Origin of the sequence: Streptomyces canus (assembly GCF_001514145.1) — a bacterium.
GTDB classification, from domain to species: Bacteria; Actinomycetota; Actinomycetes; order Streptomycetales; family Streptomycetaceae; genus Streptomyces; species Streptomyces canus.
The window spans coordinates 514,818-628,090 of record NZ_KQ948658.1 but is presented as its reverse complement, the minus strand read 5'-3'; the positions used below and the strand labels follow the sequence as shown (position 1 = coordinate 628,090).

Here is a 113,273-nt window from a genome sequence, read left to right as displayed (position 1 = left end):
GGGAAGCCTCAGGTAGAGCGTCAAGCGGCACAGCCGCCGGCTGTCGGCGTCAGCGTCGGCTGAACGCAGGCGTTGCCCGATAATCGGCCGTAACCCCATGTGAGTTCTCGTGCCCCTGAACGTGAGCTCCGCGGTGGTCGGGTTTCGCCGGCCGGGAATTGAGGTGCAAGCTGGAAAGGAGGCCACCTCGCGGTCTCTCGCCACTCCGAGTGAGCTCCCTGGAGCTCGGCAGGAGGGAAGCGAAATGACAGAGCAGGTCACCACCGGTACACATTGGCGCCTGGCCGGTGATTGGTTCGATGTGTGCAAGTGCGCCATACCGTGCCCCTGCACGTTTGCACAGCCCCCGACGTACGGCGACTGCGAGGGCGTGCTGGTCTGGCATATACGGGAAGGAAGCTTCGGCGACGTGCGGCTCGACGATCTCAACGTCCTGATGCTCGGCTCCTTCGTCGGCAACGTCTGGGCCGGCACGCACACCGACGCGTACGCCGCGGTCTTCCTCGACGAGCGCGCCGACGAGCAGCAACGCGGTGCGCTCGGGGCCATCTTCGGTGGGGAGGCGGGCGGATGGCCCGCACAGTTCGGAGAGATGCTCCACCCTGAGATGCGCGGCATGGACATCGCCCCCATCCATGTGGAGATCGACGAGGACCTCGCGACCTGGCGAGCCGAGATTCCGGGCCGGGTCACGGCCACCGCTGAGGCTCTCACCGGCCCGACGTCAGCGGATGGCGTACGAGTCCAGGTTCATAATGCCCCGGGCGCCGAGGTCGGGCCGGGCCAGGTCGCCACCTGGGGACGGGCCACCGTCGATCGCGCCGAGGCGTTCGGCTTCTCGTGGGAACGCTCGGGGAAGTCGAGCAAGCACTTCCCCTTCGACTGGAGCGGTCCTGACTGACGAACTGGGCGGCCCGGCCAGAGCCTTACCCGGCCGGAAGCAACACCGGTGCCGTGCCACGGCCGTTTCATCCCCGGCCGAATCCGTGAACACGTGACCCATTGCTTACTCGTGTTCGGGCATACGAGGCGGGTTCCCCGTTCGGAGTCATCGGAAATGGGGCGAGGCGCCCCGGCCACCGCGGCTGGTCGCGTTCATCGGCGGGCAGCCGCAGTCCACGGCGGCGTCCACATCGCCGTCACGTCCCGCTCATCGACGGCATCGCCCCCTGCAGCCCCGGCAGCAGCCAGTCCTGGAACGGCGCGAGCACGGCCAGCACGAGGAACGCGATGCCCACCACCCGGGCGAGTAGCGGGCCACGGGGCCACAACTTCTCCACGAAGATCACCACGGCCAGTCCGGCCATCGCCGCCACGTTCATCACGCCGAGCGGGATCAGGACGACCATCAGTCCCGCGCAGCAGCCGACGCAGTAGGCGCCGTGATGGCAGCCGACCCGAAGGTCGCGGGCCGGCTGCCGGAACCCGGCGTAGCGCACCAGGTGGCTCATGGGGTCGCGGCAGTGCCGCAGACATACGTGCTTGAGGGGGCCGAGCTGATACAGGCCCGCGAGCAGGAAGGCCACCGCGCCGATCCAGCGTCCGACGGTCGGGGGGTCGTCCACCAGTCCGCCGGTAAGGGCCAAGGCCGCGTAGGCGAGCAGTCCGAAGGCGGTCCACACCAGCAGGTACCCGCCCACGAACTCGACGGTGCGCACGGTCCGCGTCCAGCCGGAGGACTGCCGCCCGATCCCCCGCACCCACGTGATCGCCACCGGCGCCATGGACGGCAGCATCATGGCCGCCATCATCGTCACCCACAGCAGCAGGAACAGCGGCAGCGCCATCCCCATCGTGCCGGGCTCGACCCCCATGTCCCGGGCCTGCCCGACCGTCAGCACCCAGGCCGGCACCGCAATCAGGACGACCAGGAACCAGGCGGCCGCGAGGTCCCGCGCCGGCAACAAGCCACCGCCCGCTCCGGTCGGCGCGGGCGACCGGGCGGATGCGAAGGTGGAAATCCGGCTGTGACCCATCGGCGTGTACTCCTGCGGATAATTCCAGGACAGCACGCATCCCTCTGAGGCGCGACCTCGCACGCCCCTGGCCGATCGAGCACGGCCGCTCCCTTCGCCGGGGCCTGTACACACGGCGGTGCCGTCGGTGCCTGTCGCACCGGCCCGGACGCGGAGGACAAGGGCTGCTGCTGACGGCGTCGATGGCGGATTGCGATTGACGAGCGAGGGCTCGCCGTTCGCGGGGAAGCTCGCGGCGCTCATCGGGCACCGGGGCGGCCGCGTCGCGGCAGCCGCTCGGCGACCAGGTCGTAGGAATCCTCGACCGCGCCGGTGACCAGCCGCTCGGTCATGCCGGGTCCAGGCCCGAGCGAGATCCAGTGGCGTTTGTCGAGATAGCGGCCCGGTGTGATCGAGGCGTAGCCGCGTACGTGTGCGCGGGCGTGTTCGGGTTCGCACTTGACCGTGATGATCTGCTCGTCCGGGTCGTCGGTGACGATCAGGAACACCTTGCCCGCGACCTTGTACACGTCGAGTCCCGGGGTGAAGGGGTAGCCGTGGCTGACGTCGGGGAGGGCCAGGGCCGCCTGGCGGGCTGCGTCCTGGAGCCGGTCGCCGGCCGCGCTCATCGGGCCGCCCGTGCGCCGATGCCGTAGGTGTGTGGGTCGACGGGCCGCTCGGCCCTGGGCAGGTGGGCGACGACGAGCCGGTAGGAGTCGGTGACGAGTTCCTCGACCAGCTTCTTGTCGACGCCTTCTCCGCTCTCCAGGGTGATCCAGTGCTTCTTGTTCATGTGGTAGCCGGGGGTGATGTGGCTGTACTGCTCCCGCAGGGCGTGGGCCTCGCCGGGGTCCGCCTTGAGGATCACGACGGGACGCCCCGGGACTTCGGTCATCAGCATGAACACCTTGCCGCGCACCTTGTAGACCTCCCAGTCGGGGCCGAAGGGGTGCTCCAGCTGGGCTCCGGGGAGTTCCTCCGCGCAGTCGGCGGCGGTCTTGTGCAGGGTCGATGGGTTCATGGGTGGTGAGCCTTCTCGAGTGGTGACGGACTGTGGCATCGAAGGAGGCGGAGGGCGCGCCGCGCGGGCGCGGGAGGGGGCACGTCCCATCCTTGCGTCGAAGCCGACTGGAAGGGCGGTAGGCTGCGGACACGTGATGGTCGAAAAGCGACACTCCGGGCCGAGCGGGCAGGCCGGACCAGCTGCTGTTCCGCTGTACGGTTTCCAGCCCCCGGTCGGTACTCCCTACGGCCTTGAGGTGAGTACCGTCGAGGATTTCTTCGCCCAGCACGACGACTGGCCGTGGAACCCGCCCCGTCCGGGCCGTGCCACCTTCCACTACCTCATCGGGGTCACCGAGGGTGAGTTGCGGCACGACGTCGACTACGTCACGCGGACCGTCGCCGCCGGCCAGTGGCTGTGGGTGCGTCCCGGGCACGCGCAGTGCTGGCATCCGCCCGGCGCGGCCCGCGGCCCGTTCATCCTGTTCGAACCGGACGTGCTGCGGCCCGACCTCGCCCGTCTCCTGGCCCCGCTCACCGGGCACGAGGCCCCTGCCGTGCTCAGCCCGCACCCCGACGACACCGCCTGGCTCCAGCAGACGGCATTCCAGCTCCTGGACGAACACCGCGCACTGGGGCGCCGCCCTCTCGACATCCACCACGCCCTGCGGCGCAGCCTGCTCGAATCGCTGCTGCTGCGTCTGGCCAACTCCCCGGGCATCGCCCCCATCGGCACGGCCACGGCCGGCGCGGGCCGTGCCGACAGGTACGGGCGCTTCCTGGACGCCTTGGAGCTGCACTTTCGCGAGCTGCACCAAGCCGCGGACTACGCCGAGTTGCTCGGCTGTTCGGTCCGCACCCTGAGCCGTGCCGCCCGGGACGCCACCGGCAAGGGGGTACGTGAACTCATCGACGAGCGGCGCCTCCTGGAAGCCCGGCGCCTGCTGGGAGGTGCCCGGTGGGATGCCCGGACTGTGGCCGTCCACCTCGGCTTCACCGACCCCGCGAACTTCGGCCGCTTCTTCCGTGACCGCACCGGCCTCACCCCGGCCGCCTTCGCGGCCGGCGAGGCCACGACCGTCCCCCCTCCTCTCCCTGGTTGACGATCTCGGTGGTTTCCGGCTGGGTCTCAGTCGACGGACTCGATGGTGACGTCGACCGTGCCGTCGTACTTCTTGAAGGCATCGGCCCCCGAGTCGATTTCGCCGAGGACGATGATGCCGGGGTCGGGGATGGACTGGCCGTCGTGGTCATAGAAGACGGCGATGTCGGGACCGGGTGACCAGTAGGCGATGTTGCCGATCTCGTAGCTGGACCGCGGCTCGCCGCCTGCGGTGAGAGACCGGGGCAGATGACCGTACTTCTCGCGCTTGAGCAGGTCGTTCATCTGCAGCGTCAGCGGAAGCAACGAGGCGAAGTCGCGTGCCGTCGCGTTGTCGTCGAGGGTTGCGTTGAGGACGGTTTCTCCGGCGGTCAGTCGGATTCTCATATGGGCTCTGCCCTCTGGGGTGTTGTTGGAGTGATCGTCGACGGCCGACACGTACGCCATGTCCATCGAGGCTTGGAGCTGGTCGGCCATTTGCCCGGCACGGCCACGGCCGGCCCATGAGTTCCTGTGCCAGTTCCTCTTACGGATGCAGTGGCCGGCCGTTGTCGCCCGTCGCGCATCGGGGGTGGTTGGTTGTCTTTTCTCGGTTGCCCAGGTCTCAGCCCTCCAGGACGACGACGTGCTTGCCCGGCGTGGTGCCGGACTCGACGTCGGCCTGGGCGTCACGGACCTGTTCCAGGCCGTGGTAGACCTTCGCGACCGGGACTTCGAGGCGCCCTGCGGCGATGGCCTGGAGCTGGTGGGCGAAGACGTCGGCCGGGAGGTCGGCGGCCTGACCGCCGTAGGACGTCAGCCGCACCCCGCCAGGGATCATGAACGGGGTGAAATCGGGGATCGTCCACTGGCCCGCCAGGGCTCCGGTGAAGCAGACCGTGCCGTGCCGGCGGACGGTGCGGAGGGTGTCGGCGAGGACCGAGCAGCCCACCAGCTCCAGCACGGCGTCGACACCCTCCGGCATCAGCTCGCGCACCTGGTCCGCGATCGTGCCGCTGTCGACCAGGGGATGGTCGACGCCCGCGGCCCGCAGTCCCCCGGCCCTCTCCGGGCTGCGGGTGGTGGACAGCACGGTGGCTCCGAGGTCCTTCGCGATCGTGGCCGCGCTCAGCCCGACCGTGGAGGTGCCGCCGCGGATCAGCAGGGTCTGCCCGGCCTTGAGGTCCAGGCCGGTGGTCAGCGATCCGTAGGCGGTCTGGAACATCTCCGGCAGCGCACCGACGACCTCCCACGGCAGTCCGGTCTCAAACGGGATGACCTGCGCTGCGGGGACGGTCACGTATTCGGCGTACGCGCCGTCGTACGAGCGGCCCATGCCGCCCATCATCGTGGCCACCTGCTGTCCCGGCCGCAGTCCGCTGTCCTTGTCGGCCTCATCGACCACGCCGACGCCCTCGATGCCGGGCACACGCGGGTAGGTGACCACCGCGTCCGACTCGCCCTTGCGGGTGGTGACCTCGGACTCGTTGACGCCGAACGCCTTCACTCTGATCCGCACCCAGCCGGGCTTGCGTACGGGCACCGGCACATCCTTGATCTCCAGTGCGTCGAGGCCGCCGGGCCGGGTGACGACGGCGGCCCGCATCGTCGCCGGTGCGGCGTCGCCGGCTGCTGTCGGTTGGCTCATGTCGAGTTCCTCACTCTGTTCGCCCCCTGGTGCGCTGTTCCGGATCGCCCGGTGACCGTCAGGGGCGGGCGATGTTCCCGAACAGGTCGAGGACCGCCTGGTAGCGGGCGCTGGGCTCGTGGGGAGGGTTGCCGACACTCCCCGAGGTGGGCCGGTCCGTGACGGCGGGCCACAGACGGGTCTGCTCGCCGGTGACGAAGTCGAGGACGATGTCGCGGATACGCGTGTCACGGTCGGCCTGTTCAGGGCTGCGGGCCGGCTGTTCCTGGCCGACCAGGGCGTACATCTCGGTGCCGTGCACGGCGGGCGCACCCTCGGCGGGCCCGATCATGAGGAGATGGGCGTTGCCGCCCACGGCGGCGTGGGCCAGAGCGCCGCGAGCGGCGGGGAGCGTGAAAATGTAGTCCGTCAAGGACGCGGCGCGGACCTCGGCAGCGGTGCGGCCACCCTGGTCGTAGGTATCGACGATCTTCTTGGCGCGGGAGCGGGAAATGCGCCACCCCGCGAACTCGTCGGTGACGCGCTCGACGGTGTGCGGGTCGAACCGGTCGAGGTCGTTCGCCACCCACCAGCCCATCTCGTCACTGGCCGTGCTCAAAAGGACGTCGATGTCCCGGTGCGAGCCCGAGGCCAGGACTTCCAGGGGGTGGGCGTGCAGCACCCCGCCGGGCTGTTCGGCGTCCAGGACGACGCCGAGGCTCTGGTTGTCCATCCCGCCACGGACTCCGAGATCCGTCGGACAGACCTTGCGCAGGGCGGCCACCAGCAAGGCCGCGTCGAGATCGATCAGCTTGTCGGGGTTGCCCGCGACACCGAGTTCGGTGACGAACCGTTCCGCGAGCTCCTCGGCCCACCAGGCCGGGACGAGACGCGAGGGCGCGCCGGAGAACCCGGCCAGCCGCCGGTACAGGCCGTCCGCGGAGGAGGCCCCGAGCAGCCCGAGAGTGGAGTAGGCGCCGGCGCTGTGGCCGAAGACGGTGACGTCGTCGGGGTCGCCACCGAAGGAGGCGATGTTCTGTTTGACCCAGGCAAGCGCGGCGATGACGTCCTGCAGGCCGAGGTTGCTGGCCTCGGCGAGCCGTCCGCCGTACTGCGAGAGCGAGAGCGCGCCCAGCGCGCCGAGCCGGTAGTTGACCGACACGCTCACCACGCGCCCCGACGCGGCAAGACCGGCGGCGTTCGAGGTGGTCTGCGTGTTCGCGCCGAACTCGAATCCGCCGCCATGGATGTACACGGCCACCGGCAGCGTTTTCCCGGTCGGCTGCTCGGGAGCCCACACGTTCAGGTTCAGGCAGTCCTCGCCCGTCCCGCTGTCCGCTTCGAGCCAGTCGCCGCTGTCGGGCTGGACGGGGGCAACGCCCTTGCGGTCATAGGGGCGGCCCGGATCGAAATCCGCGACCACGGGGCGGCGGTACCGCTCGGCGGTGGCGTACGGGATTCCCCACCAGGACTGCACCCCTGGTGCAGTCGGAGCCTTGGGCGCGGTCGCGGTCATGGCGTCAGATTCCTTCCGGTTCATTCGGGGCTTTTCGCGCGGTGCATCGGCTGCTGGTTGCTTGCAGTGACGCTCCCCGATCATTTCCCCTGATCCCGTAAATCACCTGACGGACAGCGGTCACCTGATGGTCACCAGGCGACACCTGCCTGCTCCCCTTCTTCTCCTGGCCCGTCGCCGGGCAGGCGAGGGCGAAAGGGCTTCGTTGATCTTCTGAGGTTCGTCGTGGGCCACGCCGTCACCTGGGTGCCGAGCCCCGCTCCTTGAGCATGTCGGACATGAGTTGCACCTCCGACTGCTGGGCGTCGACCATGCCCTGGGCCAGTTGGCGCCCCTGAGGCACCTCGCACTGCAGGGCACAGGCGCGCGCCATGTCGACCCCGCCCATGTGGTGGTCGGCCAGCAACTGGGGAGAGAGGATCTCGGTGTCGGTGGCCATGCCCGGCATGAGGGAGCCGTCCTCGGCCTGGCGCCCCGAGTGGCCGCTGTGGCCGCCTTTCATCCAGGTCATACAGCCGTCGGCAGGGGTCTTGGGCAGACCCACAGGTCGAGCCGGACCAGCAGCATTCCGCGCTGGTTGGCCTGGGTCTGCCCGATGTCGTACGCGAGGCGGCGTACGTCCTCGTCGTCGGTGCGGTCACGGATGACGAGGGACATCTCGACGGCCTGCTGGTGGTGAACGGCCATGTCGCGGGCGAATCCGGCGTCGGCGGAGCCGGCGGTGGGCACGTCGGACGAGTCCTCGCCGCCGGGAGCGGCCACGAACCAGAGCACGAGGCCGAGGGCGACGAGGACCGCCACCGCGACCATGGCTGCCCGCCCGGGAAGGGCCGGCGAGTGGACACGTCCTCGGGATCGGTCCCGTCCGGTGCCATCTCGGTCGTGTGCCTCATCAGGCGGTCAGACCGCCCGTGCAGGCGGCGCCCGGCTCAGGGGTCTGCGCACCCTGGACGTACTTGGTGAGGAACTGCTCGACCCTGGGGTCGGACGCCTTGTCCACGCTGAGCTGGTGGCCCCAGGCCGACAGCGTGATCGTCCCCGACTGCTCCTGTTCCGGGCTCATCAGGGTGTACGGCGTCTTGGACACCTTGTCGCCGAGGGTCTTGATGTCGGCCTCGGTGGCCTTGTCGTTGTACGTGACCCAGACCGCGCCGTGCTCCAGGGAATGGACGGCGTTCTCGTTCGCTATGGCCTGGGTGTAGACGGTGCCGTCACAGGTCATCCAGGCCTGGTGGTGGTCGCCGCCGACGGGCGGGTTCATCGGGTACTGCACGGTGCCCTTGACGTGGTTCTGGGTGAGCTTCTTCGCGGCCCAGGTCTTCTCGCCGCTGACGGGCTTCTTCGCCTCGGCGGCCTGCCGCTCCTCCTTCTCGTTGGCGCTGTTGATGTAGTACGCGCCCCAGCCCACGAGGCCGACGACGATGACCGTGCTGAGGGTGATGGTGATGATCCGGTTGCGGCGCTCGCGGGCCCGCTCGGCGCGGCGCATCTCCTCGATACGGGCCTGTCGGGATGCGGCGGCCGCCTTCTTGCTGGTCTTGCTCATGACTGGGTGTTCCTCGTCCCCGCCGCACGGTGTCGTCGAGCGGCGGTGGGTGCAGGGGTGGATGGACGGATGTCGTCAGCCGTGGAGTGAGCGCACGGCGTCGTGAGATCCGTCTAGGTCCGTTGCACCTGGAGGACGTGCAAGTCGGGAGCGCGACCGGTCGGTACCGGCTCGGTGGAGCGCGGCGAGGTTCCCGGGTGCCTGGGGATGTCCGGCGTGCGAGGCAGGATCGCGTGCGGGGGTTGGGCCGGAGCGCCGAGCACGGCCCGTACGCGGTCGCCTGCTGGAACACAGCACACATCGCCGGCGGGGCAGTCGGCCGGGTGGTCCACCGATGCCGCGTGGTGATCGGCCGGGGCGGCCGCCGGGGTCGTTGGGGCCGAAACCGTCGTCATCGAGGCGGCAGCATGCGAGTTGTCGGCGTGCACCGCAATTCCCAGGCACGCCACCAGCGCGACCAGCAGGACCACCAGAGCAGCCCAGAGCGCCGCGGTCCGCGTGGTCCGCCACGCTTCACGGGTCGTGTCCTGTGTCCGGCTCCCCATCACCAGTGATTTTAGGCGGTGTCTGTGGTCGGCCTGTCAGCCTCCCTCGGTGCGTCAGTCGTCATGGCCGGCCTTACCTGTCTCGAGGTAGACGAAGGTGCGGGTGACCAGGTGGTTGGGAGCCGTCAGGGTCTCGTGGACGATGCGGCGGTCCTCGTCGAGGGTGAGGTCAGCTGGGTGTGCTCGGCCGGGAGGCGAGGGCGAGGCGGCGGTGTCCGTTCTCGTCCGGGAGGCGGATGATCACCGAGGCGGTGCCGCGGGCGGAACGTGGCCGACGCACCACCGCGGGTCGCGGACATCGTCACCGTCCTCTTCGCCATCGCCCTGGCCGAGACCACGACGGGTGACCACCTCCCCAGGAGCTGCAGTACGCGGCGATGGACGGGGCCTTGCAGGGCTCGCACCACTACATCCACAGCGGCTGCATCCGGGGCACGATCGCGAACCCGCATTTCTCCTTCCACGACCCCTTCGTCTTCCTGATCCGCTCCAACGTCGACCGGCTGTGGGACCGTTGGCAGAACGCGCCGGGCCATGCCTGGCGGCTCGGCCCGGAACACGTCCACGGCGTTCACGACGACAGTCCGGCGTCGACCGTGAACGCCGTGCTCCAGCCCTTGGCCGGCGGTGCCGACGGCAACGTCCGCCCCTGGTCCACCGGGGAGGACCCGTCGGATCCGCCGACCGCCAAGACGTCGAAGGACCCGACGGTCGTGGCCCCGGCGCATGACGACCGGTGAGCCGAGGGGCACGCACCGCAGAAGCGGTCGTGGGGCGAGACGAGCGGCATTGAGCCCCTCGCCTCGCCCGGAGGACGGGCCTGGGTCAGACCATCGTCGGCTGTGGCTCAGGAGTCTCGCGCGTCAGGCGGCCGGACCTGTGCAGTCCGTACAGCGACCCGGCACAGACCAGCCCCAGGACGAGCAGCGCCAGCCAGGGCAACGCCGACATGCCCGCCGACCGTGCGGCGTCGAGGGCCGCCCCGGTGAGCAGGTTGCCCAAGGTGATGCCGACACCGCAGATGGTGTTGTAGAGGCCGTAGTGCGTGGCGACGAGGCGGTCGCCGGAGAGCCGGACGATGGTGTCCATCTCGAAGGGGTACGCGATCATCGTGCCCAGTGCCAGCAGCAGCGCGGCCAGCGTCGGCGGGACGGTGGCGAGCAGCCGGCGCCCCACCCCCTCGTCCGGCACCGGCACAGCCGTCGCCGCGAGCAGCGGTACGAACGCCGCGCCCATGCTCAACAGCCCCCAGGCCAGGGCCTGTCCGGGCTCCAGCCGCTCCTTGCACCATGCCGTCACCCGGGTCTGGCCGAAGATCGTGGCCAGACCGGAAGCCGCGAAGAGTATGGCGACGGCCGCGGTCCCGAACTCGCCGTCGCCGCCCAGGCGTCGTACTTCCAGCGGCAAGGCCAGATAGACCTGGAAGGACAGGACGTACGAGCCGATCATGGCCGTCGAGAACAGCAGGAACGCGCGGTTGCGCAGGATCCCGCCCCATTGGGACAGCACGCGCTCTCGCCCACCGGACTTCGCGTTCGCCGCGTCGTCCGCCCGGCGAGTGGGCAGCGAGCGGATCTGTACGAGGCTCAGCAGCGCGAAGACCGCCGCCGAGACGAGGCAGGTGATCCGGAAGTCGAAGCCGGTCAGCACCATCCCCACCAGTGGCCCGAGCAGGATGCCCGCCTGGTAGAAGACGTTGAAGAGGGCGAACGCCTCGACGCGGCGCTCCCCCGCGTCGGCCGCGAGATAGGCGCGAACGGCCGGGTTGAACAGTGCCCCCGCGAAGCCGGTGGCCGCCGAGGCGGCGAGCAGCGCGGGAACCGAGTCGACCAGACCGAGCGTGGCGAAACCCACTGTGCGCAGCACGCACCCCGCGACGATCAGCGGCTTGTAGCCGAGCCGGTCGGCCAGTGTGCCGCCGATGAGGAACATGCCCTGCTGACTGAAGTTCCGTACGCCCAGGATGAGTCCGACCAGCCAGCCGGCCAGGCCGAGGGAGCCGGACAGGTGGGCGGCGAGGTACGGCATCAGCATGTAGAAGCCGAGGTTGATGGTGAACTGGTTCACCATGAGCAGTTGGACGCTCCGCTCGTAGGAGCGGACCTGTGTGAGCATCGTCTTCACCGCGCCGCCCCGCCTTCGGCACCGGCCGCCTCGGTCGTCAGGGAGAGGGGATCGCCGACCCTCGTGCAACGGGTCCAGCGGGTGACTTCCTTCTCGTCGGGACGGCCGACGATCTCAGGTTCGGGCGCGGGAGTGATGCCCGACAGCCCTTGCTCGGCGCAGTATTCGTCGTCGTAGACCGTCTCCAGATATCGCTGGGGCCCGTCGGGGAAGATCGCCACGATCCGGGTGTTCGCGGCGGCCGTACGGGCGAGCCAGCCGGCCACCAGCGCGACCGCGCCGACGCTCCAGCCGCCCGTGGCGTAGTGCGAGGCGGCCAACTGCCTGCAGGCCCAGACGGATTCGCCCGGTGCGACCCAGTGCACCTCGCTGAAGTGCTCGTAGGCGACGTTGCGCGGGTAGATGCTGGAGCCCAGGCCGCGCATGAGGCGGGGTCGGGCGGGCTGGCCGAAGATGGTCGAGCCGACGGTGTCCACGCCCACCAGCCGCATCCCGGGGTACAGCTGGCGCAGGACGCGCGAGATGCCGGCCGAGTGGCCGCCGGTCCCGACGCTGCAGACCAGTGTGTCGATGTGGCCCATCTGCGAGGCGAGTTCGAGGGCCAGCGGGGTGTAGGCGGAGACGTTGTCCGGGTTGCTGTACTGGTCGGGGCACCAGGCTCCGGGGCTCCGCGTCAGCAGTTCGGCCACTCGGTCGCGGCGGGCCTGCTGCCATCCGCCCGTGGGGTGCGGCTCGGGCACCCTGTCGACGGTGGCTCCGTAGGCCGTGAGGAGCCGGGTCATGGAGGGTTCGAGGCCGGGGTCGGTGACGAGGGTGACGGGATGGCCGTAGACCATCCCGGCCAGGGCGAGGCCGAGGCCCAGGGTGCCACTGGTCGACTCGATGATCGGACGTCCCGGGCTCAAGTCACCGCGAGCCCGGGCCCGTTCGACCATGTGCAGTGCGGGGCGGTCCTTGATGCCGCCGGGGTTGAAGCCCTCCAGCTTGGCCCAGAAGCCGCGGCCGGGCGGGGTGAAGGGCTGGGATACGCGCAGAACAGGGGTGTTGCCGACCAGCCCGGGAAGGGTGGAGCCGGCGGGGGTGAAGTCACTCGTGGTCAGAGAGTGCATCTGTTTCGCTCTCGTTCGATGCGGACGCGTGCGGATGCTCATCTCGCGCGCCGGCGGATATGCGGCGCGCGGCGGGTCCTGCCGAGGCCGACCTGCCAGGGCGAGGCCTATATGCGCCACTGGCAGAGGGAGATGAGAGCGGGACGGCCGCCGCTCGGCGGGTGTTCTCGCGCGGCACCACGGGGACCGTGCGAGAGGCGGTCCGCCGCGTCCGTCAGCGACGTGGCGGCGGTCGCAGGCGATGGGGCGCGGGCCGGGGAGTTCGAGAAGGCGGCTGTCCCGGAACCGGTGTCGTGGCAACGATCGGGCCTGTCCGATACGTCGAGGATCTCGCCCTCGGAGTCGTCCGGGGGCAACGGGACTTCACTCGACGCGCCGGCCAAGTGACCGTACGGCGGCTCCGCCGCAGGGAACTGCTCGCTGAGGCACGTCAGCATCGCGAGCAGCAGGACGTGCAGCGTGGTCCGGATGAAACGGTTCCTCCGGCGCGAACACGCTCTTCGGGCAGGGATGGTGACGGTTGCAAAGGTGGGGGGCACGAATCCTCCGCGCGGCGCTGCCCTGGCCGGAGGGATCACGGCAGGGACAGGGATCAGTGGGGGGTGGTGGAAAGGGTCGTCGACCATCCCCGCACCGCACCTGAGAACGCCAGGCGGAGGAGGTCAGACGCCAGAACGGCGCTGACCTAGATACGCAGAACCGCGGAGTCCGCCGCATGCGCTATCGGGGCCACGATGTCCCGGGCCGCGGCCTGACGGGCGTACACCGACCGGTGCACGCCGTGGTCATCGCTCTCCGAGCTCAGCACGGTCAGACAGGGCACGGCGAGGCCGGGCCCCTGCGGGGGCTGCCCCAGCGCGCACTCCCCACCAGCGTGGTGCTGCCCGTGACCGTCGTGGTGGTCGCCCGACGGAGCGTCGGGCCTCTCGCTCGCGCGCACCGCCGACGTGGCAGTCGCAACCTTTTCGTGGTCCGCGACAGGCTCGAAATGAACGAAAGACACCGTGGCGCCTTCGCCGGAAACGATGTGACGCACCGTGGCATCGGGGCTGACGGTGTGCGTATACAGCAGACCGAAGAGGAACAGGCCCAGGCCCAGCACGCGCCACAGAGCCGCTGTCGAGCGGCTCCGCTGCACACCGGAAAGCGACCAGGCCGTAATCACGCCGTGATCCTAACCCGCCCCAGGAGCCCCTTGCGTATCGAGTGGCGGGAACACTGCGTGAACAAGCCATCTGCGGGTGAGCCCGCCACCCAGGGGAACCAATCGAACGGAAGGGACGGGCGCTTCGCCGATTGCAAACGGTCAGCGCGGCGCCTCGTGGTGCCACGACGGCGGTGGGCCGCCAGGGTCTCGCCCCGACGGCCCACCGTTCCTGGCGCTGCGTCAGCTCTTGCCGAGCATCTTGTTCATCTGCTCGATCTCGGCGGTCTGGGCCGTGATGACGTCGTCCGCGAGCTTCGTCGCGGGGCCGTACTCGCCGTCGGCCTTCTCGGTCTCGGCCATCTCGATGGCGCCCTCGTGGTGCTCGACCATCATCTCGAGGAACAACTTGTCGAACTCGGCACCGGAGGCCTTCTCCAGCTTGTCCATGTCCTCGTTGCTCATCATGCCGGGCATCCCGGAGGACATGTCGTGCCCCTTCATGCCGGACATGTCCGCGGGGACCTCCTCGCCCCACGAGGTGAGCCAGCCGGACATCGTCTTGATCTCCGGGTCCTGCGCTCCCTTGATCTTCGTCGCGAGGGCCTTGACCTCCTGCGAGGAGGCACGGTCGGCGGCCAGGTCGGCCATGTCGACGGCCTGCCGGTGGTGCTGGATCATCTCCGTGGCGAAGTCGACGTCCGCGTCTCCGTGGCCGCCGGCCTTTGCCGAGGCCGAGGCCGAGGCGGAGGGGCTGGAGTCGGACGCCATGGACCCCATGTCGTGTCCGCCACTGTCGCTGTCGCCGCCACAGGCGGCGAGTACGAGGGCGGCCACTCCCGCGGTGGCGGCGAGGGCGGTACGGCGGATGAGCTTGCGGCGTGCGGTCATGGTTGAACTCCTGGAATCGGATCTGCGAAGGGCATGCCGATGCGCGGCGCCGCGCCCTGATGGGCGTGCGGCGTCACGCGGGTCGCTCTAGATCCGCAGGAGCTGGAGTTCGGAGAGTGAGGGTGGCGCCCTGCCGCCGTCGGGTCCGCTGCCGTCCGGAGAGGTGCGCGCGAGCGGCGCTCCGGCGCAGGCCACCACATCGGGCAGCAGCGCGGGCGCCACGGCGGGAGTCCCGGTCACCGATGCGGAGGCGCAGGTCGGATCCGCGTGCTTCGCGTGCCCCTGGCAGTTGCCACCGCCGTGATCGCAGGTCGCAGGCTCGGCCGCCGCGGCGCCCCTGTCCATGCCCGCGGTCGCCACCGTCCGGTCGTGTCCGTGGGTGGTCTCGGCCTGCGGCACCGGTCCGAGACCGTGCATGGCGAGCAGGCCCAGCAGCAGAGCGCCCATGAGCAACCCACAGGACCGCAGTACCGACTGCGGTCGAGGAGCGAGCTGTGCGGGGCGCATCACGGCGCCATCGTAGGCACAGACCGTTAACCCCTTGCGTCTCGGGCGGGCGCGTGAGCGTTCCGCCGCCAAGGAAGTCCGACCGGACCAGCCGTCTACTATGGCCTTGCGTATTCGCTTGCGCATTCGGTGGCGAAAAAGGAGTCAGGCCCATGCGACGGCTGGGGGATCTCGAGGCGGAGATCATGGACCGCCTCTGGACGTGGAACCGTCCGGCCACGGTGCGTGAGGTCGTCGACGACATCAACAAGACCCGCCCCGTCGCGTACACCACCGTGATGACCGTCACCAACATCCTGTACACCAAGGGTTGGCTGCTGCGCGGCAAGCAGGGACGTGCCTGGCTCTACACGCCGGTCCGCAGCCGCGAGGCGTATGCCGCCGCGCTCATGGAGGACGGCTTGGGGGAGAGCAAGGACCGCCCGGCCGCGCTGGTCCACTTCGTCGAGAACATGTCCGAGGAAGAGGTGGCAGCCTTGCGCAAGGCACTGCGGAACGTCGGACGACAGGCGAAGCCGTGAACGCGGCCCCCGCCCTGGCCGGCTACACGGCCATGGTGGGTGTCGTCGCCCCGCACGTGATGCTGCGGGCGGGATGGCCGCACCGGGCGCCCGCCCTGGCCGTCGCCGTGTGGCACGCCCTCGCGGTCTCCTTCTCGATCGGGGTCGCGCTCACCGCGTACAACCTCGCCATGCCTACCGAGCACCTGCACGCGGGCCTGGTGGGCCTGCTGCACTCCTGCGGGCTCGATGTGGGAGCGAGCAGGCCCGACCCCGGCGTGGAGGATCGACTGGCCGTGGGCGTGCCCGCCGCCATCGCGATCGCGCCGGCGGCCAGCTTCGCCTTCCACGTGGCGCGCGCCCGCCGGGCGCGGACCGAACACCGAGAGACGCTCGATCTGGTGGGCCGCCACTCGGCGCGGCTGAGCGCCACCGTCCTGCCGTACGCCATCCCCGCCGCGTACTGCCTGCCCGGCCGCCGCCCCAGGGTCGTGGTCAGCGACGCGGCCGTGCGCGAGTTGACGCCGCAACAACTCGGCGCCGTACTGGAGCACGAGCAGGCGCACATCGCGGGCCGTCACCACCTGGTCCTGGCCGCCATGGAGGCCTTCCACTCGGTGTTCCGCCGGCTCCCGTTGGCCCGCCACGCCCAGGAGCAGACGGCACTGCTGCTGGAGATGATCGCGGACGACCGTGCCCTGCGCCGGCACTCCGACGAGGTGCTGGCCACCGCGATGTACGAGATGGCCGCGGCCCGCGCCCCGAAGGGCGCCTTCGCCGCGGGCGGCCACACCGTCCTCATCCGGCTGCAGCGAGTCCTGGGGCCGCGCAAGGCGCCCCACCCCGCCTTGTGGGGTTCCGTCGCCTCCCTGGCCGTGGCGGTTCCGCTGCTGCCGCTGCTGGTTGCCTGCCCGCCCGGACTCGGCTGACCGCTTCGCGTGAGACGCCCGTGACCCGGACTCACTTGCGATACGAACTACGAAGCTACTAAGTTCTAAAGCGCTTGACCGGTCGGCGCCCTGGCGCCGGTACGACGGCTGCCAGAGCCCGTCGCCTGGTACACAGACCGCGCAGAGGAGTTCACCCCACGATGGGAACCCACCGTCGGCCGAAGCCGCCCAGCCGAGCCCGGATAGCCACCGTCGGCATGGCCGCCGGCGCCGTCAGCCTCCTGCCGACGCAGAGCCAGGCAGCCCCCAAGCCCACGGTGGACGAGGTGCGCAAGCAGGTCGAGCAGCTCTACGAGGAGGCCGAGGCTCCCACCGAGGAGTACAACGCCATCAGCGAGCAGCAGCAGAAGCTGCAGGGCGAGGTGGACGCCGCGCGGAACGGGCTGGCCCGCAAGCAGCAGGAGGTCAACGAACTGCGCGAGAAGATGGGCCCGTTGGCGGCCGCGCAGTACCGCAGCGGCGGCATCGACCCGAGCGTGGAGCTCTTCCTGTCCGGCGACCCGGACGACTACCTCGACCATGCCGCCATGCTCGACCGCACGAACAGCCGGCAGGCCGACGCCCTGCGCGCGATGCAGGCCAAGCAGCGCGAACTCACCCAGGAGCGGGAGGACGCCCAGAAGCGTCTGAAGTCCCTGGAGGAGACGCGCGCCAAGGCCGCCGCGAAGAAGGACGAGGTCCAGGGCAAGCTCACCAAGGCCCGCAAGCTCCTCAACAGCCTGACCGCCGAGCAGCGCGCCCGGATGGAGGCCGCCCAGGAGCAGGACGACGCCTCCTCGGGCGCCAGCGACTCCCCCGCCTCCTACGACGGCCCCGCCAGCGGTCGCGCCAAGACCGTCATAGAGTTCGCGTACGCCCAGCTCGGCAAGCCGTACGAGTGGGGTTCGACCGGCCCCAACTCCTACGACTGCTCAGGACTCGTGGGCGCCTCCTGGCGCTCGGCGGGTGTCTCCCTGCCCCGTACCGTCAAGCAGATGTACGACGCGGGCCGCAAGGTGTCCAGGTCGGACCTGCAGCCGGGCGACATCATCTACTGGTACAACGACAACCAGCACAACGGCATGTACGTCGGCGACGGCAAGGCCATCCACGCGCCGCGCACCGGCAAGAACATCGAGATCGTTCCGCTGGACTCCATGCCGTTCTTCGCCGCATCGCGGCCTTGAGCACCAACACCCGTATCACTCAAGGAACTTCAGCGACCACTCGCCCGGCCGTCCGTAAGCTGCTCGCCGTCGTGGGCGCCTCGATCGCCTCTCTGGCCCTCGCCGCCTGCGGTGGCGGCTCCGGGGGCACGGGCACGGCGGCAGAGGCGTCGCACTCGTCGGGGACGCTCTCCCATGTGCACGGTCCGGGTGTCGATCCCGCCGACGGACGCGTGTACGTCGCCACCCACACCGTGGCCAAGGACGGAAAGCACGGCGAGAGCGGGCACAGCCATGGCGGCGGGCACGGAGGAGGAAGCCGACGACGAGCACAGCACCGAGGAAGAGCCCACCGCATCCACCTCCGAGCCCTCGGCGCCGGAATCCAGTGCGGCCCCCGAGGAGGAATCCGGTCACGCAGAGGGGGGCTCAGGCGGGAAGAGCCGACCGCATCCACCCTCGAACCCGCTTCCCGCGAGGGGGACATCTCGCCGTAGCCGCTCACGCGCTGTCCCGGGCGGCGGCCCGGGCACAGCGCGCGGAGAGCGTCAGGCCCGGTAGGCCACGTTCGCCATCATCCCGGCCTCGCCGTGGTAGGCGTTGTGGCAGTGCAGCATCCACTGACCCGGGTTGTCGGCGTCGAAGAAGACGGACAGCCCCTTCTTGGGCAGCACGATGGACGTGTCCTTGCGCGGCCCGGCCTCGCCCAGTTGGTAGGTGTGCCCGTGCAGGTGCATCGGGTGCCACATGTCGGTGTCGTTGACGAAGTCGAGCCGTACGCGCTGCCCCTCCTCGATGAGGATCGGATTCGCGTCGGGGTCGTTCATGTCGAACGGCGTGCCGTTGATGGCCCAGTTGTACTTGTCCATGCCGCCGGTCAGCTTGATCTGGTGTGTGACGTCGGTCTTGGCTGCCTCCAGGCGTACGTCGTCGGCGGCACGCAGCTCGGACGCGCTCATGATCATGCCGTCGAGTTCCTTCGGGCGTACGGTCGCCTTCGGCGCCCTCCCCGAGCCCGTGCGCACGAGGGCGAGACCGTTCGCGTTCTTGCCCTCGGCCAGGGCCACGAGCGGGAAGACCCCGTCGCCGAGGGTGACGAGGACGTCGTACCGCTCGCCCATGCCGACCAGCAGGGCATCCACTTCCCGGTGCTGGACCGGGAAGCCGTCGGTGTGCGTGACGGTCATCCTGTGGTCGCCGAGGGCGACCCGGTAGGCGGTGTCCCCGCCCGCGTTGATGATCCGCAGCCGCACCTTCTTGCCGGGCTTTCCGGTGTAGACGTCCGGGTCGGCCGCCACCCGGCTGTTGATCAGGTGGTGCGGGTACTTCACGTCGCCTGCGTCGCCGCCGAGCAGGTCGCTTTCGGCGCCCATGAGCATGAACCTCATGGACATGTCGCCGGACGAGGCGGAAGCCGAGGGCGACACGGAGTCGCCGTCCATGTCCATCCCGCCCATGTCCCCCATGTCGTGCCCCTCCATGCCACTGGAGCCGGAGCTCGGGCCGGCACTCTCCCCCATGCCCATGCCGCCCATGCCCCGCTTGAGCTCGGCGAAGACCTCGTCAGGGGTACCGGTGACGCCGTCGACCCAGTCGTCGAGGAGCACGACCCACTCGTCGTCGTAGTCGAGGGTCTCCTTGGGGTCCTCGACGATCAGCGGGGCGTACAGGCCGCGGTCGAGCTGGACGCCGACGTGCGGGTGGAAGAAGTACGTGCCCGGGGCGTCGGCGATGAAGCGGTACGTGGACGTGGAGCCGGCCCGGACGGCGGTCTGGGTGGCGGGCGGTACGCCGTCCATGTCGTTGCGCAGCGTGATGCCGTGCCAGTGGATCGACGTGGTCGTCTTGTTCGGGAGCTGATTGGACAGCTCGGCGACCAGGGTGTCGCCGACGGAGAGGCGGACCTCCTTGCCGGGGGTGCGGCCGTCGAACGCCCAGGTCTTGGGCATGACGCCGCCGCCCAGGTCGATCATGGCGGGCGCCGCGGTCAGGGTGAGCTTGTGCCGGCGTCCGGTGCCCTTGCGCTTCTTCTCGGTGGCGGCGACCGCCGAGCCGGAAGGGTTCACGAGTGCGTTGCCGCCACCGGAGCCGGAGCCGCCGCTGCACGCGGCGAGCGCGCCCGCGCCGGCGGCTCCCAGTCCGGCGAGCAGGACGGAGCGTCGGTTGATGCTGTTCACGGAGTGGTGTCCTCTGCTTCGAAACTGCCGATGTGGTCGCGGAAGGACGGCACATCGCGCGCCGTCCGGCGCGGCCTATATGCGCAGTTGCGAGAGGACGGACAGATCTGGCGGGGCTCGGCCGACCGTCGCGCCGGGTGCACGTCCGGCCACGGCCTGACTCAGGTTCGCCAACGGGTCGAACGCGACTTGGGCGGGAACGGCGAGTTGCACGGAGTCGACGCTCGCCGCGGCGCAATGCTGCATGGCGGGCGCGGCGCACGCGCCGTTGTCGTCGGCGCCGTGCGAGGAGTCGTCGGAGAGGGTCGCCACTGCCTCATCCGGCATCGCGTGAGCGGCATGGGCCGTGCTCGACATCGCGGCATGGGCGTTGCTCGGCATCGACGAGACGCCCGTCGCGGACGTCTCGTGGTGAACGAGCACGGCCAGCACGACGCACAGGGTGAGGAAAACCCCGTACGCCCAGCGGACGGCTATGCCGCCGCCACGAGCCGTTCGCGCCGTCATGAGCTCCACTCGCCCTCGTGCGATCACCGGAGTCGACACCTTACCCCCTGGGGGTACCTGGCCACCACAGCCTGTGCCGCCCGAACCAGGGCACTCCCGGGAGGATCTTGAGATTGCTCCGGAAGGCGCGGCCGTGGACGGCGCCAGCACCACGTGCCGCTTCCTGTTGCACCGCCCACGACCACACCCTCTCCAGTCTACGAAAATTACTAGTAGTCATACACAGTTCTGGCACCCGGAACATCTCCTGGCTGAAGCATCACTTGAAGCCGGAACTCAGGCCCCTCTCCCACACGTCTACGAATACACTTAGATCTCTAGGAAGCGGAGACGACCACATGGGACAACACCCGGCACCACGGTTCACCCGCCGGATCGCGCAGCCGCTCGCGCTCGCCTCGGGCGCCGCCGTCCTGCTCGCCGCGTGCAGTTCCGGCGGTACGTCGGACAGCGGCGCGGACATAGCGACCGACGACGACAAGAAAAGCGGACCGGCCGCGATAGTCGTGGAGCCCGGCGGTGACAGCACCACGGTCACGGTCGACAAGAAGGTGACCGTGCACGCAAAGGGCGGTTCCTTGTCGTCCGTGGACGTCAGCTCCCCCGGACCCGGCAAGCTCTCCGGCACCTGGTCCAAGGACAAGTCCGTCTGGACCTCCACCACACCCCTGGCCCCCGGCGCCACCTACACGGTGAAGGCCAAGGGCACGGCGTCCGGCGGGTCCGCGCTCAGCAAGACGGACTCGTTCACGACCGCAGCGGCGGCGAACACCTTCGTCGGCACCTACAACCCCGACAAGGGCACCAAGGTCGGCGTCGCGATGCCGGTCTCCATAACCTTCAACAAGCCGATCCACGACAAGGTCGCCGTCGAGCGGAAGCTCAAGGTCACCGCCTCCCCCGTGGTCGATGGGTCCTGGAGCTGGATGAAGGACCGGGACGGCAAGGACCGCATCGACTACCGGCCCAAGGCGTTCTGGAAGCCCGGCACCGACGTCACCCTGCGGATGGACCTCGCGGGCGTCGACGCGGGCAACGGTGTCTACGGCACCCAGCAACGCGTCGTGGACTTCACCATCGGCGATGCCGTCACGAGCACCGTAGACGTCGAGAAGAAGACCATGACGGTGGCGAAGAACGGCCGGACACTCCGGACCCTGAAGGTCTCGACCGGCAAGAAGGACTTCGAGACCTGGAACGGCACGATGGTCGTCCTCAGCAAGGTCCCGACGATCCGCATGAACTCCGCGACGGTCGGCATCTTCGGGCAGGAGGCGTACGACCTCGGCGCAGTGAAGTGGGACGTCCAGCTCACCCCGTCCGGCACCTACGCCCACGCGGCGCCCTGGAACGAGGGCAAGTTCGGCGTGGTCAACGCCAGCCACGGCTGCATCGGCATGAGCACGGCGGACGCGAAGTGGTTCTACGAACAGGTCCACCTCGGCGCCCCGGTCACCGTGGTCAACTCCGTCGACACCGTCGCCACCAACAACGGCTACGGCGACTGGAACGTCGACTGGGAGACCTGGAAAACGGGCAGCGCCCTGAACTGATGCCTGATCACCGTGTCAAAGCCGTAGTCGCTGACGATGCGCCCGTCGGGTACGCCTTGACGGGCGAGACAGCGGCGCATGGGGTACGGCTCGTTGCAGTGCGGGCTGCTGCTGTCGCCGGTGACCAGAACCACTTCGTGGTTCGCCGTTCCACATCAGTCCCGCACCGAAGACCACAGCGACCTCGGTACGCGGAACGTCGGCTGTCATGCGCAGCCGGTCGTCCGACGCCGTGAACATCCACGTCGCGGGCAGCAGCGCCTGCACGAGCCACCGCTGCCCCGCACGGGTGCGAGGCAACAGGCCCGGCCTGCGGATGGCACTCAGGCGTGGCACGGCAGACGCGTGACAGTGATCCCCCGGGTTCGTCGCCCGCCGTGATCACTGGCGACGGCGTGCGCGGCCGCCGCACACTCGTTCGCCCTGCCGTGAAATCTCACCGCCCCTGAACGCTCCCCAACCTCAGGACGTACTAAGGGCACTAGCAGTCACAGCCCAGGAGACGCCCATGAGTGCTCTGTGCGTCGAGGCTGTGTCGGCATCGCAGTCCGGCCGCGCTCAGACGATCGGGAAGGTGAAGATGGGGACCATGGCGCTCAGTTGGGCCATCGCGGCGGTCGCCGCCCTGGTGGCCGCCGTCAGCGCGGTCCGCGTGGTGACCACCAGCGGTACGGCCCGGCTCGCGGCCGGAGGCGACCTGCTCATGGGTCTGTGCATGGCCGCCATGGCCTTGCCGGCGACGGTCGCCTGGTACGCGGACTACGGCATGTGGTGGTCGGGTGTGTTCGCCCTCCTCTCTCTCGCAGGCGTGGCGATGGCGGTCAGGCACACGCGCGAGGGTGGATGGAAGCACGGCCGTCACTGGGTGCACCTCATCATCGGCAGCGCCGGCATGGTGATCATGACGCTCGCCATGACGAGTACGTCGTCCGGCCCGGTGCTCGCCCTGGGCCATTCCTCCATGGCGCACATGCCGGGCATGGAGAACACGGCGAGCACCGCGCACAGCCACGAGATGGCCGGCATGGAGTCCATGGAGGGGATGGGCTCCGCACACGGGATGGACATGCACGGCATGACGCAGGCCGCGGCCGACACCGGCGCCTCCTCCGGGTCCTCCACCGTGTGGCGGCTCCTGGTCGTGGCACTCGCCGTGTACTTCGCGCTGTCGATCGGGGCATCCGTGTGGGCCAGGGCTCGAAGCAGCCGCAAGATCGGCCGGGGCGCCGGGACCCGGTTCAGCTGGGGTCGCTGGCTGCTCGCCATGCCGGACACGGTGTTCGTCTTCCTGGCGTCCCTGACGACCTCGGTGTGGGACAGGGCCCGCACAGCACAGCGGACGGGCCACGGGCGGCGGCGCAAGCTCGGGGCCGCACCGGAGGCGGCACTGGCGGCCCACATCGGCATGGGCGGGACCATGTCCGCGATGCTGCTGATGATGGCCGTGTGAGGCTCACCGGCACAGACCGGCACGGGGTGCCACTGCCGCTACGAAGCCACTTGGCGCCCGAAGCCCGAGGCAGAGAATGGACATAAGCGATTCATGTGCCCGGACGGGCTCGGATCCGTGATCCCTGGCCCAGGCCGCTCTCGGGCGCCGCACGAAGGGCCCGATCCGATGTCGCCTTCACATCGCCGCCGACGTGCCGCCGTCCCACTGGTGTTCGGGGCAGTCGCCGCCCTGCTGCTCGCCACTGCCTGTTCCGACGGGGACAGTGAACCTGGGCGGGACCTGGCGAGAAGATCACCGTGGTGAACGAGGACACCGACGCACACACGGTCACGGCAACGAACGACGGGCACGGCCGCGGCGGGCACGCTCGCCACTGTCCGGTCGCGGGCCGCCCTCACCTGAGTGCCGTGTAGGCAGCATCTCACATGACATGAATACCCCTGGGGGGTATAGTGTTGACGCATTCGGGAGGGCCAGGGAACCACGCCACTCCCGGATGACGACCCACGCATCCACACCCTGAGGAAGAAGCCATGACCACTGAGACGAACGCCAGCTCCTGCTGCGGCTCCGGTTCCTGCGGCTCCAACGCCACGGTCGACGTCCAGGGCGTCGGCGTCACCACCGTCTACAAGGTCTCCGGCATGACCTGCGGCCACTGCGAGGGCGCGGTCTCCCAGGAGATCTCCGCGCTGGACGGCGTCACCGCGGTCAAGGCCGTCGCCGCGTCCGGTGAGGTCACCGTCGCCTCCGCCGCCCCGCTCGACGAGGAGGCCGTCCGCGCCGCCGTCGACGAGGCCGGCTACGAGCTCGTCGGCCGCGCCTGACGACCTCTCCGGGGCCACCACAGCCCCGGACACGCGCATTCCTCCCGCGCCGGGACGTACCGCTCCGCTGATACGGCCGCCGTACGTCCCGGCCTCCCTCTGGAGACACGCAATGACCAGCACGGCTCCCGAACAGACACTCCACGGCACGGCGCCCGCGCCCGCCTCCGAGGTCGAGCTCTCCATCGGCGGCATGACCTGCGCCTCGTGCGCCGCCCGTATCGAGAAGAAGCTCAACCGTATGGACGGCGTCACCGCGACCGTCAACTACGCCACCGAGAAGGCGAAGGTCTCGTTCCCGGAAGGTGTCGAGGTCGCAGACCTCATCGCCACCGTGGAGAAGACCGGCTACACCGCCGAGGAGCCGCCCCCGCCCGCATCGGACACAGGGGACGGAGGCGAAGCGCAGGCCGCTCCGGCGACGGACGGCGAGCTGTTGTCCCTGCGCGAGCGCCTGTACATCTCGCTGGTTCTCACCGTGCCCGTCGTCCTGATGGCGATGGTCCCGGCCCTGCAGTTCGACAACTGGCAGTGGCTGTCGCTGACCCTTGCGGCCCCCGTCGTGGTCTGGGGCGCTTTCCCGTTCCACAAGGCGGCCTGGACGAACCTGCGGCACGGCGCCGCGACCATGGACACCCTGGTGTCGATCGGCACGCTCGCCGCGCTCGGCTGGTCGGTGTGGGCGCTGTTCTGGGGACACGCCGGGATGCCGGGCATGCGCCATGGCTTCGAGTTCACCGTCTCCCGCGGGGACGGTTCCTCCTCCCTCTACCTGGAGGCCGCGGCCGGGGTGACGACGTTCATCCTCGCGGGCCGGTACCTGGAGGCTCGTGCCAAGAGGAAGTCGGGAGCGGCGCTGCGGGCGCTCATGGAGCTGGGCGCGAAGGACGTCGCGGTGCTGCGCGGTGGCAAGGAAGTGCGCGTCCCGGTCGGCCAGTTGGCCGTCGGTGACCGCTTCGTCGTACGGCCCGGAGAGAAGATCGCGACCGACGGCACCATCATGGAGGGTGCGTCGGCGGTGGACGCGTCCATGCTGACCGGCGAGTCGGTGCCGGTGGACGTGACCGTCGGGGACGCCGTCACCGGGGCGACCGTGAACGCCGGCGGCCGGCTCGTCGTCGAGGCGACCCGCATCGGCACGGACACCCAGCTCGCACGGATGGCGAAGCTGGTCGAGGACGCGCAGAACGGCAAGGCCGAGGTGCAGCGCCTGGCCGACCGGATCTCCGGGATCTTCGTACCGGTCGTCATCTTCATCGCGGTCGCCACGTTCGGGGTCTGGCTCGGCGCGACCGGCGACACCGTGTCCGCTTTCACCGCCGCCATCGCCGTCCTCATCATCGCCTGCCCGTGCGCCCTGGGCCTGGCCACGCCGACCGCGCTCATGGTCGGCACCGGCCGCGGCGCCCAACTCGGCATCCTCATCAAGGGCCCCGAGGTACTGGAGTCCACCCGCCGCGTCGACACCGTCGTCCTCGACAAGACCGGAACGGTCACCACCGGCCGCATGACCCTCCAGGACGCGTACGTCGCCCCTGGCGTGGACAAGGACGAACTGCTGCGGCTGGCGGGCGCGTTGGAGCATGCCTCCGAACACCCCATAGCCCAGGCGATCGCGGTCGGCGCGATCGAGCGGACCGGAAGCCTTCCCGTGCCGGAGAACTTCGAGAACGTCGCCGGCCTCGGCGTCCAGGGCGTCGTCGACGGCCACGCGGTGCTCGTCGGGCGAGAGAGGCTTCTCAAGGGGTGGAGCATCGCACTCCCCCCGGAGCTGGCCGAGGCCAAGGCCGCCGCGGAGGCGGAGGGACGTACGGCGGTTGCCGTCGCCTGGGACGGTGAGGCGCGCGGTGTCCTCACCGTCGCCGACGCCATCAAGGAGACCAGCGCCGAAGCGGTGGCCGAACTGCGCAGCCTGGGACTGGCGCCCGTACTGCTGACCGGCGACAACCAGCTGGTCGCCAAGTCGGTCGCGAAGGCCGTCGGCATCGACGAGGTCATCGCCGAAGTCCTCCCGCAGGACAAGGTGGACGTGGTCAAGCGGCTGCAGGGCGAGGGCCGTACGGTCGCGATGGTCGGCGACGGCGTCAACGACGCGGCCGCCCTCGCCACCGCCGACCTGGGGCTCGCGATGGGTACCGGCACGGACGCGGCGATCGAGGCCGGCGACCTGACCCTCGTACGCGGCGACCTGCGCGTGGCGGGCGACGCGATCCGCCTCTCCCGCAGAACCCTGGCCACCATCAAGGGCAACCTCTTCTGGGCCTTCGGCTACAACGTCGCTGCCCTGCCGCTGGCCGCCTTCGGCATGCTCAACCCGATGATCGCGGGCGCCGCGATGGCGTTCTCGTCGGTGTTCGTGGTGACCAACAGCCTGCGGCTGCGGTCCTTCAAGTGAGCGTGTGAACAACGCTGTTGACCGAGGCGCCCGGCCCGAAGGCCGGGCGCCTTCGGCGTTGGGCCAGTTCAGGATCAGGTGCGCATCAACCGGGCGACGGCCTGCGTAGCCTCGGCGACATTGTCCTGGGCCTCGTGCACGCAGTGCGCCAGGTGGTCCTCAAGCAGTTGCGTCGCTACGGCCTGGAGGGCCGTGGTCGTCGCCGCGACCTGGGTGAGTACGTCGATGCACTACGTGTCCTTCTGCACCAGGCGCTGCAGGCCGCGCACTTGACCCTCGACACGGCGAAGCCGCTTGAGGACGGCGTCTTTGTTGTCGTGGTACCCGGGCGCCGCCTGCTCGGCCTCGACCTGCTCCAGAGCCCTACCATCTAGTCTACTTAGTAGACTTCAATAATCACCGCCCCGCATCCACCCATCACCCAGATGGTCACCGTGCCTCTGCGCCTGTATCCACTACTCCTCCTGGCCTGCCCTTTCGGCATGGGCCTGACGATGTGATTCATGGTGCGCGGAGGCTCGCACGGGATGGGCCGAAACGATTCCGTCGCGGTCCAGCCACGACTGGACGAGCTACGCCGAGAGTTCGCCGAGTTGCACGCCGCACAGAACGACGCGGACCACCGGGCTCGGAGCTGAGCCCGAACCCGACAACCCCAAACCTTGGCGGCACCACAGACCGCCGCACTGGCCATCGCCAGACACACCCTGCACCGTGGTCCACCAGTCACCCGCAGGGGCGGAAAATCCCTGGCGTCATACCCCCTGGGGGTATAAGATTCCTGACTGTGGCCAGGGGATGGCCACGAGGGACAGGTACGGGGAGGAAGTCTGATGGACCACAGCGCGCACCACACCAGCACCGCTCACGACCACGCCACCCACGAGGGCGACCACGGCCATACCGACCACGCGATGCACCAGGGCGGTCAGGGGAGAGCGTCCTGGGCGACGGCGGCGAAGGCCACGCTGCACTGCCTGACCGGGTGCGCCATCGGCGAGGTCCTCGGCATGGTCATCGGTACCGCTCTGGGCTGGGGCAACGCGCCGACGATGATCCTCGCGATCACGCTCGCGTTCGTGTTCGGCTACTCGTTCACCCTGTTCGCGGTCCGCCCGGCCGGCCTGGACCTCAAGTCCGCGATCAAGGTGGCACTGGCCGCCGACACGGTCTCCATCGCCGTAATGGAGCTGGTCGACAACGGCATCATCGCCCTCACCCCGGGCGCGATGGACGCTCACCTTTCCGACGGGCTGTTCTGGTCGGCCCTCCTGGGCGGGTTCGCGGTCGCGTTCCTGATCACCACGCCCGTGAACAAGTGGATGATCGGCCGGGGCAAGGGCCACGCCGTCGTCCACGCCTACCACTGACAGCCGGCCGTCACGAGCACGGTGGAGATGCTCAGCGGGCCGAGCACGCGGCGCATGACGAGATCGAGCCCGAGCCTCATGGTGGCCCCGGACGTTCTGACGAACCGATTTGAACGGGCAGGCCGTCATCACCGGTCACCTTCGGGCGGCCGGCCCGCGCGCACCTCGCATGGCATCAGCCGGCCGCCGCCCCCGCACTGCCGCCCAGTGACGCAACCGGGGCCAGAACGCCGGGGTGAGACGGGCGTAGGCAGCCCACTGCTCACCGAACCGTGCGGCGACCTCGTATTCCTCGCTGCGGGCCAGCCGGACGTACACGTACACCAGGACCGGGAACATGACCAGGGTGGGGATGGTGGGCCACTGCAGGAGAAACCCGACCATGCGCTCACCGAGGAACTGGAGCGCCGGGCGCCCGCGACCGCCTACGTCTCACTCATCGCGGACGGCCCCGCCACGTCCTCTACGAGAAGTTTGGCTTCGCCGGCACCGCCACGCACGACTCGATCGGCATGTACCGCGTGATGGGCGCCTGATCCCGCGCCTTCACCGGGGCAGGGTCTGAGTGATGCGCCACAGGCGGCGCGGCAGATCGCCCTCCTCGAAGGCGTGTACCTCGTTCAGGGTCCAGCCGCCGGCGAGAGCGTCGACCAAGGCCCGGTCGAAGAAGTGCACGGCGAAGCCGCCGTGCTCGTAGATGTGGTCACCGTGAGCGGTACCGGTGCCGTAGTGAGCGTCGCCGGTGTGACGGACGGTATAGACGAAGGCGCCGCCGGGCCGCAGCACCCGGCCGACCTCGCCGACAAGAGCATGGATCCCCTTCGTCGACAGGGCCATGCACAGCAGCATGTGCGCGAACACCGCGTCCACCGAGGCGTCCGGCACAGGCAGCGGGTCGCGGACGTCGTGCACGACGGCGGTCACACGATCGGCCACCCCCTGCTGTCGGGCGGCGGCCCGCAGCTGCTCGAGGCCGGTGGTGGAGAAGTCGGTGGCCTCAACGCTGAAGCCCTCGCGGGCGAAGTACAAAGCGTCGCGGCCATGGCCGGCCCCGAGCTCGACAACATCACGGGTCCCGGCGGCACGGAAGACGCCGACGGCGTGCACGGCTGCAGTCGAGGGCTCCTCCCCGTACATGCCGGGGTGCGCGGTGTACGTCTCCTGCCAGTGCATCTGCTGCGCGTCGGCCAGCTCCTGCCCGTCGTCCGTCATGAACGCCACCATAGTCCACGGTTTCTTGAATTCAGGATTCGCTGTACTGTCATGGTGTGCTGACCGTTGCCTCCGACATCGACGTGCTGGCCCGCTTCGGCCGCGCGCTCGCCGACCCCATCCGCTGCCGCATCCTGCTCGCCCTGCGCCAGGCCCCCGCCTACCCGGCCGACCTCGCCGACCAGCTCGGCATCTCCCGCACCCGGCTCTCCAACCACCTGGCCTGCCTGCGCGACTGCGGCCTGGTCATCACCGCGCCCGACGGCCGGCGCACCCGCTACGAACTCGCCGACGAACGCCTCGGCCACGCCCTCGACGACCTGCGCGCCGCAGTGGTCGCAGTGGAGGCGGACAAGACCTGCCCGGACGCGGAGTCAAAGGGCTGCTGCTGATGACCGCGATATCCCTCGGACCCTCCCCGGCCCGCCGCGAGACGCTCACCCGCCGAATAGGTCTGCTGGTCACCGCGACGATCACCTACAACGTCATCGAGGCGGCCGTCGCCCTCACCGCCGGCACCCTCGCCTCCTCCACCGCGCTGATCGGCTTCGGCCTGGACTCCGTCATCGAGGTCTCCTCCGCCGCCGCGGTCGCCTGGCAGTTCTCCGCCCGCGAGCACGCCGTACGCGAAGCCCGCGAGAGGACCACTCTGCGGATCATCGCGGTGTCGTTCTTCGCTCTCGCCCTGTACGTCGCCGTCGACGCCGTCCGCGCCCTGACCGGCACCGGCGAGGCCGAACGCTCCCTTCCCGGCATCGTCCTCGCCGCCCTCTCCCTGGCGGTGATGCCGTTCCTGTCCGCCGCCCAGCGGCGTACCGGACGCGAACTCGGCTCCGCCTCCGCGGTCGCCGACTCCAAGCAGACCCTGCTGTGCACCTACCTCTCGGCCGTACTCCTGGCCGGCCTGATCCTCAACGCCACCCTCGGCTGGTCCTGGGCCGACCCCATCGCTGCCCTGGTCATCGCCGTCATCGCCGTCAAGGAAGGACGCGACGCCTGGCAGGGCAAAGGCTGCTGCACCCCGACAGCCACCCCCGCGCCCGCCGCGTCGCACAACGACGCGGACGCGTGCGGCTGCCGGCCCGGCTGCACCTGCTGCCCATGAACATCGTGTTGCAGGAGGGCCACATGGCCGCCCGCCGCGCTGATACTGACCGGGCGAGCGACGGGCGGGGGCAACGGTGGACTGGACAGTGCCGGGCGGGCTGGCCGCCGGCCTGCTGATCGCGACCGTGACGGCCCCCGTCGGCGTGTCCGGCGCGGTGTTCCTCCTTCCGGTCCAGCTGAGCGTCTTCGGCGTGCCCAACCCAGCCGTCACGCCGACCAACCTGTTGTTCAACGTCGTCGCCGGACCCGGCGCCCTGTGGCGCTACCGCCACGACGGCGCCCTGCGCGGCGACCTCACCCGGCGCCTGGTGCTGGGCACGCTGCCCGGCGTCGTACTCGGCGCCGCCATCCGTGTCTTCGCCCTCCCCGGCCCGGACGTCTTCCGGCTCCTGATCGCCACCCTGCTGCTGCCGCTCGGCCTGTGGCTGTGCCTGCGAACCCTCGCCCCGGCACGCCACCGCCCGCCGCACGCGGGCGAGCCGCCCCCACGTACCCTCACCGGCCTCGCCCTGGCAGTCGGAGTGGTCGGCGGCATCTACGGCATCGGCGGCGGCTCCCTCCTCGGCCCGATCCTCGTCGGGCGCGGCCTGCCCGTCGCCCGCGTCGCCCCGGCCGCGCTCGCCGCCACCTTCGCCACCTCCCTCGTCGGCGCCGCCGCCTACGCACTGCTGTCGCTCGTGAGCACCGGTGACGTGGCCCCCGACTGGCGGCTCGGGCTCGCCTGCGGCACCGGCGGACTGATCGGCGGCTACCTGGGCGCACGCCTTCAACCTCGCCTGCCCGAACGGGTCCTACGCCTCCTGCTCGGCACCATCGCCGCAGCCCTCGGCGCCTTGTACGCCGGTCAGACCCTGAACTGAATGCCGGTTGGGGATCGACGACGGAGGTCTCACCATGGGCATTTGGCATTGGACAACGGACAAGAACAGCACTTCGCAGGGAACGGGGTGAACGTCCACAGTCGTCTCCGCGCACCCCGAGTGCCCCTTCGTACCGTTTCCTGTACGGGCCGTTTCCACACAAACGCTTGCGGCTCCACACCGTGGAATATATAAAAGATCTTGTATCGTGATACACTTGGCCTGGTACATCCAAGTGGAGGAGGCCACCATGAGTCGGACGGTCATCGATCTCGACGACGAGGCACTGGAAGCAGCTGCCAGAGAGCTCGGCACCTCCACCAAACGCGACACCATCAACACCGCGCTGCGGGAAGTCACTGCCCGCTACCGGCGTTTGCGAGCACTCGACGAGGCCCGCGAACTGGTGGCCGAGGGCGCTCTGGACATCGACCTACTGTTGGACAAGAGCGCATACCGCCCCACGAGCGCGGGCGCGGCGGACGATGACCGCGACACCGGAGCACACGAGTGACGGTCGCCGACTACCTCATCGACACCTCCGCCCTTGCCCGCGTCCTGCTCCGCCAGAACACGGCCGAATGGGACGACAGGATCGCCGCCGGCCTCGTCGCGATCTGCGACCTCACCGAACTGGAAGTCCTCTACTCGGCCCGTTCGGCCACGGACCGCGCCCGCTTGAAGTCGGCACTCGACGCCCACTACGCCTGGTGCCCCATGCCCGACGGTGTCCACCGCCGCTCCCGCGTCATCCAGGAACAGTTGACCACCAAGGGAGAACACCGCAGCGCGGGCCCCGTGGACCTCCTGGTGGCCGCAGCCGCGGAAGAAGCGGGACTCACTCTGCTCCACTACGACCGCGACTTCGAAACCATCGCCCGCACGACAGGGCAGCCGGTCCGCACGATCGACCTCAGGCAGTAACGCTCGCGCGATGCCGACGGGCACCGAGCTTCTGACCGGCCCGGCCGCCTGGCGGTCAGTCAGCTGTGGCCTGGGCCGTCTCCCGACACCCCGGGGTCACCGGGCGTCACCACTTCCGGATCCTCGCGTCCAGCCAGCGTCCAGAATCCGACATCCAGACGCTCGCACAGCCCACCCACGACTCGAACTCACGAGCAGCGGATTCAGCCCCGTGGACCAACGCCCTGCATCCGCAGCCCAGATGAGACGTTTCCGCAGGTCACAGGAGTGCATGGTGGGGCGGGTGGGACTCGAACCCACGGCCGACGGATCACGAGTCCCTTGGGGATCTTGGCGGCCGTTGCCGATCATTGCCGATTCACGCCGTTCTGGCAGGTCAGACGTGCTGATCTGGGTCAGCCCTGCGCGGTGCTTGTTGGTCTGTTTCTGTCCTTGTCGCCCCTCAATGGCCCCTGAGGGGCGATTGAGTCAGACGGCTTCTACGGCAACAGCCGCGTCCGCCCAGTCCAGCCAAGGGGATAGAACCCCGCACAGCGGATTCCCCTTCCACCGCGCAGAGGCTCCGCACGCTCCCGTTCCAGGTCAGTTGGTACGCGCATCAGCGGCCGGACCGGCGCGGAGCATGGCCCTGCAGAGGGCGTCATGCTCGGTTGAGGCGGGCAGGGTGCCGCGGGCGGGGGCCTCGAAAGACTGGATGAACAGGGCGACAACGCGGCGCCAGGCGTCGGGGGCGGCGTCGCCGGTGGCGTTGACGACACCAGCGTTGGCCATGTGCAGCAGCACCAGGTCCGAGGAGTCGAAGTCCTCGCGCAGCCGACCCGTCGCCTTGGCCCGGCCGACGAGCTCCACCGTGCCCTCACAGGCCTCGTTGCGCCGCCGCTCCACTCAGATCCGTTCGCACCCGCAGACCGTCCGGCCGGCCGGCGCCGCGAGGCTTCAGTTGCTCGGCCAGGTGCTGAGTGCCTGGTCGGCGACGCGGCGCATGTCTTCTCGGCTGGCGCCGCCGGCGGCCTGTACGGCGAGGCCCTGCCCGACGGTGTGCACATAGCGGGCGAGGGTTTCCGGGTCGGCGGTGAGTGGCAGGTCGCCCTCGGCCTGGGCTTGTTCGAACCGTTTCCGCAGGGCGGCTACTCCGGCCTCGCGGCGTTCGGCCAGGTCGCGGCGGACCGGTTCGCTTTCCGGGCCGGCGGCCAGCGCGGACTGCACCAGCAGGCAGCCGCGCGGGCAGCCGGGCGCGGTGTGGGCCTCCACGCCTCCGTGCAGCATCGCCTCGGCCACCTGCCGGGCGGTGGGCAGCTGAAGTGCCGGGGCCACAAAGGCTCCCGGGCCCTGCACATAGCGGTCGACGGCCTTGCGGAACAGCTCCTCCTTGTTGCCGAAGGCGGCGTAGATGCTGCGCCGGTTGATCCCCATGGCCTCGGTCAGCGCGGCGAGCGAGGCACCTTCGTAACCCTCGGCCCAGAACACCCGCATCGCCACCTCCAGCGCCTCGTCGGTGTCGAAGGACCGGGGCCGTCCCGTGCTGGGCATCGAAGCCTCCTTGAGAAAAGTTCGCCGCCACGGAAGGAATCCCGTGGTTGCTCAGGTTAGTGTCATCATGGATATAGTAACCGAGCGGTTCGGTTCGTAAGTGAAGTGCTGAAGAATCGGAGACACCTATGGGCACCCAGCTCGCCCCCGGCACCACCCGGTCCGGCGTACGGCCCCTCGACGGCAAGACCGCCCTGGTCACGGGCGGGTCCCGGGGCATAGGTGCCGCGATCGTGCGCCGTCTGACCGCCGACGGCGCCCAGGTCGCCTTCACCTACGCCAGCGCCAAGGACCAGGCCGACGCCGTGGCCGAGGCGACGGGCGCCCTGGCCGTGCAGGCGGACAACGCGGACCACGAAGCCGTCCGGGCCGCGGTCAGCCGCACCACGGAGCATTTCGGCGGACTGGACATCCTCGTCAACAACGCCGGCGTCTCCCACGCCGCGCCGATCGAGGACTTCCCGCTGGCGGAGTTCGACCGGATGATCGCCGTCAACGTCCGGGGCGTGTTCAGCGCCGTGCAGGCCGCCGCTCCCCACCTCGGCCCGGGCGGTCGCATCATCACCATCGGCAGCGTCATCGTCGACCGCGTCCCCTTCCCGGGCGCAACCGTCTACGCCCTGACCAAGGCCGCTGTCGCCGGTCTCACCCGCGGCCTGGCCCGCGAACTCGGTCCGCGCGGCATCACCGTCAACAACGTGCAGCCCGGCCCCACCGCTACGGACATGACCCCTGCCTCCGGACCGTACGCGGAATCCCTCAAGCAGCTCATGCCGCTCGACCACTTCGCCGAGCCCGCCGACATCGCCAGCGCCGTCGCCTATCTCGCCGGCCCCGAAGCCCACTTCATCACCGGCACCAGCTGGAACGTCGACGGCGGCATCGCTGTCTGACCGCCCACCCCGGGCGGCCGCAATCAGGCGCGGTCCACCGGCCTCCAGCCGCACCGCCGTGCACGACACCCCCCGTCACAAAGGACGTACCACGACCATGAACGCCTTCACCACAGCCTCCACGACCGCCGTAGCCGTCGAGTCGGAGGAGCCTCTCAGCCCCGGCTACGACGCGGCGACCAAGGACGACGCCGAGTTCAACAAGCACTTCCGGCACGGCTTCGCCACCATCGACGACGTACAGATGCACTACGTCATCGGCGGCGACGGCCCGCAGGTCATGGTGCTGCTGCACGGCTGGCCGCAGAGCTGGTACGAGTACCGCCAGATCATGCCCTCGCTGCTGCCCGGCCGCACCGTCATCGCCATCGACCTGCCGGGCCTGGGCGACTCGACCGGAAACCCGCCCTCCAGGGCCAAGACGGCCCTGGCCACCTACGTCCACAAGCTGCTCGACCACCTCGGCCATCGCGAGAACGTGCAGGTCGTCGCCCACGACTTCGGCGTCAGCGTCGCCTACCCGCTGGCCGCCCAGTACCGCGAGCAGGTGTCGGGCCTGTTCCTCATGGACTACGGCCTGACCGGCAAGAACCTGAAGTTCGCCGCCATCGAGTCGATGTTCTGGCACTTCTCCTTCAATAAGCAGCGTCCCCTCGCGGAGGAACTGGTCACCGGCCGGGTCGAGACCTTCCTCACCCACTTCTTCCAGGGGATGAAGACCGCCGGCGAGAACATCTCCGCCGACGAACTGGCCGAGTTCGTCCGGCTGTACTCCCGCCCCCAGGTCCTGCACGCCGGCTTCGAGCTCTACCGGACCGAGATCCAGGACGAGGCCGACAACACCAAACTCCAGGAGACCCCGCTGACCATCCCGGTCCGCATGATCACCCAGGCCGGCCTCGCCGACATGGTCCTGCCGCCCCTCCAGGACGCCGCCCCCCACGCCACCTCCGCCGATGTCCCCGGCGCAGGACACTTCCTCCTCCACGAAGCACCCGACCGCGTCCTGGCCGAGATCAACGCCTTGTACCCCACCAACCCCACAGCCTGACCAACTTCGAGAGCCGGCACACCGAGGCGAGAGGAAACCCCTGATGAACAGCCAACCCACGTCCGCCCGCGATGTCCCTACCCGTCTGTTCGCCGCCTTCGACGCGGGCGACATCGCCGCACTGGACACCCTGGTCTCGCCCGATCTCGTCGACCACAACCTGCCCCCAGGGGCTCCCTCGGCGATCGAGGGGATGAAGGGAATGGTCGCTGCCATGCGCGACGGGTTCACCAACCCTCACCACGAGATCGTCTACCAGGCCGAGACAGACGACGGCTGGGTCGTCTCCCAGTGGGTGATCACAGCGACCCACACCGGCCCTTGGTTCGGACTGCCCGCGACCGGCCGTGACGTGACCTGCTCCGGCATCGATCTCGCGCGGGTGGTCGACGGTCGGATCGTCGAGATCCGACACGTCGAGGAGCTGCTGCAACTCCAGATGCAGATGCAGCTCACCGGCTGAGGCAGCAGCAAAGACGCATCAGCACGGCGTGAGCCGACCAGGCAAGGGACCCCCGGCGAAGAGTCGAAGTTGATCGCTCCATAGACCCTTCGCCGGGGGTTCTCATGGCTCACGCTGTTGCCCCGTCGGCTACTGAAGGCCGTCTGACGACATACCGGAGGCGCTCGCTCCATTGACATGGTGCAGAGCAAGCTCCTGCTCCGATCAGTTTTTCCAGGACATCGCAATTACGGCGATTCGCCAGGCGTGCCCGAAGTGGCCGAGGAGGATCTGCGCACCCGCAGGACGAATCCGGCGCTCTCGCAGCGGCCGGGGAGTTCCCGGAAGTCCTCCATGTCCATGCGGGAGCGCAGGAGCGACACGGCTCTGCGGGCGATCGTCGCGCGCTGCGGGTCGACGGTGGTCAGGGGCGGTGAGGCGAAGCGGGCTGCGTCGATGTCGTCGAAGCCCGCCAGGGCCACGTCGTCGGGGACGGCGACGCCGCTTCGCGTCAGGACCGACAGAGCGCCGATGGCGACCACGTCGTTGTAGCAGAACAGGGCGTCGAAGCGGACGCGGGTGCGCAGCAGGCGGGCCACCGCGCCGGCGCCGGAGGACCACAGGTCGGCGTTGTCCACGCCGATCACCAGCGAGTCGTCGTAGGCGACACCGGCGTCTTCGAGAGCTCTGCGGTAACCGCGCAGACGTCGACCGCCGGCGCGTGGCTCCGCCTGTTCGCACAGGGCGGCGATACGGCGTCGGCCCTGGGCGAGCAGGTGGCTGACGGCCGCGTGCGTGCCCTGCTCGTCGGCGATCTCGACGTAGTCCAGATGCATCCCGGCCGCCTGGGCGGGGCGTTCGCCGAGGACGACGGTGGGCTGGGTGAGGGGCAGGGGCAGGTATTCCTCGGGCGTGAGGGCCTGCGGCACGTAGATGACCCCGTCCACGAGTTCCTTGTGCGACGTGGACAGGACGGCTCGTTCACGCTCGGCGTCTCCGCGCGTGGTCTCGACGACCACTTTCAGTCCCTGAGTCTCCGGAGCCCGGATGACCTGTTCGGCCAGTTCCGCGTTGAACGGCTGGTAGACGTTCGGGAGGACCAGCGCGATGGTGCCGGTGCGCTGCGAGCGCAGGCCGCGGGCGAAGGGGTTTATCCGGTAGCCGAGTTCCTCGACGGCCGCACGGACGCGGTGTTCCGTCTCCGGGCTGAAGGAGCCGGTGCCGTTGATGACGTTGGAGACCGTCTTCGTCGACACGCCCGCCTTTTCGGCCACGGTACGCATGGTCACGCTCCGCCCCATGCGGCCGTCCCTCCCAGAGTCGATTCACGGACGGTCAGTTGGTGGTCGGCGACGACCAGCCGCCCGGACTCCCGCTCGACCGTTCCGTTCATGCGGTCGTTCAGCAGGGCCAGGGCTTCCCGTGCGATCTGGGCCCTGCCGGGGGCGATAGAGGTGAGCGAGGGGTGGGCGTACCGGGCGTCGTCCGTGTCGTCGAAGCCGGCGACGGCCACCTCGGCCGGGACCCTCACCCCCGCTTCCTGAAGGGCGTGCAGGGCACCCAGCGCCAGCGCGTCCGCGAAGGCGACCACGGCGTCGAAGGGGGTGCCGGCTTGGATCAGCCGGCGCATGCCCGTGGCTCCCTCCTGGCGGTTCCAGTGGGGGGTTCCCACTTCGAGGACCAGGTCGGGCAGATAGGGCAGGCCGGCGTCGCGCAGCCCGTCCCGGTAGCCCTCCAGGCGCAGGTGGGCGGCGGCCCGCTCGGGCCGGCCGGTGTGGTCGGCGCCCAGAGCCGCGATCCGGGTGTATCCCAGCGACACCATGTGGCCGACGAGGGCCCGGACGCCTTCTCGGTTGGCCATGGCGACCCGGTCGACGGGCGCGTCGTAGGCACGTTCGGAGATGAACACCGTCGGCACGGTCCGTGCCACGGTCAGGGCCTGCGCGTCCGACAGCCCCACCGGGTACATCAGCAGCCCGCCCAGGTGCGGGCCGTGCTCCCGGACCAGTGCGAGTTCGGCCTCGGCGTCTCCTTCGGTGAGTTCGATCAGCACCGTGAGCCCAAGGCGCTCCGCCTCCCGCATGATCTCTTCGGCGAGCGAGGAGAAGTAGGGCTGGGACAGGTGGGGCAGGGCGAGTCCGACGAGGTCGATCCGGCCGGTGCGCAGGTTGCGGGCGACCGAGTTCGGCCGGAAGTCCAGCTCCGCTATGGCGGCGTCGACCTTCTGTCGGGTCTGTTCACTGACGTTGGGCTCGCCGTTGACCACACGGGAGACCGTCTTCAGTGACACCCCGGCCCGCTGGGCCACGTCATGCATCGTGGACATGACCGAACCCTAGACGCCGGCCGAGGCAGGGCTGCGCAGCCCCGCGCACTCGGCCTCGGTGAGCGGCAGCACCGACCCGTGGCGGAGCCCTGGAGGCAGTACGCAGAACTCCGGGTCGGCCGCGGGAAGCCACACGGAACTGTCCAGGCGGTCGGCCCGGAAGGGCACGTAGCCGCGGCCGAGGAACTCGTCCAGCAGGAGCAGCCAGCCCCGCCCGTCGGGTGCCGGAAGCACGATCGGCCCCTCGGCGTGCGCCAGCCCCGGCAGTTCATCGGTGCCGCGGCCCACGCCCTGGGCGACGGGCTCGTAGTCCGTGGCCCTCAGGTCCCGGGAGCGCTCGACGAAGACGAACTTGGCGTCGGGAGCGTCAGGCGTGCCGGGCAGGCGCTCGTCCTTGGTGAACCGGTAGAACCATCCGTCGTCCTCCACGACGGTGGAGTCGATGACGGGGTACCCCTTGTCCACCCAGACACGCGAGTCGCCGAACGTGCGGAAGTCCTTGGTGGTCGCGCAGTACATGCGCTGATACGAGGGGCTCTCGTGCCGCGGGTCGTCGTCCGGGTAGACGGTGGAGGCCCAGAACACCAAGTACTCCTCCCGTCCCGGGTCGTAAACGGCCTCGGGCGCCCAGACGCACCCGGCCTGCTCCGGCATGACCTCGACCCGGTGCGGCCCGTCCCACCCGCGCAGGTCGGCCGAGCTCCACACCAACAGGTCGCGACTGCCGTGCGCGATCGCCCGTTCCCAGTCCTCGCCACCGTGGATGCGCAGATCGGTGGCGAGCAGACGGAACCCGCTGCCGTCCGCGGCCCGCACCAGGAACGGATCCCGCGCACCTCCGCCCGCGGGGGCCAGCGGGGGAATGCCGGTGAGTTCCGTCCAGCGATCCATGCGGGGGTTGTCGCAGAGCGCGAAGCGGATCCGCTCGCCGTCGGGGCGGTGCTCGCCGGCGAAGTGGGCGAAGAGGTAGCCGGCGGGCCGTTCGGGCCCCGCCCCTAGGGCCGGCTGTGCCGTACCTGTGGCTTGGTGATCGCGGTGGGTGCTCTGAGGCACGGGGACCTGTCTCCTCGTCTGCGGGGGTGGGGTGAGGTGAGGTGAGGTGAGCTTCGCATCGAGGTTCATCGTTGTCAAAGGTCGGGCAGGCCGATGATCCACGAAAGGTTCTCCTCGCGGCGCGACTCAAGACTGGAGGATGCGACGAAGTCGGCGGTCGTGACCTGCGGAGATCATGGAAACGGCGAGGATGATCAGGGGTGCCGTTTGATGTCGGTCTGAAAAAAGACCAACCGTTGAGGGTTGACGACGATGTACCCGACGGACATCCTGATCCCGCTTCACCCAGCCGTAACACCCGGTTCATCCGGTTCGTTCGGCCTATCCTCCCGACGAAGCCGGCTGTCGCCGGCAGAAGAAGGTCGTCATGGCCTCCCTTGTTCCCGCCCCGGCACCGCTGTACGAGGACCCCGTCCACGCGGGCCCGACCGATCCCGTCGTGCAGTACGACGGCCGGCAGTGGTGGATGTTCTACACACAGCGCCGCTCCGACGTGTCCGCGCCCGGCGTCGCCTGGGTGCACGGCACCGCGATCGGCGTCGCGACCAGCACGGACGGCCGCGACTGGCTCTACCGCGGGGTACTGGAGAGCCTCCCGTTCGAACCCGGCACCAACACCTTCTGGGCCCCGGAGATCGTGCGGGCGCCCGACGGGGTGTTCCACATGTACGTCAGCTACATCCGCGGTGTGCCGGACCGCTGGGAGGGCCACGACCGGCGGATCCTGCACTACACCAGCGGCGACCTGTGGCACTGGGTCCACGCCGGACCGGTGGCGCTCAGCTCACGCCGGGTCATCGACGCCTGCGTCCACCCGCTGCCCGACGGCTCGGGCTGGCGCATGTGGTACAAGGACGAGGCCCATGGCTCGCACACCTGGGCCGCCGACTCGGCCGACCTGTACGACTGGCGGGTCCGGGGCCCGGTACTGGAGCACCGGCCGCACGAGGGGCCCAACGTCTTCGCGCTGGACGGCCGGTACTGGATGGTCGTGGACTGCTGGGACGGCCAGGACGTGTTCCGCTCCACCGACCTCGACGACTGGACCCCGGCGGGCCGCATCCTCGACGGATCCGGCACCCGCGAGGACGACCAGGGCGTCGGACACCACGCCGACGTCGTCGCGGGACCCGACGCGGCCTGGATCTTCTACTTCACCCACCCCGACCGCGACCCCCAGTCCCCGGACAGCGACGGACCGGCCCAGCGCCGCTCCGTGGTGCAGCTGGCCCGGCTCACCTCCCAGAGCGACCGACTGCTGCTCGATCGCGACATCGTCCCGTTCCACGCCCTGCCCTGCCCGACCTCGGCACCCGGCCCCTGACCCCTTCATCTCCCGCCTCTGCCACCCCACCTCGGCCATGAGCCTCGCAACCGCCCCTGACACCCGCCCCGCCAAGCACCTCCGATCCACCTGAGGCCCCACCCGTACCTCGGCCCCTCCTCGACCCCAGCCCCCGCCACCACCCCCTTCATGTCCAGCCCCTGACACCCGCCTCGCCTGCCACCTCCACTCCGACCCAGCCACCAGCCCCCGCTCCTGGCGCCCCGCCCTCGTACCACCCAGTACCTCCCACCCTGCCCCGGGCCCTCCGCCCCGGTCCTGGCCCACCCGCGCTCAGCGGACCGACCGAACCCCGCGCGCTCCCCGAGAGGAACCACCATGTCCATCAACCACAACGACAACAGCACCCCCCAGCTCAGCAGACGACGCTTCGTACAGGGCAGCCTCATGGCCGCCGTCCTCGGCGGGACCGCGCTGGGTGCCTCCGCCTGCTCCACCAGCACCGCGGCGAGCGGTGGCGGCGGCGGCAAGGGCTCGGTGTCCTTCTTCTCCTGGGACACGCAGACCGTCATGAAGCCGGTGCTGGACCTGTTCACCAAGCAGACCGGCACCTCCGTATCCTTCTCCTACGCCCCTCCGGTGCCGCAGTACGTGTCCACCCTGCAGACCCGCCTCCAGGCCCACACCGGCGCCGATGTCTTCATCCTCACGGCCGAGGACAAGCAGCTGGTCGGCGGCGGCTTCGTGAAGGACCTGACCGGCCAGAAGTTCCTGGAGCCCATGAACTCCGCCAACAAGGACTTCATGACGGTCGACGGCAAGGTGTACGGATTGTCGATCTCCTCCTGGGCCGGCGGGATCATGTACAACAAGGAGCTGCTCGCCAAGGTCGGGGCGGACGCGCTGCCGGACAGCTGGGACGGGTTCCTGAAGCTGTGCGGCAAGCTCAAGGACAAGGGGATCGCCCCGTACTACGACTCCGCGCACGACGGCAACTTCATGGCGCTGTGGGGCCTGCTCGGCGGGTACTTCGACAACCACGGCGGCTTCCCGGACTCCGACATCTTCGCGGGCAAGGCCTCCTTCGCCGACACCTGGACCGAACCGCTGGTCGCCTACTGCAAGCTGTACACCGAGAAGCTGACGCCCAAGGCGGTGCTGGGCCTGACCAGCGACCAGGTGGTCAGCGAGTTCGCCAACGGGCGGGTGGCGATGTTCGGCGCCGGCACCTGGAACGTACCCACGGTCCAGAAGAGCGCCCCCCACCTGTCCTTCCAGACCGAGGCCATCCCCGGCATCGACAAGGGCACCAGCTATTGGACCGGTGCCGCCAGCCCGGGTTACGCGATCAACGCCAAGGCCAAGAACCCCGAGGCCGCCCTGAAGTTCCTCCAGTTCCTGGCGAGCCCGGCCGCCGTCGGGGCGTACGGCAAGTCCAGCGGGTCGATCACCACCACCAGCGACTACACGCCGAGCTTCGCGCAGAGCGTGACCAACCAGGCCCTCGGCGCCCGCTCCGGCAAGATCTACCTCCCGGTCGTCGCCTGGCCGCGCCACTCCAACGAGCTCATCCAGGAGTTCAACACCCAGATGCAGCAGATGGTCCAGGGGTCGGTCAAGCCCAAGGACATCCCCGCCGCGCTGGACAAGAAGCTCAAGCAGCTCGACGCGAAGTAGGCGGGAAGCGACAGCCCTCATGGCCATACAGACCTCCGACCTCCCCACTCGGGCACGCGCGGGCACCGCCCCAGGCGGCGCCCGCCCCGCCCGCCGCCGGCTGCGCGAGCAGCTGACCACGCAGGCGTTCCTGCTGCCGATCGCCCTCGTGCTGGTGGTGCTGTTCCTGGTGCCGCTCGCCGAGTCGGTGTACTACAGCTTCACCGACTACAGCGGCTCCTCACCGACCCGGCACCTGGTCGGGCTGCGGAACTACCGGCAGATCTTCACCGACCCCTCGGTGCTGACCGGCCTGGGCTTCACCCTGCTGTACGCGGTGGCGACCACGCTGATCGTGACCGTCCTGGCCATCCCGCTCGCGGTGATCCTCAACCGCCGCTTCCCCGGCCGGAGTCTGGTCCGTGCGGCGTTCTTCTTCCCCGCGGTACCCAGCATGGCGATCCTCGGCCTGGTGTGGACGTTCGTCCTGTCGCCGCTGTCCTCCGGGGTGATCAACTCCGTACTGGGCAGCCTTTTCGGAGTCGGCCCGGTGCCGTGGCTGTCGGACAACACCCTGGCGAAGGTCTCGGTGATCGTGGTCGGGGTCTGGGCACAGACCGGCTGGCACGCCGTCCTCTACCTCGCCTACCTGCAGTCCGTCCCGCGGGACTACTACGAGGCCGCCACCATCGACGGGGCAACGCCCCGGCAGCAGTTCTTCCGCATCACGCTGCCGCTGCTCGCCCCGGCCATGACGGTCAGCCAGTTCCTGCTGCTCATCAACGGTCTCAGGGTGTACGACCTGCCGTTCACCCTCACCGCCGGCGGCCCCGGCTACGACACCTACACCATCACCCAGGTACTCGTGCAACGCGGTATCGCCGAGGGCGACTACGGGCTCGGCGCCGCACTGGGCGTGATCTTCCTGATCGCGGTCGCCGCCGTGCTGTCCCTCCAGCTCTCGGTGACCCGCAGGCTGGAAAGGAGGTTCCGGTGACGGCGATCCTCTCCCGGCTGCGTACCCGGGGCTGGCTCACCAGCGCCTACATGCTGCCCGTCTCGGCGGTGATGGCGCTGCCCTTCTACTACGTCCTCGTCAACACCCTCAAGTCGCAGGCGCAGACCACCGGTTCACCGCTGGCACTGCCGAGCTCGCCGGACTTCTCCACCTACCGCCGGGTCCTGAACGAGGTCCCCGTCGCGGCGGCCTTCGCGAACACCCTCTACGTCACGGTGTTCTCGGTCGCCCTCATGGTGCTGATCGGCGCCATGGCGGCCTACGCCCTGACGATCCGCCCCACCAGGTTCAACCGGCGTTTCGGCAAGCTCCTGCTGCTCGCGTTCGTCGTGCCCACCCAGTCGACCCTGATCCCGGTCTACCAGATCTTCGTCAAACTGGGCCTGGTCAACAGCCTGAACGGCCTTGTGCTGGTCTACAGCGCCGGCTCGATCTTCTGCTGGTTCGTCATCCAGGGCTACATGGCCACCCTGCCGTTCGAGGTCATCGAGGCCGCCCGGCTGGACGGCTGCGGTCCCTGGCAGGTCTTCTGGCGGATCGTGCTGCCGCTGATCCGGCCCATCCTGGCCACGGTCGCGGTGTTCCAGACCATGTGGGTCTGGAACGACTTCCTCAACCCCAACGTGTACCTCAGCGACCCGGCCAAGAGCACGATCGTGATGGAGGTATACACCTCGGTCGGGCAGTTCCAGGTCGACTGGCCGGCCTTCCTGACCCTCAGCGTCATGGCCCTGGTCCCCATGGTGGTCTTCTTCGTCGCGGTCCAGCGGCACATCATGTCCGGCCTGCTCAGCGGCGCCGTCAAGGGCTGAGCCCCGCCTTGCCCAGCTGACCCGCCGCCCCCCTCAGATCGACCGGTGCGTTCGGCGCGCCCTCCTCCCCGTCTCGCCCGGCACGGCGTGCGCACCGGTCTGCTCCACCCCACTCATCCGCTCCGTTCGAAGAGGAACGCAATGCGAAGATGGCCACGCCGCCTCCTGGCGGCCCTGGGCAGCGCGGCAGCCACGCTGGGACTGGTGATCCTCCCCAGCACGGTTGCCCACGCGGCGACCTGCACCACGTACTACATCTCGTCGTCGTCCGGCAGCGACAGCAACGACGGATGCAGCACCAGCACCCCGTGGAAGACGCTCACGAACGTCAACGCGACGACGTTCACGGCCGGCAACCAGATCCTGTTCCAGGCCGGCGGTTCCTGGACCGGCGAACTCCAGCCCCAGGGATCCGGCGCCTCCGGCAACCCGGTCGTGATCGCGAGCTACGGATCCGGTGCCGCTCCCATCCTCAGCGGAGGGGGCGCCGCGGCCACCATCTACCTCAAGGACCAGCAGTACTGGACGATCCAGAACCTGGAGATCACCAACCCGGCCTCCAGTGCGGCCCTGCGCAGCGGCATCCAGCTGGAGAACGACACCACCGGGATCCTCGCCGGGATCCACATCCTGAACAACAACATCCATGACGTGAAGGGCTACTGGGCGAACGTCCAGAACCCCGTGCAGCCGAGCCAGTCCTCCGGCATCGCCTTCGACGTCACCGACAACAACACCACCAGCGGCTGGGACGACGTCCAGATCAGCAACAACACGCTGACGCGCGACGACGCCGGCGGCATCTACATCGGCTCACTCGTGGGCCTGAACCACAACATCAACACCACCAACGTCGTCATCGACGGCAACACGCTCACCGACATGGGCGGCAACGACATCGTCTGCGTCTTCTGCGCCTCACCGGTCATCCAGAACAACGTCGCCACGGACAACGGCTACCGCTACTCCGGCGCCGGTCTGTGGAACGGCTGGACGACCAACGCGGTGTTCCAGAACAACGAGGTCTCCCGCCAGTACCGCAACTTCGTCGACGGCCAGGCCTTCGACATCGACAACAACAACACCGGCACCGTCATCCAGTACAACTGGAGCCACGACAACCCGTTCGGCTTCACGGAGTGGTGCTGCCGCAGCGGCTTCGGCGCGAAGAGCTCGGTGATCCGCTACAACATCAGCCAGAACGACGGCGCTTCCAACGCGGTCTTCCCCGGCATGGGCGGCGTCGACAGCAACACCACCACCCAGGTGTACAACAACACGATCTACATGGGCGAGGGCGACAACGGTGGCGTGACCGGTGGCACCCCGAACAGCACGGTCGCCTTCTCGAACAACATCGTCTACAAGCTGGGCACCGGCGGCTACTCCACCACCAGGACGACGTGGACCCACAACCTGTTCTACGGCAACCATCCCGCCAGTGAACCGGCCGACTCGTCGAAGATCACCGCCGACCCGCTGTTCGTGAACCCGGGCGCCGGCGGAACGGGCCGGTCCTCCGCGGCGGTCTACAAGCTGCGCAGCGGCTCCCCCGCCCTCGGCGCGGGCGCGGTCATCTCGTCCAACGGCGGCCTGGACTACTTCGGCAACACCGTCTCCGCCACCGCGGCGCCCAACATCGGCGCCTACAACGGCCCGGCCGTCTCCGGACCCACGGCTCAGGCGGGCGCGTACTGGCCGCTGGAGGAGGGCTCCGGTACCGCCACCGCCGACCTGACCGGCGGAGCGAACAACGGCACCCTTCAGGCCGGGGCATCCTGGACGACCGGCAAGGTCGGCACGGGAGCCGTCAGCCTGACCGGCGCGAGCAACTCCTGGGTGGACATCCCCACCACCGCCGTCGACACCAGCGGCAGCTACACGGTCTCCGCCTGGGTGAAGCCGAACAGCCTCACCGGCAACCAGACCTACGCGAGCATCGACGGCTCGGCCATCAGCCCCTTCTACCTCCAGCTGTCGGGCGGCACCTTCGCCTTCACCGTCCGCAGCGCCGACTCGACGGGCGCCACGTTCAAGCAGGTCACCGGCGGCAGCCCCGCCACCGGCACCTGGTACCACCTGACCGGCGTGTACGACAACAGCGCCCACACCATCGCGCTGTACGTGAACGGCCAGCTCCAGGGCACCACGGCGTTCTCCTCACCGTGGAAGGCCACCGGCCACACCACGATCGGCCGGGCCAAGTGGAACGGTGGCAACGTCGACTTCGCCAACGGGGCCATCGACGACGTACGCATGATCACCCGGGCGATCACCGCCCGCGAGGCGTACGCCCTCGGCACCGGCGCCGCCGGCTACTACCAGCTCGACGAGGGCAGCGGACACACCGTCACCAACGTGCTCGGCAACACCGACGACGGCTACACCGAGGGCAACGCCACCTGGGCGGGCAGCGGCAAGATCGGCAGCAACGCGCTCAGCTTCGACGGCACCGCCGTCACCATGGCGGTCATCCCTTCCTCGGTCATCGACACCAGCCAGAGCTACACGGTCGGTGCCTGGGTGAAACTCAACTCCGTCAGCGGCAACAACCAGACCTTCGCCAGCCTCGTCGGCGGCAAGGTCAGCCCCTTCTACCTGCAACTGTCAGGAGGCAAGTTCACCTTCGTCACCCGGGCCTCCGACGCGAACGCGTCCGCGGCCACATCAGTGACGGCCGGCTCCGCGGCAACGACGGGCACCTGGTACCACGTCCTCGGCGTGTACGACAGCAGCGCACAGACGATCTCGCTGTATGTCAACGGCACCCTCCAGGGCAGCACGTCGTTCACCTCCCCCTGGAAGGCGAACGGCGCGACCCTCATCGGCGCAGGCACCTACAACCAGGGACCGGTGGACTTCACCAACGGCCAGATCGACGACGTCCACTTCTACAACAGGGTTCTCAGCACCGCTGAGATCCAGACCCTCGCCGCCGGCTGAACCAGCGGCGGGACAGGACGGGTGCCCGCCCGGGGCACAAAGGCAGGTGTTCCGGGTCGGGCGCCCGTGCCCCTTCGGACGGCCCCACGAGAGAGGAGTCGGCGATGAGCACATCGACGCACCGGCACCGGCCCCGGAAACCGGCGCAAGACCGTCCGCGCGGCAGCCGCAGCGGCCGACGCCGCACAGCCGCCTCCGCCCGCCCGGCAGCCCGGGCGGCCATGGCACGCCGTAGCGTGCCGCTCCAGCTGATCACCGTTGCCGCGCTGGTGGCTGCGGCCGCCATCACCGCAGCGGTCCTGCTGCCCGCCATGCGGCACGGCCGGCCACCCACTCAACCGGCTCCACCGGCCACGGCTGTCGTGGCCACGATCGACGGCCAGCCCATTCCGGTGCGGGAGTTCGCCCTCTACCTCGGCCAGGAGAGGGCCGCGACCTTCACCCACTTCCGGCAGAGGTTCGGCACCGCGGACGGCCCTCACTTCTGGACCACTCCCCACGATGGCCAGACACCCGCCTCATACCTCCGCGAGCGGGCACTCGCCGACGTCACCCGGGCCACCGTCGAGCTGAACCTGGCCCACCAGTTCGGTCTGGTGGCGGATTCCGGGTACGGCTCCTTCCTGCACAACTGGGAGAGGGAGAACGCCCGTCGCCGACATGCCGTAGCCGCTCACCAGGTCATCTACGGCCCAGTGCAGTACACCGAGTCGAACTACTTCACCTACGTCCTGAACAACCTCGCCGCCGCCCTCCGGGACAGGCTCACCGACACGCGGGCCATCACCACGCCGGACAGCGCCCTCAGGTCCTACTTCACAGCCCACCGCGGCGACTTCCCGCACCAGTCGTTCGCCTCTGCACAAGAAGAGGTCCGCCAGGCGTACGTCCTGGACCGCTACCGGGCGTTGATCGAACGCCTCACAGGATCGGCTCACGTCCGCACGTACCACAGCGTGTTCGACGCCGTCCCGGTCACCTGATTCACCGACATCTCCGCGGCGGCCCCACAAGCGCAAGGAATCCTCATTGGCACCGGGCAACCCGGATCGACAGGGCCTCGGTCCCGGCCCGGCTGATGATCCGCGCGAGCACCGGAGCGCCGCCGGCCTCGCCGTAGGGCGAAGCGCGACGGCGCTGACGGTTCCGATCAGTGTCGAGTCAGTGCTCCGAGTCAATGGCCGAGGCAACAGGTGCCGGCGTCAGTTCCTGGTCCCCTGCTGGTTGCTGCCGCCGTTGCAGTACCAGCCATCGACCGCCGTGCCGTTGCCGGTGCCCGCTCCGGCCGCGTCCAGGCAGAGTGCCGCGGTTTGCGACGCTGGTCATGGAGAGGTCCGCGTTCACGCTCCACTGCTGTGCCGCCGCGCCGGTGCAGTCGGTGATGACCACGGGGTCCCCCGCCGTGGCTCCGGTGCCTCCCACCGTCATGCACGTGTTGCCGTGGACGGTGAGTTGCTTGTCCGTGTCCCAGTCCCAGGACTGGTTACCGCCGGCGTTGCAGTCCAATGGTCGAGATGGGTGCCGTGGGTTTCCGCAGGTCACAGCCCTGCACAGGTGGGGCGGGTGGGACTCGAACCCACGGCCGACGGATTATGAGTCCTTTGAGGATCTTGGCGGCCCTTGTCGACCTACGCTCATCTTTGCCGTTTTCTCAGGTCAGATGGGGTTTGACGCCGTATCTCTTCCCTGTCCTTGTCGGTCTTTTCCGATCCTTGTGTCCAACCTGCGTCCAGAACGCGTCCAGGAAGGACAAACACGGCGATGAAGGCCGCGTTGCCTCCATCGCCGCTCACATGCTCATGTTCACTACGACTGCTCGCTGACGGCGAGGTCGACCGCGGGCCCGGCCGCCGGGGTCTGCTTCGGCTGGGCGGCCATGGCCCTGAGCGTCTCGAAGGCGGCGGCCGTCGGGCTGGCCGGTTCGGCTTGGTAGACCACCAGTTGCTGGTGCGGGTCTCCGTTGACGGTGAACGCCGCGAATTTGATGTGCAGGTCTCCGACGTCGGGGTGTTTGAGGTGCTTGCCTTCCTGGGACTTGCTCTTGACCTCGTGCATCTGCCAGATCCCGGCGAACTCCTCGCTCTGGACGGACAGTTCCGCCACGACTTCGGCGATGCGAGCCGATTCGGGGTCGTGGCCGTAGGCGGCCCTGATCTCGGCGACGCAGGAGTGCGCGGCTCGCTCCCATTCCTGGTAGAACTCGCGCCCGGCGGGGTCGACGAACACCATGCGGGCGAGGTTGTCGAACTTCTCGAACCCGCCGTGGAGGGCCCTGGCGAGGGAGTTGGCCGCCATGATGTCGAGGGCCGGGCCCACGACGAAGGCCGGAGTGTGGTCCCATCCGTCCATCAGCTGCAACAGCTGCTGGCTGACGTCCGTCTCTCCCCAGTCGCGCGGGCGTTGCGAGGCGGTGAGGCAGAGACGGTTGAGATGGTCGGCAGCCTCCGCGTCCAGTTTCAGCGCCTGCGCCACGGCATCGAGGACCTGCGGCGAGGGACTGTTCTCGCGTCCTTGTTCCAGCCTGATGTAGTAGTCGGAGCTGACTCCGGCGAGCAGTGCGACTTCCTCTCTGCGCAGTCCCGGCACCCGGCGTCGCCCGTGTTCGGGAAGACCGACGTCGTGTGGCTTCAGGGCTTCTCGGCGGGCTCTGAGGAAATCACCCAAAGGTGTCCCATTGCTCATGCGGCAAGACTAGATGCTTTTCAGCCGACGGGAGCTTCGGGCTTCACACCATGACGCCAGGCCGAAAGCTCTTCACACAGGGTAGCCGCGTGCTTGTTTGGTGTGATTTCCGGCCTCGTGGCGGGCGGGGCCGGTCGGCCGGGGACTGCAGAGGGGCCCTGGCTACTCGGACGTCACCCTCGCGAGGCGCCCGTGCGGACTCCCGGCGTCGCCGCGCGTCTTCCACATCGGGGGCCCGTGATCCTGGGTGTAACGCACCCACCGTCGGCCGACCTTTGCCTGGCGTTCTCCGCCTAGCCTTGGCGGCATGGACAACAACACACACCCTGGCCCGGTTGGAGGGCTGGGTCAGTTCCTCCGCTCCCGCAGAGAGCGCCTGAGTCCTGCCGCGGCAGGACTGTCCGGCGCGGGCCGGCGAAAGGTGCCCGGCCTGCGGCGGGACGAGGTCGCGACACTCGCAGGTGTCAGCCTGAGCTACTACAGCCGACTGGAGCAGGGCCGTGAACTCGGCCCCTCGCACAGGGTGCTGGAGGCCATCGCCCGCGCACTGCGTCTCGGGGACGAGGACAAGAGGGAACTGCTCCGTCTGGCCCAGCCGACAGCCCGCCGCACGAAGTCTCCCTCCCGGGTCGAGCGGGTCCGCCCGCACCTGCGGCAACTGATCGAGAGCTGGACCCGGACTCCGGCCTTCATCATCGGCCACGCCCAGGACCTGCTGGCCACCAACGCCTTGGCTGACGCTCTCTACCGCGACTTCGCGCAGCACGACAACGTACTGCGCATGCTTTTCCTGGACCCCGCGGCGAAGACCTTCTACCGGAACCCGGAGCGGGCCCGTGATCGTGCGGTCGCCGACCTTCAGCAGACCGCCGCGAGCGCGCCGGAGGATCCTCGCATCCTGGAGCTGGTCGGTGAACTGTCGGTGCGCAGCGGTGAGTTCCGCTCGCTATGGGCACGCGAGTACACCCGGGTCCCGCCCTATGAGGTCAAGCAGATTCACCACTCCGTCGTGGGAGACCTGGAGTTGAGGCACGAGGCCCTCAACATCCGCAGCGTCCCGGGACAGCAGCTCATCATCCTGCAGGCCGAGCCGGGCTCAGCCGCCGCCGACGGTCTGGCCCTGCTGGGCTCCCTCAGCGCACCCGAGGCACCTCACCAGCAGAATCCCGGACGCGGCGCCTGAACCAGGAGACCGCCGGAACACCGTCTCCCGCTCGGGACACGCGTGTACGCCGGCGGGACCGGCACGCGCCCCACCCCGGACTGCTGCCGCTCATTCCTCACTCCTACCCCGGAATTCCGGACGGGAGATCGCCAGAAGTCCGTACCTAGCCGGGGTTCCGGCGAATCGAGAGCCCACTCTCACACGTTTTCCGCGTCCTCGCGTGCGGCTTTTCGACCATTTCCCGGCCTTTCCGTTTGCGCATAATTCCCAGGGTGCCGACGGTATGCCTCTTGCGCGCTGTGAGCCGCTGTTTCTGCGTGCGTCTGATCTGCTGGGGCGGGCGGCTGCGGTCCTGGGAGGGTGCAGTCCGTGGCTGAGCCGCTTGCTGCTGCGACTGGGCGCCGTGGCCCCGCTGGTGGCCGCGCGGCCTTCGGTGCTTCGCCGGAGGTGCGCCTCGTCCTCCTAGGTGTGGGACTCCCAGGAAAAACGCAGCCTTCATAGGTCCGTAGCGGGCGGGCACACTCGAATACGTCAACAGGAAATCCCCGAACAGGGGAAGCGACGAAAGAGGTTTTCCCCATGGCTACGTGGTTTGTCACCGGCGCCTCCCGTGGAATCGGTGCGGAAATCGCCCGCGCTGCTCTGGCAGGGGGTAACAATGTCGTGGTCGCCGTACGGAACCCGGAACGCGTGCCGGACGATCTGAAGAACTCGGACAAGGTCTTCGCGGTCGCCCTGGACGTCACGGACAACAAAAGCATCCCGCAGGCGGTCGATGCCGCCGTGGACCGATTCGGCGGCATCGACGTGCTGGTGAACAACGCGGGCCGCGGCCTGCTCGGCGCGCTGGAGGAGATCACCGACGCGGAGGCCCGGTCGCTGTTCGACCTCAACGTCTTCGGTCTGATCAACGTCACCCGCGCCGTGCTGCCCGTCATGCGCAAGCAGGGTTCGGGTCGGCTGGTGCACATCGGTTCCCGCTCCGGTTTCGAGGGCGAGCCGGGTGTCAGCCTGTACTGCGCGTCGAAGTTCGCCGTCGCCGGCATCAGCGAGGCGCTCTCCGCCGAGATGGCGCCGTTCGGGATCCAGTCGATGGTCGTCGAGCCGGGCGTCTTCCGCACCGACTTCCTCGACGCCAGCTCCCTGTCGGTCGCCGCGGACCGCATCGCCGACTACGACGACACCCCCGCGCACGTGACGCTGGACTGGATCGACAAGGCCAACCACGCCCAGCTCGGCGACCCCGTCAAGGGCGCCGCACTCATCGTCGAGGTCGCCTCCACCGAGAAGCTGCCCACCCACCTCTACCTCGGGCGCGACACCCTGGAGCGGCTGGACGTCAAGTACCAGCAGGTGCAGGACGACCTCGCCCCGTGGCGCGAGAAGTCCGCCGCCACCGCCCACGGCGACGCCGCCTGACACACCTCCGGGCGCCCTCGCCTTCGGGCGCCCGCAGCCCTCTCAAGCAGCCCGGCCGGTCGGAAACACCTGGCCGGCCGGGCACCGCACCGACTCTCCCCACCTCCGAGCCTTCCGATCGAAGAGATTGAGGTTTTGTGATGTCCGCTGCTCTGCTCACCGGCACGCCCCTGGCCGGTCGTGTCGCCGTCGTCTCCGGCGCCTCCAGCGGCATGGGCGCCGTCACCGCCGAGCGCCTGGCCGAACTCGGCGCCACCGTGGTCGTGCTCGCCCGCCGCAAGGACAAGCTCGACGGTGTCGTCAAGGCCATCGAGGCCGCCGGCGGCACCGCGCTCGCCCTGGCCGTCGACGTCACCGACCGCGCCGCCGTCCAGAGCGCCGCCGACCAGGTCGCCGCCCGCTTCGGCAAGGCCGACCTCGTGTTCAACAACGCCGGCGTTCAGCTCATCTCCGGCATCGAGGAACTCAAGGTCGACGAATGGCAGCGCCAGATCGACCTCAACATCAGCGGCCTGATGAACGTGATTGCCGCGTTCCTCCCGCACCTGACGGAGTCCACCGCCCAGGGCAGGCCCGCCGACCTGATCAACACCTCGTCCATCGCGGCCACCCGCATCCTGGAGAAGTTCTCCATCTACTCCGGCACCAAGGCGTACATCAGCCACCTCACCCGGCTGCTCCGCGTCGAACTCGGCCCGAAGATGGTCCGCGTGGCCACCATCGAGCCCGGCATGGTCGAGACGGAACTGCCCGACCACGTCACCGACCCGGACGCCTCCAAGCTGATGGCCGACCTCATCCACGACATCGACTGCCTGCAGTCCGCCGACATCGCGGAGACCGTCGCCTTCATGGCCGCCGTCCCCCGCCACGTCAACCTCACCGAGATCACCATCATGCCCACCGCCCAGGCCATCTGACGTCCGTCCCGTCATGGCGGAGACGGGCGACTGGAGAGCTGCCGACGCTCCTCCGAGTCTCAGCGGTCCGGCACAGATGTGGTCACGGCTGGCTGTCGGGTGCCGTGCGGACGTCGGGCAGGACGGGGAAGGGAGCCGGAGGACCATGCCTGCCAGGGAGGGGCCACCCCCTCGCGCACCGGCGCAGGCACCGGTTCAGCCCTGGTTACCGGCCTTCGGGCACTGCGGGTAGAAGGTGCGCAGGCCGGATTTGGGCATGTTGCTCGGGGTCTGGTCGTCAGTCTGGTCCGCGTAGACGCGGTGCCTGCTGGTGTCGGCGGTGCCGTCGGCGAGTCCTGTGTCCTTATCGCCGAGGCGCGCTTCCGTTTGATAGACGCCGTCGCCTGCGTAGGAGAACACCGCCAGGTCGGGGTACGGGTCGTGATCGTAGTCGGCCACGGCGATGCCGCGCGTCTCGCCGAGGTCGAGTTGCCGTATGTGCTGTCCCCTGCCGGAGGCCGAGAAGGGACCCGAGATCAGCTCGTCCACGGTCGGCTCGATCGCGTCGTCTCCCTGGTTCTGTCCAGTGGCCACAACCACCAGGTCGCTCCACCCGTCGCCGTCGAAGTCGGCCACGGTGGCCAGCACGTCCTTCTCGTCGCTGCCGGACGAGCCGACCAGCTTCCTCACCCCCACCGGAGTCCCGTACCCGGCCTTCTCGCCGAACGCGACGGTGAGTTGATCACCAGTGTGGGAGGGGTCGGAGACGCGGTCGGTGAGGCCGTCGCCGTCGATGTCGGCCAGCAGATCGCCAGATGCTGTCACGCACGAGGGGACCGAGGGGCTGCCCGTGGGATGGGGAGGTGCCCCTGCACCGGCCTCCCCGCAGGCGCCGAGCAGGACCGCCGCTGTCGCCAGGGCAGCGGACCGTATGAACAGCGGTGCACGCCCGCGTGGATGGCTCGTTGTCTGCGTCTGCATGAATGTGGCAGGCACCTTTCAGGCGGCCGGGGTGATCGGCTGAGGCTGCGAGCGTAGACGGATGCGCGGCACGGGAAAGGACCGATCTCTGAGCCGCATGGGCTCCACCGTTGCTCTTCTAGGAGTTGGCGGGGTCGTCCAGGGACGTCACTGCCGTTGGGTAGTTCGTCTTCCTTGCCAGACGATGTCGTCGATTCGGCCGGTGTCGCGCAGGTCGGTCAGCGTCTTGTGCTTGACCTGGACCAGGGCGAGTTCGAGTTGTCGCATGTCCTCTTGGCGGCGCGCGGTGGCGGGCGCGGGGGCCATACGGTCTTCGATGTCCTGGACCATGCGCAGGGTGTCCGCTTCGGGGATACCGAACTGCCGTCCCAGCTCGGGGAGGGCGCGCAGTGCGGCACTGCTCATGTGGCAGCGGGTGAGGGCGAGTTCCGCGGTCTTGTCCTCGATCTGGGGGAAGCGGGCGCGGCGGACGACGGCCGGCAGTGTGGGGCCGAGGAGTGTGCGGGTGACGACGATGACGACGGCCGTGATGAACACGACGGCGTCGCGTTGCCCGACAACGTGTCCCTCGCCGTCGTCACCTGCGGCCTGGTCACCGCCCGGTTCGGCCCGCGTCATCGGGTCCGACGCCCGCCTCCAGGCCACCGCCTTCTGGGAAGTGACCAGCTACCTGCTCAACGACCCCGGACACATGCAGGAGTTCGGCGGGCAGATAGGCGAGGGACGGAGTGGCGACGCTCAGCACACTGTGCAGCAGCACCGTGGGCAGGTCGGGGCGACGCTGACGGCCAGAGTGGCCGCGGTGGCGGCCACGAGCCCGGCGGTGATCACGGCACGCGATCCGTAGCGGTCCGAGAGGGGACCGGCGAGGAGGAATCCACCGGCGTAGGCGAAGCCGAACGCCGTCGCGGCCCAGGTGACCTGCTCCGGTGTGGTGCCCAGTGCGGTGGCCATGGGGTGCAGCAGGGCCAGCACGGTGTACATCTGGCCGACCATCAGGACGCCGAGTGCGGTCAGCAGGGCGATGGTCGGGGCGGCGGGCGCCCAGGTCGGTGGTTGGTCCGGTGTGCTGGTCCCGGCTGTGTGCCGGGGGGAATGGGTGGGAGCGGGGTGGGACATGGGAACTCCAGGCGAGGGGCGTCTGGTTGCCGCCCCGTGTGTCTGCGCGCGGCCCGATCGGCTGATGAGCGTCACAGGGATGCGATGGGTGCCCCCGGCCGTGGAGGGACGGTCGGGGGACGTTGAGGGGAGGGGCGCTCAAGCGGCGGGAGTGTTGAGCACGTACTCGCGTGAGGCGTGCACCTCGCTGCGCAGGGCCGTCAGGTCGACGTCGAGGACCTGTCCGTCCCACTTGCGGGGCTCGCCGTCGACAAGGACGGCACTGATGTTGCGGGCGTCGGAGCCGAGCACGATCGTGCCGATGGGGTCGTTGAGGGGCATGTTGTTGAGATCTTCGGCCTGGATGACCAGCAGGTCGGCCTTCTTGCCCGGGGTGAGTGAGCCGGTGACGGCGGCCAGGCCGTTGGTGCGGGCGCCCTGGAGGGTGGCGAAGTCGAGGACATCGTGGGTGGTGATGCGAGAGGGCTGCTGGTCGGTGCCGTAGGCGGCGTTGACCGCGCGCATCCGCTGGATGGCGTGCAGGGCCCGCATCTGGGTGAACATGTCGCTGGCCAGGGCGACTTCGACGTCGATGCTCAGTCCGGGGCGGATGCCGACGGACAGGGCCTCGTCGACGGCGGGGATGGCGGTCTCCAGGCCGATCTGTGCGTCGGACGTGGGGGCCAGGGCGACCGTGGTGCCGGTCTCCCCCATCGCCTTCCATGCCTCGGACGTCAGTCCGGTGGAGTGGATGAGGGTGACGTCGGGGCCGAGGACGCCGTCCTTGGCCCAGCGCAGGACCGCCTCGGAGCCGGACGTGCCGAAGACGGCGTCCACGCTCACTCCGATGCCCAACTCCTTGGCGACGCGGGCGAGTTCGGGGCCGTAGGCGAGGGCCGGTCCGGCGATCTCGTCGGTGGCCAGGGTCGCCAGACGCAGCGTGAGCAGCTGGTCGTCGCTGCTGAAGTACTGCCCCTTGACGCGGGTGAGGTCGCCGGGCCACTGCCGGTCCCAGTCGCCGAAGTGCGGGCCCATGGAGGCGTGCACGCCGCGGATGCCGGTGTCGACGAGGGCCTCGATGGCGGCGTCGGAGTGTTCGCGGGTGCGGGAGTTGTGGGAGAAGTCGAGCATGGTCGTGATGCCGCTGTCGATCGCGGTCAGGGCTGCCAGTCTGGTGCCGATGTACATGTCCTCGGGCCGGTAGACGGTGGCGTAGCCGGCCAGGGTGGCCATGACGTAGCCGCCGAGGTCGTCGACGTCCGGCATGATCCGGCGCAGCTGGGCCTCCCAGGCGTGCCGGTGCGTGTCCACGAAACCGGGGGTCAGGATCGTGCCGGCGGCGTCGACAACCAGCGCATCACCGGCGTCGAGGGCGCGGCCGACGGCGGTGATCGTGTCGCCCTCGACGAGGAGGTCGCCGGCGTCGATGACGCCGAGGTCGGGGTCCATGGTGACGATGGTCGCGCCGGTGAACAGGATGCGCCGCCGGTCGGCGGGCCGGCGCCGGAGCTCTTCGAGCACGGCCGCACTGGTGGTGTCGTTGACGTTCATGAGAGGTCTTCTTTCCGTACGGCGGACAGGGCCGGGAAGATGGGCCGTCCGCTGGAGAGGGCTGTGAGGGTGGGTCGCCGGGGGCGGCCGAGGCTGCTCGAACACCAGCCTCGATCGCGCCCGTTACGGCAACCGGGCCGCTGTTTCCCCAGGTGTCGCGCACCCAGGGTCGGGACCGTCAGCGCGCCGACCGGGGGGAAGGTCAGCCGAGCTTCATGACGTAGCCCGCGTGGTGGAGTTCGTCGCCCTGGAACTCTCCGTAGGCCCAGAAGCCGAGGTCGTCCAGGTAGTCGATGCGGTCGCCGTCGATCCAGTACCGGCCCTGGTAGGCGTGGCGGCGCCCGCCCCGGGTCTCGTCGTAGCGGCCGTCGGCGGTGAGCTCCTGGTGCAGGAAGTCGTGTCTGTCGATCCAGACGCCGACGCGCGGGCTGCCGGTCAGATCCTCGGCGGCCGGGATGCCCGCCTCGGGAGCGGTGGCCCGGCCGGGGACGTCGGTCCCGGCCCACAGGACCGGCCGGCCGGCCGCGACGAGCGCCCGGACCTGCTCCGGCGAGGTCATGAGCGCGGCCACGGCACTCGGCACGTCGGCGGCGAAGTCGTCGGGTATGACCAGGAAGTCGGTGGTGTTGCCCGGAGTCAGCGTCGCGACGTACTCCGAGCGGTGGCCACGGCCGCCGGCCAGCGCGACGGTGTCGACGACGGCGGGGGCGATGGTCAGTCCGGTGCAGTCGACGACGATGGCGTTGTCGTCGCCCGCGGCGGTGATGATGCCCGGGCCGACACCCACGAGCAGGGAGCCGACGAACAGAAGGTCGGCGTCGGTCATGGTCCCGATCAGCGGGTCCATCGTCAGGATGCGGGCGTTGGTGAACAGGATGGGCCGCCCCTCGTCGTTCGAGAGGATCTCGTCGAGGGCCTCGGGGTTCCAACGCACAGTGCCGGTGTCGGTGATGGTCATTGCGTGCTCCTAGGTGGAGTCGCCTCATCGGTGTCCCCGCTGCGCGAAACGAGCGCGCCGGTTCAGGTCCGAGGCGAGAGTTCGGCAGCTGCAGCGGCTGCCTGACCACCAGGTTCGTCGCGCGGCGGATTCGGAACCAGGCCGCCGTTATCCCAGGTGTCCGGCACCCACGATCCGTCCCGGCGCCTACGACCGCGGAGGCCATGGGGAAGGCCCAGGACGGCACGCTTCGCCGCCGCACGGCATGAAGAGACCAGTCGCTCGCGAAGCTGGGTGCGCGGCACCCAGGAAGCCCTCACCTGGGGAGACGGCGGCCTGGTTGCCACCGGCCGCCGGGGCGATCGTAGAGCCATGACCAGCAACGACACGCCCCGCGACCCGCACCCGTACGTCGGGATGTGGGTGACCGCCGACGGACACATCCGTCAGGAACTGCTGCCCGACGGCCGCTACGACGAAGCCCGCGGCAGCCGCCAGAGCGCCTACACCGGCAGCTACACCGTGACCGGCAACCACATCGACTACGTCGACGACACCGGCTTCACCGCCACCGGCGACGTCCGCGACGGCGTCCTCTTCCACGAGCACCTGGTGCTTTACCGCAAGGGCGACGAGCACACCCGGCAGTGAGCCTGACCATGGCCAAGGTCCACCTGCCGGTGACCGCCTCCGCCTGGATGGAGCGACCCCTTCCGTTTCCCCGCGTCCTGCCGGCGTCCCGAATTGGGCTTCCCAGCCACTCACGGAGGCCACCTGCGGCGACTTCCCGGGCCGCGAGCCGAGACATCTGTGCAGGTCAGAGCAGTTCGGACGCTCTTTGGTGGCAACACCGTCGAACTCGCGAGCAGCGGATTCAGTCCGTCCAGGCGAAGTTGACGATCCGATAGGACAAAATGAACGTTTCCGCAGGTCAGATGGCTACGCAAGCGGGGCGGGTGGGACTCGAACCCACGGCCGGCGGATTATGAGTCCATTGGGGATCTTGACGGCCCTTGTCGATCCATGCTCATCTTGGCCGTTTTACCAGGTCAGACGCCATTTGGCGGCTCAGCCCTTCTCGGCCCTTGTCAGTCTTTTCCGATCCTTGTGTCCAACCTGCGTCCGGAACGCGTCCCGGAGGGACAGGCCCGGCCGGGTATCGAGACGATCGCCCAGCTCGGGAGCGTCTCTCCAGCTCACCCGCAGCGGATTCACCTTCCAACGCGCAGATGCTCTGTCTCGGGCTATGCCCCGGGCCGCAGGACTTGATGCAGCCCTACGCCCGGGCCAGCGAGCTGACCCGGGCGTGGGAGCGCGCTTTAGGTGCTCAGTCGTATGCGTTGAACTCGGCGATCGATCACCAGTTGCCGGCGCTGCCGGTGTTGACCACCTTGACGTAGCGCGCCGTCTGCGGCGCGAAGGTCACGGCCTCGATTTGCTGGCCGTCGGAGCGGAGGGCGGCAACCTCGGTCCATTTCGTGCCATTCGATGACACGAACACGTCCGCGCCTCGCGCGTAGTCACCGGTACCACTGCCCGAATCCAGGGCGATGGTGTTGAAGGTCTGCGCTTTACCCATGTCCACTTCCACCCACTGGCCAGATTCCTGCCCGGTTCCGGAGCTGTAGCGGGTGTCGGTGTCATCGTCGATCATGTTCGCGAGCACATCGGTGGCGTACGGGCTGAGCTTCGACGCCTTCGCGGTCCAGCCGGTCTTCGAAAGCGCAGTGCCCAGGCCGTTGACGGTGAACGTGGAGTCGCCTGCGGACTGCCCGCCGGCTCCGTTCACCGACACCTTGTAGGTGTCCGACGGGAGTTCGTCCGGAACGTACGCGCTGATGCTGGTGTCGGACCAGCCGGCGATGTCGGCGTGGATCCCTCCGAAGTACACGGTGCTCAGGCCGTGGGTCTCGCCGAAGTGAGAACCGGTGATCGTGAACTTGGAGCCCGGAACGCCGGGTCCGGGTGGTGCTCGCCGACGTTCCAGTACTCGAACCACATCCGCCAGTGCCGGTCGGTGTCCTCGGTGAACAACGCGTCGACCAGCAGCCGCAGCCCCTCCGCCCCGCTGGTGGCCCGGTCCGCGGCCTCGCTCAGACCCGTGTAGTACCGCTCGATCTGCAGCACCATCGCCTCGGAGAGGATCTCCTGCACGCTGCCTAAGTGGCAGCTGACCGTGCCGACGGACACCCCGGCCGCGGCGGCGACGTCCCGGACCCCGACCGAGGCGTAGCCTCGCTCTGCGATCAGCGGGACCGCCGCCTCGACGATGAGCCTGCGACGCACCTCGGTGGCTGCCGGGTGCCCAACCCGGGACAGTCCGTGGACTGCACACATCTCGGTACAGCTCGGTCCGCGTGGGCAACTCAAAGCACGCGGGTGCGTGACTTCGGTGAAACATGGGGCTTCTACTCTCATTGAACCGGTTGGTTCAATCAGGCTTGGTTTCGCGGGCTTCAGGAGGCGCCGTGTCGGACGTCAGCACCGCAAGTTTCATCCCGCGCAGAGTAACCGGCCCACAGGAGGCGGCAGAGGTGCTCGCCGCCGAGGGCGCGGCCATTATGACCGGGCTGGCGGACGAGGAGAAGGCGGTCGCGATGGGCCGCGCGATCATGGGGGACCGGGCTGTGCGTTGCGGTACCCAGTTCGAGGCGACGAAGGAGGGCGCCCGGGTAGAGGCGATGAAGATGAAGGCGCAGCCCGCCGACAGGCGCGGCCGCAAACGCGACGCCGCCGACTCGACCGAGGAGCGGATGGTCGCCCACAACGACGGCTTCGCTTTCGGTGACTACGCCCCCGACCATCTGTTCCTGTGGTGCGAGCGGCCCGCGGCCAGCGGCGGCGACTCCTTCCTGATCGACACCTCCCGGCTGCTGGACCTGCTGGCCGCCGATCCCGGCAGTGCCGCGCTTGCCGATTTCTGCCGCACTGTCGACATCGACCACTCCGAGCCCAACTACCCGCAGGGCAGCTTCTCGCCGATCGTCCGGCAGACCCCGTCGGGCCGCTTCCAGGGCCGTCACCATCCCTATCTCGCTCCGGTCGAGGGCCCGTTGGAGCCGGAGCACTGGACGTATGTGCGCGCCTGGCAGGACGCGGTCGTCGCAGCCCGTGACAGCGGGCCGATGTTCCGAGTGGGCCCGGGCGAGATGATCTGCATTGACAACTACCGGGTGTTGCACGGCAGGGACGGCTACAGCGACCCGCTGCGCAAGGTCTGTTCGATCTGGGGCTGGAGCCAGGACGCGGTCGCGGTTCCGGACGGCCCGCTGGACATTGTCGTCCCCCGGATCCCGATGGCATCTTGAAACCCAGTCGTTCCAGGGATATGTGACGGGGTATCAGGATCTGGGAGCGGCGGCCGTCGCCCGTCGTGCGATCGACTCGGCGGCGGACGCGATCACCCGATCGGTCCCGGCCCGGTCGCCCGAGGTGATCAGGTCCAGTTGCAGGCCGCGCCACAACGCGACCAGTTCCCGGGCCAGATCGTCCGCGGCGGCCTTCGGCACGCCGCCGCCGCCCAGTGATGCCGCAAGTTGTTCGCGCCACTCGCTGCCTACCGACCCCAGGAAGCTGTCGAACCGGCCGCGTCGATGCGCGGCCAGGCCCAGTACCTCGAAGAACGTCCGGTGGAACGGCAGGTTCTCGGCTGCCGCCACTGCGTCCCAGGCCGCGGTGATCCGCTCACGCAGCGGGCGCAGCTGGTCGTCCATGATGACGAACGCCTCGCTGAGAATCGGGAAGCGCCCGCTCGCCTCGGCCAGCGCGGCCGTGATCAGCTCCTCCTTGGAGCCGAAGTAGTACAGCAGCATGCGATTGTTGGTGCCGATCGCGCTGCCGAGCTTGCGCAGGGTCAAGTCCGCGACGCCGTGCTCCAGGACGTAGTCCGCGGTCAGCCTCAGTAGGCGACCACGTTCGGACAGGGCCGGGGTATCGGGCATGGCCAGCACATTACCCGCAGCTCAAGGGGTGTCACCGAGCGGCTCGGGGCCCGACGGGACACTCATGGACACGGCGGCCTTCAGCAGCGCCTCGGCCCGCAGCCAGGGATTGAGCACATGCACCCACGGCTGATCACCTGGCTGCCCGGATTGGATGGCCTGTCTCCCCCTACCGGCCCGTCTCCCGGTTCTGCCCCGAACGCCGGAACGTGGGTGTCGCTGACGCCACCTCCGCCGGCTCCGAACACAACTGAACGTCCGAGGACCGCACCGCACTCCCCCATGTCACGGTCGTCACCGACCCGTACTGCGCGACCGGCCCCACCTCCAGCGACCACGAAACGTACAGCATCCCCACGACGGCCGTCCTGGACCTGATGCCGCCTGCACCGGAAATCACACATGCCATGGCCCGGGCGGAGTTCCGCTACTCCGCCAACCTCCGCCTCACCGGCTTCAGCGCCCCCGGCGCCCTCCTGGCCACACACCACAACGGCGAGCCCCTCACCGCCGAACACGGCTTCCCACTCCGCCTGGTCGAGCCCGGCCCATTCGACTGCAAGAACCCCAAGGGCTGTGCGGAATCGAGTACCTCGCCGAGGACACCCGTCCTGGCCGACTACGACGCGAGTGTTGCTGTGCTGGGTCATCGAGCCCATTCCCGTGACACGAAGACTCCATTGGGTGCCGCGGTTCCGCGGGCGCTCGCTTCGGCGCCCCGAGCCAAACCCGGGCATGGAATCCGTAAGTAACAAACACGGAATGGCAGGGCAATCTCCGTGCGTCAGTCTCGGCTTGGTCGTCGGGCGACAGACAGTCGGCACTGAGCACGGAGGGATGCGCGATGAGCTTTGTCAGCGCGTGCAGCACGGACCTCCGGTGCCGTGCCCACCAGTCGGCCTGGACGCGCGGACGCGTGGCGCACGGTTCACATCCGGAGTCCGAGGGCTCTCACAACTGACCTCGTACCGATGACCGCGGCCGGTGCCCTGCACTGTCTGCGGTTCCTCGGTGCCTCTGCCCCGGGATCGGCCTCTCGCCGCACTCTTACGCCGCGCACTTGTCCCATGCCGTCGTACTGGCGTGCGCGCCTCACAGGTGTCCATGTGGCCGTTCCCAGCCGCGCTACGCAGAAGGATTTCCGCATGACCACTGCTCCACCCCGGCCTGCCCTGCCCCGCGACTGCACGTTCGATGCCGACGACTGGGCGATCCTCGCCCAGCACTGGTACCCGGTCGCCCTGTCGAGCGAGATCGGCGACGCCCCGGCCGCCGTGCGCCTGCTCGACGAGACCCTCGTGGCCTATCGGGTGGGCGGCAGCGTGGTCGTGGCCCACGACATCTGCCCGCACCGCGGCGTTCCGCTGAGCCTCGGCGGTGGCGACGGGACCGGCATCACCTGCGCCTATCACGGGCTGCGGTTCGGCGAGGGCGGCCGGTGCGTGCAGGTGCCGGCCCATCCGGAGTCGAAGATCCCGTCCCGGCTGAACCTGCGGACCTACCCCGTCGTCGAGCGGTACGGGCTGGTGTGGACATGCCTGCGCCCCGAGCCCGGCACGGCCCCGGTGATCCCGGCCATGGCCCACTGGGACGAGGCGGGCTTCCAGCAGATCAACTGCCCCTGGATCGACATCGCCGCGTTCGCCGGCCGCCAGGTCGAGGGCTTCCTCGACGTCGCCCACTTCGGCTTCGTCCACCTCGACTCCTTCGGCGACCCCGACAACGTGGAGGTCCCCGACTACACACCGGTACGCCACCAGTACGGCCACTCCGTCGACTACTGGAGCACCGTCAGCAACTACCCGCACGGCACCAGGCAGGCCCCGCCCGGCTACCGGTGGCTGCGCCACTTCGACGTGCACCTGCCGTTCACGGCCACGCTCGTCGTGCACTTCCCCGACGGCGGCCTGCTCAACATCATGAACGCCGCTTCCCCCGTCTCCGCCCGCCAGACCCGCATGTTCGCGCCCATCGCCCGCAACTTCGACACCGACCAGCCCGTCCAGGCCGTATACGACTTCAACCGCAGGGTCTTCGAGGAGGACCGCGCCGTCGTCGAGGTCCAGAAACCCGAGAGCCTCCCCCTCGACCCGAAACTCGAAGTGCACATCCCCGCCGACCGCAGCTCCATCGCCTACCGCCGCGGCCTCCGCGACATGGGCCTGAGCCACTTCTTCACCGCGTAGGGGCCCACCGTGCAGACACTCGACGTCATCGTCCACACGATCTCCCTCGCCTCCAGCACCAGCCGCAGTTATGAACTCCGGGCGGCGGACGGCGGGGCCCTGCCGTCCTTCGAGGCCGGCGCCCACATCGACGTCCATCTCGGGCCCTCCCTCGTCCGTCAGTACTCCCTGTGCAACTCCCCCCGGGAAAAAGGCCGTTACCTGATCTGCGTACGGCGTGACGACGCCGGCCGGGGCGGCTCCCGCACCCTGCACCGAGACCTCACCGTGGGCCGACGGCTACGGATCTCGCCCCCGCGCAACCACTTCCCGCTCGTGGCGGCCGGGCATCACGTGCTCGTCGCGGGCGGTATCGGCATCACACCCGTGCTGTCGATGGCCGAAGCCCTGGCCGCGCGGGGAGCGTCGTTCGTCCTGCACCACTACACCTCCAGCGCGGCGGAGGCCCCCCTGCTGGAGCGGCTCCAGAGCTCCGCTCTCGGCGAGCGGGCAGTGGTCCACCACAGCGACCAGGGGGACACCGTCCGCGCGGGGCTGCCCGCCGAACTGCAGGTCCCGGAAGCGGACACGGCCGTCTACGTCTGCGGGCCCGACGGTTTCATGACTCACGTCGTGGCCGAGGCGACCGCTGCGGGCTGGCACCCCGGGCAGCTTCACACCGAACGCTTCGCCCCGACGGCTCCGCCATCCGCCGAAGCCGAAGCCGAAGCCGGAGACGGAGACGGAGACAGAGACAGAGACAGAGACGGAGCGAAAGCCGGAGTCGCCGCCGAATTCACCGTACGGATCGCGAGCACCGGCACCGGCTATCGCGTCCCCGCCGACCGCACCATCGCCGAGGTCCTCACCGCCCACGGCGTCGAGGTCGAGCTCTCCTGCGAGCAGGGAATCTGCGGCGCCTGCCTCACCCCCGTCCTGGCCGGCGAGCCCGACCACCGCGACGAGGTCCAGACCCCGGACGAGCGCGCGGCGGGCGACCGGATCACCATCTGCTGCTCCCGCGCCCGTAGCCCCGAACTCCTCCTCGGCCTCTGACCTGGGGTCTCTGATCCCAGGTCAGCCGCCCGACCGGAGACCGGCCCGGCACTGTCCGGGCCTTGCCCCATCCACGTTCCTCATATCCGCCAGGAGCCGGTGCCGACCCGGCCAGTGAAAGGAAAGCGCGCCATGACCACAAGTACGAACAGTGACGACAGAGCGTTCGCCGCCACCGACCGCCGTCTCTTCCTCAGACGGGGACTGCAGCTGGGCGGTGCCGTACTGCTCGGCGGTCCGCTGCTGGCCGCGTGCGGCGGTTCCGACTCGTCGTCCTCCACCTCCTCCCCCACGGCCTCCGGTTCCAAGAGTTTCGGTGAGCTGACGCTCCGGCTGTCGTGGATCAAGAACGTCGAGTTCGCGGGCAGCTACATCGCGGACAGCAAGGGCTACTACACGGACGAGGGCTTCTCGAAGGCCACGCTGATCGGCGGCGGCCCGTCCGCGACGCCGATGGAGACGGACGTCGTCACCAAGAAGGCGCTCGTGGCGATCAGCGCCCCCGACATCACAGGCGCGGCCGTCGCCAAGGGCGCGCCACTGAAGATCATCGGTGCGCAGTACCAGAAGAACCCGTTCTGCATCATGTCGATGGCCAAGGCCCCGATCGCCAAGCCGGAGGACATGTACGGCAAGAAGATCGGAGTCCAGGCGGGCAACGAGTCCGTGTGGGCGGCGTACATCAAGGCGACAGGGCTCGACGAGTCGAAGATCACGAAGGTGCCGGTGCAGTTCGACCCGCTGCCCCTGACCCAGGGCACCGTGGACGGCTGGTTCTCCTTCGTGACGAACGAGCCGAACACCCTGCGCCTGAAGGGATTCAAGGTCGCGACGATGCTGCTCGCCGACACCGGCTATCCGCTGGTCTCGGAGACGTACTGCGTCCGCCAGGACACCATCGACAAGCAGCGTGACCTGCTCAAGGCGTTCCTGCGCGCGGAGATCAAGGGCTGGAAGGCGAACATCGCCGACCCGGCGCTCGGCGCGAAGCTCGCGGCCGAGACGTACGGCAAGGGGCTCGGGCTGACGACCAAGGAGCAGACCCTTGAGTCCAAGGACGAGAGCGCGCTGATGGTGAGCGCCGACACCAAGAAGAACGGCCTGTTCACGATCACGCCGGAGCTGGTCGAGGAGAACCTCAAGACGCTGAAGTACGGCGGCCTCGACCTCACCGCCGCGAAGCTCTTCGACCTCTCGATCCTCGAAGAGGTCTACAAGGAGGACCCCAGCCTCATCTGAGGCCCCCGGCGGTACCGGTGCGGCCCCGTCGGCCCGCCGGTACCGGCTTCCCCTACCCGCACCGCACACAGAGGTCATCTGATGAGTACCGCAGCAGCCGTTCCCGAGGCATCCGACGACTCCGGAGGGTCGGCCGACACCGGCACCGGGCTGTCCCTGCGCGGGCTGAGCAAGGAGTTCAAGCTCGGCCGACAGCGCGTACCCGCACTGGCCGGCGTCGACCTGGACACGACTGAGGGTCAGTTCCTCGCGCTGCTGGGGCCGTCGGGCTGCGGCAAGTCGACCGTGTTGCGGATCCTCGCCGGGCTCGACAGCCCCACCTCCGGTACGGCCCTCGTGCACGGCGAGGACCCGGAGGCGGCCCGCAAACGGCATCACCTGGGCATAGCCTTCCAGGACGCCGCGCTGCTGCCGTGGCGCTCGGTCGCCGCCAACATCCGGCTCCCGCTGGAGATCAGCGGCATCAAGGCCGACCCGGCGGCGATCTCCGACCTCATCCAGCTGGTCGGCCTCGAAGGCTTCGAGAAGGCACGCCCCGCCCAGCTCTCCGGCGGCATGCGGCAACGCGTCGCCATCGCCCGCTCGCTGGTCGTCGACCCCAAGGTGCTGTTGCTGGACGAACCGTTCGGCGCGCTGGACGACATGACCCGCCAGCGGCTCAACCTCGAACTCCAGCGCATCTGGCAGGCCCGCGCGGTGACCACCCTGCTCGTCACGCACTCCATCAACGAGGCCGTGCTGCTGAGCGACACCGTCGCGGTCATGTCGCCCCGTCCGGGCCGGATCGTGGAGAAGGTCACCATCGACCTGCCCCGTCCCCGCACACCGGAGATGATGCGCTCCCTCGAATTCCACGCGTATGCCGACCAGTTGTCGGAACTCCTCTTCGGCCGCGCCGACCCGCCCGCCGACAGCGCCGCCGACGCTCCCGATCCCGCGGTGGAGGCGTCATGAGTGCGCGGCGTTCCGCCTGGGCCGGCGGCGCCGTCGGCATCGCGGCTCTGATCGGGGCGTGGTCGCTGCTGTCCACCACGGTCGTCGGCACCGGGGACGGCGTGCCCACCCCCTGGGCGGTCGTGGCGAGCGTGTTCGACGACGGCTGGACCTTCTACAGCCCGCATGTCGAGCAGACCGTCGGCGAGGCCCTGACCGGCTATCTGGTCGGCAACGGGCTGGCGCTGGGTCTGGCCGTACTGGTGCTGCTGGTGCCCGTGCTGGAGCGGGTGATCACGCAGATCGCGGTGGCCTCGTACTGCCTGCCCATCGTGGCGATCGGCCCGATCCTGTCCCTCGTCCTCGACGGGGACAAACCGATGTCGGCGATGGCCGGGCTGTCGGTCTTCTTCACCACCCTCATCGGCGCACTGCTCGGGCTGCGCTCGGCCGACCCGGCCGCGCTCGACCTGGTACGCGCCTACGGCGGCGGCCGCTGGCAGCAGATGCTGCGGGTCCGCCTGATCGCCGCGCTGCCCAGCATCCTGGCCGCACTCAAGATCGCAGGTCCGGCGGCGCTGCTCGGCGCGATCATCGGCGAGTACCTCGGCCGCGTCGACAGCGGCCTCGGTATCGCCATGACCATCGCCCAGCAGCAGCTCGACGTGCCCCGCACCTGGGGCATCGCCCTGGTCTCCGGCGCGGTGGCAGGAATCGCGTACGGCGCGGTCGGGCTGGTCGCCCGCTACGCCCTGCCGTGGTCGCGCACGACGACAGTGGAAGGCGGAGGCGCATGAGCACCGCGACGGAGACGGAGACCGGGACCAGGAGGCAGACGGCCCCCGCGTTGCGCCTGGCGGCGGGCGTGCTGCGCCCGCTGCTGAACGTGATCGTGACGATGGCGGCCGTCGTCGTCCTGTGGATCGTCTTCCTTCAGGTCTACGACCTGGACCCGCTGGTGGCCAAGTCACCGGTCGACATCTTGCACTACTTGTTCACCGGCCCGGACGCGGGCGCCCACCGCTCCCTGGTCTCCTCCGGTCTGGGCCGCACGCTGCTCGACGCCGGGTCCGGCTTCGTGGCCGGGCTGGCGGCGGCGGTCGGGGTGGCGGTCGTCTTCGTACTGTCCCGGAGCGTCGAGCAGGCGCTGCTGCCGATGGCGGTCGTCCTGCGGTCGGTGCCCCTGGTGGCGATGACCCCGCTCATCACGCTCGTCTTCGGACGGGGCCTGACGGCCACCACCGTCATCAGCGGCCTGGTCGTCTTCTTCCCCGCCCTGGTCACCATGACCTTCGGCCTGCGCTCCGCCTCCCGTCAGGCGGCCGATCTGTGCCGCGCGTACGGCGCCGGAGACTGGACCGTCGCCCGCAAGGTCATGCTGCCCAGCGCGGTCCCCGCGTTCTTCGCCAGCGCCCGCGTCGGCGTCCCCGGAGCCCTGATCGGCGCGCTGCTCGCCGAATGGCTCTCCACCGGACAAGGCCTCGGCTACGCCATGCTCAAGGACTCCTCCACCTTCGACTACGACCACCTCTGGGCCTCGGTCGCGGTCCTCACCGCGGTGTCCGCGCTGGCGTACAACATCATCGCGGCCATCGAGACCGTCGCCCTGGCCCGCTTCGCGCCCAACATCCGTCCGGGCACCTGATCCCGTCCCGCCTGCAACTGGAGACCTGCGCATTGGATGCCTCCGCCTTCGCCACCACCTTCGGCGCCCAACTCCCCCCATGGGTGCTGACCGAACTGGCCGACGCGCCCGAGACCCTGCCCACCGACGAAGACCGTGTCCGTCTCACCAACCGTCTCGCTGAACGCAACCACCGCGAGGACACCGGCGGGCCATTCGCCGCCCTCGTCGTGGAGACGGGGACCGGACGACTCGTGTCGGCCGGCGTCAACCTCGTACTGTCCTCAGGTCTCTCCTCCACCCACGCCGAGGTAGTCGCCATCTCCCTCGCGCAGACCCGGCTGGGCGCATGGGACCTCGGCGCCCCGGGCGGCCCTGATCTTGAACTGGTCGTCAACTGGCGCCCCTGCGCCATGTGTTATGGCGCCGCGATGTGGTCCGGAATCCGGCGTCTGGTCATCGCCGGAGAAGGCCCCGAGGTGGAACAACTCACCGGCTTCGACGAGGGCCCCATGCGCGAGGACTGGGCCGAGCAGTTCGAGCAGCGTGGCATCCAGGTCGTGTCCGGCGTGCTTCGTGACGAGGCAGTCACGGTCTTCCAGGCCTACGGCGAACGCGAGGATGCCGTCATCTACAACGCGCGCGGGTCCGTGACCGTCACCTCGTAGTCGGCCCGGGTCGCGTCCCCGACCACTGGACACCCTGGCCGACCAGTTGCTAGACCGTGCCCACGCGGCGGGATCCGTACCATGGCTTCGGAAAATCGCCGCTGACGCCGTAAGGCCGTTCCCTCTTGAGGCATTTTCAGTGCCCCCGGGTCCACGCACCAGGGGCACCCGCATCCGACAGCCTCCAGTGCCGGCCCGGCACTCGACTGTCCACGCTGCAGCTGGCAGCCCATGCCGCACAACAAGCAAACGGGACGACGAACTGGCCCGGAGACACCGACGACTGCCGTCCCGGCCCCTGTACGGCCCCTGGGTCCCGGCATCGACCCTGAGAGCAGTCACCCCGATGGTGAGCGACGACCTCGATCGCTCACTCCGCCGCAGGTCAGAGAGGCTGGGGCTCCCCGACCACCGCCGGACTCCAAACCCACGAGCAGCGGATTCAGTCCGTTCAGGCGAAGTTGACGAACCGACACCCAAAAATGAACGTTTCCGCAGGTCACAGCCCTGCACAGGTGGGGCGGGTGGGACTCGAACCCACGGCCGACGGATTATGAGTCCCTTGGGGATCTTGGCGGCCCTTGCCGATCAGTGCCGATTCACGCCGTTCCTCCAGGTCGGACGTGCTGATCCGTGCCGGCACTATGCAGTGCTTGTCGGTCTGTTCCTGTCCTTGTGGCCCCTCAATGGCCCCTGGGCGTCGATGAGTTGGACGTCTACCACATCAGCAGCCGCGTCCGCCCAGTTCAGCCAAGGGGATAGAACCCTCGCACAGCGGATTTCCCTTCCCACGCGCAGAGGCTCCGCCCCTCTACTCCGGGCGGAGCCTCTGTAGCCATTTCCGCAGGCCAGACGTTGTCTCGTCAGCCTATCCGGCTCAGTCACCTTCTTCCGGAGGAAGCTGGAGAGATCGGGCGGGTGGCGGCTTCGGCGCACGGTGTGGATGGTGAAACCGCCGCCGAGGGCTCTCTCCTCCCATGTACTGATCGACGGCGCGTCGCAATCGTCGGTCACACACGACGGGCTCGGTCGCCCGAAGCCGGCACCTTCCTCCTCCTCGCCACGGCCTTCACCCTCAACGACTTCGCGATGTACGCGGTCGTCTTCAGCCTGGTCCCCCTCATGACGGAACGCGGCGCCGGACCAATGGTCGCAGCGTGGGCCCTCGGTCTCGGCGGTACCGGTCAGACTCTGGGCTGCATGCTGTACGCGCGGCTCACGCGCTGAGGGGGGCTTCGTCGCGCGGCATCAGGGTGTGATCACTGTCAGCTTTTCCGGAGCGTTGATGTCTACCGTTCCGTCCGCTGCGACCGTGACGTCCACCTGGCCTCCGCCGACGTGGAGTCCTTTCACCGTGAGCGGTGCGTACGTCGAGGCGAAGTCGGGCGCGATGGAAACCGTGCCGCCGGGGACGTCCGCGTTCAGGCCCAGGGCTGCTCGGAGTACCAGGATCGCTGAGGCGGCCGCCCATGCCTGTGGTCGGCAGGACGCCGGGTAGGGGGCGGGGTACGGGCTCTGCCGGCTGCCATGGCCGGCGAAGAGTTCGGGGAGGCGGGCGTCGAAGGCCGTCGACGCGGTCAGCAGGCCGGCTGCCAGTGAGGCGGCGGCGTCCGGGAATCCGGCCTTGACCAGGCCGTGTACGGCGATCGCCGTGTCGTGCGGCCAGATCGAGCCGACGTGGTAGCCGTAGGGGTTGAATCCCAACGCGTTGCTGCTCAGGGTGCGCAGGCCGTGGCCTGCGTCGAGGTCGGGTCCGGCGAGGCGTGCCGCGAGCAGGGCGCTCTCCCCGGCGTTGAGCAGTCCGGTGCCGAGGAGGTGGCCGAAGCCGGAGGTGACCGACTCGACCGGCCGGCCGTCGCCGTCGAGCGCGACGGCCGGGTAGGGGCCGTGTTCGTCCGTCACCCAGAAGCGGTCGCGGAAGCGGACCGCGAGCCGCTCGGCCCATGTCTCCCACTCATCGGCCCCCGGGCGGCCGAACGCGCGCAGCAGAGCCGCCCCGCCGAGTGCGGCCTCGTAGGCGTACGCCTGGACCTCGCACAGCGCGATCGGCGCTGTGGCGGGGTGTCCGTCGCGGTGGCGGATGGCGTCGTCGGAGTCCTTCCAGCCCTGGTTGGCCAGGCCCCGGCCGGTGTGGTCGACGTACGTGAGGAAGCCGTTGGTGTCGGCTTGTGTCTGGTCACGCATCCAGGCGAGTGCCGATTCCGCGTGCGGCAGGAGTTGTTCGACTTCCTGGGCGTCCATGCCCCAGCGCCAGGCGTCGTGGAGGAGCGTGATCCACAGCGGGGTGGCGTCGACCGTGCCGTAGTAGACGGGTGGGAGTGTGAGCCGGTCCGCGATCTGCAGGGCGCCGCGGCGCACTTCGTGAAGGATCTTCCCCGGTTGTTCCTCCGAGGTCGGGTCGGTGACGGTGCCCTGGCGGCGGGCGAGGGTGCGCAAGGTGCCGGCGGCGAGATCGGTGCCGAGCGGGAGGAGCATGCGGGCAGCCCAGATCGCGTCGCGGCCGAAGAGGGTCAGGTACCAGGGGGCGCCGGCTGCCAGGAACTGGTCCGGCCGGCCCGTCTGCGGCGACTGCGGGTCCGTCAGGCGCAGCCGCTCCAGGTCGGCGACCGACTGCGCCAGCCAGCGGTCGAAGCGCCGGTCCGCGCTGCGCAGTTCGGGAGTGCTCCAGGGCACTTGGTTCGCGGGCGCGGCCGGGAAATGGTCTCCGTCGTCGTGCGTGGCCGTGGCGGACAGGCGCGCACTCCACGACTGGCCGGGTGCAAGGTGGATCTCGTACGACAGCTGCCCGGCCGGCGCGTCCAGCTCATCCGGTGCCGGGGTGCTGAGCAGGCGGACCGCGAGCCCGCCGTGAGACCAGAACAGCGCGCCTGTATCGGCCTGCGCTTCGGCCGGTACGTCGGCCAGGAGGCGGCCGGACTTCACCTGCTCCATCGGTGCGAGGTCGGTGGATGCTCGCACGGTGAGCCGGAAGCGGACGTGTCGTATGCCGTGGTTGCTGATCTCGAAGGTCTCCTCCAGGCGGCCGGAGGAGACGGTACGGCGCCGGTGCAGGGCGACCACCGGGTCCGCCGTCACCTCGCCCAGGCCCCGCACGACCGCCCGGAAGCCCGCCTGGTCCGCCCCCTCCAACCCGCCCGAGACCGGAGCGAGGGTGCTTGAATCCACGGCCACGGTCAGCCGGGCCAGCGCCCTGGTGTCACCGTGGTAGAAGCCGTCCGCCCCGCCGTCGAGCTGCCCGTCCGCGTGTGAGACCACGAGGCTCGGTGCGCACACCGAGACGACGGCGTCGTGCACGAAGGGCTGCAGGCCCTGCACCACAGGGCCGGGTCCTACAGCCACGGGATCGGAGGTCTGGGACGTGGTGGTGATGTCCAAAGGAGCGGAGCCTCTCGTGGTGGTACTGGCTCGACGGCGCCCGCCGTGCCGAGGGTGGGACCAGGGCCTGTCCGGTCAGCGGGGAGTGACACCGGACAGGCCCTGGCGGTTCGAAGGGGCCGTGGCCCCCATTGCGGGCCGCTATACGGCGAGCCAGACCGCGTGTTCGGGTTCCACCCGTCCGTCCGTGACCGGGCCGCTGGCCAGCAGGATCGCGGTGTGGTCGGGCAGCTGGTACGCCTCGTCCGAGAGGTTGACGACGCAGAGGAAGCCGGGTTCGCGGTGGAAGGCGAGGACGCCTGCGGGGGCGTCTTGCCAGGTTATGGTGCCGTCGCCGAGGGCGGGGTGGTCGCGGCGGAGGCGGAGGGCGGTGCGGTACAGCTCCAGCATCGAGGTGTCGTCGCCGGTCTGTGCCTCCACGCTGCGCCGGCCCCAGTCGGCGGGCTGGGGCAGCCAGGGTCCGGCGTAGGCGTCGTCGGGGCTGAAGCCGAACGGCTCCGTCTGTCCTGACCAGGGGATCGGGACGCGGCAGCCGTCGCGGCCGCGGTCGGTGTGGCCGGAGCGTTCCCAGATGGGGTCCTCAAGGACGTCCAGGGGAAGGTCCTCGACCTCGGGCAGGCCGAGTTCGTCGCCCTGGTAGATGTAGGCGCCGCCGGGCAGGGCGAGCATGAGGAGAGCGGCGGCGCGGGCCCGACGGGTGCCCAGTTCCAGGTCGACGGGGCCCTCCGGCTGGTATCGCTCGTTGGGCACCCAGCGTGCGACGGTCCGGCGTGCGTAGCGGCTGGTGTGGCGCATGACGTCGTGGTTGGAGAGCACCCAGGTGGCCGGGGCGCCGACGCCGCTGAGCATGGCGAGGGAGTCGTCGATGACCGTGCGGAGGTCCTTGGGGTCCCAGCTGGCCATGAGGAAGTCGAAGTTGAAGGCGGTGTGCAGGCCGCCGGGGCGGACGTAGGCGGCGAGGCGTTCGGGGGTGTCGGCCCAGGCTTCGGCGACGAAGGCCCGCTCGCCCGGGAACTCGTCGGCGACCTGGCGCCAGGTGCGGTAGATGTCGTGGACCTCGTCGCGGTCCCAGTGCGGGTGCACGAGCTGTTCGCGTGTCAGGTCGGGCAGTTCGGGGTCCTTGGCGAGTCCGTGGGCGACGTCGATGCGGAAGCCGTCGACGCCCCGGTCGAACCAGAACCGCAGGATGGACTCGAACTCGGCGTGCACGTCGGGGTGCTGCCAGTTGAGGTCGGGCTGCTCGGGTGCGTACAGGTGGAGGTACCACTCGCCGTCGGGCAGTCGGGTCCAGGCCGGTCCGCCGAAGCAGGAGACCCAGTTGTTGGGCGGCTGGGTGCCATCGGGGCCGCGGCCGGGCCGGAAAACGTAACGCTCGCGCTCCGGGCTGCCGGGGCCGGCGTCCAGCGCGGCCTGGAACCAGGCGTGCTCGTCGGAGGTGTGGTTGGGCACGATGTCGGGGATGATGCGGATCCCGTGCTCGTGGGCTTCGGCGATGAGCTGCTCGGCGTCGGCGACCGTGCCGAACAGCGGGTCGATGGCGCGGAAGTCGGCCACGTCGTAGCCGCCGTCCGCCATCGGGGACTCGTACCAGGGATTGATCCACAGGGCGTCCACGCCGAGGGACTTGAGGTACGGCAGGCGGGAGCGCAGGCCGGCGATGTCGCCGACGCCGTCGCCGTCGCCGTCGGCGAAGCTGCGGATGTAGACCTGGTAGATGACGGCACTGCGCCACCAGGGCGAGGGCGTGGTGGAGGACATGGTGCTGAGGGTCCTTCGATAGTGGGGGAAAGTGCGATGCGGCGGCCGGGGGTTACTTGGCCGCGCCCGCGGTGAGTCCGGCGACGATGCCGCGCTGGAAGAGCAGCACCATGATCACCAGGGGGATGGTGACCAGGACGCCTGCTGCCATCTGGCTGCCGAACGGGGTGTCGAACTGGCTGGCGCCGGCGAACTTGGAGATGGCGACCGGCGCGGTCTGGATGCTGGGCCGGTTCGTCATCGACAGGGCGATGAGGAACTCGTTCCAGGCGGCGATGAAGATGATGATCGCGGTGGTGAAGATGCCCGGTGCGGCGAGCGGGATGATGATCTTGCGGAACGCCTGGCCGCGGGTGCAGCCGTCGATCATCGCCGCCTGCTCCAGTTCGTCGGGCATCTGCCGGAAGAACGTGGTCAGGTTCCACACCGCGAGCGGCAGCACGAACGACATGCTGGGCACGATCATCGCCTGGTAGGTGTTGATCCAGCCGATGTCGGTGAACAGCTTCAGCAGCGGGACCAGGATCGACACGACCGGGAACATCGAGGTCGCGATGATCAGGGTGAGGATCAGCCGCTTGAAGCGGAACTCCAGCCGCGCCATCGCGTAGGCGGTGAACGTGGCCAGCAGCAGCGCCAGGACGGTGGTCGTGCCGGCGACGATCAGGCTGTTGAGCAGGGCGCGGCCGAAGCCCTGGGAGGGGCTGAAGACGGCACGGTAGTTCTCGAACGACACCGGGGCGGGCAGCAGCGAGGTGTCGAAGATGTCCGAGGTGCGGCGCAGGCTGGAGACCAGCATCCAGTAGAAGGGGGCCAGGCAGTAGGCCACCACTGCGGCAACTCCCAGGTAGAGCAGCCAGGTTCGCCATTTCACCGTCGCGGTCATGCCGACACCTCCACACGGTTCCGCTTCGAGGCCCATCGGCGCTTCTTCCTGCCCGGACCGCCCGCGTCGCCGACGACGTCCGCGCCCAGCAGCCGCACGAAACCGAGCGCGATGAGAAGGACGTAAACGAAGAGGACGACCGCATAGGCGGCGGCCGGTCCGAAGCGGACATTGGACGCCTCGTTCTGCGCGAGCATCGACAGGGTCTCCACCGAACTCTTCTGCGCGCCGACGAGGAGGTAGGGCAGGTCGAACATCCGCAGCGCGTCCAGACAGCGGAAGAGCACTGCCACCAGCAGGGCGGGCTTCACCAGCGGCAACGTGATGTGCCAGAACTGGCGCGGCGGGCTCGCCCCGTCCATGCGGGCCGCCTCGTAGACCTCCTTCGGGATCACCTGCAGGCCGGCCAGGACCAGCAACCCGATGAAGGGGGCGGTCTTCCACACCTCGGCGATGATGACGGCGACCTTGGCGTGGAAGCCCTCGGTGGTCCACAGGACCTGGTGCCCGATCAGGGCGTTGGCGATACCGTCACTGTTGAAGATCCACCGCCACAGCAGGCCGGAGATGGCCGTGGGCACGGCCCAGGGAATCAGAATGCTCGCACGGATCAGGGCCCGCCCGCTGAACGCCTTGTGCATGATCAGTGCCATCGCGACACCGATCACCGTCTCCAGCCCCACGGTGACAACGGTGAAGAAGGTGGTGTTCCAAAAGGCGTTCCAGAATCGCTCTCCGGCCTCGCCGAAGATGTCGGTGTAGTTCTGCAGCCCGACGAACGGCTCGGTGTCGCTGATGAAGCCGGTCTTCGGGTCCAGACCCTTGGTCCCGTACAGCGATTCCCGCAGCGCCATGATCGTCGGGTACAGCACGACGACGGTCAGCACGAGCAGGGTCGGAGACACCAGCAGGGCCGCCATCCGGCCGGTACCCGCTGTGGCCGACTTCCGGCCGCGCCGGGCTTTCTCCGGCGCGGGGGGCCGCCCGGCCCGGCCTGATGCCGGTCCGGGCGGCCGGTCCGCGGCCGTCTCAGGTGGGGTCCGAGTGGCCACCACGAGCCTCCTTCTCACTGCGCCGAGAGCTTCTGCAGGGCGTCCTGCAGGTCTTTCAGCGCCTGTGTGCTGGACTTGTCGCCGTTCAGGGCCGCGTACGCCTCCTGCTGGATCGCCGAGGACACGTCGCCGTACTGGACCACCCTCGGGCGCGGCACCGCGTTGAGGATCGACTTCTTCAGCACCGGCAGGTACGGGTACTGCTTGGCCAGCGTCTGGTCGTCGTACAGGTCCGCGTACGGCGGAGCGGCCGAGCCCTCCTTGAGGAACGTGGTCGCGCTGTCGTGGTTGGTGAAGTACTTGATGAAGTCCAGCGCCGTGGCCTTGTTCTTGGCGAAGGAGGACAGGGCCACGTTGTGGCCGCCCAGGGTGGAGGAGCCGGCTCCGGTCAGGCCGGGCAGCGGCGCGACCGCGAACTTGCCCGCGACCTCGCTCTTCTCGGCCAGCGAGTACACGTACGGCCAGTTGCGCAGGAAGATCAGCTTGCCGGACTGGAACGCCTGGCGGCCTTCCTCCTCCTGGTAGGTGATGGCCTCCTTCGGGATGGTGCCGTCCTTGAAGGAGTCGACCAGGAAGTCCAGGCCCTTCTTCGCCGCGGGTGTGTCGACGTCCGGCTTGCCGCCCGCGTCGGTGACGACTCCGCCGGCGGAGTTCACGGCCTCGGAGAAGTTGACGGTGAGGCCCTCGTACTTCTGGAACTGGCCGGCGTAGCAGGACATGCCCTTGGCCTCGGGCAGCTTCTCGACCTTGGCGCAGGCCGCCCGCATTTCCGCCCACGTGGTCGGGGCGGCGCTGACGCCGGCCTTCTTCAGCAGGTCGGAGCGGTAGTACAGCATGCCTCCGTCGGAGGACTGCGGGACCGCGTACAGGTTGTCTCGGTACTTGGTCGTCTCCACCACCGGCTTGAGCATCTTGTCCAGCGGGAACTGCGCGGCTGGCAGCTGGTCGATCCACTGGTGAGCGGCGAACTCCGAGGTCCACACCGCATCCAGGGAGAGCACCGTGTAGGCGTCGGACTTCGTCTCGGCGTTCTGGATCATCTGCTGGCGCTGCTGGTTCACATCCGACGGCAGCTGCACGAAGGTGACCTTCTCCTTCGGGTGCTGCTTGTTCCAGCCGTCGATGACCTTCTGGACGACGCCGGAGCTGTCCTTGGCGGCCGCGAACGTGATCGGGCCACGGCCCGAGAACGACGGGCTCTTCGAGGCCCCCGACGAACTGCTGTCATCGGAGGAGCCGCAGGCGGTGAGGACAAGCCCGGCGGCGACAAGCCCGGCCGAGCACTGAAGGACTCTGCTGGTTCTGGCGTTCACTGTCTCTCCTGGACGTGCGGAACCGAAGCCTCGGCGCGGGCGCCCTGTAGGGAGCAGCTACCGAGATGACTATGAGACGGCTCTGATACGAGACTGTGCTGTCATCGCGTCTTGTAGATCAAAAGAGCAGGTCAAAGCCGTGAGTGGTGGAACCACGGCGACGACTTCGACTCCGTTGTGACAACGCTTGCACCGTAGGAGTGCACTCGACGGAAGTCAATGCGTAACGTCGCGGTAGCACCCATGATCTACGTGGCCAGCACCCTCTTCTTCTTGGGATGTATCGGTCATTCAGCCCTGAGATCTGGTCGTGACAGCGCTGTCACGAGGGCTCCCGCTGAGGGGTAAATCTGTGCTAGCTTCCGCTCATGTCACCAGCTCAGCGGCACCCCACGTTGGCCGACGTCGCCGAACGCGCGGGGGTCTCCCCGTCCACCGTCTCGCGCACCATGCGTGGCCTGACATCTGTCTCGCCCGAGGTCCGTGCCCGGGTCGAGCAGGCCGCCCGTGAGCTGAACTTCGCGGTCTCGCGGCAGGCATCGAGTCTGGTGACTGGCCGGACCGGCGTCATGGCGGTGCTGGTGCCCACGCTCGACTCGTGGTTCATGGGAGCGGCGCTGTCCAGCCTGGGCCCGCTGCTGCGGGGCGCGGGCATGGAGATGACCGTCTACGTGGTCCCGGATCTGGCCGAGCGGGCCGAGTTCTTCCAGCGTCTGCCGGCCCGGCGCAACGCGGACGCGCTGCTGGTCTTCTGCTTCGACCTGACCAAGGACGAGACCGCCCGGCTGGACGATCTCGGCATGCCGGTCATCTACATCAGCCAGCACGTCGAGGGCCGCCCCAGCGTCTACGTCGACGACGTCGCCGGCGCCTGCAAAGCCACCCGCCACTTGATCAACCTGGGACACCGCCGGATCGCCTTCGCCCACACCACCAACGCCCGCGGCTTCAGCTTCAGCTCACGCGAGCGCCTCCTCGGCTACCAGCAGGCGCTCACCGAGGCGGGCATCCCCCTGGACGACGACCTCATCGTCACCACCCCGCCCCGCGACAAACGCGGCACCACCCAGGCGGTGGGAAACCTGCTGAGCCTGCGCGAGCCGCCCACCGCGATCTTCGCGGAGCAGGATGAACTCGCCGCCTCCCTCATTCTGAGCCTGCGCACCGTACAGATCGAGGTGCCGGAACGGATCTCCGTCCTCGGCTTCGACGACCAGCTGATGGCCGAGTGGCTCGACCTGTCCACCGTGGCCCAGTCCCCGTCCGACATGGGCCGCGCCGCTGCCGAACTGGCATTGGAACTCATCAACGACCCCGAGGCGGACCGCGGCCGGCACATAGTCCTGCCCACGCACCTGATCCCACGAGGAACCACAGCCCCGCCACCAGCTCTCCACCGCGAGCAGGAGAGTTCCGGCGGGCTGCCGGACGGCGCAGGCCGCAGGTCCTGACTCCTGCGGCCTGCGGCCTGGCTGTGAGCGCCGCTGCGGTATTCCGGCGATCGCGTGACCTCTATCTGTGGACAGGGTTTGCAGCTGCCCGTTGTCCAGTGAGCCAGGGCCCCTCCGGTCGGCGGGGATTGACACCGGAGAGGCCCTGGCGGATTGAGAGGGGGCGTTATCTCTGGGGACGGACCGCCAGACCTGGATACAGACCGCGCGCTCCGGTTCCACAAGGCCGTCCGCGACCGGGCCGCTGACCAGCCCAGGGCAGCAATGTCGGGGCGTCCGCGTCGACGACCACGATCGTGCGCGGTCTGGCGGCCCGCACTTGCGCACCAACTCGTCCCCAGGTGCCGGCAGGTCCAACCCAGTGCGGTCCCGCCCAGTGCGGTCCCAGCCCTCGGACTCGACCTCCTTGTTGATGCCCACCACGACCACGGCCACATCGGCCGCCTCAGCCGCGGCGGCGGCCTCGGCGATCTCCCCGTACGGCGTCGGTCCGGGCGCGGCGTGACGCAGCTGGGCGGTGACGAAGCGGCCAAGACCGCAACCCTCGATCACACCCAGATCGCCCCGGACGGACAGTCGGAGCGGTTCGGGGCCCACTTCTACGTCGATGCCCCGCAGCGGAGGATTGTTGTGGGGGGTGGAGTCGAGGATGTGGTCGACACCGCGGTCGTTGCTGCCGGACAGGACCTCCGCACCGTCGAGCGCGACCCTCAAGTTCAGCGCAGCACTGCCAACCCGGCTCGCGGATCTGGGCGGTGCGACAGCTGCGCTCGGCCGACCGACCAGGTTCACTGTCCTAGGACGATGATGTGGCCGTCGATCAACGAGAGGCCAGCGGGGCTGACACCAGTGAATGTGTCTCAGGAGGTCAGGCTCGTACGTCTCGCTGCTGAACTTCTTTGAGGACTCCGGCCACCGCAGCGAAGTCATTGTCCACGTGGAGAACGGTGTGCCCATGGTGTACAGCTGTCGCACACACCAACAGATCGATCGCTCCAGCCACCCGATGCCGGCCCCGCTGGGTCAGTTTGTACTGGGCGGTGCCGACCCAACGCCAGGCGTTCTTCGGAACCGGAGAGAGCAAGCAGAGCGCGTCCAGTTCCTCTGCGAACTCATCCCGATGGGACGGGCTGGTTGCCGAGTAGAGAAATTCGGCACGTGTCGGCTCGCAGAGGTGGAACACCCCAGCGGCAATGTGTCCCTCCCAGGGACGCAACGCACCTGGGGTGCGAAACAGGTGCCACAGAGCCGAGGTGTCCATCAGATACGTGATCACTCGAAGGTCTCGCGTCGCGCACGCTTCTCCGCGTCATGCGCCGCCGCGGCCTGCTCGAACTCACCGCGTGCACCCCGCGCAGCGCGGCACTGGCATCTCCTGCTCCAGCCGCGTACCGATCCGCGTGGCGGTGTGCCGCCGCTTGCGCGGCGCCTCCCGATCCGCCCTCAGCCACTCTTCGACCGCGCGATTGCTGGTGGTGGGGGATCGAGCGGGCCGGCTCGACCGCCGCCCAGGGGGACCGCACTGACCGAGGCATTGACATCGGTGGCCGTATCGGTCAGCGGTGGTGTGCCCGACACCACCCGCCAAAATGCGGCCGACGCCGGGCATCAGCCGCCGCTCAGCCGGTCCCGAGAGACCGCCGGTCAGTCCATCAGACGAGCCCGTCCCCGAAATCGACGCTCTCGAGGTCGGCGCGCGAGTTGATGCCGAGCTTGGGGAACACGTTGGCCAGGTGATAGCCCACCGTACGAGGACTGATCAGCAGCTGTGCCCCGATCTCCCGGTTGGTGAGTCCCTCCGCGTCCAGCCGTACGACTCGCGACTCCTGCGCGGTCAGGACCGTTGCGGCGTCCCGGCCCGGTGCCGAGTCGCGGCGCGGTTGCTGCCCGCTCAGCTCCTGTTCGGCCCGGGTCCGGGCGAGCAGGGGCGCCGCGTCGAGTCGCCGGAAGGTTTCCGCGGCTTCCGCCAGCTGTGCCCGGGCGTCGGTACGACGGCGGGCCCGACGCAGCCACTCGCCGTACAGCAGGCGGGTGCGGGCGTAGGCGAAGGGCCGCGACTGGGCTCCGGGGACATCCAGCGCGAGCCGGAAGTTCTTCTCCGCCTCCGCTCCGGACTCCAGCAGGGCACGGACGAGGTGCAGCGCGGAGACCGCCCAGGGCGCGTTGGACCGCTCGGCCCACCGGAGCAGCAACCGCGCCTGTTCCTCGGCCGTCGCCCGCTGCCCGGCCTGGACCGCGGCCTCAGCGGTGTCCGGCGCGGCCAGCATCGCGATGGTGGGGTGCGCCGCGTGGTGGCCGTCCTCGGTCAGCCGGACCAAGCGGCCCACAGCCTCCTCGGCCCGGCCGGCGAAGAGCGCCGACATACCGAGGCTCCACTGCGCGGCCGCGCTGAAGACGCGCACTCCGCGCGGCCCCCAAAGCTCGACGGTCCGGGCGGCATGGTCCGCGACGCTCCGCTCATCGCCTCGCGCGGCTGCCAGCCATCCGAGACCGCTGCGGTACTGCGACGCCGATTTGTCGTCGCCGATCTCCTCCGCCACTCGGAGTCCCTCGATGGCATTCGCCTCGGCCAAGGCCCAGGATCCTCGCGCGATGTCCACCGTCACGGTCTGGGCCAGCGCCTGGGTCAGGGCCGTCACCTGGTCGGTGTGCCGCAGCTGGTCGATCTCGCGGTGGAGGCCCTCTCCAAGGACGTGCTCGATGCCCCAGGCCATCCCCAGCGGTGCCGGTGGCATCAGAAGCCAGGAACTGCCGCTGAGCCGGTTGAAGCCCTCACCGCCGAGAGCCACCATCTGGTCCCGGTCACCGGTGCCGCGGTCCCGCTCCTCCGTCCACCATGCGCGCAGCAACAACAGCAGACCGGCGTTCGGGAAGTCCCCCTGTGAGAGCCGCCGCTCGAGCCGGTGGAGCGTCTCGTGCTGCAGTTCGCCGTGCCCGACCGCCCACGCCGACCACAGCGCCATGCTGCCGAGCCTGAACGCCTGTCCGGGATCGGCCACCCGCTCCATGTCCCGGGCAAGCCGACGGCAGGCGATCTCGAGATGGCCGTGCGTGAACTCGATCAGCCCGCGCAACCCCTCACTGAGGTCCGCGACCTTGGCTTCGGAGGAGATCCGTTCGGCCCGCGCCAGCATGTCCCGCGCCATATCGGCCTGGCCGGCCTCCCAGGCCGCCTTCGCTCCGCGAGCCAGCCGCCTGGCCGCGTCGTCCGTGGAGGGGGACAGCGCCGCCGCGCGCCGCAGGGCACGGCCGGCCGTGGCACAGCCGCCGCGTGCCCAGGAGCGATCGGCCGACTCCTCCAGCAGCCGCGCCACCTCCCCGTCGGGTCCGCCCGCGGCTTCCACAGCCGCGGCAAGGTGCCACGGGCGCAACTCGTCGGCGTTCTCACCGGTCAGCACGGAGGCGAGCGCGCGATGAACCGCCTGCCGGTCCGCGGCCGGTGCCTCCTCGTAGACCACCGCCCCCATCAGCTGGTGGCGGAGGCGGATACGACCGTCCGAACGCGTGGTCAGCAGGCCCGAGTGCATCGCCTCGTCCCACGCGACCGAGTCGAGGCCGAGCACAAGATTCGCCTGGCACATGGTGTTCCGGTCGCTGCGGTCATCGGCGGCGATGAGAAGAAGCGCGGTGCGGGCGGGCGCGGACAACCTCTCGATGCGGGCACGGAAGGCACGGCGCAGACGGGGCCCGACGGCGATCTGCTCACCGGCGAGAGGGTGCGCCGAGATATCGCCCGCCGCCATGGACGTGGGCAGTTCCTGGAGCGCGAGCGGATTGCCGGCCGCCACGCGGACCGTGCGGCGGATCACCGCCTCGTCCGCGTGCGGAGCGACGGCACCGGCGAGCAGCCGGGCATCCTCGTCGCCCAGCCCACGGACCTCCATCGCCGCCAGTTCCTCCCACGGTCCCTCGACGGGATCGTCGTGTCCGGTCAGGAGCATGGCCACGGGCTCGTCGCGCAGTCGGCGGGCAACGAAGGCCAGGCACTGCGCGGAGGGCTCGTCCAGCCACTGGGCGTCGTCGACGGCGATCAGCACCGGCCGTTCCCCGGCCAGCTCGCCGACGAGCGTCAGTACGGCCACGCTGATCAGGAACGGGTCCGCCACGTCACCGCTGATGCCGAGCGCCCCGTTCAAGGCGTTGGCCTGCGGCTCGGGGAGTGTGCTGATCCGGTCCGTCACCGGCCACAGCAGTTCGTGCAGGCCGGCGAACGCCACCCCCGACTCCAGACGGGTACCCCGGCATCTCAGGACGGTGAAGTCTCCACCAGCTGCTTCGGCCACGTGATCGAGCAGGGCGGTCTTGCCGATACCGGGTTCGCCCCACACCATCAGAGCCGCCCCGGCGCCTTGACGAGCGGCGTCAAGGCGCCGGTCGAGGGCTTCCTGCTCCTGGCGCCGTCCATACAGGTTCATTTGTTTGAAATATTAAGGGCCCGCTGCAGCCCGGGGCTACTCACGACACCGCCCGTTCACCGCCGCCTGGCGATCCCTTGACAGATGAGGTGACAGATCCGCTTCCAGCGGACCGCCCGTAGCGTCGGGCGCGATCGCTGCGCGCGCCCCACCGCAGGAGGACGACATGGCGACGGCCATGCCCTCTGTTGATCTGTCACTCATTCCGTCTGACATAGGACAGTCATGTCACAGCAGCAACACCAGCGGCCCGCCCGGAGCGGCTCCGCCGTCTGGGCCGTGGCCATCACCAGCGTGGCCGGGTTCATCACCGCGCTGGACAACCTGATCGTCACGACCGCCCTGCCCTCGATCCGTGAGGACCTCGGTGGCGGACTTGAGGACCTCGAATGGACGGTGAGCGCCTACACCCTCACCTTCGCGGTCCTGCTGATGTTCGGCGCCTCGCTGGGTGACCGGTTCGGGCGGCGACGGCTGTTCGTCCTCGGGCTGGGCATCTTCACCGCCGCTTCCGCCGCGGCCGCGCTCGCACCGGGGATGAACGAGCTCATCGCCGCCCGAGCGGCGCAGGGCGTCGGTGCCGCGATCGTGACGCCCCTGACACTCACCCTGCTGTCGGCCGCCGTCCCGGCCGAGCGGCGTGGCGTGGCCTTCGGCGTCTGGGGCGCGGCCAGCGGCATCGCCGTCGCCACCGGACCGCTCATCGGTGGCACGCTCACCGAACACCTCTCCTGGCAGTGGATCTTCTGGGTCAACGTCCCGCTCGGCCTGGCACTGATCCCGCTCGCCCTGCTGCGCCTGAACGAGAGCCACGGCCCGAACCCGAGGCTCGACCTCGGCGGCACGGTCCTGGCCAGCGGCGGCCTGTTCGGCATCGTCTACGCCCTGATACGCGGCAACATCGACGGCTGGACCAGCACCCCGGTCCTGGCCGGCTTCTTCGCCGGTACCGCCCTGCTGGTCGGCTTCGTCCTGTGGGAACAGCGTGCCAAACACCCGATGCTGCCGATGCGGCTCTTCCGCCACCGTTCGTTCAGCGCCATCAACGCGGCCAGCCTGCTGATGTTCCTCGGCATGTTCGGGTCGATCTTCCTCCTCAGCCAGTACCTCCAGACCGTCGGCGGCTACTCGCCGATGGAGGCAGGCGTGCGCATGCTGCCCTGGACCGCCATGCCCATGATCGCCGGGCCGCTGGCAGGCGCGCTCTCCGACCGCATCGGCGGCCAACCGGTCGTCGCGGTGGGGATGGCCCTCAACGCCGTGGGGCTGGGGCTCTGGGCGCTGGCTGTCGAACCCGACGTGGCGTATACCTCCCTGCTGCCGGCCCTGATCGTCTGCGGAATCGGCATGGGAATGTTCTTCGCCCCGTCCGCGAACCTCGTCATGAGCACCGTCCGCCCCGAGGAAGAGGGCATCGCCTCCGGTGCCAACAACGCCATCCGTGAGGTCGGCGGCGCCATCGGCGTCGCCGCCCTGGCCGCCGTGTTCTCCGCCCAGGGCGGCTACGAGTCCGCTACGCGATTCGTCGACGGTCTGGTCCCGGCGCTGTGGGCCGGAGCCGGTGCGGTCGCCCTGGCCGCGGCACTCGCGTTCCTGATGCCCCGCCGGTCCAAGGCCGACGGCCCGACTGCCGACCTCTCGACCGCCGCCCCGGCCGCCTTCTGAACCCCGCACACCCCTGACTTGAGGAAACCGTGCTCGTCATCAGCTCGAACGGCGCGCACAACATGCCACACAGGTGCAGGCGGGCCTACCGCAGCCGATGTCGCTCCGACGGACAAAGCGGCGGCACCCGCACCCCCACCAGGCGCAACAGCTCCGTCGTCGTCGGACGCGACCACGGCCAGGCAACCCTCTACGAAACGGAACCACGCCATGAGCGAGCCCAGCACAATCCGCCTGGAGCGGACGACCCCGCGGACCGCCAGGATCACGTTCACGAATCCTCCCGTGAACCTGGTGATTCCCGAGTCCGTCGTGACGCTGCACAAGATCGTCAAGGAGCTGGAGAACGACCCGGACATCCAGGTCGTCGTCTTCAGCAGCGAACTCCCCGACTTCTTCATCAACCACTACGACGGCGCCGCAGCCGCCGACCTCCCCCAGCCCGAGCACGAGGACGACAACCCTGTCTGGACCGACATGGTCCTGCGGCTGAGCAAGGCTCCGTTCATCAGCATCGCGGCCATCCGGGGCCGCACCCGCGGCGCCGGCAACGAGCTGGCCCTCGCCTGCGACCTGCGCTACGCCAGCCGGGAGAAGGCGTTCTTCGGCCAGCCCGAGGTCGGCATCGGCATGGTCCCCGGCGGAGGCGGCGCCGAGCGGCTTCCGCGCGCCATCGGCCGCGACCGCGCGCTGGAGGCGATCCTGACCAGCGCCGACTACGACGCCGACACCGCCGAACGCTGGGGATGGGTCACCCGGACCGTGCCCGACGCGGAGCTCGACGCCTTCGTGGACGCGACGGTCACCCGTCTCGCCTCCTTCGACCGGCAGGCACTGGCGACCGCGAAGTCCCAGGTCAACCGGGCGACACTGCCGCCGGACGCCGACCTGGTCGCCGCCTTCGGCGAGTTCGCGGACACACGGACGCAGCCGGCTTTCGCCACGCGTGTGGTCGGGCTCGGCGCACTGGCCGCTGAAAAGGGCCTCGACGTCCAGTACCACCTGGGCGAGTACATCGGCCTGGTCAACGAGAACCTCTGATCACCTCCCGCCGCGGCGCGACCGACCACAGCGCCCGACAGGGCCCCCAGCCGGCGCCGCGACACCGTGGGCGGGGTCCAGCCCCAACCCACCAGGGTCCCCAAGGTGGGCGGGCACGCCTAGACGGCAGCCCGGCCGTCCGATCACCGAAACTGTCGCCGACCGAAGAGAGTGGCCATGTCCACCGAACTTCCCGAGTCATACGGTTCTCCCCCTGACGGGGCTGCGTCGGCCCCGTCCCGACGAACGTTCATCGCCACGACGACCGCCGTCGGCAGCACCGTGATGGCGGGCGGCCTGGTCGCGGGAGCCTCCCTGTCCGGCGCCGCGGAGGCGTCCGCTGCCGAAGCACCACCCAGCGGCCGTGTCTCTCTGACCGTGAACGGCAAGCGGCACGCCACCGTGATCGACAACCGGACCTCTCTGCTGGACCTGCTGCGTGAGCACTTCGGCCTGCCCGGCACGAAGAAGGGATGCAACGCCGGTGCCTGCGGCGCCTGCACGGTCCTGGTCGACGGGCGGCGGGTCAACTCCTGCCTGACGCTGGCCGTGCGCCTGGACGGCGCCGAGGTCACCACCATCGAGGGCCTGGCCGACGGCGACGAACTGCACCCGCTGCAGCGGGCGTTCGTCGACCTTGACGCCTTCCAGTGCGGGTTCTGCACACCGGGTCAGATCATGTCCGGCGTCGGCTGTATCGAGGAGGGCCACACCGGCTCGCACGAGGAGATCCGGGAGTGGATGAGCGGCAACATCTGCCGCTGCGGCTGCTACGTGAAGATCGTGCGGGCGGTCGAGCAGACCGCGCGCGGGAAATGAGGCCCGGCCACCATGCATCCCTTCTCCTTCACGAAGGCCGCAGACACCCGGAGCGCACTCGCGGCCGGGCAGCGCGGCGGGCGCTACATAGCCGGCGGCACCACCCTGGTCGACCTGATGCGCGAGACCGTCGAACGCCCCGAGACGCTGGTCGACATCAGTGATCTGCCGCTGCGGGACGTGACCGTCACCGAACGTGGGGGCCTGCGTATCGGCGCCCTGGTCCGGATGGCTGAGGCCGCCGCCCACCCCAAGGTCCGCACTCTCCACCCGGTCATCTCCCAGGCTCTGGAACTCAGCGCGTCGGCCCAGTTGCGCAACATGGCCACCATCGGCGGCAACATCATGCAGCGCACCCGGTGCACGTACTTCCGTGACGTGACGGCCGCCTGCAACAAGCGCGAGCCGGGCTCGGGGTGTGCGGCGCTCGAAGGCTTCAACCGCACCCACGCGATCCTCGGCACCTCCGACGACTGCGTGGCCACGCACCCCTCCGACGTCGCCGTCGCCTTCGCCGCGCTGGAGGCGAGGGTGCATCTGCTGGGTCCGGACGGGGAGCGCAGCGTCGCGTTCGCGGACTTTCTGCTGCGACCTGGCAGTACCCCGAATCGTGAACAGGCCTTGCGAAAAGGCGAGTTGATCACCGCCGTGGAGATCCCTGCCCTTGCTCGCCCGCTGAAGTCGGGCTATCTGAAAGTCCGCGACCGGCAGTCCTACGAGTTCGCCCTGACCTCCGCGGCCGTGGCCCTGCACATCCGCGCCGGAGTGATCCGGGAGGCGAAGGTGGCCGCCGGAGGCGTCGGCACCGTGCCGTGGAAGCTGCCCGCGGTCGAGCGGCACCTCATCGGCGAACGTCCTTCGAAATCCCTGTGGACCCAGGCCGCGGAACGAGCGGCGGACGGAGCCCGCCCTCTGGAGCACAACCGCTTCAAGACCGAACTCCTGAAACGCACCGTCGAACGCCAGCTGCGCATCGTAGGAGGCACCGCATGAGCCCGCAGCCGCAGACAGCCGTCGGCGCCCCGCTCTCCCGGGTCGACGGCCGGCTGAAAGTCACCGGGCAGGCGAAGTACGCCATCGACCACGACATAGCCGGAGTAGTGCACGCCGTCATCGTCGACAGCAGCATCGGCCGGGGCCGCATCACCGGCATCGACACCCGCGCCGCCCTCGCCCAGCCCGGCGTCCTGAAGGTGCTCAGCCACCTCAACGCTCCCGTTCTGGCCTACCTGCCCAACCCGCTCGCCGGCATGGCGGGCGAGCGACTGCACGTCTTCCAGGACGACAAGGTCCACTTCCACGGACAGCCGGTCGCCGCCGTGGTGGCCACCACGCTGGAAGCCGCCCAGCACGGCGCCGGCCTGGTGAAGGTGACCTACGAGGCCGAGCAGCCGTCGACCGACATGGCCGGCGCACCGGGCGACGAGCCCCTGAAATACGCACGGGGCGACACGGACAAGGCGCTGGCCTCGGCCCCCGTACGCATGGAAATGACCTACCGCCTCCCCCGCAACAACCACAACCCGATGGAGCCGCACGCCACCATCGCCCGCTGGGACGGCGAGAAGCTCACCGTGTGGGACAAGACCCAGTGGGTGGTCGGCACACAGACAGAACTCGCCACGGTGTTCGGTATGGCGCCGGAGTCGGTGCGCGTCATCTCGCCGTTCGTCGGCGGCGGGTTCGGCAGCGGGCTGCGGGGCTGGCCGCACGTCATCATCGCGGCCCTCGCCGCCCGCGATACGGGACGCCCCGTCAAACTTTCCCTGACGCGCAAGCAGATGTTCTTCGGGACGGGCTTCAGGCCGACGTACGAGTACGGAGTGCGCCTGGGCAGCGACCGGCGCGGACGCCTGACGGCCATGACCCACGACATACGCGCAGAGACGTCTCGCTACGAGACGTTCCTGGAGTACACCATGGTCCCGGGCCAGATGCTGTACAGCATGCCCAACGTCAGCCAGGAGTACCGGACGGTACCGCTGGATGTGCACACCCCGCTGTTCATGCGCGGCCCCGGGTACGCCACCGCCTGCTACGCGATCGAGTCGGCGATGGACGAACTCGCCCACAAGGTGGGCATCGACCCGATCGAGCTGCGGCTGCGCAACGAGCCCGAGGAGGACGAGTCCAGCGGGCTGCCGTTCTCCACCCGCAAGCTGCGCGAATGCTACGCCGTCGGCGCCCGCGAGTTCGGCTGGCACCGCCGCAACCCCGGCCCGCGGACCACCCGGGACGGCGACTGGCTGATCGGCACCGGCATGGCGGCCGGCGTCTACGACGCCGGCCGCCAAGACGCCCAGGCGTCGGTGAGGCTGGACGCCGACGGCACCGCGCTGGTCCAGTCCGCGACCACCGACATGGGCCCGGGCACCTACACCTCCCAAACCCAGCTCGCCGCGGACGCCCTTGGCCTGCGCATGGGCAAGGTGACCTTCCGTCTCGGCGACTCCCTCATGCCGTACGCCCCGCCGCACGCCGGCGCCTGGACCCTGGCCAGCGTCGGATCGGCCGTCCAGGACGGCTGCGACAAACTACGGAAGCAGGCCATCAAGCTCGCCGTCGAGGACGACAAGTCGCCGCTGCACGGCGCGGACCCCGACACCGTCGTCGTCAGCGCCGGCCGCCTGTACGTCAAGGGCAACCCCTCACGCGGCGAGACCTACCGGCAACTCCTGACCCGCAACAACCTCACCCGCCTCGAAACAATGGGCTCCTTCACCCGCCCAACCGGGCCGGAACGGCACTCACTGTTCACCTACACCGCGGTCTTCGCCGAGGTCGCGGTCGACGCCCGCCTGGGTCTGGTCCGGGTACGGCGGATGCTCGGCGTCTACGACGCGGGCCGCATCATCAGCCCCGAACTCGCCGACAGCCAGGCCCTCGGCGGCATGGTCGGCGGCATCGGCCAGGCACTCCTGGAACACACGGTCATCGACCACCGCGACGGCCGCATCGTCAACGCCGACCTGGCCAACTACCTCGTCCCCGTCAACGCCGACATCCCCGACCTGAAGGCGATCTATCTCGACGGCGACGACCGCGAGGTCGACCCCATCGGCGTCAAGGGCCTGGGAGAGATCGTGCAGGTCGGGGTGGCGCCCGCCATCGCCAACGCGGTCTTCCACGCCACCGGCCGCCGCATCCGCGAACTGCCCATCACCGCCGAAGCCCTGCTCTGAACACCAGGGTGCCCCTGGGCGCCCCTACGACCGTCCGGCGGCAGGTGAGCGGCCTGCCGCCGGGCACCAGGGCCGCCGCCGTGTCACCTTCTCCCGCGTCAGACACAGCGGCGGCCCGCCCAAACCGTCCCCTACGAAAGACCCCTCCATGCTGAACATCGCAGACACGCTGTACGCATGGTGCCGAGAGGGCCGCCCCTTCGCCCTCGCCACCGTCGTCCAGGTCAGCGGCAGCGCACCCCTGCCACCCGGCAGCGCGCTCGCCGTCGATGCCGACGGCCAGGTGGCCGGCAGCATCTCCGGAGGCTGCGTGGAGGGAGCCGTCTACGACCTGTGCCAACAGGTGCTTCAGGGCGACGGTCCTGCGGCACGGGCCCGGTTCGGCTACTCCGACGACGACGCCTTCGCCGTCGGCCTGACCTGCGGCGGCGAGATCGACGTCCTGGTCCAACGCGTCGAGCCGGCAGACGTGCCCCACCTGACCGCCGCCCTGGACGAAGCAGTACGGGGCAGACCCACCGCCCTGGCCCAGATCGTCGACGGCCCCGCCGAACTGCTCGGCCGCACCCTCACCCTCCTCGGCGACGGCAGTGCATACGACGGCACCCTGGGCAGCGAGGACGAGGACCGAGCCGTAGTGGCGCAGGCCCGTGCCCTGCTCAGAGCAGGACTCACCGCCGTGATCGACATCGGCGGAGACCCCGACACCTGCCCCGCCAAGCTCTCGGTCCTCGTCCACACCCACGCGGCCCCGCCCCGCATGCTGATCTTCGGAGCCGTCGACTTCGCCGCCGCCCTCAGCCAGGCCGGGAGCTTCCTCGGCTACCGCGTCACCGTCTGCGACGCCCGCCCCGTCTTCGCCACCGCCGCCCGCTTCCCGCACGCCGACGAAGTCGTCGTCGACTGGCCCCACCGCTACCTCGCCGCCACCGAGGTGGACGCCCGTACGGCACTCTGTGTCCTCACCCACGACGCCAAGTTCGACATCCCCGTACTCGCCCTGGCGTTGAGTCTCCCCGTCGGATACGTCGGCGCGATGGGCTCCCGCCGCACCCACCACGACCGCGACCAGCGGCTACGCGAGGCCGGCGTCACGACAGCACAACTCGCCCGCCTCAACTCCCCGATCGGCCTCGACCTCGGCGCCCACACCCCCGAGGAAACAGCCATATCCATCACCGCGGAGATCATCGCCCACAGCCACCGGGCCACCGGCCTGCCCCTGTCCCACGGCACCGGCCCCATTCACCGCTCCGGCCCTGCGAGCCCAGCGCCCGCAAATCTGCGCTGGTCAAAGCCGTCCGAACTACGAACGCCGGCAACGAGGTTGAACTCAAGGGCAGCGGATTCAATCCGTTGGGTCAAAGCCCTGAATCCGAGCGCCCGATGAGACGTTTTCGCAGGTCAGAGCCTTACAGAGTGGGGTGGGTGGGACTCGAACCCACGGCCGACGGATTATGAGTCCTTTGAGGATCTTGGCAGCCCTTGCCGATCAGTGCCGATTCACGCCGTTCTTGCAGGTGAGACGTGCTAGCCCATGTCAGTCCTGTGTGGTGCTTGTCGATGTGTTCCTGTCCTTGTGGCCCCTCAATGGCCCCTGGGGGTCGATGAGTTGGACGCTTACCACGGCAGCAGCCGCGTCCGCCCAGTTCAGCCGGTGGCATGGAACCTTCGCACAGCGGAGTGCCTTACCGACGCGATGGTGCTCCACCCCTGTACCGGGGTGGAGCACCATCCCTGACGTCACGAGGACGAGGCAAATCTGTCCACCGGACTGCGCAGGACCTGGGCGCAGCCCGTCGATCGGGTCAGCCGAGGACGTAGCTCTCGTCGCCGAAGTCAGCGACGATCTTCAGCTTGCCACCGAGCGCACCGCGCAGCAGGAGATGCACCAGGTCATCGATGCCGTCGAGTGCCGCCTTCGGGTCGGCCGTGTTCTGGGTGGCGAACGCGGCGGTGCCGTGCAGGGCGGCGCCCACGGCGAGCGTGAGACGGACAGGATCCCCCTCGAACCGATCACCGCCGAGGAGATGCGCACCTCGATCGCCCCCTTGATCGGGGAGGGCGCGGCCGCAGATATCGCGGGGGCCAGGCTATGAGCGCCATGCCGGGCCGCTCGATCCCGCCGGAGACCTCCGCCCAGAAGCTGCTGGGCGTCACTCCCCGCACCACGAGCCAGTGGCTGGCCGACATCGGCGTCTGACTGTCACCGCCGGCTTCGACCGGGTTGCACAGGCAGCAGGTGGCAGGCCTCCCAGTTCCGCGGGCGGCCTGCCACACCACCCAGAGCAGCCGATCGCCCACACCAAGACGACGGTGTGGGCGGAGAGGACCGACTGAGCACGGGACGTACCTCGTCCGGGTCGCAGGAATGAGGTGCCGTCCCGGTCGGCGATCTCTCCGTAGGTAGGGATGCCGCGGTCCCCAGCGGTGCCGTGGCGGCTCTGTTCGGCGTCCAACTTGTGCAAGTTGGTCCTGGGCCCCTACCAGGGGGACTTCGAAGCTTCCACTTCGCCGAACCAGCCATCGAGTTCGGCCTTGGTGATGCCGGCCAGGAGGCTGTCACGGATCTCGACCAGGCGGCCACGCTGGCTGGGCTCGGAGCATGACACAGCGGATCAGGCTCCTGAAGCAGGACCACGCGCAACGTGGTGAGGGGCACGAGCCGTTGGTGAGCTGTCCCGCGACACCGCTGATCACCGCTTCCCCCATGGTGCGAGAACGCCACCGCACACGCACCGGCTTGTCCGCGTTCCGCTTCCACCGCACGAAGTGCCGAGCATCCACCCGTCCCGCGCGATCCCACACGCTCTTCCAGTCCGTCAGGAACCGCTACCACAGCGTCCATCCGCTACGACCGGATCGTCGACGCAGGTCCCTGCACCTGCGTGGCCGCAGAGCAGCTGCTGCCCAGCTCGCCCCCGGTCATACCAGCCACCGGGCGACCTGCCGGAAGTGCTCACGGCCATCTGCGAACTCCGCTGCTCGGAGAAGTGGCGCGCCAGGCTAACGGGTGTTGCGCTACCGCACGAAAGTCGATGTGGACATGGCGGAGCTCCGTGTGCCGGTGCGGAGGCCGCACCGGCACACGGAGCTCGTTTCGGAGATCGTGACCCGAACCGCTTCGTCAGCTGACGGAGAACTGGCTGAAGTTGGCGGTGCCGATGGTTCCGCCGTGGGCCGTGGAGAACATGCCCGCGTCCTCGGTGCTGTTGGCCCCGGTCAGTGTCGCGGTGCCGACTGTGGTCCAGGTGGTGCCGTCGGCGGAGTAGGAGCCGGTGACCGAGGTGCCGCTCCTGACCAGGCGGAGCCAGACCGGGGCCACAGCGGCGGTTCCGGTCTTGATGGTGTTGGTGTCGAGGTAGCCGTCGCTGTTGGAGTCGTACGACAGGGCGATTCCGTTGCCGGGGGTGGCGGCGAGGACGAGGTACCCGGTGGACGAACCGGCGGAGGCGATGCTGTTGCGCAGCATCAGACCGGCTTTGGCCCAGTTGTTGGTCTTGTCCTGGCTGTCGACGTGGACGGTGACGGTGGAGGAGGTTCCCGCGGCCCCCGTCTGGTAGGCGGCGGCGTAGTCGTCGTCGTATGCCGCGCCGCTGCGCCACACGTCGATGCCCGCGCTGGTCAGGGACGTCACTCCGGCGTGCTGGTCGACGGCGGCCGGTATCGAGCTGTAGGCCTGGTAGGGCGAGGTGACGATCTGCAGGTTGCTGAAGGTCGCGCTGCCGGCGGTGGTGCTGTGGGCGGTGTGGATGACGCCGGCGTCCTGGGTGGTCGCCATGGACGGCAGGGTGACCGTCGAGCCGACCTGGGTGAAGGTGGATCCGTCGGTGGAGTAGTAGGCGGACACCTGGGTGGCGGTGCGGGTGAGCCGCAGCCAGACCGGTGCCTTGACGGTGGCGGCGGTGTTCGTGAGCTGGTCGAGGTAGCCGTCGGCGTTGGAGTCGCGCTGGAAGCTGATTCCGTTGCTCGGGGTCACCACCACAGCCGCGTATCCGGGAGAGGAGCCGTTGCCCGTGAGGTCGTTGCGCAGGACGACGCCGGCCTTGGCCCAGCCGTTGCTGTTGTCCACGTTGTCGACCCGGGCGGTGACCGAGGTGCCGTTGACGGCGGCGCCTGCCTGGTAGACGGTGCCGTAGGCGTCGTCGTGCTGTCCGCCGGCGCCCCAGATGTCCGCGCCCGCGTCGGTGATGGTGAAGCGGCCGCCGCTCTGGCCGGTGCTGGCGGGCGTGGAGGAGTAGGAGCTGTAGGGCGAGCTGACGGGGTCGGTGGTCAGCGGACGGTACAGCGGCTGGATTCCGGCGCTGTCCATGACCGTCCTGGCGCCTGACGGCCAGCTGCCGTTGCTGACGACGACGGTGCCGCTCACCACGTCACCGCGGCCGTCGGTGCTGGTGATGTTCGTGGAACTGTTGCTCGTCCAGTTGTCGGTCAGGGTCAGGGCGCCGGTGTTGTTGGTCGCCGTGCCGTTCTCGTTGGCCCAGCGGCCGCTGTTGCGGAAGACGTTGTTGGTGTCGGTGAAGTTCCGGGAGCCCTCGTCGTGGTAGAAGCCGAAGTAATTGTTGTTGTTGTGGCAGTAGTTGCGTTCGAAGGTGCTGCCCGGTGACGCTGACAGGGTGTACATGCAGCCGCCGTCGGTCATCTGCTGCATGAGGTCGTGGATGTAGTTGTCGGTGATGTGGTTGTTGGCGGCGGTGGTCGCGGTCGTGTAGGTGGGCTGGTAGTTGTACAGGCCCCGGTTGACGTAGTCCTGGCTGCCGCCGATGTCGTTGGTGCCCCAGCCGTAGCCGATGGTGAGACCGGAGTAGGGCAGGTTGTAGACCTCGTTGTGCGCGACGGTCGCGCCGTTCACGTAGGTGGCGAGGATGGCCGACATGTCCCGGTAGTCCAGCGCCACGTCGTGGATGAGGTTGTTGCTCAGGGTGATGTTCTTGTTGGTCATCCGGCTGTCGCTGGGGTGGTGCGCGTCCGCCTGAAGGCCGCCGACGACGATGCCGCCGCCCGCGTCCTGGGTGAAGACGTTGCCGGTCGCGGTGATGGTGTCGGCGCCGAGTCCCACGCCGGTGGTGTGGGCGTTGGCGTCGTTGCCGATGCCGAGGCCGTCCTGTCCGAGCTGGGTGAACCGGTCACCGGTGAACGTGATGTGGTCGGCGGCCGACACCTGGACGGCGGCCGGCATCTGGTCCCAGTGGGGGCGTGTCGCCTCGAAGAGCTGGCAGCCGCTCTGGCAGGAGGTCAGCGCGTCCGACGGGCGGGCCCAGGTACCGGTGAGGTACGCGCCGGTCTGCTGGCTGGCGTAACCGTTGGTGGTGGGGTCCAGCCAGCTGGTACCCGAGAACTGCAGCCCCGAGAAGGCGATGTGGGTGGCGGGGGAGGAGTAGGTCCCCCCGACGCCGATGAGCGACTGCAGCTTCGGCACCTCGACGTCGGCCGTGCTCATGTCCTGCCCGGTGAGCGGCTTGTAGTACAGGGTGCCGGTAGCGGTGTCGAGGTACCACTCGCCGGCCGTGTCGAGGAACTCGTAGGCGTTCTCGATGTAGAGCGGGCCGGCCCGGTAGGGGCTCGTCAGCGTGTCGTAGCCGAACGTGTTGTTGTCCCACGAGGGCTGGGCCATGGTGATGGTGCCGCTGCTGATGCCGGTCACCGGGGCATAGCGGTCGGTGAAGGATCCGATGCCGTGGATCTCGGTCCGGCCGGGCTGCGCAAGGCTGTTGAGGTAGCTCAGCGAGCTGTTGGTGAAGGTGTAGCCGCTGGTGGTCGCGGTCAGGTAGGAGCGGTTGATCGAGGAGCGGGCCCTGGTCGCCAGGACGCCGTCGACGTACAGCTGGCGCGTGTCGAACCCGGTGCCGACATCGGCCTTCCAGATGTTCTTGGCCGAGTCCTGCACGGTCCAGCCGGTGGCCTTCTGCGCTCCGGTGATGACGGGATGGGCGCCCAGCGCGGCCTTCCAGTTCACCGTGTAGCCGCCTGTGCCGGAGTCCGCCGAGGTGAAGGCGAGCGGCGCGGAGAGCCGGTAGGTGCCGTCGGCGAGCTCGACGGTGATGTCAGCCGTCATGGAGCTGTTGATCGCCCGCACGTTGGTCTTGGCCTGGGTGATGGAGCACGGCTGGCTCACGGAGCAGGCGGTGCCGGAGCCGCTCGGCGAGGCGTAGAGCGTCGTGCCGGCCGCGAAGGCGGGGCCGGCCTGGACGAGGACTGCCGCGGTCGAGGCGGCGAGGACGGCGGCTGTGGCCAGCCATGATCTGAGGCGGGCGGGGCCCGCGGGCCGGATGTGGGTTGTTCGCACGTGACACCTTCCGGGTGGTTCAGAGGGTCCGGGGGTGCTCTTGGCGGGCAGGGGAGAGCCCGGCGACAAGAGGGGAAGGGGTAATAGCGATGTAACATTAGACGTCATACGAATTTCGTCAATAGGTCGAACGTCGTCGACTCGGCCGGCCCTGGGTATACGAACGCCCCCGGCCTGTCGGCTCGGGGGCGGGGCGAGGTCGGTTGCGGGTGCCCTCAGGAGGCGGGGGAGCTCACGTTCGGCATGCGGCGGCGGCTCCACGCGGTCTGGATGTGTGCCGCCATGGCCTGCCCGGCCCCGTCGGGGTCCCGGGCCAGCAGCCGCTCGGCGACTTCGCGGTGCTCCGCGTTGGCGCGCTCGCACGCGGTCGTGTCCGGTGTGCCGTTGTACAGATAGGTCGTGCGTGCCTGGGCGTGGAGGATCCGGATGATGGAACGGCCGAGCCTGTTGTGGGATGCCTGCATGATCCGGTCATGGAAGGCGACATCGGTCTCGATGAAGCATGCCGGGACGGCGGTCTCCTCGTCGAGCCGGGCGAGCAGCCGCTCGATGGCTCGCAGGTCGTCGTCGGTGGCCAGCTGTGCGGCCTGGGCCGTCATCTGGGCTTCCAGCGTCGACCGGATGTCGACCAGCTGGTCGAGGACGACGAGCTGGCCGTCGTGCTGGACGGTCGCGGCGAGCACGACGGGGTCGAGGAGGTTCCATTCCTCGGGCGGGGTGACGGTGGTGCCGTAGCCCTGCCGGGCGAGGACCAGCCCCTTGGCCTCCAGGGACTTGACCGCCTCGCGGACGGTGATGCGGCTGACGCCGAAGGTCTCGCAGAGCTCGGGCTCCACCGGCAGGGTCGATCCTGGAGGAATGGCGCCCGACACGATCGTGTCGGCCAGACTCTCCATGACGGCCTGGGCCAGTCGGGCCGGACGCTTGGGCCAGGGCTTGAGCACGGGAGACTCTCCTGCTCCGCCGGTGCTGTCCTTGGCCATGTGTGCCCCCTTGCTGATGTGGATGACGGCGAGTCTACTGCGCGGAACTTCTTGACAGCATTCGTATGACGACTTACGTTACACGAAAATTTCGCAGCAGTACTTCCCGTTGCAAGGGGTGCACGCCGTGCGCATTACCGAAGTCGAGTGCCATCCGGTCCGGGTGCCGGGAGTCAGTCCGCCCTTCGTCTGGCGGAACGGACTCCTGGGCAGCCCGTCCGAGGGCGAGGCCGCGGTGCTGCGCATCCGCACGGACGAAGGGGTCGAGGGGGTGGCGATGTCCCCCCGGCGGGGCAGCGGGGTCATCCTGGCGGACCTGCTGGACCGCGTCCTGCGCAAGGAGCTGGTGGGGCACGATCCCCTGCAGCGGGAATGGCTCTGGCACCGCATGTGGGAACTGGACCGCACGGAGGAGCTACCGCTCTACCTGCTGGGCCTGGTCGACACCGCGCTGTGGGACCTGGCCGGACGGCTCGCCGACCGGCCCACCTGGCAGATGCTCGGCGGCTACCGCACCTCGATACCCGCCTACGCCTCCACTGTCACCTACTCCTCGATCGAGGAGTACCTGGACATCGCCGACCAGGCCCTGGAGCTCGGCTACCCCGCCATCAAGCTCCACGCCTGGGGTGACGCCCGCTGTGACGCCCGCCTGTCGGTGGCATTGCGCGAGCATGTGGGGGACGACGTCCCGCTGATGTTCGACGGGTCGGCGGGCTTCGACCTCCCCGACGCGATCTATCTCGGGCACGCCCTCTCCGACGCCGGCTACCTCTGGTACGAGGAGCCGATGAGGGAGTTCAGCATCACCGCGTACAAGCGCCTCGCCGACGCGGTGGCCGTTCCCCTCCTCGTGGCCGAGACCTCCGACGGGGCGCACATGAACTCGGCCGACTTCATCCAGGCCGGCGCCGCCACCTTCGGAGTCCGCGCCTCCACCCAGCTGCGCGGCGGCTTCACCGGCGCGATGCGCACCGCCCACCTCGCCGACGCCTACCGGCTGCGCGCCGAGGTGCACGGGCCGGAGATCCCCAACCGGCACCTGTGCATGGCCATCTCCAACACCACGTACTACGAGTCGCTGGTCATGGGCAATCCCATCAGCCGCGAGAGCGGCATCGACGCCGCCGGCCTCGTCCATGCCCCCACCGGTCCGGGCGTCGCCCTTCCGGCGGGCTTGGACTACCCTCCCGCCCTTCAGGCATTTGTCGACAAGGAGACCGTCACTCCGCCCCGGGCCTGATGACCGGAGCCCCAGGCCCGACCGCCTGTCTCGAACACCCCGAACGCGGCGCCTCTCACCGCTGTGCGCCATTTCCCAAGATCTGAGGTCAGTCATGCACGACGACGTTCCGGTTTCCTCCCGCCGCCAGCTCAGACTCACGGCCGTCGCCGTCCTGGGCGCCGTCTCCCTGCTCGGGCTCGCCGCCTGCGGCAACGCGGACCCCGCCCCTGCGGCGACTTCCTCCCCCGCGGCCTTCATGCCCGTGGCTCAGGAGAAGGGCAGTGAGATCACGGTCTGGGCTGACGCCGGCCGTGTGCCCGGCGTGCAGGCGTACCAGAAGGCGCACCCGGACGTGAAGCTGAAGATCGTCACGTACAGTGGCGACGCCAACGGGGCCAATGACCTGCAGACCAAGGTGCAGCTGTTCGACCGGACCGGCAGCGGCTGGCCCGACGTGGCCTTCAGTGCCAACGTCAACGACGGCAGCTGGGCCGCCCAAGGCAAGACGCCCTATGCCGCGCCCGTCGACAAGGGCCTGATCCCGCTGTCGACCCTGAACGGCTTCGCGTACGGCGCACTGAACCCCTGCAAGTTCAACGGCAGCACCTACTGTCTGCGCAACGACCTGGCCCAGAACGTGCTCTGGTACAACAAGAAGCTCATGGGCAAGTGGGGCTACTCCGTCCCGACCACCTGGGAGGAGTACCAGGCACTCGGCGAGAAGGTGGCCAAGGAGCACCCCGGGTACCTGGTCGGAACCGCCGGGGACGCCTGGACTCCTGAGGTGTACTTCTGGGCGAGCCAGTGCACCGCCAGCACCACGACCGGCGCCAAGAAGGTCACCGTTGACCTGCATGACCCCAAGTGCACCCGGATGGCCAAGCTGCTCGACGGGCTGATCGCCAAGGGATCGGTCGCCAAGGACACCGTCTTCAGCGCCGGCTTCATCAAGAACCAGGCGAGCAAGGTCCTCATGCTCCCCGGCCCGTCCTGGTACGGCCAGGTGCTCTTCAACTCCACCTTCAAGATCCCCAAGGGGCAGATCGCCGCTGCCTCACCGCTGAAGTTCGAGGGCGACGACAAGAACTACACCGGCAACGTCGGCGGTGGTCTGTGGTTCGTCTCCTCCCACAGCAAGAACCTCAAGGCGGCCTCCGACCTGGTCAGCTGGATGACGACCTCCGACGACTACCAGGCCACCGCGGCCACATACCCCGCGTACAGGCCGGCGGCCACCAAGTGGCTCGTCAACCAGCTGTACACCGGCTACTTCGCCAAGGACATCAGCCCCGTCTTCGAGGAAGCCGCGGAACTGATCTGGCCCGGCTGGTCCGCGACCCAGTACAGCCAGGAAGCGATCTACTCCTCCACCGTGATCCCGGCCCTGAACTCGGGCAAGACCCTCACCGACACCCTGGGCACCTGGCAGACGGCCATCACCGACAAGGCCAAGTCCCTCGGATACACCGTCAACTAGCGAAGCGGACCGATGACCACCCACCTCGCAACGGAGCGGAGCGGCCGCCGCGGCGGCCGCTCGGCCCGCAACCCGGTCGGACGCGCCGGTTACGTCTTCGTCTCCGGCTATGTCCTCCTCCTGCTCGCCTTCGGCGTCCTGCCCACCGGTTACGCGGTGTGGCTGGCGCTGTCCAACTCCCGCAACCAGCTCGTCGGGTTCGGCAACTTCACCCGGACGTTCACTGACTACCGTTTCGGTCCGGCCTTCCTCCACATCGGCCTGTACCTGGTGGTGTGGCTGGCCAGCCTGATGATCCTTGTGGTGCTGCTCTCCCTGATGCTGCACGGGCGCATGCGCAGGGCCTCCACCAGCCTGCGGTTCCTGTTCTACCTGCCGGGGGCCCTCGCCGGAGTGGCGAGCGTGCTGCTCTTCCTGATCCTCCTCGACCCGGCTGCCAGCCCCGTCGGCTGGCTGCTGAAGGGATTCGGTTGGAACACCCTCGCGCAGGTCAACGCACCCGGTCACCTGCCGGTGCTCTTTACCGTCATCGCCTTCTGGACCGGGGCGGGCGGCTGGATCGTGGTCATGTACGGCGCGCTCAACAGCATCCCCGACGAGATCCTGGAGGCCGCCCGCATCGATGGCGCCAGCACGCTCCAGATCGCCCTTCGCATCCAGATCCCGATGATCACCAAGTGGATCGCGTACATGCTGATCCTGGCCTTCGCTGCCGGCACGCAGCTCTTCGTCGAGCCGCAACTGGTCTCCCTCGCCAGCTGGGGCATGATCCCCGACAGCTGGTCACCCAACCAGCTCTCTTACCAATACGCCTTCCAGGCAGGCGACTTCAACGGCGCGGCGGCGCTCTCCGTCGACCTCCTCATCCTGGGCCTCGCCTGCGCGGCGCTCGTCGTCTTCCGTACCGGCCTGTTCGACAGGGACGAAGGATGACCACGGCTCCCACGACCACAGCCCGCCGAACGCCGCCGCCCCGTACGGTCGGCGCCCGCACCAGCCCGAGGAAGCCCATGCGCCGGACGCGCCGCCCACGCTCACTGGCCGCCCGGCTGGCCTGGCTCATCGTCATGGGCCTGGCCGTGCTGTTCTTCTGTGTGCCGGTGGTGTGGCTCCTGCTGGCCACGACCAAGACCGACGGCCAGATCGTGCGGGACAACCCGTTCTCCTTCGGCTCCCTCACCGCGATCGCCGACGCCTGGCACCACCTCTACGCCTTCCAGGAAGGCGCCATCCTCACCTGGCTGAAGAACTCGGCGCTCTACACGTTCGGCGCACTGGCCATCACCCTCGTGACATCGATCCCCGCCGGGTACGCGCTGGCTCTCACCCAGTTCATCGGGCGCCGGATGCTGTTGACCATCACCATGCTGGTGATGCTCATGCCGACAGCCGCGATGGTGCTTCCCCTGTACCTGGGGATGAACGCCGTGCACCTGGACGGCACGATCTGGTCGGTGATCCTGCCCTTCTCCTTCTTCCCGTTCGGGGTCTACCTCACCTACATCTACTTCTCCTCCAACGTCCCCGCCGACCTGCTGTCCGCCGCACGGATCGACGGGTGCTCGGAATGGCAGGTCTTCCGTCTCGTCGCGATGCCGCTGGCCAAGCCCGTGATCGCCCTGGTCGGCTTCTTCAACTTCGTCGGCAACTGGAACAACTTCTTCCTGCCGTTCGTGATGCTGCCCGACAGCTCCCAGTATCCGGCGCAGGTGGGGCTGAACAACCTGCTCGCCGCCTCGCCGCTGTTCAACACCTCCAGCGGCGCGGGCAACCAGATCATGCGACCCGAACTGGCGCTGGCCACCCTGGTGTCCATCGTGCCGGTCCTGATCGTCTTCCTCTTCTCCCAACGCGCTCTGGTGGCCGGCATGCTCGCCGGCGCGACCAAGGAGTGAGGCGCCAGCCGCACCCCGACCCCCTGGCGACGCCCTCGTCCGCCATAGGCTCGTCGACACGGACGGGAACCGTCGGCCACCCGCTGCCGCGCCGGCCACCGCGCACCGACAACGCGTCGAACGCCCGCGCCCGCCGCCGTACTCATCGGCGTTCCCCGACGACGGGGCCGTCCCAAGCCCACGTCATGCGGACGGGCTTTTGCCACTGCGTCACCAGGCAGGCCCAGGCGGGGCTGTCCGGCACCGCCGCACACATCACCGGAAGGACCCCGATGAAACGGGTTGCCCAGACGATCCGCCTGCAGCCGGAGCACCGTGACCTGTATCTGCGCCTGCACTCCGCGGTCTGGCCGGGCGTCGAGGCCGCGCTGCGGGCCGCGAACATCCGCAACTACAGCATCTTCCTGCGCGAGGACACGCTGTTCGGCTACTTCGAGTACCACGGCGACGACTTCGAGACCGACATGGCCGCAATCGGCGCCGACGCGGCCACCCAAGCCTGGTGGAAGCTCACCGGCCCCTGCCAGGAGCCCTGGGCCGACACCGGCACCGGGGGCAACTGGTCGGACCTGACCGAGGTCTGGCATCTGAGCGAGCCTGGCACACCCTGACGGTCGGCAGCCCTCCCATCGTCCACGCATGACTCGCGGAGATCCGCGAACGGTGTGTGCTTTCGCCCGACCCTTCGCGGGGTGGATCGCCGATCGCGCAGGAGCCCTGACCCCCTTTAAGGAGCATCAATGCGGCTGTTCCGTTCAAGAGCCGTCGGCCGTCTCGGCGCGATCGGCGCGGTGGTGTTCGCCGCCGTGGCCCTGCCCGGATCCGCGTCCGCCGCCACTGCGACCGTGTTGTACGCCTCCCCTTCCGGGTCCGGCGGCGACTGCTCGCTGAGCGCGCCCTGCAGTCTGGACGGCGTCAAGAGCAAGGTGGAAAGCCTGGCCCCCGGTATGACGGCCGATATCAACATCTACCTCCGCGGTGGTACCTACCGTCTGTCCCAGACGTTCGCCTTGGGCGCGTCCGACTCGGGGCAGAACGGCCACCAGGTGGTCTACGCCGCCTATCCGGGTGAGAAGCCCGTTCTCAGCGGGGCGACGAAGATCAGCGGGTTCTCCCTCCACGACAGCGTGAGAGGCATTTACCGTGCCGCTGTGCCGGCAGGCACACAGAGCCGGCAGCTGTTCGTCGACGGCGTGCGTGCCCAGCGCGCACGCGGCCCGCTGAACCCCTCGGGGTTCACCCTGGCCGGCGCCGGCTTCACCACCAGTGACTCCTCGTACGCGTCCTTCACCAATGCCTCCTCGGTGGAGGTCGTGGACAACAACAACTGGAAGCAGATGCGCTGCCCGCTGGCGAGCATCACTGTGCCCAGCGGCGGCGGGTCCAGCCTCAACCTCGACCCGACCTGCTTCGCGAACAACAGCACCTCGGTGCCCAACCGCGGCTTCCCGTTCAACGGGAACGGACTGCCCAAGCTGAACGCGATCAGCTACGTGGAGAACGCGTACCAACTGCTCGACGCCCCGGGCGAGTTCTACCTCGACAGTTCACTGGGCTACCTCTACTACAAGCCTCGGGCCGGTGAGGACCTCAGCACGGCGGACGTGGAACTGCCCACCCTCGAGACGCTGCTGAACGTAAGTGGCACCCCCGGTCACCTCACGCCGGTCAACGACACCGACACAACCCTCACGTACACCGGCTCCTGGTACTACTCCAGTGGGCGGTCCCTGGGCGACCTCTACGACGACGTGCACTACACCGCGTCCAACGGCGCCTCGGTGAGCTACACCTTCACCGGTACCGGGATCGACGTGCTGTCGGAGACCAACAGTGACCAGGGCGGCATGGACGTCTACGTCGACGGCACCAAGGTCCAGAGCGTCTCCGCCTCCGCCTCCTCCCGTCTCGCCCAGCAGGTCGTCGCCTCCGTCAGCGGCCTTCCCAAGGGGCAGCACACGGTCAAGCTGGTCAAGACCGGCGGGACGTACATGCTCCTCGACGCTCTCACGGTCGTCCCCGACCCGATCACGCCCGTGCACGACATCACCTTCCAGGGCCTGACGTTCGCCCACACCACCTGGATGCTCCCGTCGACGGCCGGATACATCGACAACCAGGCCGGTGTGCTGTGGGACGCCACCACCCAGGCCCCCATCCGCATCCCCGCCGCCGTGCAGGTACACCGGGGCGCGAACATCACCTTCAGCGGCAACGAGATCACCGGCACCGGCGGCACGGGCATCGACCTCGCCGACGGCACGCAGAACTCCGCGATCACCGGAAACCTCATCCACGACACCTCCGGTGGTGGAGTCTCCGTAGGTGAGGTGGACGACTACTACCTCACCGACACCAGCCGCATGACCACGGGTGACACCGTCTCCCAGAACTGGATCTCCCACGTCGCCCAGGACTACTCGGACGCCGTCGGCATCTGGGCCGGTTACACCCGGAACCTGACCGTCTCGCACAACGACATCGGCCACGTTCCCTACACCGGCATGTCGATCGGCTGGGGCTGGGGCTACGCCTCATCGTGCGCCACGCAATCCGCCCAGGGCTTGACCACCTGCGAACACGGCACCATCTACGCCGGCGGCAACCAGGTCCTGTACAACCACGTGCACGACGTCATGAGCATCCTCCACGATGGCGGTGCCATCTACACCAACGGCGGCCAGGGCGACGGGGACGGCTCCGTCACGTCCGTGCTGGCGGGCAATCTGGTGGAGAGCATCAACCAGACGAACGGGATCTACCACGACGAGGGCAGCTCGTACTGGAACACTCACGACAACGTGATCCGCGTCAAGGTGGGCCAGTGGGTCGGCATGTGGACGCCGACCATCCACGACATCAACCTCCACGACAACTACTCCGACCGCTCCAACTACCAGAACAACGGAACCAGCATCACCTTCAACCAGGCCACGATCGTCTCCGGCGGTGCCTGGCCCTCCGCCGCCCGGTCCGTCATCACCGCTGCGGGTCCCGAAGCCGCCTACCGGCCGCTGACCGGCAGGCTCGACGACGACAGCACGGCGATCTCCTACACCGGCAGCTGGCTGGCGAGCGGCAACCGGGGCTACGGCGACGACGAGGACGCCGTGCACTACACGACCGTCAACGGAGACGCCGCCTCCCTGACGTTCACCGGCACCGGCGTCTCGGTCATCGGTGAGAAGAACAGCGACCAGGGCCAGGTGGAGGTCCTTCTCGACGGCACCTCCCAGGGCTTGTTCGACACCTCCGCCGCCACCCGCCAGGCCCAGTCCGTCATCTACAGCACCAGCGGACTGACCGCAGGCAGCCACACCGTCCAGTTCGTCAAGCGCAGCGGCAACTACGCCATCCTGGACGGCTTCGAGGTGACCGGCGTGGCCAACGACACCGACTCCTCCCTCACGTACACCGGCGGGACGTGGCGCACCTACGCCAACCGCGGCTACGGCGACTACCAGGACGACGTCCACGCCGCGACGGCCAACGGCGACTCGGTCACCGTCACCTTCACGGGAACCGGGATCAGCCTCGTCACCGAGACCAACTCCGACGAGGGCACCATCGCGGTCTCCCTCGACGGAACCTCTCAGGGCACCGTCAACGCGAACGCGGCCGGCCGGCATGTCCAGCAGACCGTCTACACGGTCGGCGGGCTGTCCGCCGGACGGCACACGCTCACGCTGACCAAGACCGGAGGCTCCTATCTGGTGATCGACCGGTTCGACGTGCGGTGACGGCCGACGGCCGTGCGCTCGCCCTCCGGCGAACGCCATTCCGACAACCACCCCTGAGAAGGAGACCCTGTGAAACTGCTACGAGTCGGAGCCCTCGGCGAGGAGCGCCCCGCCGTTCGCACCGAGGAGGGCCGGCTGCTGGATCTGTCCTCCGTGACCGGTGACATCGACGCTGCCTTCCTCGCCGGGGACGGCATCGAGCGGGCCCGTGCGGCGGTCGCGGCGGGCGTCCTGGCCGAGCTGGAGTGGGACGGTCTGCGGATCGGAGCCCCCGTCACCCGTCCCGGCAAGATCGTGTGCGTCGGGCTGAACTACCGCGACCACGCCGCCGAGACCGGTGCGGCGATCCCCGCGCGTCCGGTGGTGTTCATGAAGGACCCGGGGACGGTGGTCGGGCCGTACGACGAGGTGCTGATCCCTCGCGGCTCCGTGAAGACCGACTGGGAGGTCGAGTTGGCGGTCGTCATCGGACGGCGGGCCCGCTACCTCGACGGTCCGGAAGCAGCGCGGGCCGTGATCGCGGGATACGCGATCAGCCACGACGTCTCCGAGCGCGAGTTCCAGCTGGAGTACTCGTCCCAGTGGGACCTGGGCAAGTCCTGCGAGACCTTCAACCCGCTCGGCCCGTGGCTGGTGACCGCAGACGAGGTCGGCGACCCGCAGAACCTCGCCCTGCACCTGAGCGTCAACGGTGTGAAGCGGCAGGACGGCCGCACCGGCGACATGATCTTCCCGGTCGACCATCTCGTGTCGTACCTGAGCCAGTACATGGTCCTGGAGCCGGGCGACGTGATCAACACCGGTACTCCCGCGGGCGTGGCCCTCGGCCTCCCCGGTACCCCCTACCTCCGCCCCGGCGACACCGTCGAGCTCGCCGTCGACGGCCTCGGCGCCCAGCGCCAGACCTTCGCCCAAGCGTGAAAGGCGCTCCCTTGAGCAAGTTGAGCAGCATGAGCGGCCTGTCAGGGCTGAAGGCCGTCGTCACCGGCGGCGCGTCCGGGATCGGGCTGGCCACGTCCCTGATGCTGGCCGAGCACGGCGCCTCGGTGGCCGTCGTCGACCTCGACCCCTCCGGTGTCCCCGAGCCGCTGATCGCCTTCAAGGCCGACGTCGGCGACGACGCATCGGTACCTACCGCCGTGGAGGCCGCTGCCGAGCGACTCGGCGGCCTGGACATCCTGGTCAACAACGCGGGCATCGGCGCCGTCGGTACCGTCGAGGACAACCCGGACGAGGAATGGCACCGCGTCCTCGACGTCAACGTCCTCGGGACGGTGCGCACCACCCGGGCCGCCCTGCCGTATCTGCGGCGCTCGTCGCACGCGGCGATCGTCAACACCTGCTCCATCGCGGCCACCGCGGGCCTCCCCCAGCGCGCCCTGTACTCCGCCAGCAAGGGTGCGGTGCTGTCGCTGACCCTGGCGATGGCCGCCGACCACGTCCGCGAGGGCATTCGCGTCAACTGCGTCAACCCCGGCACCGCCGACACCCCCTGGGTGACCCGGCTCCTGGACGCCGCGGACGACCCGGAGGCGGAACGCGCCGCCCTCGACGCACGCCAGCCCCTGGGCCGCCTGGTCAGCGCGGACGAGGTGGCGGCGGCCGTGGTCTACCTGGCGAGCCCCGCCGCAGCCTCCGTCACCGGCATCGCCCTCGCCGTCGACGGTGGCATGCAGGGTCTCCGGCTGCGCCCGGCGGCCGGCTCATGAGAACGACCACGCTGGGCACCACCGACGTCAGGGTCACCGAGCTGTCGTTCGGGGCCGCCGGCATCGGCAACCTCTTCCGCCCGGTCACCGACGAGACCGCGTCCGCCGCGGTGGAGGCGGCCTGGGACGCGGGCGTACGCACCTTCGACACCGCCCCGCACTACGGACTCGGGTTGTCCGAGCGACGCCTGGGCGCCGCGCTGCGCGACCGCGACCGCGACACGTACACCGTCTCCACCAAGGTCGGGCGGCTGCTGGAACCCGACCCGGAGGGTGGCCGCGGCGACGATCTCGCCCAGGGCTTCGCCGTGCCCGACACCCACCGCCGCGTCTGGGACTTCAGCTCCGACGGCGTCCTGCGCTCCCTGGAAGCGAGCCTGGACCGCCTCGGCCTGGACCGTGTGGACATCGCCCTGCTGCACGACCCGGACCACCACGCCGAGCAGGCCCTCACCGAGGCCTACCCGGCGCTGGAACGGCTGCGCGGTGAGGGCGTCGTCAAGGCGATCGGCATCGGAGTGAACCAGTGCGCGCTCCCCGCCCGCTTCCTGCGCGACACCGACATCGACGTGGTGCTGCTCGCAGGCCGCTACACCCTGCTGGAGCAGGAAGGGCTTGCGGAGGTACTGCCAGAGGCCGCCGCCCGCGGCAGGAGTGTCATCGTCGGAGGGGTGTTCAACTCGGGTCTGCTCACCGACCCCAAGCCCGGGGCCATGTACGACTACGCGCCCACCCCACCACATGTGCTCGACCGGGCCCTGCGCATGAAGGCGGTCACCGAACGCCACGGCGTACCGCTGCGCGCGGCCGCTCTGCGCTTCCCGCTCGGCCATCCGGCGGTCGCGAGCGTACTGTCCGGCGCGCGTTCCGCCGAGGAGGTCCGCGACACGGTGGATCAGCTGCGGCGAACGGTACCGGCCGCCCTCTGGGACGGACTGCGCGCCGAGGGGCTGCTGCCCCCGCATGTCCCCGTCCCTGTGGCCGTACCGGTGGAAGAAGCCGATCGACCGCAGGACGAGTCGAGGAGTCGTGGGGGTGACCGCCATGGAGGCGAACACGGCTGAGGGCGTCATCGACGTACACCACCACGTGTGGGACCTCTCCGTCCGCGACCAGGACTGGATCACCGGACGGGAACTCGCCCCGCTGCGCCGCGACTTCCTGCTCGCCGACCTGGAGCCCGAGGCCCGGGCGGCCGGCGTCACCGCCACGGTCCTGGTCCAGACCATCGACGTGCCGGAGGAGTCGCCCGAGTTCCTGGCGTTGGCCCGGGACAGCGACCTGGTCGCCGGCGTCGTGGGCTGGACCGACCTGACCTCCCCGGATGTCGCCCGCGCGCTCGCGGCGCTGCGGGAAGGGCCGGGCGGCGAACATCTGGTGGGCATCCGACACCAGGTGCAGGGCGAATCCGACCCTCGCTGGCTGGTGCGGCCGGACGTGCTGCGTGGGCTCGCTGCGGTGGCCGAGGCGGGGCTCGTGTACGACCTGGTCGTCAGGCCCCATCAGCTCGCGGCCGCGCACGAGGCCGCCCGACTGCTTCCCGGCCTCACCTTCGTACTCGATCACGCGGGCAAGCCCCCCATCGCCTCTGGCGAGCTGCGGCCATGGGCGGACGCGGTGCGCCTGCTCGCCTCACTGCCCAACACCGTCTGCAAGCTCTCCGGCCTGGTGACCGAGGCCGACTGGGACCAGTGGAGCGTCGAGGACCTCCGGCCGTACGCGGACACGGTGCTGGACGCCTTCGGACCGCGGCGGCTGATGTTCGGCTCCGACTGGCCCGTCTGCCGACTGGCCGCCACCTACGCCGAAGTCATCTCCACCGCACGGGAGTTGACGGCCGGCCTCCAACCCGCCGAACGCCACGAGGTCTTCACCGGAACCGCCCTGCGGACCTACGGCCTGACCGTCACCGGCTCCGCCCAGGCCGCTCAGGAAGCACCATGCGCATAGCTCTCTTCATCACCTGTTTCAACGACATGATGTTCCCCCGCACCGGTCGCGCGGTGACCGAACTGCTGGAACGGCTCGGCCACACAGTGGAGTTCCCGCAGGGCCAGACCTGCTGCGGCCAGATGCACTTCAACACCGGCTACCGCCCCGAGACCCTGCCCATGGTCCGCCGTTTCGCGGAGGTCTTCGCGGGTTACGACGCCGTGGTCACCCCTTCCGGCTCCTGCGCGGGCATGGTCCGCGTCCACCACCGGATGGTGGCCGCCCAGTTGGGGGACCCCGCGCTCACCGAGGCGGTCGAGCGGGTGGTGCCGACGGTGTACGAGCTGTCGGAACTCCTCGTCGACGTCCTCGGCGTCACCGACGTCGGCGCCCACTTCCCGCACCGGGTCACCTACCACCCGACCTGCCACTCGCTGCGCATGCTGCGCGTCGGCGACCGGCCGCTCATGCTGCTGCGCGCGGTGAAGGGCATCGACCTGGTCGAACTGCCGGACGCCGAGTCCTGCTGCGGCTTCGGCGGCACCTTCGCGCTGAAGAACGCGGACGTGTCCAACGCGATGCTGGCCGACAAGATGCGCCATGTCCTGGACACCGGCGCCGAGTACCTGTGCGCGGGAGACAACTCCTGCCTCACCCACATCGGCGGCGGCCTGTCCCGGCTGCGTACCGGCGTCGGCACGATGCACCTGGCCGAGATCCTGGCCTCCACGGAAGGGAACGTACGGTGAGCGGCGCCGACAATCTCGTATGGCTGGGCACCCCGGCCTTCCCCGAGGCGGCGCGCACCGCGCTCGCCGACACCCGGCTGCGCGCGAACCTGCGCCGGGCCACCGGCACCATCCGGGACAGGAGGCTGGCGGTCGTCGCCGAACTCGACGACTGGGAGGACCTGCGGGAGACGGCGGCGGCCGTCAAGCGCCGCACCATGCGTCACCTCGACCGCCATCTCCTGCGGCTGGAGGAAACGGTGACCGCCGCCGGCGGCACGGTCCACTGGGCGGCGGACGCGGCCGAGGCGAACGCCATCGTCACGCGGCTGGTCCAGGCGACCGGCGAGAGCGAGATCGTCAAGGTCAAGTCGATGGCGACCCAGGAGATCGGCCTCAACGAGGCGCTCGCCGAAGCGGGCGTCCGCGCCTACGAGACCGATCTCGCCGAACTGATCGTGCAGTTGGGCGGCGACCGGCCCTCGCACATCCTGGTGCCGGCCATCCACCGGGGCCGCTCCGAGATCCGCGAGATCTTCCGGCGGCAGATGGGGAAGTGGGGCCGGCCCGCTCCCGAGGGACTCACCGACGACCCGCGCGACCTGGCCGAAGCGGCCCGGCTCCATCTGCGGGAGAAGTTCCTGCGGGCCAAGGTGGCCGTCTCCGGGGCCAACTTCGCCGCCGCCGACACCGGAACGGTGGTGGTCGTGGAGTCGGAGGGCAACGGGCGGATGTGCCTGACCCTCCCGGAGACCCTGATCACCGTCATGGGCATCGAGAAGGTACTGCCCTCCTTCACCGACCTGGACGTCTTTCTCCAGCTGCTGCCCCGCTCGTCCACGGGCGAGCGGATGAACCCGTACACCTCCCTGTGGACCGGCGTCACCGAGGGAGACGGGCCGCAAAACTTCCACCTGGTCCTCCTCGACAACGGCCGCACCTCGACCCTGGCCGACGAGGTGGGCCGACAGGCGCTGTCCTGCATCCGCTGCTCGGCCTGCCTGAACGTCTGCCCCGTGTACGAGCGCACCGGCGGCCACGCCTACGGCTCCGTGTACCCCGGCCCCATCGGCGCCGTGCTCACCCCACAGCTCGTCGGCGTGGAGAACGCAGCCTCGCTGCCCTTCGCCTCCACCCTGTGCGGGGCGTGCTACGACGCCTGCCCGGTCAAGATCGACATTCCCGAGGTGCTGGTCCATCTGCGGGCGAAGGCCGTGGAGGCCAAGCGCCGGGACCGGCTGCTGCCCACCCCCGAGGCGCTCGCCATGAAGGCCGCAGGCGCGGTGCTGTCCTCCCCGAGGCGACTGGCGGCGGTCCAGCGACTCGCCGCGCTGGGCGCCCGGCTGGTGGCCCGCGACGGCCGGATCGGAGTTCTGCCCGGCCCGTTCGCCCGCTGGTCCGGCACCCGTGACACCCCCGCGCCGGCCCGCGAGTCCCTGCGCGCCTGGTGGCGACGGACGAGAGAAGAAGGCCGTACGACGACGGAAGGGAAGGGCCGATGAGCGGCCGCGACACCGTACTGGGCGACATCCGGAGCGCGCTGGCCGACGTACCGGGTGCCGAGGCCCCCGACCACGACCCCGTCCCGCACGATGTGCGCTCCCAGCAGGCGGAGCCGGACGTCGTCGAGCTGTTCATCGAACGCGCCGCCGACTACCGCGCCACCGTCGTCCGCGTTCCGCCGTCCGACGCCGTGGCCGCCGTGGGCCGCGCGCTGGCGCGCACCGGAGCGAGGTCAGTTGTGGTGCCCCCGGGATTCCCTGCAGATCTGGTACCCGAAGGATCCTGGTCCTGGTTGGAGGACGCTCCACCGCTCACGGTCCGACAGCTCGACGCGGCGGACGCCGTGCTCACCACCGTCGCCGCGGCGATCGCCCTCACCGGCACCGTCGTCCTCGACAGCGGACCCGGACAAGGACGCCGTGCGCTGACCCTGCTGCCGGACCAGCATGTCTGCGTGGTCCGGGCGAGCCGGATCGTCGCCGATGTGCCCGAGGCGTTGAGCCTGCTCCCCCCGCACCGGCCGCTGACCCTGATTTCCGGTCCCTCAGCCACCAGCGACATCGAACTGGACCGTGTGGAGGGCGTGCACGGACCGCGAACGCTCGACATCATCGTGATCGCGGGCGAGTAGGTCCCGGATACAGGACTGCCCATGAACGGCGTGGCCCGGCATCGGCCACGACGGCGGCCCGATCCCTCGCCACCTCTCTCATGTTCAGTATGTGGATGCACTTTGAGGCAATCGAGGACTCTGTTGCGCAACTCTGGGGTCAGGTCGTGCGCCGTGGGCGATGTGTTCGAGGCGGCTGCTGCGGGTGTGGTGCTGATTGTGTCCGGTCCAGTACGCGTCGAGTCGGATCATGTTTGAGCGCGGTGGCGGAGAAGACATGCTGGAGGCGGACTTTCGACAGTCCGTTCCAGCAAGCCCGGCGCATGCCGGTGACGTCCAGGGCCTGATTGAGACCTCGGTTCAGCTCTGCCCGAGCGGAGGTGGACCGTTGCCGGCGGTGTGGTGGGGCGCAGCGTAGAAGTTGAGTGTCCACTCCGTCGAGGGAACTTCACGGCGGGCTTCCTCCAGGTCGGCCCACACCGCCCACCTCCGCCGACCGGGCGTTGATGATCCGCGAGGACTACCCCGGCCTCCTCCTCAACTCCCCTCGTACCCAGCGTGCCGGTATCTGCACTTCCTCCGCTGTCGGCCCGGCCCTCGACTGGCGCACTGGAGGCTGCAGCCCATGCCGCACAACCAGCAAATCAGGCACCGAATCGGCCCGGCGAAACCGTCGGCCGGGACACGGCTGCGCCGCCCCGGCCCCTATACGGCCCCTGGGTCTTGGCATTGGCCCTCAAGGCAGTCGCCCGGACCGCGAGCGACACCCTCGATCATCTACTCAGCCGCAGGTCAGAGGGGTTGGAGCTCCCCTGAGCGCCACCGCACCCCAAA

Annotated in this window: 100 protein-coding genes and 4 pseudogenes; 59 read left to right on the top strand and 45 right to left on the bottom strand. The window is 69.3% G+C overall.

Going from position 1 to position 113,273, the window contains the following annotated elements:
* Window positions 1-244: 244 nt before the first annotated feature.
* Complete coding sequence (locus AQJ46_RS12245) at window positions 245-901, top strand: DUF1326 domain-containing protein (protein ID WP_059205582.1); 657 nt, start codon at window positions 245-247, stop codon at window positions 899-901.
* A gap of 238 nt (window positions 902-1,139) precedes the next feature.
* Here AQJ46_RS12245 and AQJ46_RS12240 read toward each other — a convergent pair whose 3' ends face one another.
* From AQJ46_RS12240 to AQJ46_RS12230, 3 genes are all read right to left on the bottom strand, one after another.
* Window positions 1,140-1,976 carry a DUF2182 domain-containing protein gene (locus AQJ46_RS12240; RefSeq protein ID WP_059205581.1) on the bottom strand — a complete coding sequence of 279 codons (837 nt, stop codon included), beginning with the start codon at window positions 1,974-1,976 and terminating at the stop codon, window positions 1,140-1,142.
* A 239-nt stretch (window positions 1,977-2,215) separates the two neighbouring features.
* On the bottom strand, window positions 2,216-2,584 hold the full coding sequence (locus tag AQJ46_RS12235; protein WP_059205580.1) for an MmcQ/YjbR family DNA-binding protein: 369 nt from the start codon (window positions 2,582-2,584) through the stop codon (window positions 2,216-2,218).
* The gene (locus AQJ46_RS12230; RefSeq protein ID WP_059205579.1) at window positions 2,581-2,976 is read right to left on the bottom strand and encodes an MmcQ/YjbR family DNA-binding protein; all 396 of its coding nucleotides are present in this window, start codon (window positions 2,974-2,976) and stop codon (window positions 2,581-2,583) included. The genes AQJ46_RS12235 and AQJ46_RS12230 overlap by 4 nt, the downstream gene beginning before the upstream one ends.
* 238 nt (window positions 2,977-3,214) lie before the next feature.
* On the opposite strand from AQJ46_RS12230, the gene AQJ46_RS12225 reads away from it, so the two are divergent.
* A complete protein-coding gene (locus AQJ46_RS12225) occupies window positions 3,215-4,060 on the top strand; it encodes a helix-turn-helix domain-containing protein (protein ID WP_225887308.1) in 846 nt (281 codons plus the stop codon).
* A 26-nt stretch (window positions 4,061-4,086) separates the two neighbouring features.
* Here the strand turns inward: AQJ46_RS12225 and AQJ46_RS12220 are convergent, their stop codons facing one another.
* The 5 genes and pseudogenes from AQJ46_RS12220 to AQJ46_RS12200 all read right to left on the bottom strand — a co-directional run bounded on the left by AQJ46_RS12220 (window position 4,087) and on the right by AQJ46_RS12200 (window position 8,727).
* Window positions 4,087-4,506, bottom strand: a complete 420-nt coding sequence (locus tag AQJ46_RS12220; protein WP_159064018.1) for a cyclophilin-like fold protein — start codon at window positions 4,504-4,506, stop codon at window positions 4,087-4,089.
* A gap of 157 nt (window positions 4,507-4,663) precedes the next feature.
* Window positions 4,664-5,686: an alcohol dehydrogenase catalytic domain-containing protein gene (locus AQJ46_RS12215; protein ID WP_059205576.1), complete on the bottom strand. Its 1,023-nt coding sequence runs from the start codon at window positions 5,684-5,686 to the stop codon at window positions 4,664-4,666.
* A 58-nt stretch (window positions 5,687-5,744) separates the two neighbouring features.
* Window positions 5,745-7,181, bottom strand: a complete 1,437-nt coding sequence (locus AQJ46_RS12210) for a carboxylesterase family protein (protein ID WP_059205575.1) — start codon at window positions 7,179-7,181, stop codon at window positions 5,745-5,747.
* A gap of 238 nt (window positions 7,182-7,419) precedes the next feature.
* A pseudogene (locus AQJ46_RS12205) lies at window positions 7,420-7,991 on the bottom strand (DUF305 domain-containing protein).
* An 82-nt stretch (window positions 7,992-8,073) separates the two neighbouring features.
* Window positions 8,074-8,727 carry a DUF3105 domain-containing protein gene (locus AQJ46_RS12200; protein WP_059205574.1) on the bottom strand — a complete coding sequence of 218 codons (654 nt, stop codon included), beginning with the start codon at window positions 8,725-8,727 and terminating at the stop codon, window positions 8,074-8,076.
* A 922-nt stretch (window positions 8,728-9,649) separates the two neighbouring features.
* On the opposite strand from AQJ46_RS12200, the gene AQJ46_RS12195 reads away from it, so the two are divergent.
* The gene (locus tag AQJ46_RS12195; protein ID WP_059205573.1) at window positions 9,650-10,012 is read left to right on the top strand and encodes a tyrosinase family protein; all 363 of its coding nucleotides are present in this window, start codon (window positions 9,650-9,652) and stop codon (window positions 10,010-10,012) included.
* 85 nt (window positions 10,013-10,097) lie between these two features.
* Here AQJ46_RS12195 and AQJ46_RS12190 read toward each other — a convergent pair whose 3' ends face one another.
* The 5 genes from AQJ46_RS12190 to AQJ46_RS12165 all read right to left on the bottom strand — a co-directional run bounded on the left by AQJ46_RS12190 (window position 10,098) and on the right by AQJ46_RS12165 (window position 15,047).
* Window positions 10,098-11,396: an MDR family MFS transporter gene (locus AQJ46_RS12190; RefSeq protein WP_059205572.1), complete on the bottom strand. Its 1,299-nt coding sequence runs from the start codon at window positions 11,394-11,396 to the stop codon at window positions 10,098-10,100.
* The gene (locus AQJ46_RS12185) at window positions 11,393-12,505 is read right to left on the bottom strand and encodes a PLP-dependent cysteine synthase family protein (protein WP_059205571.1); all 1,113 of its coding nucleotides are present in this window, start codon (window positions 12,503-12,505) and stop codon (window positions 11,393-11,395) included. Before AQJ46_RS12185 ends, AQJ46_RS12190 begins: the two co-directional genes overlap by 4 nt.
* Before the next feature lie 685 nt (window positions 12,506-13,190).
* Window positions 13,191-13,670 (bottom strand): hypothetical protein, encoded by a 480-nt coding sequence (locus AQJ46_RS12175; RefSeq protein ID WP_059205569.1) that lies wholly within the window; start codon window positions 13,668-13,670, stop codon window positions 13,191-13,193.
* Window positions 13,671-13,892: 222 nt separating this feature from the next.
* The gene (locus AQJ46_RS12170; RefSeq protein ID WP_059205568.1) at window positions 13,893-14,540 is read right to left on the bottom strand and encodes a DUF305 domain-containing protein; all 648 of its coding nucleotides are present in this window, start codon (window positions 14,538-14,540) and stop codon (window positions 13,893-13,895) included.
* An 87-nt stretch (window positions 14,541-14,627) separates the two neighbouring features.
* Entirely contained in the window at window positions 14,628-15,047 is a 420-nt protein-coding gene (locus AQJ46_RS12165) for a DUF6153 family protein (protein WP_059205567.1), read from the bottom strand.
* Between the two features lie 152 nt (window positions 15,048-15,199).
* Here AQJ46_RS12165 and AQJ46_RS12160 point away from each other — a divergent pair, with 152 nt between their 5' ends.
* The 3 genes from AQJ46_RS12160 (at window position 15,200) to AQJ46_RS12150 (ending at window position 17,663) form a co-directional block, all read left to right on the top strand.
* Window positions 15,200-15,568 carry a BlaI/MecI/CopY family transcriptional regulator gene (locus tag AQJ46_RS12160; RefSeq protein ID WP_059205566.1) on the top strand — a complete coding sequence of 123 codons (369 nt, stop codon included), beginning with the start codon at window positions 15,200-15,202 and terminating at the stop codon, window positions 15,566-15,568.
* Window positions 15,565-16,476, top strand: coding sequence for a M56 family metallopeptidase (locus tag AQJ46_RS12155; RefSeq protein ID WP_059205565.1), 912 nt, complete (start codon window positions 15,565-15,567; stop codon window positions 16,474-16,476). The genes AQJ46_RS12160 and AQJ46_RS12155 overlap by 4 nt, the downstream gene beginning before the upstream one ends.
* Window positions 16,477-16,637: 161 nt before the next feature.
* Entirely contained in the window at window positions 16,638-17,663 is a 1,026-nt protein-coding gene (locus AQJ46_RS12150; RefSeq protein WP_059205564.1) for a C40 family peptidase, read from the top strand.
* A 527-nt stretch (window positions 17,664-18,190) separates the two neighbouring features.
* Here AQJ46_RS12150 and AQJ46_RS12145 read toward each other — a convergent pair.
* Together AQJ46_RS12145 and AQJ46_RS12140 are read right to left on the bottom strand one after the other, a co-directional pair.
* The gene (locus AQJ46_RS12145) at window positions 18,191-19,819 is read right to left on the bottom strand and encodes a multicopper oxidase family protein (RefSeq protein WP_059205563.1); all 1,629 of its coding nucleotides are present in this window, start codon (window positions 19,817-19,819) and stop codon (window positions 18,191-18,193) included.
* Between the two features lie 75 nt (window positions 19,820-19,894).
* Entirely contained in the window at window positions 19,895-20,326 is a 432-nt protein-coding gene (locus AQJ46_RS12140) for a DUF6153 family protein (protein WP_059205849.1), read from the bottom strand.
* Between the two features lie 338 nt (window positions 20,327-20,664).
* Between AQJ46_RS12140 and AQJ46_RS12135 the strand changes: the two genes are divergently transcribed.
* Window positions 20,665-21,879: a L,D-transpeptidase gene (locus AQJ46_RS12135; RefSeq protein WP_059205562.1), complete on the top strand. Its 1,215-nt coding sequence runs from the start codon at window positions 20,665-20,667 to the stop codon at window positions 21,877-21,879.
* Window positions 21,880-21,890: 11 nt separating this feature from the next.
* Here the strand turns inward: AQJ46_RS12135 and AQJ46_RS57190 are convergent.
* Window positions 21,891-22,197 (bottom strand): annotated as a pseudogene (locus AQJ46_RS57190) (hypothetical protein); the annotation flags it as partial.
* Between the two features lie 190 nt (window positions 22,198-22,387).
* Here AQJ46_RS57190 and AQJ46_RS12130 point away from each other — a divergent pair.
* From AQJ46_RS12130 to AQJ46_RS12120, 3 genes are all read left to right on the top strand, one after another.
* Window positions 22,388-23,329, top strand: coding sequence for a DUF5134 domain-containing protein (locus tag AQJ46_RS12130; RefSeq protein ID WP_225887307.1), 942 nt, complete (start codon window positions 22,388-22,390; stop codon window positions 23,327-23,329).
* 536 nt (window positions 23,330-23,865) lie between these two features.
* Window positions 23,866-24,159 carry a heavy-metal-associated domain-containing protein gene (locus AQJ46_RS12125; protein ID WP_059205561.1) on the top strand — a complete coding sequence of 98 codons (294 nt, stop codon included), beginning with the start codon at window positions 23,866-23,868 and terminating at the stop codon, window positions 24,157-24,159.
* A 112-nt stretch (window positions 24,160-24,271) separates the two neighbouring features.
* A complete protein-coding gene (locus AQJ46_RS12120; protein WP_059205560.1) occupies window positions 24,272-26,554 on the top strand; it encodes a heavy metal translocating P-type ATPase in 2,283 nt (760 codons plus the stop codon).
* A gap of 74 nt (window positions 26,555-26,628) precedes the next feature.
* On the opposite strand, the pseudogene AQJ46_RS52080 reads toward AQJ46_RS12120, so the two are convergent.
* Window positions 26,629-26,913, bottom strand: a pseudogene (locus tag AQJ46_RS52080) (metal-sensitive transcriptional regulator).
* 474 nt (window positions 26,914-27,387) lie between these two features.
* On the opposite strand from AQJ46_RS52080, the gene AQJ46_RS12110 reads away from it, so the two are divergent.
* Window positions 27,388-27,924: a DUF4396 domain-containing protein gene (locus AQJ46_RS12110; protein ID WP_059205558.1), complete on the top strand. Its 537-nt coding sequence runs from the start codon at window positions 27,388-27,390 to the stop codon at window positions 27,922-27,924.
* 135 nt (window positions 27,925-28,059) lie between these two features.
* Here AQJ46_RS12110 and AQJ46_RS57185 read toward each other — a convergent pair whose 3' ends face one another.
* Window positions 28,060-28,308, bottom strand: coding sequence for a methyltransferase family protein (locus tag AQJ46_RS57185; protein WP_059205557.1), 249 nt, complete (start codon window positions 28,306-28,308; stop codon window positions 28,060-28,062).
* Between AQJ46_RS57185 and AQJ46_RS57180 the strand changes: the two are divergent.
* Window positions 28,309-28,460: pseudogene (locus tag AQJ46_RS57180) on the top strand (GNAT family N-acetyltransferase); the annotation flags it as partial. It lies immediately after the preceding gene.
* 10 nt (window positions 28,461-28,470) lie between these two features.
* Here the strand turns inward: AQJ46_RS57180 and AQJ46_RS12100 are convergent.
* A complete protein-coding gene (locus tag AQJ46_RS12100) occupies window positions 28,471-29,136 on the bottom strand; it encodes a class I SAM-dependent methyltransferase (protein ID WP_059205847.1) in 666 nt (221 codons plus the stop codon).
* Window positions 29,137-29,192: 56 nt separating this feature from the next.
* Between AQJ46_RS12100 and AQJ46_RS12095 the strand changes: the two genes are divergently transcribed.
* The 5 genes from AQJ46_RS12095 to AQJ46_RS12075 all read left to right on the top strand — a co-directional run bounded on the left by AQJ46_RS12095 (window position 29,193) and on the right by AQJ46_RS12075 (window position 32,027).
* The gene (locus AQJ46_RS12095; protein ID WP_059205556.1) at window positions 29,193-29,528 is read left to right on the top strand and encodes an ArsR/SmtB family transcription factor; all 336 of its coding nucleotides are present in this window, start codon (window positions 29,193-29,195) and stop codon (window positions 29,526-29,528) included.
* On the top strand, window positions 29,528-30,241 hold the full coding sequence (locus AQJ46_RS12090) for a cation diffusion facilitator family transporter (protein WP_059205555.1): 714 nt from the start codon (window positions 29,528-29,530) through the stop codon (window positions 30,239-30,241). The genes AQJ46_RS12095 and AQJ46_RS12090 overlap by 1 nt, the downstream gene beginning before the upstream one ends.
* Window positions 30,242-30,317: 76 nt before the next feature.
* Window positions 30,318-31,103 carry a sulfite exporter TauE/SafE family protein gene (locus tag AQJ46_RS12085; protein ID WP_059205554.1) on the top strand — a complete coding sequence of 262 codons (786 nt, stop codon included), beginning with the start codon at window positions 30,318-30,320 and terminating at the stop codon, window positions 31,101-31,103.
* 250 nt (window positions 31,104-31,353) lie between these two features.
* On the top strand, window positions 31,354-31,617 hold the full coding sequence (locus AQJ46_RS12080) for a type II toxin-antitoxin system VapB family antitoxin (protein WP_059205553.1): 264 nt from the start codon (window positions 31,354-31,356) through the stop codon (window positions 31,615-31,617).
* Window positions 31,614-32,027 (top strand): PIN domain nuclease, encoded by a 414-nt coding sequence (locus AQJ46_RS12075; protein WP_059205552.1) that lies wholly within the window; start codon window positions 31,614-31,616, stop codon window positions 32,025-32,027. Before AQJ46_RS12080 ends, AQJ46_RS12075 begins: the two co-directional genes overlap by 4 nt.
* Window positions 32,028-32,609: 582 nt before the next feature.
* Here AQJ46_RS12075 and AQJ46_RS12070 read toward each other — a convergent pair.
* Together AQJ46_RS12070 and AQJ46_RS12065 are read right to left on the bottom strand one after the other, a co-directional pair.
* Complete coding sequence (locus AQJ46_RS12070) at window positions 32,610-32,912, bottom strand: hypothetical protein (protein ID WP_318656717.1); 303 nt, start codon at window positions 32,910-32,912, stop codon at window positions 32,610-32,612.
* 51 nt (window positions 32,913-32,963) lie between these two features.
* Window positions 32,964-33,557 (bottom strand): TetR/AcrR family transcriptional regulator, encoded by a 594-nt coding sequence (locus tag AQJ46_RS12065; RefSeq protein ID WP_059205551.1) that lies wholly within the window; start codon window positions 33,555-33,557, stop codon window positions 32,964-32,966.
* A gap of 128 nt (window positions 33,558-33,685) precedes the next feature.
* On the opposite strand from AQJ46_RS12065, the gene AQJ46_RS12060 reads away from it, so the two are divergent.
* From AQJ46_RS12060 to AQJ46_RS12050, 3 genes are all read left to right on the top strand, one after another.
* Window positions 33,686-34,450, top strand: coding sequence for a 3-oxoacyl-ACP reductase family protein (locus AQJ46_RS12060; protein WP_059205550.1), 765 nt, complete (start codon window positions 33,686-33,688; stop codon window positions 34,448-34,450).
* A 97-nt stretch (window positions 34,451-34,547) separates the two neighbouring features.
* Entirely contained in the window at window positions 34,548-35,501 is a 954-nt protein-coding gene (locus tag AQJ46_RS12055; protein WP_059205549.1) for an alpha/beta fold hydrolase, read from the top strand.
* Window positions 35,502-35,544: 43 nt separating this feature from the next.
* Window positions 35,545-35,964 carry an ester cyclase gene (locus AQJ46_RS12050; protein ID WP_059205548.1) on the top strand — a complete coding sequence of 140 codons (420 nt, stop codon included), beginning with the start codon at window positions 35,545-35,547 and terminating at the stop codon, window positions 35,962-35,964.
* Window positions 35,965-36,191: 227 nt separating this feature from the next.
* Here AQJ46_RS12050 and AQJ46_RS12045 read toward each other — a convergent pair whose 3' ends face one another.
* The 3 genes from AQJ46_RS12045 to AQJ46_RS12035 are packed head-to-tail and all read right to left on the bottom strand — an operon-like array spanning window position 36,192 to window position 39,322.
* Window positions 36,192-37,226: a LacI family DNA-binding transcriptional regulator gene (locus AQJ46_RS12045; protein ID WP_059205547.1), complete on the bottom strand. Its 1,035-nt coding sequence runs from the start codon at window positions 37,224-37,226 to the stop codon at window positions 36,192-36,194.
* A 2-nt stretch (window positions 37,227-37,228) separates the two neighbouring features.
* Window positions 37,229-38,269, bottom strand: coding sequence for a LacI family DNA-binding transcriptional regulator (locus AQJ46_RS12040; RefSeq protein WP_059205546.1), 1,041 nt, complete (start codon window positions 38,267-38,269; stop codon window positions 37,229-37,231).
* A gap of 9 nt (window positions 38,270-38,278) precedes the next feature.
* A complete protein-coding gene (locus tag AQJ46_RS12035) occupies window positions 38,279-39,322 on the bottom strand; it encodes a glycoside hydrolase family 43 protein (protein WP_059205545.1) in 1,044 nt (347 codons plus the stop codon).
* A 367-nt stretch (window positions 39,323-39,689) separates the two neighbouring features.
* On the opposite strand from AQJ46_RS12035, the gene AQJ46_RS12030 reads away from it, so the two are divergent.
* The 6 genes from AQJ46_RS12030 to AQJ46_RS12005 all read left to right on the top strand — a co-directional run bounded on the left by AQJ46_RS12030 (window position 39,690) and on the right by AQJ46_RS12005 (window position 48,019).
* Entirely contained in the window at window positions 39,690-40,646 is a 957-nt protein-coding gene (locus AQJ46_RS12030) for a glycoside hydrolase family protein (protein WP_059205544.1), read from the top strand.
* Window positions 40,647-40,985: 339 nt separating this feature from the next.
* Complete coding sequence (locus tag AQJ46_RS12025; RefSeq protein ID WP_059205543.1) at window positions 40,986-42,284, top strand: ABC transporter substrate-binding protein; 1,299 nt, start codon at window positions 40,986-40,988, stop codon at window positions 42,282-42,284.
* A gap of 19 nt (window positions 42,285-42,303) precedes the next feature.
* Window positions 42,304-43,260 carry a carbohydrate ABC transporter permease gene (locus AQJ46_RS12020; RefSeq protein ID WP_079072227.1) on the top strand — a complete coding sequence of 319 codons (957 nt, stop codon included), beginning with the start codon at window positions 42,304-42,306 and terminating at the stop codon, window positions 43,258-43,260.
* Window positions 43,257-44,093, top strand: a complete 837-nt coding sequence (locus AQJ46_RS12015) for a carbohydrate ABC transporter permease (RefSeq protein ID WP_208616917.1) — start codon at window positions 43,257-43,259, stop codon at window positions 44,091-44,093. Before AQJ46_RS12020 ends, AQJ46_RS12015 begins: the two co-directional genes overlap by 4 nt.
* A gap of 141 nt (window positions 44,094-44,234) precedes the next feature.
* Window positions 44,235-47,036: a LamG-like jellyroll fold domain-containing protein gene (locus AQJ46_RS12010; protein WP_059205542.1), complete on the top strand. Its 2,802-nt coding sequence runs from the start codon at window positions 44,235-44,237 to the stop codon at window positions 47,034-47,036.
* A 104-nt stretch (window positions 47,037-47,140) separates the two neighbouring features.
* Window positions 47,141-48,019, top strand: a complete 879-nt coding sequence (locus AQJ46_RS12005) for a hypothetical protein (protein ID WP_159064016.1) — start codon at window positions 47,141-47,143, stop codon at window positions 48,017-48,019.
* 178 nt (window positions 48,020-48,197) lie between these two features.
* Here the strand turns inward: AQJ46_RS12005 and AQJ46_RS12000 are convergent, their stop codons facing one another.
* Together AQJ46_RS12000 and AQJ46_RS11995 are read right to left on the bottom strand one after the other, a co-directional pair.
* Complete coding sequence (locus tag AQJ46_RS12000; RefSeq protein ID WP_225887306.1) at window positions 48,198-48,578, bottom strand: RICIN domain-containing protein; 381 nt, start codon at window positions 48,576-48,578, stop codon at window positions 48,198-48,200.
* 264 nt (window positions 48,579-48,842) lie between these two features.
* Window positions 48,843-49,718 carry a helix-turn-helix transcriptional regulator gene (locus AQJ46_RS11995; RefSeq protein ID WP_059205539.1) on the bottom strand — a complete coding sequence of 292 codons (876 nt, stop codon included), beginning with the start codon at window positions 49,716-49,718 and terminating at the stop codon, window positions 48,843-48,845.
* 307 nt (window positions 49,719-50,025) lie between these two features.
* Here AQJ46_RS11995 and AQJ46_RS11990 point away from each other — a divergent pair, with 307 nt between their 5' ends.
* From AQJ46_RS11990 to AQJ46_RS11980, 3 genes are all read left to right on the top strand, one after another.
* Window positions 50,026-50,901, top strand: coding sequence for a helix-turn-helix transcriptional regulator (locus tag AQJ46_RS11990; RefSeq protein WP_059205538.1), 876 nt, complete (start codon window positions 50,026-50,028; stop codon window positions 50,899-50,901).
* A 561-nt stretch (window positions 50,902-51,462) separates the two neighbouring features.
* Complete coding sequence (locus AQJ46_RS11985; protein WP_059205537.1) at window positions 51,463-52,302, top strand: SDR family NAD(P)-dependent oxidoreductase; 840 nt, start codon at window positions 51,463-51,465, stop codon at window positions 52,300-52,302.
* Window positions 52,303-52,439: 137 nt separating this feature from the next.
* On the top strand, window positions 52,440-53,222 hold the full coding sequence (locus AQJ46_RS11980; protein ID WP_208616916.1) for an SDR family oxidoreductase: 783 nt from the start codon (window positions 52,440-52,442) through the stop codon (window positions 53,220-53,222).
* A 195-nt stretch (window positions 53,223-53,417) separates the two neighbouring features.
* Here AQJ46_RS11980 and AQJ46_RS11975 read toward each other — a convergent pair whose 3' ends face one another.
* The 5 genes from AQJ46_RS11975 to AQJ46_RS11955 all read right to left on the bottom strand — a co-directional run bounded on the left by AQJ46_RS11975 (window position 53,418) and on the right by AQJ46_RS11955 (window position 57,789).
* Window positions 53,418-54,026 (bottom strand): FG-GAP repeat domain-containing protein, encoded by a 609-nt coding sequence (locus tag AQJ46_RS11975; protein WP_059205535.1) that lies wholly within the window; start codon window positions 54,024-54,026, stop codon window positions 53,418-53,420.
* Window positions 54,027-54,329: 303 nt separating this feature from the next.
* The gene (locus AQJ46_RS55415) at window positions 54,330-54,800 is read right to left on the bottom strand and encodes a cation:proton antiporter (protein ID WP_059205534.1); all 471 of its coding nucleotides are present in this window, start codon (window positions 54,798-54,800) and stop codon (window positions 54,330-54,332) included.
* 120 nt (window positions 54,801-54,920) lie between these two features.
* Window positions 54,921-55,301, bottom strand: a complete 381-nt coding sequence (locus AQJ46_RS11965; RefSeq protein WP_059205533.1) for an MFS transporter — start codon at window positions 55,299-55,301, stop codon at window positions 54,921-54,923.
* 138 nt (window positions 55,302-55,439) lie between these two features.
* The gene (locus AQJ46_RS11960; protein ID WP_059205532.1) at window positions 55,440-56,831 is read right to left on the bottom strand and encodes an amidohydrolase family protein; all 1,392 of its coding nucleotides are present in this window, start codon (window positions 56,829-56,831) and stop codon (window positions 55,440-55,442) included.
* 202 nt (window positions 56,832-57,033) lie between these two features.
* Window positions 57,034-57,789, bottom strand: coding sequence for an Atu4866 domain-containing protein (locus tag AQJ46_RS11955; RefSeq protein ID WP_059205531.1), 756 nt, complete (start codon window positions 57,787-57,789; stop codon window positions 57,034-57,036).
* Between the two features lie 351 nt (window positions 57,790-58,140).
* Between AQJ46_RS11955 and AQJ46_RS11950 the strand changes: the two genes are divergently transcribed.
* Window positions 58,141-58,419, top strand: a complete 279-nt coding sequence (locus tag AQJ46_RS11950) for an Atu4866 domain-containing protein (RefSeq protein ID WP_059205530.1) — start codon at window positions 58,141-58,143, stop codon at window positions 58,417-58,419.
* A 706-nt stretch (window positions 58,420-59,125) separates the two neighbouring features.
* Here the strand turns inward: AQJ46_RS11950 and AQJ46_RS55410 are convergent.
* Together AQJ46_RS55410 and AQJ46_RS11940 are read right to left on the bottom strand one after the other, a co-directional pair.
* Entirely contained in the window at window positions 59,126-59,767 is a 642-nt protein-coding gene (locus AQJ46_RS55410) for a discoidin domain-containing protein (RefSeq protein WP_159064015.1), read from the bottom strand.
* Window positions 59,665-60,054, bottom strand: a complete 390-nt coding sequence (locus tag AQJ46_RS11940) for a TetR/AcrR family transcriptional regulator (protein ID WP_225887305.1) — start codon at window positions 60,052-60,054, stop codon at window positions 59,665-59,667. Before AQJ46_RS11940 ends, AQJ46_RS55410 begins: the two co-directional genes overlap by 103 nt.
* Window positions 60,055-60,236: 182 nt before the next feature.
* Here AQJ46_RS11940 and AQJ46_RS11935 point away from each other — a divergent pair, with 182 nt between their 5' ends.
* On the top strand, window positions 60,237-61,076 hold the full coding sequence (locus AQJ46_RS11935) for a TauD/TfdA family dioxygenase (RefSeq protein WP_059205528.1): 840 nt from the start codon (window positions 60,237-60,239) through the stop codon (window positions 61,074-61,076).
* Window positions 61,077-61,109: 33 nt separating this feature from the next.
* On the opposite strand, the gene AQJ46_RS11930 is transcribed toward AQJ46_RS11935, so the two are convergent.
* Window positions 61,110-61,709 (bottom strand): TetR/AcrR family transcriptional regulator, encoded by a 600-nt coding sequence (locus AQJ46_RS11930; RefSeq protein ID WP_059205527.1) that lies wholly within the window; start codon window positions 61,707-61,709, stop codon window positions 61,110-61,112.
* A 377-nt stretch (window positions 61,710-62,086) separates the two neighbouring features.
* Between AQJ46_RS11930 and AQJ46_RS57175 the strand changes: the two genes are divergently transcribed.
* The 8 genes from AQJ46_RS57175 (at window position 62,087) to AQJ46_RS11890 (ending at window position 69,394) form a co-directional block, all read left to right on the top strand.
* Window positions 62,087-62,461 carry a molybdopterin-dependent oxidoreductase gene (locus AQJ46_RS57175; protein ID WP_225887304.1) on the top strand — a complete coding sequence of 125 codons (375 nt, stop codon included), beginning with the start codon at window positions 62,087-62,089 and terminating at the stop codon, window positions 62,459-62,461.
* A 393-nt stretch (window positions 62,462-62,854) separates the two neighbouring features.
* A complete protein-coding gene (locus AQJ46_RS11920; protein ID WP_059205525.1) occupies window positions 62,855-63,895 on the top strand; it encodes an aromatic ring-hydroxylating oxygenase subunit alpha in 1,041 nt (346 codons plus the stop codon).
* Between the two features lie 9 nt (window positions 63,896-63,904).
* Complete coding sequence (locus tag AQJ46_RS11915) at window positions 63,905-64,930, top strand: PDR/VanB family oxidoreductase (RefSeq protein WP_063803795.1); 1,026 nt, start codon at window positions 63,905-63,907, stop codon at window positions 64,928-64,930.
* Between the two features lie 132 nt (window positions 64,931-65,062).
* Window positions 65,063-66,169 (top strand): ABC transporter substrate-binding protein, encoded by a 1,107-nt coding sequence (locus AQJ46_RS11910; RefSeq protein ID WP_059205524.1) that lies wholly within the window; start codon window positions 65,063-65,065, stop codon window positions 66,167-66,169.
* Between the two features lie 81 nt (window positions 66,170-66,250).
* Window positions 66,251-67,123 carry an ABC transporter ATP-binding protein gene (locus AQJ46_RS11905; RefSeq protein WP_059205523.1) on the top strand — a complete coding sequence of 291 codons (873 nt, stop codon included), beginning with the start codon at window positions 66,251-66,253 and terminating at the stop codon, window positions 67,121-67,123.
* Window positions 67,120-67,899 (top strand): ABC transporter permease, encoded by a 780-nt coding sequence (locus tag AQJ46_RS11900; protein ID WP_059205522.1) that lies wholly within the window; start codon window positions 67,120-67,122, stop codon window positions 67,897-67,899. Before AQJ46_RS11905 ends, AQJ46_RS11900 begins: the two co-directional genes overlap by 4 nt.
* Complete coding sequence (locus tag AQJ46_RS11895; RefSeq protein WP_059205521.1) at window positions 67,896-68,747, top strand: ABC transporter permease; 852 nt, start codon at window positions 67,896-67,898, stop codon at window positions 68,745-68,747. Before AQJ46_RS11900 ends, AQJ46_RS11895 begins: the two co-directional genes overlap by 4 nt.
* Window positions 68,748-68,779: 32 nt before the next feature.
* Window positions 68,780-69,394, top strand: coding sequence for a nucleoside deaminase (locus tag AQJ46_RS11890; protein ID WP_059205520.1), 615 nt, complete (start codon window positions 68,780-68,782; stop codon window positions 69,392-69,394).
* Window positions 69,395-70,642: 1,248 nt separating this feature from the next.
* Here the strand turns inward: AQJ46_RS11890 and AQJ46_RS11880 are convergent.
* The 5 genes from AQJ46_RS11880 to AQJ46_RS11860 form a co-directional block, all read right to left on the bottom strand.
* Window positions 70,643-72,712: an amylo-alpha-1,6-glucosidase gene (locus tag AQJ46_RS11880; protein WP_225887303.1), complete on the bottom strand. Its 2,070-nt coding sequence runs from the start codon at window positions 72,710-72,712 to the stop codon at window positions 70,643-70,645.
* A 198-nt stretch (window positions 72,713-72,910) separates the two neighbouring features.
* Window positions 72,911-74,527 (bottom strand): glycoside hydrolase family 13 protein, encoded by a 1,617-nt coding sequence (locus tag AQJ46_RS11875; RefSeq protein WP_059205518.1) that lies wholly within the window; start codon window positions 74,525-74,527, stop codon window positions 72,911-72,913.
* Between the two features lie 52 nt (window positions 74,528-74,579).
* Window positions 74,580-75,413, bottom strand: coding sequence for a carbohydrate ABC transporter permease (locus AQJ46_RS11870; RefSeq protein ID WP_059205517.1), 834 nt, complete (start codon window positions 75,411-75,413; stop codon window positions 74,580-74,582).
* Complete coding sequence (locus AQJ46_RS11865; RefSeq protein ID WP_079072223.1) at window positions 75,410-76,333, bottom strand: carbohydrate ABC transporter permease; 924 nt, start codon at window positions 76,331-76,333, stop codon at window positions 75,410-75,412. Before AQJ46_RS11865 ends, AQJ46_RS11870 begins: the two co-directional genes overlap by 4 nt.
* A gap of 146 nt (window positions 76,334-76,479) precedes the next feature.
* Entirely contained in the window at window positions 76,480-77,778 is a 1,299-nt protein-coding gene (locus AQJ46_RS11860; RefSeq protein ID WP_059205515.1) for an ABC transporter substrate-binding protein, read from the bottom strand.
* 368 nt (window positions 77,779-78,146) lie between these two features.
* Here AQJ46_RS11860 and AQJ46_RS11855 point away from each other — a divergent pair, with 368 nt between their 5' ends.
* Window positions 78,147-79,229, top strand: a complete 1,083-nt coding sequence (locus tag AQJ46_RS11855) for a LacI family DNA-binding transcriptional regulator (protein WP_318656716.1) — start codon at window positions 78,147-78,149, stop codon at window positions 79,227-79,229.
* Between the two features lie 868 nt (window positions 79,230-80,097).
* Here the strand turns inward: AQJ46_RS11855 and AQJ46_RS52050 are convergent.
* A complete protein-coding gene (locus AQJ46_RS52050) occupies window positions 80,098-80,505 on the bottom strand; it encodes a PIN domain nuclease (RefSeq protein ID WP_079072222.1) in 408 nt (135 codons plus the stop codon).
* Window positions 80,506-80,881: 376 nt separating this feature from the next.
* On the bottom strand, window positions 80,882-83,644 hold the full coding sequence (locus AQJ46_RS11850; protein WP_063803794.1) for an AAA family ATPase: 2,763 nt from the start codon (window positions 83,642-83,644) through the stop codon (window positions 80,882-80,884).
* A 225-nt stretch (window positions 83,645-83,869) separates the two neighbouring features.
* On the opposite strand from AQJ46_RS11850, the gene AQJ46_RS11845 reads away from it, so the two are divergent.
* The 6 genes from AQJ46_RS11845 (at window position 83,870) to AQJ46_RS11820 (ending at window position 91,741) form a co-directional block, all read left to right on the top strand.
* Window positions 83,870-85,309, top strand: coding sequence for a DHA2 family efflux MFS transporter permease subunit (locus tag AQJ46_RS11845; protein ID WP_059205512.1), 1,440 nt, complete (start codon window positions 83,870-83,872; stop codon window positions 85,307-85,309).
* A gap of 210 nt (window positions 85,310-85,519) precedes the next feature.
* The gene (locus AQJ46_RS11840) at window positions 85,520-86,350 is read left to right on the top strand and encodes an enoyl-CoA hydratase/isomerase family protein (protein WP_059205511.1); all 831 of its coding nucleotides are present in this window, start codon (window positions 85,520-85,522) and stop codon (window positions 86,348-86,350) included.
* Between the two features lie 177 nt (window positions 86,351-86,527).
* On the top strand, window positions 86,528-87,169 hold the full coding sequence (locus AQJ46_RS11835; RefSeq protein ID WP_059205510.1) for a (2Fe-2S)-binding protein: 642 nt from the start codon (window positions 86,528-86,530) through the stop codon (window positions 87,167-87,169).
* Window positions 87,170-87,181: 12 nt separating this feature from the next.
* Window positions 87,182-88,162, top strand: a complete 981-nt coding sequence (locus AQJ46_RS11830) for an FAD binding domain-containing protein (protein ID WP_059205509.1) — start codon at window positions 87,182-87,184, stop codon at window positions 88,160-88,162.
* Window positions 88,159-90,351 carry a xanthine dehydrogenase family protein molybdopterin-binding subunit gene (locus AQJ46_RS11825; protein ID WP_059205508.1) on the top strand — a complete coding sequence of 731 codons (2,193 nt, stop codon included), beginning with the start codon at window positions 88,159-88,161 and terminating at the stop codon, window positions 90,349-90,351. The genes AQJ46_RS11830 and AQJ46_RS11825 overlap by 4 nt, the downstream gene beginning before the upstream one ends.
* Window positions 90,352-90,499: 148 nt before the next feature.
* Window positions 90,500-91,741: an XdhC family protein gene (locus AQJ46_RS11820; protein ID WP_079072221.1), complete on the top strand. Its 1,242-nt coding sequence runs from the start codon at window positions 90,500-90,502 to the stop codon at window positions 91,739-91,741.
* Between the two features lie 418 nt (window positions 91,742-92,159).
* Here the strand turns inward: AQJ46_RS11820 and AQJ46_RS57165 are convergent, their stop codons facing one another.
* From AQJ46_RS57165 to AQJ46_RS11810, 4 genes are all read right to left on the bottom strand, one after another.
* Window positions 92,160-92,330 (bottom strand): hypothetical protein, encoded by a 171-nt coding sequence (locus AQJ46_RS57165; RefSeq protein WP_225887302.1) that lies wholly within the window; start codon window positions 92,328-92,330, stop codon window positions 92,160-92,162.
* 504 nt (window positions 92,331-92,834) lie between these two features.
* Window positions 92,835-92,963: a hypothetical protein gene (locus tag AQJ46_RS58430; protein WP_263972866.1), complete on the bottom strand. Its 129-nt coding sequence runs from the start codon at window positions 92,961-92,963 to the stop codon at window positions 92,835-92,837.
* 515 nt (window positions 92,964-93,478) lie between these two features.
* Window positions 93,479-96,637: a DUF1349 domain-containing protein gene (locus AQJ46_RS11815; RefSeq protein WP_059205507.1), complete on the bottom strand. Its 3,159-nt coding sequence runs from the start codon at window positions 96,635-96,637 to the stop codon at window positions 93,479-93,481.
* Between the two features lie 215 nt (window positions 96,638-96,852).
* Window positions 96,853-97,620: a FadR/GntR family transcriptional regulator gene (locus AQJ46_RS11810; RefSeq protein ID WP_063803793.1), complete on the bottom strand. Its 768-nt coding sequence runs from the start codon at window positions 97,618-97,620 to the stop codon at window positions 96,853-96,855.
* Between the two features lie 127 nt (window positions 97,621-97,747).
* Between AQJ46_RS11810 and AQJ46_RS11805 the strand changes: the two genes are divergently transcribed.
* The 13 genes from AQJ46_RS11805 to AQJ46_RS11745 all read left to right on the top strand — a co-directional run bounded on the left by AQJ46_RS11805 (window position 97,748) and on the right by AQJ46_RS11745 (window position 112,460).
* Complete coding sequence (locus tag AQJ46_RS11805) at window positions 97,748-98,863, top strand: enolase C-terminal domain-like protein (protein ID WP_059205842.1); 1,116 nt, start codon at window positions 97,748-97,750, stop codon at window positions 98,861-98,863.
* A 94-nt stretch (window positions 98,864-98,957) separates the two neighbouring features.
* Window positions 98,958-100,322, top strand: a complete 1,365-nt coding sequence (locus AQJ46_RS11800; protein WP_059205505.1) for an ABC transporter substrate-binding protein — start codon at window positions 98,958-98,960, stop codon at window positions 100,320-100,322.
* A 12-nt stretch (window positions 100,323-100,334) separates the two neighbouring features.
* On the top strand, window positions 100,335-101,255 hold the full coding sequence (locus AQJ46_RS11795; RefSeq protein ID WP_059205504.1) for a carbohydrate ABC transporter permease: 921 nt from the start codon (window positions 100,335-100,337) through the stop codon (window positions 101,253-101,255).
* Window positions 101,256-101,332: 77 nt separating this feature from the next.
* Window positions 101,333-102,217 (top strand): carbohydrate ABC transporter permease, encoded by an 885-nt coding sequence (locus AQJ46_RS11790; protein WP_079072220.1) that lies wholly within the window; start codon window positions 101,333-101,335, stop codon window positions 102,215-102,217.
* Window positions 102,218-102,489: 272 nt separating this feature from the next.
* Window positions 102,490-102,828, top strand: coding sequence for an L-rhamnose mutarotase (locus tag AQJ46_RS11785; RefSeq protein WP_059205502.1), 339 nt, complete (start codon window positions 102,490-102,492; stop codon window positions 102,826-102,828).
* A 129-nt stretch (window positions 102,829-102,957) separates the two neighbouring features.
* Window positions 102,958-105,957, top strand: coding sequence for a right-handed parallel beta-helix repeat-containing protein (locus AQJ46_RS11780; RefSeq protein WP_059205501.1), 3,000 nt, complete (start codon window positions 102,958-102,960; stop codon window positions 105,955-105,957).
* 69 nt (window positions 105,958-106,026) lie between these two features.
* Window positions 106,027-106,878 (top strand): fumarylacetoacetate hydrolase family protein, encoded by an 852-nt coding sequence (locus tag AQJ46_RS11775; protein WP_059205500.1) that lies wholly within the window; start codon window positions 106,027-106,029, stop codon window positions 106,876-106,878.
* Between the two features lie 29 nt (window positions 106,879-106,907).
* Window positions 106,908-107,666: an SDR family NAD(P)-dependent oxidoreductase gene (locus AQJ46_RS11770; RefSeq protein ID WP_059205499.1), complete on the top strand. Its 759-nt coding sequence runs from the start codon at window positions 106,908-106,910 to the stop codon at window positions 107,664-107,666.
* Window positions 107,663-108,730: an aldo/keto reductase gene (locus AQJ46_RS11765; RefSeq protein ID WP_059205498.1), complete on the top strand. Its 1,068-nt coding sequence runs from the start codon at window positions 107,663-107,665 to the stop codon at window positions 108,728-108,730. The genes AQJ46_RS11770 and AQJ46_RS11765 overlap by 4 nt, the downstream gene beginning before the upstream one ends.
* A complete protein-coding gene (locus AQJ46_RS11760) occupies window positions 108,711-109,616 on the top strand; it encodes an amidohydrolase family protein (RefSeq protein ID WP_059205841.1) in 906 nt (301 codons plus the stop codon). The genes AQJ46_RS11765 and AQJ46_RS11760 overlap by 20 nt, the downstream gene beginning before the upstream one ends.
* Window positions 109,607-110,347, top strand: coding sequence for a (Fe-S)-binding protein (locus AQJ46_RS11755; protein WP_059205497.1), 741 nt, complete (start codon window positions 109,607-109,609; stop codon window positions 110,345-110,347). The genes AQJ46_RS11760 and AQJ46_RS11755 overlap by 10 nt, the downstream gene beginning before the upstream one ends.
* Window positions 110,344-111,828: a LutB/LldF family L-lactate oxidation iron-sulfur protein gene (locus tag AQJ46_RS11750; RefSeq protein WP_059205496.1), complete on the top strand. Its 1,485-nt coding sequence runs from the start codon at window positions 110,344-110,346 to the stop codon at window positions 111,826-111,828. Before AQJ46_RS11755 ends, AQJ46_RS11750 begins: the two co-directional genes overlap by 4 nt.
* Entirely contained in the window at window positions 111,825-112,460 is a 636-nt protein-coding gene (locus AQJ46_RS11745; protein WP_059205495.1) for a LutC/YkgG family protein, read from the top strand. The genes AQJ46_RS11750 and AQJ46_RS11745 overlap by 4 nt, the downstream gene beginning before the upstream one ends.
* The last annotated feature ends 813 nt before the right edge of the window (window positions 112,461-113,273 follow it).

What these genes read in the sequence shown, in the direction of transcription:
- AQJ46_RS11965 (WP_059205533.1), bottom strand. Translation starts at nt 55,301, where the DNA reads ATGTCCCACCCCGCTCCCACCCATTCCCCCCGGCACACAGCCGGGACC.
- AQJ46_RS11820 (WP_079072221.1), top strand. Translation starts at nt 90,500, where the DNA reads ATGCTGAACATCGCAGACACGCTGTACGCATGGTGCCGAGAGGGCCGC.
- AQJ46_RS12060 (WP_059205550.1), top strand. Translation starts at nt 33,686, where the DNA reads ATGGGCACCCAGCTCGCCCCCGGCACCACCCGGTCCGGCGTACGGCCC.
- AQJ46_RS11955 (WP_059205531.1), bottom strand. Translation starts at nt 57,789, where the DNA reads ATGACCATCACCGACACCGGCACTGTGCGTTGGAACCCCGAGGCCCTC.
- AQJ46_RS11785 (WP_059205502.1), top strand. Translation starts at nt 102,490, where the DNA reads ATGAAACGGGTTGCCCAGACGATCCGCCTGCAGCCGGAGCACCGTGAC.
- AQJ46_RS11760 (WP_059205841.1), top strand. Translation starts at nt 108,711, where the DNA reads ATGGAGGCGAACACGGCTGAGGGCGTCATCGACGTACACCACCACGTG.
- AQJ46_RS11825 (WP_059205508.1), top strand. Translation starts at nt 88,159, where the DNA reads ATGAGCCCGCAGCCGCAGACAGCCGTCGGCGCCCCGCTCTCCCGGGTC.
- AQJ46_RS11795 (WP_059205504.1), top strand. Translation starts at nt 100,335, where the DNA reads ATGACCACCCACCTCGCAACGGAGCGGAGCGGCCGCCGCGGCGGCCGC.
- AQJ46_RS12065 (WP_059205551.1), bottom strand. Translation starts at nt 33,557, where the DNA reads ATGCCCAGCACGGGACGGCCCCGGTCCTTCGACACCGACGAGGCGCTG.
- AQJ46_RS12050 (WP_059205548.1), top strand. Translation starts at nt 35,545, where the DNA reads ATGAACAGCCAACCCACGTCCGCCCGCGATGTCCCTACCCGTCTGTTC.
- AQJ46_RS12135 (WP_059205562.1), top strand. Translation starts at nt 20,665, where the DNA reads ATGGGACAACACCCGGCACCACGGTTCACCCGCCGGATCGCGCAGCCG.
- AQJ46_RS11765 (WP_059205498.1), top strand. Translation starts at nt 107,663, where the DNA reads ATGAGAACGACCACGCTGGGCACCACCGACGTCAGGGTCACCGAGCTG.
- AQJ46_RS12005 (WP_159064016.1), top strand. Translation starts at nt 47,141, where the DNA reads ATGAGCACATCGACGCACCGGCACCGGCCCCGGAAACCGGCGCAAGAC.
- AQJ46_RS12025 (WP_059205543.1), top strand. Translation starts at nt 40,986, where the DNA reads ATGTCCATCAACCACAACGACAACAGCACCCCCCAGCTCAGCAGACGA.
- AQJ46_RS11855 (WP_318656716.1), top strand. Translation starts at nt 78,147, where the DNA reads ATGTCACCAGCTCAGCGGCACCCCACGTTGGCCGACGTCGCCGAACGC.
- AQJ46_RS11910 (WP_059205524.1), top strand. Translation starts at nt 65,063, where the DNA reads ATGACCACAAGTACGAACAGTGACGACAGAGCGTTCGCCGCCACCGAC.
- AQJ46_RS12210 (WP_059205575.1), bottom strand. Translation starts at nt 7,181, where the DNA reads ATGACCGCGACCGCGCCCAAGGCTCCGACTGCACCAGGGGTGCAGTCC.
- AQJ46_RS57185 (WP_059205557.1), bottom strand. Translation starts at nt 28,308, where the DNA reads ATGGTCGGGTTTCTCCTGCAGTGGCCCACCATCCCCACCCTGGTCATG.
- AQJ46_RS11840 (WP_059205511.1), top strand. Translation starts at nt 85,520, where the DNA reads ATGAGCGAGCCCAGCACAATCCGCCTGGAGCGGACGACCCCGCGGACC.
- AQJ46_RS11960 (WP_059205532.1), bottom strand. Translation starts at nt 56,831, where the DNA reads ATGAACGTCAACGACACCACCAGTGCGGCCGTGCTCGAAGAGCTCCGG.
- AQJ46_RS11830 (WP_059205509.1), top strand. Translation starts at nt 87,182, where the DNA reads ATGCATCCCTTCTCCTTCACGAAGGCCGCAGACACCCGGAGCGCACTC.
- AQJ46_RS12090 (WP_059205555.1), top strand. Translation starts at nt 29,528, where the DNA reads ATGACCGCGATATCCCTCGGACCCTCCCCGGCCCGCCGCGAGACGCTC.
- AQJ46_RS12040 (WP_059205546.1), bottom strand. Translation starts at nt 38,269, where the DNA reads ATGTCCACGATGCATGACGTGGCCCAGCGGGCCGGGGTGTCACTGAAG.
- AQJ46_RS11920 (WP_059205525.1), top strand. Translation starts at nt 62,855, where the DNA reads ATGACCACTGCTCCACCCCGGCCTGCCCTGCCCCGCGACTGCACGTTC.
- AQJ46_RS12055 (WP_059205549.1), top strand. Translation starts at nt 34,548, where the DNA reads ATGAACGCCTTCACCACAGCCTCCACGACCGCCGTAGCCGTCGAGTCG.
- AQJ46_RS11900 (WP_059205522.1), top strand. Translation starts at nt 67,120, where the DNA reads ATGAGTGCGCGGCGTTCCGCCTGGGCCGGCGGCGCCGTCGGCATCGCG.
- AQJ46_RS12185 (WP_059205571.1), bottom strand. Translation starts at nt 12,505, where the DNA reads ATGCACTCTCTGACCACGAGTGACTTCACCCCCGCCGGCTCCACCCTT.
- AQJ46_RS11895 (WP_059205521.1), top strand. Translation starts at nt 67,896, where the DNA reads ATGAGCACCGCGACGGAGACGGAGACCGGGACCAGGAGGCAGACGGCC.
- AQJ46_RS57175 (WP_225887304.1), top strand. Translation starts at nt 62,087, where the DNA reads ATGCCGCCTGCACCGGAAATCACACATGCCATGGCCCGGGCGGAGTTC.
- AQJ46_RS11770 (WP_059205499.1), top strand. Translation starts at nt 106,908, where the DNA reads ATGAGCGGCCTGTCAGGGCTGAAGGCCGTCGTCACCGGCGGCGCGTCC.
- AQJ46_RS12240 (WP_059205581.1), bottom strand. Translation starts at nt 1,976, where the DNA reads ATGGGTCACAGCCGGATTTCCACCTTCGCATCCGCCCGGTCGCCCGCG.
- AQJ46_RS12100 (WP_059205847.1), bottom strand. Translation starts at nt 29,136, where the DNA reads ATGACGGACGACGGGCAGGAGCTGGCCGACGCGCAGCAGATGCACTGG.
- AQJ46_RS11985 (WP_059205537.1), top strand. Translation starts at nt 51,463, where the DNA reads ATGGCTACGTGGTTTGTCACCGGCGCCTCCCGTGGAATCGGTGCGGAA.
- AQJ46_RS12160 (WP_059205566.1), top strand. Translation starts at nt 15,200, where the DNA reads ATGCGACGGCTGGGGGATCTCGAGGCGGAGATCATGGACCGCCTCTGG.
- AQJ46_RS12170 (WP_059205568.1), bottom strand. Translation starts at nt 14,540, where the DNA reads ATGACCGCACGCCGCAAGCTCATCCGCCGTACCGCCCTCGCCGCCACC.
- AQJ46_RS11780 (WP_059205501.1), top strand. Translation starts at nt 102,958, where the DNA reads ATGCGGCTGTTCCGTTCAAGAGCCGTCGGCCGTCTCGGCGCGATCGGC.
- AQJ46_RS11800 (WP_059205505.1), top strand. Translation starts at nt 98,958, where the DNA reads ATGCACGACGACGTTCCGGTTTCCTCCCGCCGCCAGCTCAGACTCACG.
- AQJ46_RS11875 (WP_059205518.1), bottom strand. Translation starts at nt 74,527, where the DNA reads ATGTCCTCCACCACGCCCTCGCCCTGGTGGCGCAGTGCCGTCATCTAC.
- AQJ46_RS12165 (WP_059205567.1), bottom strand. Translation starts at nt 15,047, where the DNA reads ATGCGCCCCGCACAGCTCGCTCCTCGACCGCAGTCGGTACTGCGGTCC.
- AQJ46_RS12195 (WP_059205573.1), top strand. Translation starts at nt 9,650, where the DNA reads ATGGACGGGGCCTTGCAGGGCTCGCACCACTACATCCACAGCGGCTGC.
- AQJ46_RS55415 (WP_059205534.1), bottom strand. Translation starts at nt 54,800, where the DNA reads ATGACGCGGGCCGAACCGGGCGGTGACCAGGCCGCAGGTGACGACGGC.
- AQJ46_RS12235 (WP_059205580.1), bottom strand. Translation starts at nt 2,584, where the DNA reads ATGAGCGCGGCCGGCGACCGGCTCCAGGACGCAGCCCGCCAGGCGGCC.
- AQJ46_RS11845 (WP_059205512.1), top strand. Translation starts at nt 83,870, where the DNA reads ATGTCACAGCAGCAACACCAGCGGCCCGCCCGGAGCGGCTCCGCCGTC.
- AQJ46_RS11835 (WP_059205510.1), top strand. Translation starts at nt 86,528, where the DNA reads ATGTCCACCGAACTTCCCGAGTCATACGGTTCTCCCCCTGACGGGGCT.
- AQJ46_RS12010 (WP_059205542.1), top strand. Translation starts at nt 44,235, where the DNA reads ATGCGAAGATGGCCACGCCGCCTCCTGGCGGCCCTGGGCAGCGCGGCA.
- AQJ46_RS12020 (WP_079072227.1), top strand. Translation starts at nt 42,304, where the DNA reads ATGGCCATACAGACCTCCGACCTCCCCACTCGGGCACGCGCGGGCACC.
- AQJ46_RS12215 (WP_059205576.1), bottom strand. Translation starts at nt 5,686, where the DNA reads ATGAGCCAACCGACAGCAGCCGGCGACGCCGCACCGGCGACGATGCGG.
- AQJ46_RS12140 (WP_059205849.1), bottom strand. Translation starts at nt 20,326, where the DNA reads ATGACGGCGCGAACGGCTCGTGGCGGCGGCATAGCCGTCCGCTGGGCG.
- AQJ46_RS12030 (WP_059205544.1), top strand. Translation starts at nt 39,690, where the DNA reads ATGGCCTCCCTTGTTCCCGCCCCGGCACCGCTGTACGAGGACCCCGTC.
- AQJ46_RS12045 (WP_059205547.1), bottom strand. Translation starts at nt 37,226, where the DNA reads ATGCGTACCGTGGCCGAAAAGGCGGGCGTGTCGACGAAGACGGTCTCC.
- AQJ46_RS11930 (WP_059205527.1), bottom strand. Translation starts at nt 61,709, where the DNA reads ATGCCCGATACCCCGGCCCTGTCCGAACGTGGTCGCCTACTGAGGCTG.
- AQJ46_RS12120 (WP_059205560.1), top strand. Translation starts at nt 24,272, where the DNA reads ATGACCAGCACGGCTCCCGAACAGACACTCCACGGCACGGCGCCCGCG.
- AQJ46_RS11745 (WP_059205495.1), top strand. Translation starts at nt 111,825, where the DNA reads ATGAGCGGCCGCGACACCGTACTGGGCGACATCCGGAGCGCGCTGGCC.
- AQJ46_RS12220 (WP_159064018.1), bottom strand. Translation starts at nt 4,506, where the DNA reads ATGGCGTACGTGTCGGCCGTCGACGATCACTCCAACAACACCCCAGAG.
- AQJ46_RS12245 (WP_059205582.1), top strand. Translation starts at nt 245, where the DNA reads ATGACAGAGCAGGTCACCACCGGTACACATTGGCGCCTGGCCGGTGAT.
- AQJ46_RS12150 (WP_059205564.1), top strand. Translation starts at nt 16,638, where the DNA reads ATGGGAACCCACCGTCGGCCGAAGCCGCCCAGCCGAGCCCGGATAGCC.
- AQJ46_RS12230 (WP_059205579.1), bottom strand. Translation starts at nt 2,976, where the DNA reads ATGAACCCATCGACCCTGCACAAGACCGCCGCCGACTGCGCGGAGGAA.
- AQJ46_RS11790 (WP_079072220.1), top strand. Translation starts at nt 101,333, where the DNA reads ATGCGCCGGACGCGCCGCCCACGCTCACTGGCCGCCCGGCTGGCCTGG.
- AQJ46_RS11950 (WP_059205530.1), top strand. Translation starts at nt 58,141, where the DNA reads ATGACCAGCAACGACACGCCCCGCGACCCGCACCCGTACGTCGGGATG.
- AQJ46_RS12110 (WP_059205558.1), top strand. Translation starts at nt 27,388, where the DNA reads ATGGACCACAGCGCGCACCACACCAGCACCGCTCACGACCACGCCACC.
- AQJ46_RS12200 (WP_059205574.1), bottom strand. Translation starts at nt 8,727, where the DNA reads ATGAGCAAGACCAGCAAGAAGGCGGCCGCCGCATCCCGACAGGCCCGT.
- AQJ46_RS12080 (WP_059205553.1), top strand. Translation starts at nt 31,354, where the DNA reads ATGAGTCGGACGGTCATCGATCTCGACGACGAGGCACTGGAAGCAGCT.
- AQJ46_RS11865 (WP_079072223.1), bottom strand. Translation starts at nt 76,333, where the DNA reads ATGGCGGCCCTGCTGGTGTCTCCGACCCTGCTCGTGCTGACCGTCGTC.
- AQJ46_RS12125 (WP_059205561.1), top strand. Translation starts at nt 23,866, where the DNA reads ATGACCACTGAGACGAACGCCAGCTCCTGCTGCGGCTCCGGTTCCTGC.
- AQJ46_RS12130 (WP_225887307.1), top strand. Translation starts at nt 22,388, where the DNA reads ATGAGTGCTCTGTGCGTCGAGGCTGTGTCGGCATCGCAGTCCGGCCGC.
- AQJ46_RS11995 (WP_059205539.1), bottom strand. Translation starts at nt 49,718, where the DNA reads ATGAGCAATGGGACACCTTTGGGTGATTTCCTCAGAGCCCGCCGAGAA.
- AQJ46_RS11990 (WP_059205538.1), top strand. Translation starts at nt 50,026, where the DNA reads ATGGACAACAACACACACCCTGGCCCGGTTGGAGGGCTGGGTCAGTTC.
- AQJ46_RS11850 (WP_063803794.1), bottom strand. Translation starts at nt 83,644, where the DNA reads ATGAACCTGTATGGACGGCGCCAGGAGCAGGAAGCCCTCGACCGGCGC.
- AQJ46_RS11755 (WP_059205497.1), top strand. Translation starts at nt 109,607, where the DNA reads ATGCGCATAGCTCTCTTCATCACCTGTTTCAACGACATGATGTTCCCC.
- AQJ46_RS11905 (WP_059205523.1), top strand. Translation starts at nt 66,251, where the DNA reads ATGAGTACCGCAGCAGCCGTTCCCGAGGCATCCGACGACTCCGGAGGG.
- AQJ46_RS11810 (WP_063803793.1), bottom strand. Translation starts at nt 97,620, where the DNA reads ATGGCCAAGGACAGCACCGGCGGAGCAGGAGAGTCTCCCGTGCTCAAG.
- AQJ46_RS11870 (WP_059205517.1), bottom strand. Translation starts at nt 75,413, where the DNA reads ATGACCGCGACGGTGAAATGGCGAACCTGGCTGCTCTACCTGGGAGTT.